The 94,684-nt window shown below is 67.3% G+C and carries 90 protein-coding genes and 1 tRNA gene; 45 read left to right on the plus strand and 46 right to left on the minus strand.

The window, feature by feature from the left end; genetic code table 11:
- Positions 1-181: 181 nt before the first annotated feature.
- A complete protein-coding gene (locus tag ACM0O9_RS16300) occupies positions 182-1,549 on the minus strand; it encodes a helix-turn-helix domain-containing protein (protein WP_065196016.1) in 1,368 nt (455 codons plus the stop codon).
- A 115-nt stretch (positions 1,550-1,664) separates the two neighbouring features.
- Between ACM0O9_RS16300 and ACM0O9_RS16305 the strand changes: the two genes are divergently transcribed.
- The 5 genes from ACM0O9_RS16305 to mmsB are packed head-to-tail and all read left to right on the plus strand — an operon-like array spanning position 1,665 to position 7,204.
- The gene (locus ACM0O9_RS16305; protein WP_005420657.1) at positions 1,665-3,170 is read left to right on the plus strand and encodes a CoA-acylating methylmalonate-semialdehyde dehydrogenase; all 1,506 of its coding nucleotides are present in this window, start codon (positions 1,665-1,667) and stop codon (positions 3,168-3,170) included.
- Positions 3,171-3,184: 14 nt separating this feature from the next.
- On the plus strand, positions 3,185-4,351 hold the full coding sequence (locus tag ACM0O9_RS16310) for an acyl-CoA dehydrogenase family protein (RefSeq protein ID WP_065185591.1): 1,167 nt from the start codon (positions 3,185-3,187) through the stop codon (positions 4,349-4,351).
- Positions 4,348-5,145 (plus strand): enoyl-CoA hydratase, encoded by a 798-nt coding sequence (locus ACM0O9_RS16315; RefSeq protein ID WP_139726615.1) that lies wholly within the window; start codon positions 4,348-4,350, stop codon positions 5,143-5,145. The genes ACM0O9_RS16310 and ACM0O9_RS16315 overlap by 4 nt, the downstream gene beginning before the upstream one ends.
- Positions 5,142-6,317, plus strand: coding sequence for an enoyl-CoA hydratase/isomerase family protein (locus ACM0O9_RS16320; protein WP_414603800.1), 1,176 nt, complete (start codon positions 5,142-5,144; stop codon positions 6,315-6,317). Before ACM0O9_RS16315 ends, ACM0O9_RS16320 begins: the two co-directional genes overlap by 4 nt.
- Entirely contained in the window at positions 6,314-7,204 is an 891-nt protein-coding gene (gene mmsB, locus ACM0O9_RS16325) for a 3-hydroxyisobutyrate dehydrogenase (RefSeq protein ID WP_005420650.1), read from the plus strand. Before ACM0O9_RS16320 ends, mmsB begins: the two co-directional genes overlap by 4 nt.
- Before the next feature lie 321 nt (positions 7,205-7,525).
- Here the strand turns inward: mmsB and ACM0O9_RS16330 are convergent, their stop codons facing one another.
- Together ACM0O9_RS16330 and ACM0O9_RS16335 are read right to left on the minus strand one after the other, a co-directional pair.
- Positions 7,526-7,951 (minus strand): organic hydroperoxide resistance protein, encoded by a 426-nt coding sequence (locus ACM0O9_RS16330; protein ID WP_004153735.1) that lies wholly within the window; start codon positions 7,949-7,951, stop codon positions 7,526-7,528.
- A 111-nt stretch (positions 7,952-8,062) separates the two neighbouring features.
- Complete coding sequence (locus ACM0O9_RS16335) at positions 8,063-9,043, minus strand: cation diffusion facilitator family transporter (protein ID WP_065185593.1); 981 nt, start codon at positions 9,041-9,043, stop codon at positions 8,063-8,065.
- Between the two features lie 208 nt (positions 9,044-9,251).
- Between ACM0O9_RS16335 and ACM0O9_RS16340 the strand changes: the two genes are divergently transcribed.
- The 7 genes from ACM0O9_RS16340 to ACM0O9_RS16370 all read left to right on the plus strand — a co-directional run bounded on the left by ACM0O9_RS16340 (position 9,252) and on the right by ACM0O9_RS16370 (position 17,788).
- Positions 9,252-10,706: a SulP family inorganic anion transporter gene (locus ACM0O9_RS16340; RefSeq protein WP_065178425.1), complete on the plus strand. Its 1,455-nt coding sequence runs from the start codon at positions 9,252-9,254 to the stop codon at positions 10,704-10,706.
- A 155-nt stretch (positions 10,707-10,861) separates the two neighbouring features.
- Positions 10,862-11,455, plus strand: coding sequence for a lysozyme inhibitor LprI family protein (locus tag ACM0O9_RS16345; protein WP_053498749.1), 594 nt, complete (start codon positions 10,862-10,864; stop codon positions 11,453-11,455).
- Positions 11,456-11,480: 25 nt separating this feature from the next.
- Positions 11,481-13,868, plus strand: a complete 2,388-nt coding sequence (locus ACM0O9_RS16350; protein ID WP_414603801.1) for a VgrG-related protein — start codon at positions 11,481-11,483, stop codon at positions 13,866-13,868.
- 94 nt (positions 13,869-13,962) lie between these two features.
- Entirely contained in the window at positions 13,963-14,994 is a 1,032-nt protein-coding gene (gene dusA, locus ACM0O9_RS16355) for a tRNA dihydrouridine(20/20a) synthase DusA (protein ID WP_235649708.1), read from the plus strand.
- Positions 14,995-15,206: 212 nt separating this feature from the next.
- Positions 15,207-15,581, plus strand: a complete 375-nt coding sequence (locus tag ACM0O9_RS16360; protein ID WP_414603802.1) for a hypothetical protein — start codon at positions 15,207-15,209, stop codon at positions 15,579-15,581.
- A gap of 73 nt (positions 15,582-15,654) precedes the next feature.
- Complete coding sequence (locus tag ACM0O9_RS16365) at positions 15,655-16,338, plus strand: response regulator transcription factor (protein ID WP_004136763.1); 684 nt, start codon at positions 15,655-15,657, stop codon at positions 16,336-16,338.
- 25 nt (positions 16,339-16,363) lie between these two features.
- Positions 16,364-17,788 (plus strand): ATP-binding protein, encoded by a 1,425-nt coding sequence (locus ACM0O9_RS16370; RefSeq protein WP_065185596.1) that lies wholly within the window; start codon positions 16,364-16,366, stop codon positions 17,786-17,788.
- A gap of 85 nt (positions 17,789-17,873) precedes the next feature.
- On the opposite strand, the gene ACM0O9_RS16375 is transcribed toward ACM0O9_RS16370, so the two are convergent.
- On the minus strand, positions 17,874-18,665 hold the full coding sequence (locus tag ACM0O9_RS16375) for a M90 family metallopeptidase (protein ID WP_171956254.1): 792 nt from the start codon (positions 18,663-18,665) through the stop codon (positions 17,874-17,876).
- Positions 18,632-18,916, minus strand: coding sequence for a hypothetical protein (locus ACM0O9_RS16380; RefSeq protein WP_014645622.1), 285 nt, complete (start codon positions 18,914-18,916; stop codon positions 18,632-18,634). Before ACM0O9_RS16380 ends, ACM0O9_RS16375 begins: the two co-directional genes overlap by 34 nt.
- 144 nt (positions 18,917-19,060) lie before the next feature.
- Between ACM0O9_RS16380 and birA the strand changes: the two genes are divergently transcribed.
- The 4 genes from birA to ACM0O9_RS16400 all read left to right on the plus strand — a co-directional run bounded on the left by birA (position 19,061) and on the right by ACM0O9_RS16400 (position 21,731).
- A complete protein-coding gene (gene birA, locus ACM0O9_RS16385; RefSeq protein ID WP_065185598.1) occupies positions 19,061-20,029 on the plus strand; it encodes a bifunctional biotin--[acetyl-CoA-carboxylase] ligase/biotin operon repressor BirA in 969 nt (322 codons plus the stop codon).
- Positions 20,026-20,757, plus strand: coding sequence for a type III pantothenate kinase (locus ACM0O9_RS16390; protein ID WP_065185599.1), 732 nt, complete (start codon positions 20,026-20,028; stop codon positions 20,755-20,757). The genes birA and ACM0O9_RS16390 overlap by 4 nt, the downstream gene beginning before the upstream one ends.
- A 9-nt stretch (positions 20,758-20,766) precedes the next feature.
- Positions 20,767-21,615 (plus strand): SPOR domain-containing protein, encoded by an 849-nt coding sequence (locus tag ACM0O9_RS16395; RefSeq protein WP_065185600.1) that lies wholly within the window; start codon positions 20,767-20,769, stop codon positions 21,613-21,615.
- 40 nt (positions 21,616-21,655) lie between these two features.
- Positions 21,656-21,731: transfer RNA gene (locus tag ACM0O9_RS16400), tRNA-Thr, on the plus strand.
- Positions 21,732-21,832: 101 nt separating this feature from the next.
- On the opposite strand, the gene ACM0O9_RS16405 is transcribed toward ACM0O9_RS16400, so the two are convergent.
- The 4 genes from ACM0O9_RS16405 to ACM0O9_RS16420 all read right to left on the minus strand — a co-directional run bounded on the left by ACM0O9_RS16405 (position 21,833) and on the right by ACM0O9_RS16420 (position 25,280).
- The gene (locus tag ACM0O9_RS16405) at positions 21,833-22,657 is read right to left on the minus strand and encodes a hypothetical protein (RefSeq protein WP_414603803.1); all 825 of its coding nucleotides are present in this window, start codon (positions 22,655-22,657) and stop codon (positions 21,833-21,835) included.
- Positions 22,658-22,842: 185 nt separating this feature from the next.
- Positions 22,843-23,967 (minus strand): XVIPCD domain-containing protein, encoded by a 1,125-nt coding sequence (locus ACM0O9_RS16410; protein WP_081275771.1) that lies wholly within the window; start codon positions 23,965-23,967, stop codon positions 22,843-22,845.
- A gap of 22 nt (positions 23,968-23,989) precedes the next feature.
- Complete coding sequence (locus tag ACM0O9_RS16415) at positions 23,990-24,589, minus strand: hypothetical protein (RefSeq protein ID WP_139726619.1); 600 nt, start codon at positions 24,587-24,589, stop codon at positions 23,990-23,992.
- Between the two features lie 289 nt (positions 24,590-24,878).
- Positions 24,879-25,280 carry a hypothetical protein gene (locus ACM0O9_RS16420; RefSeq protein ID WP_065196026.1) on the minus strand — a complete coding sequence of 134 codons (402 nt, stop codon included), beginning with the start codon at positions 25,278-25,280 and terminating at the stop codon, positions 24,879-24,881.
- A gap of 586 nt (positions 25,281-25,866) precedes the next feature.
- Between ACM0O9_RS16420 and ACM0O9_RS16425 the strand changes: the two genes are divergently transcribed.
- Positions 25,867-26,637, plus strand: a complete 771-nt coding sequence (locus tag ACM0O9_RS16425; protein WP_065185632.1) for a DUF3011 domain-containing protein — start codon at positions 25,867-25,869, stop codon at positions 26,635-26,637.
- A 55-nt stretch (positions 26,638-26,692) separates the two neighbouring features.
- On the opposite strand, the gene ACM0O9_RS16430 is transcribed toward ACM0O9_RS16425, so the two are convergent.
- Complete coding sequence (locus tag ACM0O9_RS16430) at positions 26,693-27,142, minus strand: hypothetical protein (protein ID WP_065185633.1); 450 nt, start codon at positions 27,140-27,142, stop codon at positions 26,693-26,695.
- Positions 27,143-27,417: 275 nt separating this feature from the next.
- On the opposite strand from ACM0O9_RS16430, the gene rocF reads away from it, so the two are divergent.
- From rocF to ACM0O9_RS16445, 3 genes are all read left to right on the plus strand, one after another.
- Positions 27,418-28,338 (plus strand): arginase, encoded by a 921-nt coding sequence (gene rocF / locus ACM0O9_RS16435; protein WP_005420594.1) that lies wholly within the window; start codon positions 27,418-27,420, stop codon positions 28,336-28,338.
- A 163-nt stretch (positions 28,339-28,501) separates the two neighbouring features.
- Positions 28,502-28,639, plus strand: coding sequence for an entericidin A/B family lipoprotein (locus ACM0O9_RS16440; RefSeq protein ID WP_005407710.1), 138 nt, complete (start codon positions 28,502-28,504; stop codon positions 28,637-28,639).
- Positions 28,640-28,846: 207 nt separating this feature from the next.
- Positions 28,847-29,068: a CsbD family protein gene (locus ACM0O9_RS16445; protein WP_004153772.1), complete on the plus strand. Its 222-nt coding sequence runs from the start codon at positions 28,847-28,849 to the stop codon at positions 29,066-29,068.
- Positions 29,069-29,141: 73 nt separating this feature from the next.
- On the opposite strand, the gene ACM0O9_RS16450 is transcribed toward ACM0O9_RS16445, so the two are convergent.
- The gene (locus ACM0O9_RS16450; protein ID WP_065185634.1) at positions 29,142-29,942 is read right to left on the minus strand and encodes a hypothetical protein; all 801 of its coding nucleotides are present in this window, start codon (positions 29,940-29,942) and stop codon (positions 29,142-29,144) included.
- A gap of 108 nt (positions 29,943-30,050) precedes the next feature.
- Between ACM0O9_RS16450 and ACM0O9_RS16455 the strand changes: the two genes are divergently transcribed.
- The 4 genes from ACM0O9_RS16455 (at position 30,051) to ACM0O9_RS16470 (ending at position 34,703) form a co-directional block, all read left to right on the plus strand.
- Positions 30,051-31,346 (plus strand): tryptophan--tRNA ligase, encoded by a 1,296-nt coding sequence (locus ACM0O9_RS16455; RefSeq protein ID WP_065178978.1) that lies wholly within the window; start codon positions 30,051-30,053, stop codon positions 31,344-31,346.
- Between the two features lie 204 nt (positions 31,347-31,550).
- Positions 31,551-31,853, plus strand: a complete 303-nt coding sequence (locus ACM0O9_RS16460) for a hypothetical protein (protein ID WP_032954673.1) — start codon at positions 31,551-31,553, stop codon at positions 31,851-31,853.
- 159 nt (positions 31,854-32,012) lie between these two features.
- A complete protein-coding gene (locus ACM0O9_RS16465) occupies positions 32,013-32,945 on the plus strand; it encodes an MBL fold metallo-hydrolase (protein ID WP_065185635.1) in 933 nt (310 codons plus the stop codon).
- 105 nt (positions 32,946-33,050) lie between these two features.
- Entirely contained in the window at positions 33,051-34,703 is a 1,653-nt protein-coding gene (locus ACM0O9_RS16470) for a M28 family metallopeptidase (RefSeq protein ID WP_053498772.1), read from the plus strand.
- A gap of 112 nt (positions 34,704-34,815) precedes the next feature.
- Here ACM0O9_RS16470 and ACM0O9_RS16475 read toward each other — a convergent pair whose 3' ends face one another.
- Together ACM0O9_RS16475 and ACM0O9_RS16480 are read right to left on the minus strand one after the other, a co-directional pair.
- A complete protein-coding gene (locus tag ACM0O9_RS16475; RefSeq protein WP_231109056.1) occupies positions 34,816-35,151 on the minus strand; it encodes a hypothetical protein in 336 nt (111 codons plus the stop codon).
- Positions 35,152-35,182: 31 nt separating this feature from the next.
- Complete coding sequence (locus ACM0O9_RS16480; RefSeq protein WP_005420583.1) at positions 35,183-36,517, minus strand: MFS transporter; 1,335 nt, start codon at positions 36,515-36,517, stop codon at positions 35,183-35,185.
- A 223-nt stretch (positions 36,518-36,740) separates the two neighbouring features.
- Here ACM0O9_RS16480 and yedA point away from each other — a divergent pair, with 223 nt between their 5' ends.
- Positions 36,741-37,646 (plus strand): drug/metabolite exporter YedA, encoded by a 906-nt coding sequence (gene yedA, locus ACM0O9_RS16485; RefSeq protein WP_235649713.1) that lies wholly within the window; start codon positions 36,741-36,743, stop codon positions 37,644-37,646.
- A complete protein-coding gene (gene rarD, locus ACM0O9_RS16490; protein WP_065185636.1) occupies positions 37,643-38,539 on the plus strand; it encodes an EamA family transporter RarD in 897 nt (298 codons plus the stop codon). Before yedA ends, rarD begins: the two co-directional genes overlap by 4 nt.
- Before the next feature lie 121 nt (positions 38,540-38,660).
- Here the strand turns inward: rarD and ACM0O9_RS16495 are convergent, their stop codons facing one another.
- Positions 38,661-41,486, minus strand: coding sequence for a TonB-dependent receptor (locus ACM0O9_RS16495; RefSeq protein WP_065178982.1), 2,826 nt, complete (start codon positions 41,484-41,486; stop codon positions 38,661-38,663).
- A 358-nt stretch (positions 41,487-41,844) separates the two neighbouring features.
- Here ACM0O9_RS16495 and ACM0O9_RS16500 point away from each other — a divergent pair, with 358 nt between their 5' ends.
- Positions 41,845-42,144 carry a YrhB domain-containing protein gene (locus ACM0O9_RS16500; RefSeq protein WP_139726626.1) on the plus strand — a complete coding sequence of 100 codons (300 nt, stop codon included), beginning with the start codon at positions 41,845-41,847 and terminating at the stop codon, positions 42,142-42,144.
- Positions 42,145-42,218: 74 nt separating this feature from the next.
- On the opposite strand, the gene ACM0O9_RS16505 is transcribed toward ACM0O9_RS16500, so the two are convergent.
- From ACM0O9_RS16505 to ACM0O9_RS16520, 4 genes are all read right to left on the minus strand, one after another.
- Complete coding sequence (locus tag ACM0O9_RS16505) at positions 42,219-43,535, minus strand: ABC transporter permease (protein ID WP_065178983.1); 1,317 nt, start codon at positions 43,533-43,535, stop codon at positions 42,219-42,221.
- Between the two features lie 12 nt (positions 43,536-43,547).
- Complete coding sequence (locus tag ACM0O9_RS16510; protein WP_005420575.1) at positions 43,548-44,705, minus strand: ABC transporter permease; 1,158 nt, start codon at positions 44,703-44,705, stop codon at positions 43,548-43,550.
- A gap of 14 nt (positions 44,706-44,719) precedes the next feature.
- Positions 44,720-45,409 (minus strand): ABC transporter ATP-binding protein, encoded by a 690-nt coding sequence (locus ACM0O9_RS16515; protein WP_005420572.1) that lies wholly within the window; start codon positions 45,407-45,409, stop codon positions 44,720-44,722.
- 102 nt (positions 45,410-45,511) lie between these two features.
- The gene (locus ACM0O9_RS16520; protein ID WP_235649714.1) at positions 45,512-46,759 is read right to left on the minus strand and encodes an efflux RND transporter periplasmic adaptor subunit; all 1,248 of its coding nucleotides are present in this window, start codon (positions 46,757-46,759) and stop codon (positions 45,512-45,514) included.
- 202 nt (positions 46,760-46,961) lie between these two features.
- Here ACM0O9_RS16520 and ACM0O9_RS16525 point away from each other — a divergent pair, with 202 nt between their 5' ends.
- The 3 genes from ACM0O9_RS16525 to ACM0O9_RS16535 are packed head-to-tail and all read left to right on the plus strand — an operon-like array spanning position 46,962 to position 48,909.
- Entirely contained in the window at positions 46,962-47,090 is a 129-nt protein-coding gene (locus tag ACM0O9_RS16525) for a hypothetical protein (protein ID WP_258391628.1), read from the plus strand.
- Positions 47,087-48,310 (plus strand): sensor histidine kinase, encoded by a 1,224-nt coding sequence (locus ACM0O9_RS16530; protein WP_235649715.1) that lies wholly within the window; start codon positions 47,087-47,089, stop codon positions 48,308-48,310. The genes ACM0O9_RS16525 and ACM0O9_RS16530 overlap by 4 nt, the downstream gene beginning before the upstream one ends.
- Positions 48,307-48,909 (plus strand): response regulator transcription factor, encoded by a 603-nt coding sequence (locus ACM0O9_RS16535; protein ID WP_005420563.1) that lies wholly within the window; start codon positions 48,307-48,309, stop codon positions 48,907-48,909. The genes ACM0O9_RS16530 and ACM0O9_RS16535 overlap by 4 nt, the downstream gene beginning before the upstream one ends.
- Positions 48,910-49,468: 559 nt before the next feature.
- On the opposite strand, the gene ACM0O9_RS16540 is transcribed toward ACM0O9_RS16535, so the two are convergent.
- From ACM0O9_RS16540 to ACM0O9_RS16580, 9 genes are all read right to left on the minus strand, one after another.
- Positions 49,469-50,005: a cytochrome b gene (locus tag ACM0O9_RS16540; RefSeq protein ID WP_235649716.1), complete on the minus strand. Its 537-nt coding sequence runs from the start codon at positions 50,003-50,005 to the stop codon at positions 49,469-49,471.
- Complete coding sequence (locus ACM0O9_RS16545; protein ID WP_235649717.1) at positions 50,002-51,105, minus strand: catalase family peroxidase; 1,104 nt, start codon at positions 51,103-51,105, stop codon at positions 50,002-50,004. The genes ACM0O9_RS16540 and ACM0O9_RS16545 overlap by 4 nt, the downstream gene beginning before the upstream one ends.
- 135 nt (positions 51,106-51,240) lie before the next feature.
- Complete coding sequence (locus ACM0O9_RS16550; protein WP_414603804.1) at positions 51,241-52,608, minus strand: leucyl aminopeptidase family protein; 1,368 nt, start codon at positions 52,606-52,608, stop codon at positions 51,241-51,243.
- Between the two features lie 3 nt (positions 52,609-52,611).
- Positions 52,612-53,331, minus strand: a complete 720-nt coding sequence (locus tag ACM0O9_RS16555) for an HAD family hydrolase (RefSeq protein ID WP_053499497.1) — start codon at positions 53,329-53,331, stop codon at positions 52,612-52,614.
- A 31-nt stretch (positions 53,332-53,362) separates the two neighbouring features.
- The gene (locus ACM0O9_RS16560) at positions 53,363-54,472 is read right to left on the minus strand and encodes an AI-2E family transporter (RefSeq protein WP_065178990.1); all 1,110 of its coding nucleotides are present in this window, start codon (positions 54,470-54,472) and stop codon (positions 53,363-53,365) included.
- Positions 54,473-54,539: 67 nt separating this feature from the next.
- Positions 54,540-55,001, minus strand: coding sequence for a protein sip-5 (locus tag ACM0O9_RS16565; RefSeq protein ID WP_065185642.1), 462 nt, complete (start codon positions 54,999-55,001; stop codon positions 54,540-54,542).
- A complete protein-coding gene (locus ACM0O9_RS16570; RefSeq protein WP_004153834.1) occupies positions 54,998-55,468 on the minus strand; it encodes a phage holin family protein in 471 nt (156 codons plus the stop codon). The genes ACM0O9_RS16565 and ACM0O9_RS16570 overlap by 4 nt, the downstream gene beginning before the upstream one ends.
- A gap of 8 nt (positions 55,469-55,476) precedes the next feature.
- Entirely contained in the window at positions 55,477-55,842 is a 366-nt protein-coding gene (locus ACM0O9_RS16575) for a hypothetical protein (RefSeq protein ID WP_004153835.1), read from the minus strand.
- Positions 55,843-55,943: 101 nt separating this feature from the next.
- Positions 55,944-57,377, minus strand: coding sequence for a Do family serine endopeptidase (locus ACM0O9_RS16580; RefSeq protein WP_005420544.1), 1,434 nt, complete (start codon positions 57,375-57,377; stop codon positions 55,944-55,946).
- Between the two features lie 491 nt (positions 57,378-57,868).
- Between ACM0O9_RS16580 and ACM0O9_RS16585 the strand changes: the two genes are divergently transcribed.
- The gene (locus ACM0O9_RS16585; protein WP_065178992.1) at positions 57,869-58,756 is read left to right on the plus strand and encodes a histone; all 888 of its coding nucleotides are present in this window, start codon (positions 57,869-57,871) and stop codon (positions 58,754-58,756) included.
- A gap of 106 nt (positions 58,757-58,862) precedes the next feature.
- Positions 58,863-59,555: a hypothetical protein gene (locus ACM0O9_RS16590; protein ID WP_065178993.1), complete on the plus strand. Its 693-nt coding sequence runs from the start codon at positions 58,863-58,865 to the stop codon at positions 59,553-59,555.
- Positions 59,556-59,570: 15 nt separating this feature from the next.
- Here the strand turns inward: ACM0O9_RS16590 and ACM0O9_RS16595 are convergent, their stop codons facing one another.
- Both ACM0O9_RS16595 and ACM0O9_RS16600 read right to left on the minus strand, forming a co-directional pair.
- Complete coding sequence (locus tag ACM0O9_RS16595) at positions 59,571-59,930, minus strand: DUF1428 domain-containing protein (RefSeq protein ID WP_005420538.1); 360 nt, start codon at positions 59,928-59,930, stop codon at positions 59,571-59,573.
- Positions 59,931-60,021: 91 nt separating this feature from the next.
- Entirely contained in the window at positions 60,022-62,424 is a 2,403-nt protein-coding gene (locus tag ACM0O9_RS16600) for a S9 family peptidase (protein WP_188239495.1), read from the minus strand.
- A 210-nt stretch (positions 62,425-62,634) separates the two neighbouring features.
- Here ACM0O9_RS16600 and ACM0O9_RS16605 point away from each other — a divergent pair, with 210 nt between their 5' ends.
- Both ACM0O9_RS16605 and ACM0O9_RS16610 read left to right on the plus strand, forming a co-directional pair.
- Positions 62,635-63,207 carry an OmpO family porin gene (locus ACM0O9_RS16605; protein ID WP_065178995.1) on the plus strand — a complete coding sequence of 191 codons (573 nt, stop codon included), beginning with the start codon at positions 62,635-62,637 and terminating at the stop codon, positions 63,205-63,207.
- A 198-nt stretch (positions 63,208-63,405) separates the two neighbouring features.
- Positions 63,406-64,083: a response regulator transcription factor gene (locus ACM0O9_RS16610; protein WP_235649721.1), complete on the plus strand. Its 678-nt coding sequence runs from the start codon at positions 63,406-63,408 to the stop codon at positions 64,081-64,083.
- Between the two features lie 6 nt (positions 64,084-64,089).
- Here the strand turns inward: ACM0O9_RS16610 and ACM0O9_RS16615 are convergent, their stop codons facing one another.
- Complete coding sequence (locus ACM0O9_RS16615) at positions 64,090-64,479, minus strand: DUF6165 family protein (RefSeq protein ID WP_049414316.1); 390 nt, start codon at positions 64,477-64,479, stop codon at positions 64,090-64,092.
- A 178-nt stretch (positions 64,480-64,657) separates the two neighbouring features.
- Here ACM0O9_RS16615 and ACM0O9_RS16620 point away from each other — a divergent pair, with 178 nt between their 5' ends.
- Positions 64,658-65,356 carry a TorF family putative porin gene (locus ACM0O9_RS16620; protein WP_235649722.1) on the plus strand — a complete coding sequence of 233 codons (699 nt, stop codon included), beginning with the start codon at positions 64,658-64,660 and terminating at the stop codon, positions 65,354-65,356.
- Here the strand turns inward: ACM0O9_RS16620 and ACM0O9_RS16625 are convergent.
- On the minus strand, positions 65,353-66,501 hold the full coding sequence (locus tag ACM0O9_RS16625) for an MFS transporter (protein ID WP_343234758.1): 1,149 nt from the start codon (positions 66,499-66,501) through the stop codon (positions 65,353-65,355). The genes ACM0O9_RS16620 and ACM0O9_RS16625 overlap by 4 nt on opposite strands.
- 143 nt (positions 66,502-66,644) lie before the next feature.
- On the opposite strand from ACM0O9_RS16625, the gene ACM0O9_RS16630 reads away from it, so the two are divergent.
- Positions 66,645-67,532: a LysR family transcriptional regulator gene (locus ACM0O9_RS16630; RefSeq protein WP_065185646.1), complete on the plus strand. Its 888-nt coding sequence runs from the start codon at positions 66,645-66,647 to the stop codon at positions 67,530-67,532.
- Here ACM0O9_RS16630 and ACM0O9_RS16635 read toward each other — a convergent pair.
- Positions 67,501-67,968 (minus strand): YehS family protein, encoded by a 468-nt coding sequence (locus tag ACM0O9_RS16635; protein WP_005420526.1) that lies wholly within the window; start codon positions 67,966-67,968, stop codon positions 67,501-67,503. The two genes, ACM0O9_RS16630 and ACM0O9_RS16635, sit on opposite strands and share 32 nt — an antisense overlap.
- An 84-nt stretch (positions 67,969-68,052) precedes the next feature.
- Between ACM0O9_RS16635 and ACM0O9_RS16640 the strand changes: the two genes are divergently transcribed.
- Together ACM0O9_RS16640 and ACM0O9_RS16645 are read left to right on the plus strand one after the other, a co-directional pair.
- Entirely contained in the window at positions 68,053-68,541 is a 489-nt protein-coding gene (locus ACM0O9_RS16640) for a hypothetical protein (protein WP_005420525.1), read from the plus strand.
- A gap of 88 nt (positions 68,542-68,629) precedes the next feature.
- Positions 68,630-69,382 (plus strand): SDR family NAD(P)-dependent oxidoreductase, encoded by a 753-nt coding sequence (locus ACM0O9_RS16645; RefSeq protein ID WP_005420523.1) that lies wholly within the window; start codon positions 68,630-68,632, stop codon positions 69,380-69,382.
- A gap of 127 nt (positions 69,383-69,509) precedes the next feature.
- Here ACM0O9_RS16645 and ACM0O9_RS16650 read toward each other — a convergent pair whose 3' ends face one another.
- The 4 genes from ACM0O9_RS16650 to ACM0O9_RS16665 all read right to left on the minus strand — a co-directional run bounded on the left by ACM0O9_RS16650 (position 69,510) and on the right by ACM0O9_RS16665 (position 73,623).
- Positions 69,510-70,397: an SPOR domain-containing protein gene (locus ACM0O9_RS16650; RefSeq protein ID WP_414603805.1), complete on the minus strand. Its 888-nt coding sequence runs from the start codon at positions 70,395-70,397 to the stop codon at positions 69,510-69,512.
- A 21-nt stretch (positions 70,398-70,418) separates the two neighbouring features.
- Complete coding sequence (argS, locus tag ACM0O9_RS16655) at positions 70,419-72,107, minus strand: arginine--tRNA ligase (RefSeq protein ID WP_005420518.1); 1,689 nt, start codon at positions 72,105-72,107, stop codon at positions 70,419-70,421.
- Positions 72,108-72,221: 114 nt separating this feature from the next.
- Positions 72,222-72,926: a RadC family protein gene (gene radC / locus ACM0O9_RS16660; RefSeq protein WP_014035697.1), complete on the minus strand. Its 705-nt coding sequence runs from the start codon at positions 72,924-72,926 to the stop codon at positions 72,222-72,224.
- 70 nt (positions 72,927-72,996) lie between these two features.
- Complete coding sequence (locus ACM0O9_RS16665) at positions 72,997-73,623, minus strand: response regulator (RefSeq protein ID WP_005420514.1); 627 nt, start codon at positions 73,621-73,623, stop codon at positions 72,997-72,999.
- Positions 73,624-73,822: 199 nt separating this feature from the next.
- On the opposite strand from ACM0O9_RS16665, the gene coaBC reads away from it, so the two are divergent.
- From coaBC to ACM0O9_RS16680, 3 genes are read left to right on the plus strand one after another with little or no spacing between them, the layout of a single operon-like run.
- On the plus strand, positions 73,823-75,112 hold the full coding sequence (gene coaBC / locus ACM0O9_RS16670; protein ID WP_338168025.1) for a bifunctional phosphopantothenoylcysteine decarboxylase/phosphopantothenate--cysteine ligase CoaBC: 1,290 nt from the start codon (positions 73,823-73,825) through the stop codon (positions 75,110-75,112).
- Positions 75,109-75,582 carry a dUTP diphosphatase gene (gene dut / locus ACM0O9_RS16675; protein ID WP_005420510.1) on the plus strand — a complete coding sequence of 158 codons (474 nt, stop codon included), beginning with the start codon at positions 75,109-75,111 and terminating at the stop codon, positions 75,580-75,582. The genes coaBC and dut overlap by 4 nt, the downstream gene beginning before the upstream one ends.
- Before the next feature lie 12 nt (positions 75,583-75,594).
- Positions 75,595-77,943 carry a phosphomannomutase/phosphoglucomutase gene (locus ACM0O9_RS16680; protein WP_414603806.1) on the plus strand — a complete coding sequence of 783 codons (2,349 nt, stop codon included), beginning with the start codon at positions 75,595-75,597 and terminating at the stop codon, positions 77,941-77,943.
- Positions 77,944-78,003: 60 nt separating this feature from the next.
- On the opposite strand, the gene ACM0O9_RS16685 is transcribed toward ACM0O9_RS16680, so the two are convergent.
- The 8 genes from ACM0O9_RS16685 to pyrE all read right to left on the minus strand — a co-directional run bounded on the left by ACM0O9_RS16685 (position 78,004) and on the right by pyrE (position 87,502).
- Positions 78,004-78,717 carry a response regulator transcription factor gene (locus tag ACM0O9_RS16685; RefSeq protein WP_005420506.1) on the minus strand — a complete coding sequence of 238 codons (714 nt, stop codon included), beginning with the start codon at positions 78,715-78,717 and terminating at the stop codon, positions 78,004-78,006.
- On the minus strand, positions 78,698-81,358 hold the full coding sequence (locus tag ACM0O9_RS16690) for an ATP-binding protein (RefSeq protein ID WP_414603807.1): 2,661 nt from the start codon (positions 81,356-81,358) through the stop codon (positions 78,698-78,700). The genes ACM0O9_RS16685 and ACM0O9_RS16690 overlap by 20 nt, the downstream gene beginning before the upstream one ends.
- Positions 81,359-81,409: 51 nt before the next feature.
- Positions 81,410-82,060, minus strand: coding sequence for a potassium-transporting ATPase subunit KdpC (kdpC, locus tag ACM0O9_RS16695; RefSeq protein ID WP_095377913.1), 651 nt, complete (start codon positions 82,058-82,060; stop codon positions 81,410-81,412).
- A complete protein-coding gene (kdpB, locus tag ACM0O9_RS16700; protein ID WP_414603808.1) occupies positions 82,057-84,114 on the minus strand; it encodes a potassium-transporting ATPase subunit KdpB in 2,058 nt (685 codons plus the stop codon). Before kdpB ends, kdpC begins: the two co-directional genes overlap by 4 nt.
- A 10-nt stretch (positions 84,115-84,124) precedes the next feature.
- The gene (gene kdpA / locus ACM0O9_RS16705) at positions 84,125-85,834 is read right to left on the minus strand and encodes a potassium-transporting ATPase subunit KdpA (protein WP_414603809.1); all 1,710 of its coding nucleotides are present in this window, start codon (positions 85,832-85,834) and stop codon (positions 84,125-84,127) included.
- A 12-nt stretch (positions 85,835-85,846) separates the two neighbouring features.
- A complete protein-coding gene (locus tag ACM0O9_RS16710) occupies positions 85,847-85,939 on the minus strand; it encodes a potassium-transporting ATPase subunit F (RefSeq protein WP_005407770.1) in 93 nt (30 codons plus the stop codon).
- Between the two features lie 221 nt (positions 85,940-86,160).
- Complete coding sequence (locus ACM0O9_RS16715; RefSeq protein WP_134955770.1) at positions 86,161-86,823, minus strand: hypothetical protein; 663 nt, start codon at positions 86,821-86,823, stop codon at positions 86,161-86,163.
- 19 nt (positions 86,824-86,842) lie between these two features.
- Positions 86,843-87,502, minus strand: coding sequence for an orotate phosphoribosyltransferase (gene pyrE / locus ACM0O9_RS16720; protein ID WP_005420471.1), 660 nt, complete (start codon positions 87,500-87,502; stop codon positions 86,843-86,845).
- 161 nt (positions 87,503-87,663) lie between these two features.
- On the opposite strand from pyrE, the gene ACM0O9_RS16725 reads away from it, so the two are divergent.
- The 3 genes from ACM0O9_RS16725 to ACM0O9_RS16735 all read left to right on the plus strand — a co-directional run bounded on the left by ACM0O9_RS16725 (position 87,664) and on the right by ACM0O9_RS16735 (position 90,074).
- Positions 87,664-88,464 (plus strand): exodeoxyribonuclease III, encoded by an 801-nt coding sequence (locus ACM0O9_RS16725; protein WP_005420469.1) that lies wholly within the window; start codon positions 87,664-87,666, stop codon positions 88,462-88,464.
- On the plus strand, positions 88,461-89,765 hold the full coding sequence (locus ACM0O9_RS16730) for an AmpG family muropeptide MFS transporter (RefSeq protein ID WP_414603810.1): 1,305 nt from the start codon (positions 88,461-88,463) through the stop codon (positions 89,763-89,765). Before ACM0O9_RS16725 ends, ACM0O9_RS16730 begins: the two co-directional genes overlap by 4 nt.
- 78 nt (positions 89,766-89,843) lie before the next feature.
- Positions 89,844-90,074: a hypothetical protein gene (locus ACM0O9_RS16735; RefSeq protein WP_005420465.1), complete on the plus strand. Its 231-nt coding sequence runs from the start codon at positions 89,844-89,846 to the stop codon at positions 90,072-90,074.
- 68 nt (positions 90,075-90,142) lie between these two features.
- Here the strand turns inward: ACM0O9_RS16735 and ACM0O9_RS16740 are convergent, their stop codons facing one another.
- Both ACM0O9_RS16740 and ACM0O9_RS16745 read right to left on the minus strand, forming a co-directional pair.
- Positions 90,143-91,270 (minus strand): anhydro-N-acetylmuramic acid kinase, encoded by a 1,128-nt coding sequence (locus ACM0O9_RS16740; RefSeq protein WP_235649729.1) that lies wholly within the window; start codon positions 91,268-91,270, stop codon positions 90,143-90,145.
- A 65-nt stretch (positions 91,271-91,335) separates the two neighbouring features.
- A complete protein-coding gene (locus ACM0O9_RS16745; RefSeq protein ID WP_049413997.1) occupies positions 91,336-92,808 on the minus strand; it encodes a M23 family metallopeptidase in 1,473 nt (490 codons plus the stop codon).
- 167 nt (positions 92,809-92,975) lie between these two features.
- Here ACM0O9_RS16745 and tyrS point away from each other — a divergent pair, with 167 nt between their 5' ends.
- Positions 92,976-94,187, plus strand: a complete 1,212-nt coding sequence (gene tyrS / locus ACM0O9_RS16750; protein WP_005420460.1) for a tyrosine--tRNA ligase — start codon at positions 92,976-92,978, stop codon at positions 94,185-94,187.
- The last annotated feature ends 497 nt before the right edge of the window (positions 94,188-94,684 follow it).

Genomic DNA, 94,684 nt, shown 5'->3' on the forward strand with positions numbered 1-94,684 from the left:
GCTTCGCAAGCGCCCGAACGCACAGCCGCCAGCGGCTGGGCCGGGCCCCGGAGGGGTACTTGCAGCGTCCCCTGCAACCGGACCCACCCCGCCAACCCACGGAATGCCCGCTTTTGCCTTTGAGGTTGCCGGCCAGCGGCCGGCACTACCGCAGGTGCGGGGCGCAGCCCTGCAAAACCCCCTACCTGCCCGGCAACTGCGCGAACGCACGCTGCATGCAGTCCTCGCGTGGGCACACCCGGCAACCCGGTCCGATCGAAACCGAGTTCCCTGGGCTCTGCACATCCAGCCCCAGCGAATACACCATGCGTTCGGCATGCTGCAGATCGCAGCCCAGCGCCACCGCGAAGGTCTTGCGGGGCTGGCCATGGCCCACCGGGCCACTGCTGACCTGCCGCGCCAGCCAGAAATGGCGGCGGCCATCGGGCATGCGCGCGGTCTGGGTAAGGATGCGGCCTGGCTGGTTGAACGCCTCGTAGACGATCCATAGCGGGCACGAGCCGCCCACCTGCGAGAAGTGGAAGTCGGTGGCCGAATGGCGCTTGGATACGTTGCCCGCGCGGTCCACGCGGATGAAGAAGAACGGCAGGCCGGGCGCACTGCGCCGTGCCAGCGTGCTCAGCCGGTGGCAGACCGCCTCGAAGCCGACGCCGAACTGGTGCGCCAGCAGTTCGATGTCGTAGCTGCTGGCCTCGGCCGCACGCAGGAAGCGCATGTAGGGCATGACCAGCGCGCCGGCGAAGTAGTTCGAAAGACCCACCCGCGCCTGCGCGATGCGCGCGTCATCGGTGAAGCCCGCACGCGCCACCACCGCGTCGATCTGCGGCAGGTAGCCGTGCAGGGCCAGTTCGGCGGCCATCTGGAACGCCTGCTGGCCTGGCTCCAGGTAGTCCGGCAGCCACAACCGGCGCGTGCCGGCATCGTAATGGCGCTTCTCGCGCCCGGCCTGCAGTGCGGCCACTTCCACCAGCACGCCGTGGCGGTCGGCCAGCAGCTGGCGCAAGCGCGGCGCCACATGCCCAGGCGATAGCCCCCACTCGGCGAACAGGCGCTCGGCCAGTTCGTCCAGCTCGGGAATATGGTTGTGCATGCGGTTGAAGAACTCGCGTACCTGGTCGCCGGCCGGCAGGGTGCTGCCGGCGCCGGGCTCGCCCAGCTGGAATTCCAGCGCGGCGGCATGCTCGCGCAGTGCCAGGTGGCGGCGGTGCAGGTCCAGCAGCGCACGGCTGACCTGCGGCAGGTTGCCCGCCAGGGTGCGCAGTTCGGTGGCGCTGACTTCGGCCAGGCCCAGGTCGCGCAGGGTCTCGCCCAGCGCTTCCTGCAGCGCGGCGGGCTCATCTTCGTCGAACAGTGCGGAAACATCGCCGAGTACCTGGCCCAGCTTCTTCTGCACGGCCGGGGTCAGTGGGCGCTTGTTGCGCTCGATCTGGTTCAGGTAGCTGGCCGACAGCCCTAGCGCCCGCGCCAGGTCAACCTGGCTGTAGCCGCGCTGTTCGCGCAACCGCCGCAGGCGCAGGCCGAGTTGCCGCTGGGGAGCTGAGGGATTCACAGAATTAACAGGAATCGTGGGGCGTGTTGGCCAGATTAAGCGGATTCAGCCCAGAAATCGAGCTGGGTGCTGTGAATAATGCCAAGCATCTTTCGCACCCTGTGGGATTGTCGTCATGACTGTTGCAGCGCCCCGTATCCGCATGCTGATCGATGGCCAGTTCGTTGAATCGGCCACCTCCCACTGGCAGGACGTGATCAATCCGGCCACCCAGGACGTGCTGGCCAAGGTGCCCTTCGCCACCACCGGCGAAGTGGACGCCGCCGTCGCCGCCGCCAAGGAAGCCTTCAAGACCTGGCGCAAGACCCCGATCGGCACCCGCGCGCGCATCTTCCTGAAGTACCAGCAGCTGATCCGCGAGAACATGAGCGAGCTGGCCCACATCCTCACCGCCGAACAGGGCAAGACTCTGCCCGACGCCGAAGGCGATGTGTTCCGCGGCCTGGAAGTGGTCGAGCACGCCGCCGCCATCGGCAACCTGCAGCTGGGCGAGCTGGCCAACAACGTGGCCAATGGCGTGGACACCTACACGATCATGCAGCCGCTGGGCGTGTGCGCCGGCATCACACCGTTCAACTTCCCGGCGATGATCCCGCTGTGGATGTTCCCGATGGCGATTGCAACGGGCAACACCTTCATCCTCAAGCCGTCCGAGCAGGACCCGATGGTGACCATGCGCCTGGTCGAGCTTGCCCTGGAAGCCGGCATTCCGAAGGGCGTGCTGAACGTCGTCCACGGTGGCGAAGAAGTGGTCAACGCGATCTGCGACCACCCGGACATCAAGGCCGTGTCGTTCGTCGGTTCCACCCGCGTCGGCACCCACGTCTACAACCGCGCCTCGCTGGCCGGCAAGCGCGTGCAGTGCATGATGGGCGCCAAGAACCACGCCGTGGTGCTGCCGGACGCCAACAAGGAACAGACCCTCAACGCGATGGTCGGTGCCGCCTTTGGTGCCGCGGGCCAGCGCTGCATGGCCGCCTCCACCCTGGTGCTCGTCGGTGAGGCGCGCAACTGGGTGCAGGACCTGGTCGAAAAGGCCAAGACGTTGAAGGTCAGCGCCGGCACCGTGTCCGGCACCGACGTCGGCCCGGTCATTTCCTGCAGCGCCCGCGAGCGCGTGGAAGGCCTGATCGCCTCGGGCGTGGAGCAGGGCGCCAAGCTGGTACTCGACGGCCGCAACCCGCAGGTCGATGGCTTCGAGAAGGGCAACTTCGTCGGCCCGACCATCTTTGCCGGTGTCACCACCGACATGCGCATCTACCAGGAAGAAATCTTCGGGCCGGTGCTGGTCATCCTCGAAGCAGAAACGCTGGAAGACGCCATCGCGATGGTCAACAGCAACCCGAACGGCAACGGCACCGCACTGTTCACCCAGTCCGGCGCGGCCGCGCGCAAGTTCCAGGAAGACATCGACGTCGGCCAGGTCGGCATCAACGTGCCGATCCCGGTGCCGGTGCCGCTGTTCTCGTTCACCGGTTCGCGCGCCTCCAAGCTGGGTGACCTGGGCCCGTATGGCAAGCAGGTGGTGCTGTTCTACACCCAGACCAAGACGGTCACCGCGCGCTGGTTCGATGACGAGACGCTGAGCCACGGCGTCAACACCACGATCAGCCTGAAGTAACGGCAGGAGCAGCCATGAGCCACTCGATGACGACGGAACTGGAAGAAGCGCAGCAGGCGTACCGCGAGGCGGCGCGCGACTTCGCACAGGCCGAACTGGCGCCACACGCCGCGCGATGGGATGCGGAGGGCATCTTTCCGCGCGAGGCGATCGCCAAGGCCGGTGAACTGGGCTTCTGCGGTCTGTACATGGACCCGGAAGTGGGCGGCAGCGGCCTGAGCCGGCTGGACGCCGCCGTCGTCATCGAGGAGCTCGCCAACGTCGATCCGTCGACTGCGGCCTACATCAGCATCCACAACATGGCCTCGTGGATGGTGTCCACGTGGGGCCAGCCAGCACTGCGCGATGCGTGGGGCACTGACCTGTCCTCGGGCAACAGGCTGGCCTCGTACTGCCTGACCGAACCGGGTGCCGGCTCCGATGCGGCCTCGCTGAAGACCACCGCCGTGCGCGACGGCGATCATTACGTGCTGAACGGCTCGAAGGCCTTCATCTCCGGCGCCGGTGCCACCGAACTGCTGGTGGTGATGGCACGTACCGGCGGTGCCGGTGCCGGCGGCGTCAGCGCCATTGCAGTGCCGTCGGACCTGCCGGGCATCAGCTTCGGCCGCAAGGAAGAGAAGATGGGCTGGAACAGCCAGCCCACCCGTGGCATCACCTTCGAAAACGTCCGCGTGCCGGTCAGCCACCTTCTGGGAGAGGAAGGCGGCGGCTTCAAGCTGGCGATGAAGGGGCTTGATGGTGGCCGCATCAACATTGCCGCCTGCTCGCTGGGTGCCGCGCAGGGCGCGCTGGATGCCGCGCGCCGCTACATGGGCGAGCGCCGCCAGTTCGGCAAGGCGCTGGCCGAGTTCCAGGCGCTGCAGTTCAAGCTGGCCGACATGGTCACCCAGCTGGTGGCCGCGCGGCAGATGGTGCACACCGCCGCACGCAAGCTCGATGCCGGGGCCAGCGATGCCAACGTATGGTGCGCGATGGCCAAGCGCTTCGCCACCGATGCCGGCTTCAACGTCTGCAATGAAGCGCTGCAGATCCACGGTGGCTACGGCTACATCCGCGAGTACCCGATCGAGCGCCTGCTGCGTGACTGCCGCGTGCACCAGATCCTGGAAGGCACCAACGAGATCATGCGGGTGATCGTTGCCCGTCACCTGCTCAACACCGAAGAGGAACTGCGATGAAGGATTGGCGTACCCAGGAGCACGTGGGCCTGAAGGTCGAGGCCGACGGCCACACCGCCGTGGTCACCCTGAACAACCCGCCGGCGCACACCTGGACCGTGCACAGCCTGTCGGCGCTGCGCGACCTAGTCGGCGCGCTCAACGCAGACCGTGACGTCTACGCACTGGTGATCACCGGTGACGGCGAGAAGTTCTTCTCCGCCGGTGCCGACCTCAACCAGTTCGCTTCCGGCGACAAGGCCGCAGCGCGCGAAGCCGCGCGCCGTTTCGGCGAAGCCTTCGAGGCGTTGTCCGGTTTCCGTGGCGTGTCGATCGCCGCGATCAACGGCTACGCGATGGGCGGAGGCCTGGAATGCGCACTGGCCTGCGACCTGCGCATCATCGAAGAGCACGCCCAGGTGGCGCTGCCGGAGGCCACCGTCGGCCTGCTGCCGTGCGCCGGTGGCACCCAGAACCTGCCGCGCCTGGTTGGCGAAGGCTGGGCCAAGCGCATGATCCTGCTGGGTGAGCGCATCAACGCCGAGACCGCGCTGCGCATCGGGCTGGCCGAAGAAAAGGTCGGCAAGGGCGAAGCCAAGGCACTGGCGCTGGAATGGGCGAAAAAGGCCGGCAAGCAGAGCCCGACCAGCATCGCCGCCTGCAAGACCCTGGTGCAGTCCACCCGCACCGGCACCCACGCCTCGGCGCTGGTGGCCGAGCGCGAAGCCTTCGTCGACCTGTTCGACACCGCCGACCAGGTCGAGGGCGTGACTGCCTTCCTGGAAAAGCGCGCCGCGCAGTGGAAGAACGCATGAGCGCCGACACCGCTGCCGACGACGCACCTGTGCTGTTCGAGGAGCGCGTGGCCGGTAACGGCGTGCGCATCGGCCTCGCCACGCTCAACGCGCCGCGCACGCTCAATGGCTTCTCGCTGCCGATGGCACACCTGCTGCTGGAGCAGTTGAACGCTTGGGCCGACGACGACGGCATCGCCATGGTGGTGCTGCGGGGTGCTGGCGAAAAGGCGTTCTGCGCTGGCGGCGACCTGCACAGCCTGTACAAGGCCATGGTCGCCTTCCGTGAGGACGGCCGCAGCGACATCCGCGAGAACGACTACGCCGCCGAGTTCTTCGACGTCGAGTACCGCGTCGATTACCTCATCCACACCTATACCAAGCCGATCCTGTGCTGGGGCCACGGCATCGTGATGGGCGGTGGTATCGGCCTGATGTCCGGCGCCAGCCACCGCGTGGTCAGCGAGCGCTCCAAGCTGGCCTTCCCGGAAATCACCGTTGGCCTGTTCCCGGATGTCGGTGGCAGCTGGCTGCTGCCGCGCGTGCCGGGCAAGGGCGGCCTGTTCCTGGCCCTGACCGGCGCGTTGCTCAATCCGGGCGATGCCATCTATGCCGGCCTGGCCGATGTGCACGTGGCTGAAGAACGCCGCAGCGCGGTGTTCGATGCGCTGCTGCAGGTGGCCTGGTCCAGTGATTCCGCACACAACCACGAACGCCTGACCCATCTGCTGCAGTCGCATGCCAGTGATGCTGCGACCGGTCCGCTGCTGGCCAACGCGGCGCAGGTCGATGCGTTGTGCGAAGGCGATGACCTGCCCGCGATCATCAAACGCATCAGCGCGCTGCAGACCGACGATGCCTGGCTGCAGGCGGCACAGAAGACGCTTGCCGCCGGCGCGCCCGGCTCGGCACGTCTGGCGTTCGAGCTGCAGCGCCGCAGCGCCGGCCAGGACCTGGCCAGCGTCTACCGGCTGGAGTACATCACCGCGCTGCACTGCGCCGCCCACGGCGATTTCGCCGAAGGCATCCGCGCACTGCTGATCGACAAGGACCGCAATCCGCAGTGGAACCCGGCCACCCTGGCCGAGGCCACCGGCGCGTGGGCCGACACCTTCTTTGCTTCCCCCTGGGCCGCTGCCGCGCATCCGCTGGCCGACCTGGGCACTCCCCTTGTTGAAAGGAGCCTTGCATGAGCCGCATTGCATTCATCGGGTTGGGCAACATGGGTGGCCCGATGGCCGCCAATCTGGTCAAGAACGGCCACACCGTGCGCGTGTTCGATCTGGTCCCGGCTGCGGTGCAGGCCGCCGTCGATGCCGGTGCCAGCGCGGCGTCGTCGGCACGCGACACCCTGGCCGATGCGGAAGTCGTGATCTCGATGCTGCCGGCCAGCCGCCACGTCGAAGGGGTGTACCTGGGCGATGACGGCATCCTCGCCGCCATCCCAGCGGGTGCACTGGTCATCGACTGCAGCACGATCGCACCGGCCAGTGCCCGCAAGGTTTCCGAAGCGGCCGCCGCGCGTGGCCTGCAGATGATCGACGCGCCGGTCTCCGGCGGTACCGCGGGCGCCCAGGCCGGCACCCTGACCTTCATCGTCGGTGGCGAAGAGGACGCGCTGGAACGCGCTCGCCCGGTGCTGCAGGCGATGGGCAAGAACATCTTCCATGTCGGCGCCAGCGGTGCCGGCCAGGTCGCCAAGCTGTGCAACAACATGGCGCTGGGCGTGATCATGGCGGTGACCGGTGAAGCCATCGCGCTGGGTGTTGCGCACGGGCTGGACCCGAAGGTGCTGTCGCAGATGATGGCGGTCAGCACCGGCCGCAGCTGGGCCACCGAAGTGTGCAACCCGTGGCCGGGCGTGCTGGAAAATGCGCCGGCCTCGCGCGGCTACAGCGGCGGTTTCGGCAGCGATCTGATGCTGAAGGACATGGGCCTGGCGGTGGAAGCGGCGATGAGTGTCGGCGCCTCGATCCCGCTGGGCGAAGTGGCCCGCAACCTGTACTCGATGAACCACCAGGCCGGCCGCGGCAAGCTGGATTTCTCCAGCGTCGTGCAGCTCATCACCAGCGACCGGTAACCGGTCGCTGGTCCGCGCATTCCACCTTATCCCCGCGCCGTTGGCGCACCCCCTTGAACAACAAGGGGGCTCTCCTCCAGAAGGATGGATGCGCGCCGTAGCGAATGCGTCCCCGGCCACGTGCCGGGGCCCACCCGAGGTGGGATGGGCGGATGCTCGGTTTCGACCGGCATCCGCCCATTTTTTTGGGGGGGGGGCTGATCACTGGGGTCGGATCCCTTTCGCAACGCGAAAGGGCTCTGACCCCATATAGCCGTGCCGGGCCTGGGATGGGGTCAGAGCCCTTTGCTGTTGGCAAAGGGATCCGACCCCGGCGCTGCATCAGGCAACGATCAGCGTCACGTCGATGTTGCCGCGGGTGGCATTCGAGTACGGGCACACGATGTGCGCCTTCTGCACAAGCTCTTCGACCTGCTCGCGCGGCACGCCCGGCACGTTGATGGTCAGCTCGGCCTCGATGCCGAAACCGGTCGGGATCTGACCGATGCCGACCTTGCCGGTGACGGTGGTGTCGGCCGGCAACGCGACCTTGGCCTGGCCGGCCACGAACTTCAACGCGCCCAGGAAGCAGGCCGAGTAGCCGGCGGCGAACAGTTGTTCCGGGTTGGTGCCCGGGCCGCCGGCGCCGCCCAGCTCGCGCGGGGTCGACAGCTGGATGTCCAGCACGTTGTCGGAGGAGACGGAACGGCCTTCGCGGCCGCCGGTAGAGGTGGCCTGGGCGGTGTACAGAACCTTTTCGATGGACATCGGGATGCTCCTGGTCAGTGGGTGGGTGTTGCGTTGGAGCCTACTTTGCCCGCTTTCCGCGTACGTTGGGTTGCAACGCGTACGAAAAACTTGATCAATCGTCCTGCCGGCCTAGATCGTCCACTCGCGGTCGGTGGTGAACATGATGGTCAGCCAGCGGTCCGGCGAGGCCTCGCCCAGCGCTTCGCCGATCTCGTCGCGCAGCCGGTCCCATTCCACCAAGGGCCGCGGCGGGTCGTCTTCCGGCACCACAAAGAACAGCTCGATCTGCTCGCCACGCCCCACCTGCGCGACGTAGCTGCGGTGCTCAACGAAGCCGTGCCTGGCCACGATCGCGCGTGCCACCGCATCCACATGCGCCTGCAGTTCCGGCGGGGTGACCAGCAGGATGCCGGCCAGCGCCCGGCGCACGGTGCCGAGCGGGGCGATCATCACCAGCACGCAGACGAAGGCGAGGATGGCCGGGTCGATGTACGGCCCGACCCAGGCCCAGGAGGTGCCCTGCACCAGCACGCCGCCGAGGAAGGCCAGCAGGTAGCAGGCCGACATGCTGGCCGCGATCACCCAGTTTTTCGCATCCAGTGCGATGAACTCCGAGCCGATGCGGCGGTTGGCGCGCAGCACGAACCAGGCCAGCGCACCTTCGCCGACGATCGACAACCCGGCGAAGGCGATGGCCGGACCGAGCGCGATGTGGCGGCCGCCGGACATCAGCGCGTCGACCGCATTGACCAGCGCATACAGCGCAGCGCCGATCATCAGCGTGCCGCTCACCCCCAGCACGATCGGCTCCAGGTGCCAGAAGCCCATGGTGAAGCGCTGGTTGAGCCGCGACTGCAGCGCGTCGGTGCTGGTGGACAGTGCGATCAGCCGCGCGACCAGCAGTGACAGCCAGGTCATCACCACATCGATCAGGCCGTAGATGCCGTCGAAGATGATCAGCGAGGAATTGGCCAGCAGGCCGAACACTACCGCTGCCGCGGCCAGCAGCAGTGAGCCTGCGATGGACAGGCGCAGCACGCCTTGTTCGGTGGCGGGATCGAAGAACTGTGCGTGGTCGGTGGCCATGGCGCGATTGTAGAGCGGAGCCATGCTCCGCTGCCGTTGCGGACTGTCGACGCTGTCCCTTGGCAGCCCTGTGCCGTAGACTGCGTCCCTCCCACGTACCGATTCCCGCCTGCAGTGATCACGCCACCCTGACCCTTGCCGCATCTCGGCAGCCGGCCCGCCCGGCTCAGGAACCCGCGTCTTTCCACTGCAGCGCCATGCGGCCACGCCCGCGTGCGCGCGGAGTTTTTCCATGCAAACGTCCTACCCCCTGCGCCAGCAATGGCTCGGCAACATCCGTGGTGATCTGCTGTCCGGCATGGTCGTCGCCCTGGCCCTGATTCCCGAGGCCATCGCCTTCTCGCTCATCGCCGGCGTCGACCCCAAGGTTGGCCTGTACGCCGCGTTTTCCATCGCGGTGGTCACCGCCATCGCTGGCGGCCGGCCGGGCATGATCTCCGCCGCCACCGGTGCAATGGCGCTGGTGATGGTCGACCTGGTCAAGGACCATGGCCTGCAGTACCTGTTCGCCGCCAGCATCCTGGCCGGCCTGCTGCAGGTGCTGGCCGGTGTGTTCAAGCTTGGGTCGCTGATGCGATTCGTCTCGCGCTCGGTCATCACCGGCTTCGTCAACGCGCTGGCGATCCTGATCTTCCTGGCGCAGATGCCGGAACTGATCGGCCGCGGTCCCACCGTCTACGTGCTGTGTGCCGCCGCACTGGCGATCATCTACCTGCTGCCGCGCCTCACCCGCGCTGTGCCTTCGCCGCTGGTGGCAATCGTCGTGCTCACCGCCGTAGTGATCGGCTTTGGCGTGGACGTGCGCAGTGTTGGTGACATGGGCCAGCTGCCGGACAGCCTGCCGCAGTTCCTCATCCCCGATGTACCGCTCAGCTGGGAAACGCTGCGCATCCTGCTGCCGGTGTCGGCCACGCTGGCCGTGGTCGGCTTGCTCGAATCGATGATGACCCTGCAGATCGTCGAGGACATCACCGAGACGCCCAGCGAGCGCAACCGCGAATGCGTCGGCCAGGGCGTGGCCAACACGGTCACCGGGTTCCTCGGCGGAATGGCCGGCTGCGCGATGATCGGCCAGTCGGTCATCAACGTGACGTCTGGTGGCCGCGGCCGCCTGTCCTGCCTGGTGGCCGGCGTGCTGCTGCTGGTGCTGGTGGTGTACGGCAGCGACCTGGTGCGGCAGATCCCGATGGCTGCGCTGGTGGCGGTGATGATCATGGTCAGCATCGGCACTTTCAGCTGGCGCTCGCTGCGCGACCTGCGCACGCATCCGCGCAGTTCCTCGGCCGTGATGTTGCTGACCGTGGTGGTCACCGTGGCCACCCACGACCTGGCCAAGGGCGTGCTCAGTGGCGTGCTGCTGTCGGCGCTGTTCTTCGCCCGCAAGGTCGGCCGCATGCTGGAGGTGCAGCGCGAGGATGCCGGAGACACGCAGGTCTACCGCGTACGCGGGCAGGTGTTCTTTGCGTCTGCCGGCCAGCTGGGCGCGGCGTTTGACTACCAGCACGTCGCGCCGAAGGTGCAGATCGACCTGCGTGACGCCCACCTGTGGGACCTGACCGCAGTGGCCGCGCTGGAACGTGCGCAGGAAAAGCTGGCCGCGCATGGGGCGGAGGTGGTGGTGGTAAGCCTCAATGTGGCTAGCCAGACGCTGATCGAACAGGTGGGCGGGCGCGCGGGCGGGCATTGAGGCTTACGCATCCTGCTTCTGCGACGAGGTGCACGCATTCTGAATCCGGTCAGGCATCTGAAACCGGCGCTCGCGTAGCATGCGTTTCCTGATGGGGCCGATGGACGGCCCCGCGTTGACGGGCCACGCGCCTGGATGCCAAGGAGATGCAAGCAATGCAGGGAATAAACCACCTTCCAGCGGCCCCCCGTGAAACGTTCGGCAAGGCTGGGGCCATCGCCCTTGCGCTGGCCTTTGGCCTCAGCCTGGCGGCATGCCAGGCCAAGAGCCCGGAGGCGGATACGGCAGCTGCTCCCGCGGCCGCCGCGCCGGCCACTGCATCGCCGCCCGCCACTGCAGAGCCTGCACGTGCCGCACCTGCCACGACGGTGGCCGATGCCGATGACCAGGACATGCCGCCGCAGCGCCCGGATGATTCCTACAACAAGGCGACGTTGCGGCCGCAGTATGCTGCATGCGTGAGATCCAGCGGCGGCGAGACATCGGCACTGCAGGCGTGTGGTGATGACGAGCTTGCTTGGCAGGAGCAGCGGCTCGAGCAGGCTTTCATGAAGATCGTTGACGGCCCCGATGGCAAGGACAAGGACAGGCTGATGGACGAGCAGGCTGCCTACATGTCCGATACCAATCGCTACTGCAGCTGGAACCCTGCCGAAGACGGGCAGGGGCAGATGCTGGACGCGCAGTCCTGCCGGATCAATCGCACCGCCAACCGTGCCGATGTGCTGCAGGCACTGACCTCAAAGTAAATCCCCCGCAAAGGAGTGCAGGAAGATGGATGTTGTGACCCAGGCAAAGCAGGCAATGGACAGCTGGCATCGCGGCCAGACGTCGGCGCATTTCGAAACCGGAGGTCGTGGCCCCGGCCACGTTTCCACCGGCAGGGGCGACCATGGTGGCGTGTCGTATGGCAGTTACCAGTACGCCACCAACGTTGGCGGCGTGGACGAATACGTCGCCGCCTCGCGCTATGGCAACCGCTTCAACGGCCTGCAGGCAGGAACCCCGGCCTTCACCGAACGCTGGAAGGAAGTGGCGGCGGCCGATCCGGCAGGGTTTGCCAGGGATCAGCACGACTTCATCCAGCACCAGTACTACGACGTGCAGATGGGCCGCCTGAAGGATGTAGGCATTGATCTTTCCGGCCGTGGTCCGGCCGTGCAGGACGCGCTGTGGAGCACCTCGGTGCAGTACCGCGGCATGACACGTTCGGTGTTCCAGAAGGGTCTCCAGCAAGCCTACAGCGAAGACTTCAAGCTGGCTGAGCTGAGTGACGAGCAGATTGTCCGCGCGGTGCAGGACTACAAGCACGCCAACGTGCAGTCGCACTTCCAGAGCTCGCCCACCCTGTGGGATTCGCTGCGTGATCGTGCGCTCACCGAGAAGAACGCGCTGGTCGGGCTGGCGCGCTACGACCAGGTCAACCAAAACCCCGAGGCTTACCGGGGCAAGGATTACCAGCAAGCGTTCGGTGAACCTGAGCCGGGCCGGCGCGGGCAGCGCGCGGCCGCATCGGCGATGGCCGACGGCGTGCTGGCACCCGGCGAGCACGGTACCGAGGTCCAGGCCCTGCAGGCCAAGTTGATCCAGGCCGGCCATACCGGCCGCAACGGGCAACCTCTGACAGCCGATAGCCACTACGGTGCCAACACCGAGCATGCAGTGCGCGAGTTCCAGCAGGCGCATGGGCTGACCGTTGATGGCAAGGCCGGCCGGCAGACCCTGCAGGCTCTGGATACGGTGGTACGCGAGCACACGCCGGCGCAGCCTGTGGCACCGGCCACGCCTGCTGCGGCACCCGCACCCGCGACTGCGCGCGAACCCGATGCCGCTGCCGCACCCGGTGGCCAGCGCATCGTCGTGGTCGAACCCTTTGGCAACGGCAGCAGCAACCGCACACTGCGTCATGGCACCAGTGGCGAGGATGCCTACCGCGAACTGAAGATCCATCACCCCAACACCAACGCCGAGGCCGTGCGCACCGGCAATGCCGCCAAGGCTGACCGCCCGTCGGCAATGGTCGAGGGCGAGCTGGAAACGGTGCGGACCCGTGGTGATCGCAACGGCATTCCGCTGGTGCACAAGGATCTGATCCTGAGTACTTCGCGCGGCGACCGGGAAGTGATGATTCCCAATCCGGTCGCGGGCTACGTGCAGGTCAACAACGACAAGTGGAACTCCATCAGCATCTGGAGCCATCCGGCCGGGCATCCGCAGCGTGAACTGGTCGGGCAGGTGCTGCATGGTGCACGTGGAAGCACCCCCTACAAGACTGGTGATTTCGTCGAGTACGGCGCGCCGTTGATCCGCCAGTCCGATGCCGGCACCCCGGGTGCCGTGCACGCACATATCGAGCTCGAGCCGGACCAGTACCGCAGGTTCCTGGGTGACATGCTCAATGACCGCATCACCCTGGGCGGCAAGGTCCACGCGCAGGGCCCCGAGGCCGCGCAGGCCGCACGCAGTGCACAGCAGGCGCCGATGGCCGATGGCGTGCTGAAGCAGGGCGAGCGCGGCGATGAGGTCAAGGCCTTGCAGGGCAAGCTGGCGGCGCTGGGCTATGCCGGGGCCGATGGCAAGCCGCTGCACGCCGATGGTGTGTATGGCAAGGACACCTTTGCGGCGGTCAAGCAGTTCCAGGCCAACAACGGCCTGGACGACGATGGCAAGGCAGGCCGCAAGACCCTGGCGCAGGTCGATGCCCCCAACGCGGTCAAGGCCGGTACCCCGCCGGCGGCACCGGCCCGGGCCGAGCCCGCAGAGCCGGCCAGCATGCGCGACCCCGGGCACGCCGACAACGCGCGCTTCGGCCAGGCGCTGGGCAAGCTGCAGGCGCTGGAGCAGCAGCGTGCCCAGGCCGGCCTGAAGCCACTGTTCGCCAACCCGCAGGAGGTTGAGCGGGCGGCCGGCCAGCTGGCGTACGAAAGCAAGGTGTCCGGGATGCGCCAGATCGACCACGTCGTGGCCCGCCCCGACGGCACCGGTCTGTTTGCGGTGCAGGGCGAGCTGGGCGACCCGGCGGCGCAGCGGACCTTCGTCGACCGCCAGCAGGCGGTATCGCACTCGGTCGAGGCCAGCAGCCGGCAAAGCGAAGCGCTGGACAGCCAGTTCAACCAGCGTGCGCAGGAGCAGCAGGAACAGGTGCGCAACCGCGGGTTGTAAGCCACGCGGCGACCCCGGGGCCGGTCGAGCGGCCAGTCCCGGCGCCACCCGCCGCCGTTCAGCCGTCCGGTGTAAACTATTGATCTCACTGGCAATGCCAGTCTCCCCGATCAACACCCCGATGACGTCCGCCACCGCCCGTTACGCCGATTCCCTGCGCCTGTCCGTGGCCCCCATGATGGACTGGACCGACCGCCATTGCCGCGTGTTCCACCGCGTGCTGGCGCCGGGTGTGCGCCTGTACACGGAAATGGTGCACGCCAATGCGGTCATCCACGGTGATCGCGAGCGCCTGCTCGGCTTCGACCGCAGCGAGCAGCCGCTGGCGCTGCAGTTGGGGGGCAGCGACCCGGCGCTGCTGGCGCAGGCCGCGCGCATCGCCGCGGAGTGGGGCTACGACGAGGTCAACCTCAACTGCGGCTGTCCGTCCGACCGCGTGCAGGCCGGGCGTTTTGGCGCCTGCCTGATGCGCGAGCCGGCGCTGGTAGCCGACTGCGTGGCGGCGATGGTCGACGCGATCGGGATCCCGGTGACGGTGAAGTGCCGCCTGGGCGTGGACGAGGACAACGACTATGACGTGTTCGCCGCCTTCGTCGACCGCCAGGTCGCCGCCGGTGCCGCAATGGTGGTGGTGCATGCGCGCAACGCGTGGCTGAAGGGCCTGTCGCCGAAGGAGAACCGCGAGGTTCCGCCACTGAAGTACGACTGGGCCTACCGCCTGAAGCAGGAGCGCCCGGCGCTGCCGGTGGTGCTCAATGGCGGCCTGGCCAGCATCGAGGCGGTGCAGGCGCAGGCCGCGCACGTCGATGGCGTGATGCTGGGCCGCGCGGCCTACCACGACCCCTACCTGCTGCATCAGCTGGAGGCGCTGCAGACCGGCGCGCCGTTGCAGGCGCGCGGTGACCTGCTGCGCACGCTGCGTCCCTACGTGGAAGCGCGCCTGGGCGAAGGTCTGGCACTGAAGCACATCACCCGCCACCTGCTCGGCCTGTTCCACGGCCAGCCCGGTGGCCGCGCGTTCCGCCAGGTGCTGAGCGAGGGCGCGCACCGCCCGGGCGCCGACTGGAGCCTGGTCGAGCAGGCGCTGTCGGTCACCGAGCGCGAAGCCGATCGTGCCGCAGCGTGACCGCAGTCACATTCCTGACTTGACAAGGGACGGCGATTCGTCCCGAATGTTCACCTAGCTGAACATCGCAGGGCTGCGGCCGGAAAAGTTCAGACCGGATTCACTGCCCCAAACCAAGAATTTGCAAAGGAATTGTAAAGGCCGGGTCCCGCACCCGGCTCCCGGATTTACGACTTTTGAACGAATCGCCGTGCTCGGCTAGGATCGCATCGATGTCTTCCGCTCCCTTCCATTGCCGCATTGCCCTGGCCACCTGCGTGGTGCTGTCGGCTGCGCCGCTGTCGTCGGCGCTGGCGCAACAGCCGCCGCGGGGCGAGCAGGCACGGGCGGAAATGATGGATCGGAGAGAGCGCGGCAACCGTGGCGACGAGCGTTCGCTGTCCGATGCCGTGCGCCGCGTGCAGCGCAGCACCGGCGGCCACATCCTCGGCGCCGAGCGCGTGCCGTTCGATGGTCGTGATATCAACCGGGTGAAGTACATGGACGACCGGGGCCGGGTCCGCTACATGGACGACCCCGCCCCGTCGCGTTCACAGCCGCGCACGCCGCGGTCGGATATGTCATCACTACGCGGCGATAACCCCTGAACAGGGATAGTCGTCGGTATCAACCCGTACCCCACAGGCCTCCGGGCCACACCCAGGACACTAGGGAGAGTTCATGCGTATCCTTCTGGTCGAAGACGAAGCCCCGCTGCGTGAGACCCTGGCAGCCCGGCTCAAGCGCGAAGGCTTTGCCGTCGATGCTGCGCAGGACGGCGAGGAAGGCCTCTACATGGGGCGCGAAGTTCCGTTCGATGTCGGCATCATCGACCTCGGCCTGCCCAAGATGTCGGGCATGGAGCTGATCAAGGCCCTGCGTGACGAAGGCAAGAAGTTCCCGGTACTGATCCTGACCGCGCGTTCGAGCTGGCAGGACAAGGTCGAGGGCCTGAAGCAGGGCGCCGACGATTACCTGGTCAAGCCGTTCCACGTGGAAGAGTTGCTGGCCCGCGTCAACGCGCTGCTGCGCCGCGCCGCCGGCTGGAGCAAGCCGACCCTGGAATGCGGCCCGGTCGCCCTGGACCTTGCTGCCCAGACGGTCAGCGTGGCCGGCAGCAATGTCGACCTGACCAGCTACGAGTACAAGGTGCTGGAGTACCTGATGATGCATGCCGGTGAACTGGTCTCCAAGGCCGACCTCACCGAACACATCTACCAGCAGGACTTCGACCGCGACTCCAACGTGCTGGAGGTCTTCATCGGCCGCCTGCGCAAGAAGCTGGACCCGGATGGAGAACTGAAGCCGATCGAGACCGTGCGCGGTCGCGGCTACCGTTTCGCGATCCCGCGCAACGAGGGCTGAGCCGGCTCACCCTGGCGATAACACGATGTCCGGCCGTCTGTGGTTCTTCCGACGCTGGCGGCCGCGCTCACTGCAGGCGCGCCAGATGCTCGCCGCGTCCGTGGGCCTGGTCGCGTTCCTGGCGCTGGCCGGTTACGCGCTCGACGCCGCCTTCGCCGATACGGCGAAGGCGAACCTGCGTGAGCGCCTGAAGAACTACGCCACCTCCTATGCGGCCGGCATCGACTTCACCCGCGACCGCTCGCTGTACATCCGCGAGCAGCCGCCGGATTCGCGCTTCGACGTACCGGGCAGTGGCCTGTACCTGCAGGTGGTGATGCCGCACGGCAAGGGCAATTCGATGTCCGCCGAAGGCCCGATGCTGCCCACCGTCGGTGGCGGCCTGCTGGCGCCGCGCCAGGAAGTGTTCGAAGGTCCGCTGCCGATGATCCAGATCGATGGCAGCCAGGGCTCGGTGTACCGCTATGGCCTGGGCCTGGTGTGGGGCGCCGACGCCGACCCCGCCACCGAATTCCCGTACACCATCTACGTGATGGAAGACTCGCGCGCGCTGGGTGCGCAGCTGCGCGTGTTCCGTGGCCGCGTCTGGTTCTACCTGGGCGGCATCGGCCTGATCCTGCTGCTGCTGCAGACCGTCATCCTGCAGTGGAGCCTGCGCCCGTTGCGCCGGGTGATCACCGAGCTGACCAAGGTGCAGCGCGGCGAGACCGAGCGCATGAGCGAGCGCCACCCGCGCGAGCTGGAACCGCTGACCGACAGCATCAACGCCTTCATCGAAAGCGAGCGCGAGAACCTCGAGCGCCAGCGCAATACCCTTGCCGATCTGGCGCACAGCCTGAAAACGCCAATCGCGGTACTGCGCACGCAGATGGACAGCGGCGCCGGCGACGGTGCGCTGCGCGAAGAACTGGACGTGCAGCTGCAGCGCATGAACAACCTGGTTTCGTACCAGCTGGCACGCGCGGCCTCGTCGGGCCACAAGCTGTTCTCCGCGCCGCTGCCGATCGAGTCCAACGCCGAGGAAATCGTGCGTGGCCTGGAAAAGGTCTACGCCGCCAAGGGCGTGCTGTGCGAATTCGATATCGACCCGGCCGCGCGCTTCCACGGCGAGCCGGGTGACCTGCAGGAACTGCTCGGCAACCTGCTGGAGAACGCCTTCAAGTGGGCCAACCGCCGCGTGCTGCTGACCGCGCAGCCGCTGCCGGCGCCGAACGCGCGCCGTGCCGGCCTGCTGCTGGCGGTGGACGACGATGGCCCGGGCATCGCCCCGGATGACATCGGCAAGGTGCTGCAGCGTGGCGTGCGTGGCGACGAGCGCGTGCAGGGCCACGGCATCGGCCTGTCGATCGTGCAGGACCTGATCAAGGACTACCGCGGCGAACTGAGCGTGGGCCGTTCGGCCGAACTGGGTGGCGCCCGCTTCGAAGTGCGCTTGCCGCCGGGGCCGTAAACCTCGTTGATCGGTAGTGCCGGCCGCTGGCCGGCAACCAAGCAATGCCATCGAAGATCATGAGGTTGCCGGCCAGCGGCCGGCACTACGGCATTTCGATCTTCGGCGGCTCGCCATAGAACCGCCGCAGCTGCGCGGCCACCTCCGGCAACGCCTGCTGCAGCAGATCCGGTGCCGAGAAGTGGTACTCGCTGCTCACCGCGAAGAACTCCTCCGGCGCCTCGGCCGCATACGGATCGATCAGGGTCTCTTCGCCGGCGTCCACCTGCGCGCAGAAGGCGTCGTAGGCGCGCTGGAACGTGGCCGCCCACTCGCGCTGCCATTGCCGCGGCAGCGGCGGTGTGCCGTCCATCGCACCATCCAGTGCATCGAGCTTGTGCACCATCTCATGTACCGCCACGCAGTAGCCGTCGTGCGGCGCGGCCAGGTCGGCCTGCACATCGGCCCAGGACAGGATCAACGGACCACTGTCCCACGACTCGCCGATCAGCTCGTCATCCCACTCGTGCAACACGCCGGCCGCATCCATGTGGCTGCGGTGCACGCGGAACGCATCCGGGTAGACGATCAGCTGCGACCAGCCTTCCAGCCCCACTTCACCGAATTCCAGCAGCGGCAGGCAGCACAGCGCCGCCAGCAGCACGCCATCGCCAGCCTGCAGTTGCAGTTCACCGACAGGGGTAATGGTCTTCTCATGCAGGAAGCGCGTGGCCAGCACGCGCAGTCGCGCGCGGCGTTCGTCGTCCAGGCCGTGCAGCCAGGCCGCACGGCGGCAGGCGTCTTCCCAAAGCGCATCGTCGATCGGCCGCGGCGAGGGCCGCAGCCACTGCAGCAACGACTTGATCAGCGGAACATTCCCGGCAGGTAGCTGTGCCACTTCGGCGCACGGATGCGCTGCAGCACGTCGTCGTCGCTGCCGCCGCCCCCGGTGCTGGTGGCACTGCTGGCCGCAGGGCGTACCGGTGCCGGCTTGGTGGTCGCAGCCGAGGCGGTCGCGGTCGGCGCGCGCTGCGAGGCGGCATCACCGTTGGAGGACACGCAGGCGCCGCGGCTGTCGTCCAGCGCTGCCGTTGCAGACGCCGCGAAGGGCATCATCAGCAGGATCAGGCAATGGGCATAACGGCGCATTGACGACATCCACGTTAAGGGAGGGTGAGTTCCCGATTCTAGCCCGAACCCGGCGCCCCGTTGGAAGCCCCTGCGGAACCCAGCGTGGCAGGCGTCGCTGGCGGCTTTCCCGCATAATTCCTGCCTGACTTCGTGGAAGCTGCCGTGGACGATCGCCAATTGCTGGCCAAACTCGCTGCCGGTCGCCTGTCCGGCGACGCCCTGGCCCGAGAGCTGGGCCAGACCCGGGCGGCTATTTGGAAGCGTATTCAAGGGCTTAGGGCCGCAGGTGTGGACATCGAGGGCCGTGCTGGCGAGGGCTATGGCCTGACCCGCCCGGTCGACCTGCTGGACCCGGCGGCGATCCGCGCCGGCCTGCCCGCCGATGCCCAGGCCCTGCTGCACGACCTGCAGGTGGCCTGGACGGTGGACTCTACCAACGCCGAATTGCTGCGGTGCAGCGCGCCCCAGCGCGGAGTCAGCGTCCTGCTGGCCGAACGCCAGACTGGCGGCCGCGGCCGTCGTGGCCGCACCTGGGCCTCGCCGTTGGCCGCGCATATCTACCTGTCGGTGATGCGCCTGTACTCCGGCGGCCTGGGCCGCTTGGCCGGGTTGAGCCTGGTGGCCGGCATCGCCGTGGCCGAAGCGCTGCACGACCTGGGCTACACCCAGGCGCAGTTGAAGTGGCCGAACGACCTGATCGTCGATGGCAAGCGCAAGCTGGTCGGCCTGCTTGCCGAGGGCGGTGGCGAATACGCCGGCCCGGCGCGCGCGGTGATCGGCATCGGCATCAACACCCACATGCCGCCGTCGTTCGGCGAGCAGATCACCCAGCCGTGGGTGGACCTTGACACGCTGGCTGGCAAGCCAGTGGATCGAAACGTGGTCGTTGCCGCCGTGCTGGCGCGGCTGCTGCCGGCGCTGGAACAATTCGATCGCGAAGGCCTCGCTCCGTTCCTGCCGCGCTACGCTGCCTTCGACATGCTGGCCAGCCGCGAAGTGCGCGTGGAACTGGACGGGCAGTGGCAGCACGGTACTGCGCTTGGCCTGGCCGATGACGGCGCATTGCGCGTGCGCATCGATGGCCAGGAACGCCTGCTGCACGCCGGCGAAGTCAGCGTGAGGGCGGCATGAGCGATTGGTTGTTCGACCTCGGCAACTCGCGCTTCAAGTTCGCGCCGTTGCAGGGTGACCGTGCCGGTGACGTACAGGCCTGGGCGCATGGCGCCGAAGGCATGGCCGGGCAGCCGCCGCACAGCCTGCCCAGCGGCCGCACCGCGTTCGTGGCCAGCGTGGCCGCACCGTCGCTGACCAGCGCGATGCTGGACCAGCTGCAGCGCCGCTTCGAGCATGTGCATGTGGTGCGCACCAGCGCCGAATGCGCCGGCGTGCGCATTGCCTATGCCAAGCCGGAAAAGTTCGGCGTCGACCGCTTCCTGGCCCTGCTGGCTGCCGCAAAGGCACAACGCCCGGTGCTGGTGGTCGGCGTGGGCACCGCGCTGACGATTGACCTGCTCGACGCCGACGGCCAGCACCACGGTGGCCGCATCTCCGCATCGCCCACCACCATGCGCGAAGCACTGCACGCCCGTGCCGTGCAGCTGCCCGCGACCGGTGGCGGCTACAGCGAGTTCGCCAACGACACCGCCGACGCGCTGGCTTCCGGCTGCGATGGCGCTGCGGTGGCGCTGATTGAACGCAGCGCACAGCACGCGCACACGCTGCTGGGCGTGGCACCGTCGCTGCTGGTGCACGGTGGCGGCGCAGCGGCGCTGATGCCGTTGTTGCCCGCTGCCGATTACCACCCCTCGCTGGTGCTGGATGGCCTCGCCCGCTGGGCGGTGCACCAGCCCGCGCGCTAGTATCCGCGCATGCTCACCCGTGCCCTGATCGTCGTACTGGCCATTCTCAATCTCGGCGTCGCCTGCTGGTGGCTGCTGCGCGAGGCGCCGCAGAAGCCTGCGCCTGCGCCGCAACCGGCTGGCGTCGCCGAGCTGCGCTGGGTGCCCGGTGGCGTGGATGCCAATGCCGCAGCCGAGGCCACCGCCGCCGCCCCGACTGCACCGCTGATGGAGCGCGAACCGGCGGCGAAGACCGCGGTGGCTGCGACACCCGCGCCCGTTGCGCCGCCAAAGCCGGAGATCGCCAAGCCGCAGGTGGCTGAGGCTGCGCTGGTTGCTGCCGCTGCCAAGCCGGTAACACCGCCTGCACCCGTTCCGGCAGCGGAAAAGCCCGTAGCCCCGCCCGCGGCCGCCGAGCCGCCGCGCTGCGTCGCGCTGGGCCCGTTCGCCGACCGCGCCGCCGCCAGCAGCGCGCAGGGCAAGGCCGGCACGCTGCTCAGCCAGGTGCGCCTGCGCGAACAGCCCGCTGCCAGCGGCAGTGCCCGCTACCGGGTGATGCTGCCGGCCGCCGCCAACCGTGACGAAGCCCAGGCCACCGTGAAACGCATCGTCGCCGCCGGCCTGAGCGACTACTACATCATCAGCCAGGGTGAGGAGGCCAACGCCGTGGCGCTGGGCCAGTACCGCAACCGCGAAGGCGCCGAACGGCGCATGGCGGCGGTGCAGGCCGCCGGCTTCCAGCCGCGCCTGGTCGCCAGCGGCGACGCCGGCCAATGGTGGCTGGAAGGGCAGCTGGCGGCGGGCACGCAGCCGGCCCAGGCCCAGCAGCGCAGCGGCGCGGCGCAGAGCCGGTCGCTGGAATGCACGCGGTTGCGCTAGAATCCCCTTACCGCGGCGCTGCCGCCGGTGCACCACCCATGCCGCTTTAGCTCAGTTGGTAGAGCAACTGTCTTGTAAACAGTAGGTCATCCGTTCGATTCGGATAAGCGGCACCACCTGGGAAGCTCTGAAACGCCTTGAAAACAGGGGTTTCAACGAAAAAGGCCAGCGCAGTACGCTGGCTTTCCTGCGTCTGCCGTCCGTCCCTACGCTGACCTCAGGGAAGCAGACCCCCAGGAGGAACTAATGAGCTCGACTGAAGCCCGACAACCTCGCTTCTGATCTGCTGGCATCGGTCCAGCATCAAGTCGCCGGATGAAGCTCCAAGCCGGATGCCTCCGTCCGCCAGCAACGGATAGGTTTCCAGGCGCACGCGATAGGCTTCCTGCGAGGAGTAGCGTACCGCCTGATCGCCGGACGCGAGAGGGGCCCCCGGTAAGTCTTCTTCTGCAATGAGGCCGTTGATCCGAAGTTGCGCGCACAGGCCCGCGTAGTAGGCGCTTCTTTCATCCTGTCCTCGGGGATTTTTTTCAGCGTGGCCTAAAGCGTGAAAGCTTTCGTGCGCAACCAAGTCAACAAGATTCGCGAAGGTTCTATGTTGATTGCTGTATACAGGTGCCACAAACGCAAGCTGCCTGCCTGTGGCAAAGAGGCCAAGCGATCTTGTTCGTATTGCCCCAGCAGTGCCTTCCGGCACAAGAAGGATTCGGTACCTGTTTGATGCTGCCGGTATCCATGACTCGGATGCCGCAGCCGCAGCATCGATACGTGCGCACACATCTGCGGCATCAAGCGCCAGCCCGTTCGCGATCTGCAGGTTGATCGTCCGCGCGGTGTTCGTGCAGCGGACGAGGTTCGTAGCGCCTACGGCGTTCTTCCCCGGTAGAACAGAAGTCGTATGGAAGTAACGGAGAGGGCCTAGAGGGACGGAAACAACTTCAGTGTATCCCGCTGAAGCAACCCCATTGGGAAGTGTGGTAGTCGCGCAGCCTGAAAGAACAATGGTGCAGACGCCAACCAGGAAGATTGCAATTGTGCGCATCTTGTCCCCACATGAAAGCGGGGCTGATGCCTCCGCTCCAGCGAATCGTGTCAGGTGTTCCACGACAACCAGGTCATCCGTTCGACTAGGATAATCGCCCCCATTCCCATGAGTCAGCGCCTCTTTGCGCTGCTTCAGGTACTCCCATTTGTTCGAAAGGCGGCAGAGCGGTTGCGTCGACGGCCTTACCTTGAGAACGATGGCCCGTCCTGCGCATGAACCTGCTGCGCTGGCGGCTGTTCAAGATTTGCTGCCAACGCTTCAGCGCGATGAAGGGACTCTGCTTCAGGCGCGCGAAGCGCGTCCATCGTATTCATGGTTCCACGGCGTTGGGCAGGATCGTCCATCGCCCCCTCGACGATGAAGACTTTCTCGCCACGTGCAAGGGACTCTGTCGGGTTGTTCAATACAACGTGGTCAACTCTTGAAAACCCTTGCTCCTTCGCGAGCACCAACAGACTCGCGGACAAGCGCTGGCTCGACTCATCCCACTGCTTCCCGCTCTGGGCGTCCAAGCGTTCCACACCCGCTCTTATCTGCATGTAGAGAGAGCGGTCAGCGTTTCCGAGTTCAGCTACTGAGGAAGCTGTTCGCTGCACTGAGAGTGAGTCGTCGGCGACCACGGCGTCTCTTTCCGCAGCCGAAGTGCGCTCGGCGTCAAATTCTGGCTCGGGCCTACGTCGACGCTGCGTGGGTGCTATGTGCTGATCATAGTGCGCGCCATAGTAAAGCTCGTATGTCGCATGAGGACCAACAGAAGGAGCCTCCGTTTTGAACACCTCAGCGATCTGTCCAAGCGCCTGGTTTCGATTGATGCGCCCGGCCTGGAGTTCAACGGCAATGGCTCCATATTGTTGCGGTCGATTACCCGTACCCGACACGCCAATGTCTGGTCCACCGGCCGCAATTAGTTCACGCTGGACCTGGACATTACTGAGCGTCGCAGCGGCTTCTCCGCGTAGCAGGGTGTTTACATAGGTTTGCTTGGACGTCGGATCGGGACGTTCGGTGAAGAGATGGTGCCCCACCTCGTGTGAAAGAGAGCGCGCGATTCTGGAGCCTTGTCCAACCGCGTTCTCGTCAATAACGATCTTCTCACCGGGAACAAGATAGGTGCCCCTACCGGCTTGTCCCCAGACAACCTCCAGATCGTCGCGCTCGGCCTGTGCGAGACCCGCCCGAAGTGTTGGGGATTTCGCTAGAAGCGGCGCCAGCGAGGGGTCAGCTAACGGGGAGTCCGGCCGACGTACGGGTCCTGGGCGAGGCCCCCCCTGCGGCTGCGGCAGTACAGAGTCTTCAGTACGTTCCATGTTGGAGCTCCTGCCCTGGGGGTCAACGCTGACTGATCAATACGTGGGTCAATGTCGCATTGTCAGGGGCCAGAGTGAGTACAACCTCAGCACCGTTCACTGGCGCGGTCCAGTAAGGGCGTGAGTCAGGGGCATCAGGCCGAGGTGGATATTGCGCGGTTCCCTCCCAGATGACTTCTTTGAGCGCGACGCTCGGTGGCGCGACATCGAAGGTCAGCTTCGCCTGCGCAGGATTATCGACAGCACTTCTCAGTGAGATGTTCCGAACTTCAAGGCCGCCCAACATTCCACGTTCTGCGGTTCGCTCGTCTCTCAGGCCCTGCCGGGTCGGTTTTCCAAGATGCGTGTGAAGCTGTTCGTTCAACGCATCGATATCGCCAAAACGCACATTGGACAATCGCTCGATGCTGTTCTTGAATCGCTCCATACCAGCTTCACTCCCTGATTTGATGGCCTGTCTTTGATTCACATGATCTGATGGGGGCGGCGTCGCGGCGCTCGAACATGCTGTCAGCACCAGCGCCGGAATAACGATCGCGAGGCGACGACGCGCTGCGATCCAGAGGCGGCGCCGAAGTCCGCGTTTTGATGAAGAATCGCATTTCTCGACCCACGCATCCATGAAAGCATCTCTCGCGCCACTGTCACGCTCTTGAATCTAGCACAGCATCTTTTGACTGCGGATTGGGTCCGTGATCCGTGCCTTGGGTGTGCGCTTGCACGCCAGCGCAGCATAAGCACAGGCGCCGATCATGATGCGTCGGCGCGGCGCCGGTCGCAAAGGCGATGGAACGAAAATGAAGAAACCGCCATTCGCTGGTTTTCTCGTCCCAACCCGGTGAGTCAACTCACTGTATGGCGCGGACAGATCCTTCGATCAATGCCGCACACACACTGCGACCGCCGCAGCCTCAGCTACCCACCTGCAACGCCACATACTCCGCCAGCCCCCGGCAGGCCAGCATCAGCCCTTCGCGCGTGCCGTCGCCGATGTCGTCCTTCTCTTCCCCGTCCACGCGCACGCGCTCGGTGGCGTGGTACAGCTCCAACAGCGACACCAGGCCAACCGCAGCGCGATCCCGGCGTGCGGCGGCCACGGCCTGGCCGGGTGTGCTGGCGGGCCCCGTCCACGGCTGTCCATCGGCGGCGTCACCGGCGCGGATGCGCTGCAGGCAGCTGGGCAGGTTGATGGACGCAGGCGCCTCGTTCGCAGCGGCGAAAGCGGCTTCCAATGGCTGCGCCAGTTCAGGTGGCAGACGCAGAGCCGCCTCGCCGAGGGTGGCGGTCAGGTACGGGTGGTAGTTTCTGGACATGCGGGCATCCTCGGCAGGAACAGAGATGCCACCGGAGAAGGGTGGCGGGCGATACGTGGTTTCCAATCCCGGGACTGAATTAGCCGGTGGGCACGAGGCCCCCACGCACCGCCCGCCGTCGATCGGCGAACGGATTGCCAGCCGGCGCCGCACCTGGAAAGGACGACGCCGGCTGGCAAGCGTATACAGCTTTCAGTCTTCGGGTTGGAAATCCCGGCCCCCTCGCTGAAGGTGGCGATTCATCATGCGCACGCGAAATCCCCGCCTGCCAGTCGTTTGTTTCGATGGCATCGGGTGATCTGAGAGGAAAAATGAATTATCGCGTTTGGCCCGTTTCGGGCATCGCAATGCCAGAAGCGACAGATTGCGCAGTGGCGCCATCAGCGAGAAATCTGCCCGAACCATCGCTGCCGCATGCCCTGAGCTGGCCCACGAAGTAAAGGTGACTTAACAGCCCGGGCAAGGCTCCACAGCTACCATAGCAAACACAAACGCCCGAATGCGCTGCCGGCTTTTTGATTCTCCTCACAGACCATTTGCAGACCCCCGACACATACTGGGGACACATGCCCTTCGGGACACGCCCATGCGTCGCCACGCCCTGCGGCTCACCGTCGCACTGTTGGTCACAACCTTCTCAGCCCCGGCCATGGCCGCCGTGCCGTTCTTCAACGCCAGCTGCCCGGGCGGCATCGATGTTCACGCAGACGATGGCGGGCCGGTCTACGTGCAGGGCCGCGAGACGGCGCTGAAGCGCTTCAACGACCGCTATTTCGAAGCACGCGATACCAACAGCGGCATCACCCTGTCGATCATCCGCAACGATGACGGTACGCCGCAGATCAGCTACACCGACCGAGGCGGCGCCAATGGCATCTGTCAGGTCAGTACCAGCGGCACGCCCGCGCCCGCTGCAAGCAGCGCCCGCCCTCGCGACGCTGCCGCCGGCGATGCCGCGCTGCCGCGCGAAGTCACCTGCGAATCCACTGGCGAGCAGCAGGTGTCGTGCGATCTGAATACCCGCGGCAATGTGGAAATCGTGCGCCAGCTCAGCCGCACCCGCTGCGAGGAAGGCAGGAACTGGGGCCTGTCGCGGCACTCGGTGTGGGTCAATGGCGGCTGCCGCGCGGTGTTCCGCAATGTGTCTTCGGTGACCACCCCGGCGCCGGCAGGCGATACCGCGTTGGGCGCCTGCAACATGCGCAAGGGCGCTCAGGGCGCGCTGGTCACCCAGATGCCGGTGGGCAGCGATTACCAGGAACTGATCATCGATTATCCCGACGGCCGTTTCCTGTGCATGATGCGCAACAACGGTCAGGTGCAGAGCCTGACGCCGGTTCACCGCCGCGGCGGTTGAGGCGCGGCGGCGGCGTGTCTAAGGGGGCAGCGCGGTGCGCGTTGCCCCCGTTCCGCTACTGCTGGTTCACCGGGTCATTTCCCTTCTTGTAGGTGTAGCCAGTTACGTTCCAGCCGCCTCCATGGCCGGATGAGGGCTCCACCCAGGTGAATTCCCACGTCTGCAGGGAGCCGTCGGGGAGCAGGTTTTCCACCCGGTAGATCTCACCGGGAATTCCCTGGTCTGGCAGTTTTCCAGGAATCGATTCATCCGAGCGTGCAGACGCGAGGCCTACGGAGACTGCCTGTCGTTCCACCTGTACGTTGCCGTAGCCCTGCGGGGCGAACGACGGCTTCACCCGCTGCGCCACCCAGTCGAGTACCTGGCGTGCGCCTGCCGTCTGCATGGGATACGCGTCGGTGGTCACCGTATGCGTGATGCGTTGCGAGGGTGCACTGGCAGCGGCGGGAAACAGTCCGCCCAGGGCAATTGCCAGTACCGCAAGTCCATTGAGTGCATGTTTCATGCGCGTGGTGCTCCATGATTGAGGAAGTGAGGCGGCACCTTCAGGGTGCCTGCGCAGCGTGGACACAACAACAGCCTTGCGTAAGAGGCGAAACCGACCGGGATGTGAGGTGGATCGCGGAAGGTCCAATTCCTGACGACCCAGCGCTGGAATGCCTGACCGGATACGGCTGGCAGGCCGCGGCGATCTGACCCATGCCCTGCTGCACCGCCGCGAGTGGTGTCACACAGCTCTGGCTAGACTGTGCTTCTTTTTCCGCACCGCAGGAGGCACCCATGGCCCATCCCATTTCCGTATCCCTGATTGGCGTTCCCACCGATGTCGGTGCGGGCCATCGCGGCGCACGGCTGGGGCCGGAGGCGCTGCGCGTGGCGGGCCTGCCGGAGGCGCTGGAAGCGCGCGGCGTGGACGTGCGCGACGTGGGCAACCTGGATGGCCCGCGCAACCCGTGGACCGCGCCGGTGGAGGGCTACCGCCACCTGGATGAGGTGGTGGCCTGGAACCGCGCACTGATGGAAGCCAGCTACGCCGAGCTGCAGGCCGGGCGCATGCCGATCATGCTCGGTGGCGACCATTGCCTGGGCATCGGTTCGATCACCGCCGTTGCGCGCTGGTGCCGCGAGCAGGGGAAGAATCTGCGCGTGCTGTGGCTGGATGCGCATTCGGACTTCAACACCAGCGATGTCACGCCGTCGGGCAACATCCACGGCATGCCGGTGGCCTGCCTGTGCGGCCTCGGCCCGGACGCGCTGACCCGTCTGGGCGGCAGCGCACCGGCGATCACCCCGGCGCAGATGCACCAGATCGGCATCCGCTCGGTGGACCCGGAAGAGAAGCGCCTGATCAAGACCCACAAGGTGGATGTCTATGACATGCGCTACATCGACGAGAACGGCATGAAGCGTGCCGTGGAAGCGGCGCTGGCCGGCATTGATGAGAACACCCACCTGCACGTCAGCTTCGATGTGGATTTCCTCGACCCCAGCATCGCGCCGGGCGTCGGCACCACGGTGCCGGGTGGGGTGAACTATCGGGAGGCGCAGCTGGTGATGGAAATGATCGCCGATACCGGGCGCATGGGATCGCTGGACATCGTCGAGCTCAACCCCTTGCTGGACAAGCAGAATGCCACCGCCGAACTGGCCGTGGACCTGGTGGAAAGCCTGTTCGGCAAGTCCACCCTGATGCGCGACTGACCGCCCCCTGCTGAACGGATCGCCGAACCGTTCACGCCCGCTCCACGCCCCTGCCGCCAGATTGCACTTCACGCGGCGGCAGTGGGCATTGGTGCCCTCCCGCCGAGCGAAAGAATCCCATCCGCGAATGAAGCGGTATAGCGGCGAACCCAAGGAGAAGCCCATGAAGCGCGTAGTTGCCCTGATGCTGTTGTCGATGTTCTCGGTGGCCCTGCTGGCCGGTTGCAACACCGTGGCCGGTGCCGGCAAGGACGTGCAGAAGGCCGGTGAAAAGGTTGAGGATGCCGCCAAGGGCCGTTGAGCCTGAAGTGGAACGGAAAGCAAAAAGGCCGGGGGGATCTCCCCGGCCTTTTTGCTTGCGCGTTTCTCTGCAGCGTACGTGTCGAAGCGTAGTGAACCATTCAAGCAGGTGAGCGTGCATTTCATTGCCGGTTGACCGGCATTCAACAGCTGCTGCGCGAAGCTGGAGCCACGGTAAGAACGCCGTTGCAACCAAGGACTCCCAGCAATGAACAAAGACATCATTTCCGGCAAGTGGTCGCAGCTGAAGGGCAAGGCCCAGGCCAAGTGGGGCGATCTGACCAACGACGACTTCGATGTGGCCGAAGGCAATGCCGAGTATCTGGCCGGCCGCCTGCAGGAACGTTATGGCTGGGCCAAGGACCGCGCGGAGAAGGAAGTGCGTGAGTTCCAGGACGCGGTGAGCAAGGACTACCCGGACTACAAGTAAGCGCTTCGGTTTCCCCCACATCACGACGCCCGCACCGTGAGGTTGCGGGCGTCGTGTTGTCTGCGCGGGACGATCAGCGGGCCGGAGGGTCCGGCACGTAGCGGTTGGGGAACGCCTGCGGTTCGCGCGGCAGGCGCGAGGGCGCGTCGACCAGGATGCCGCGCGCACGCAGGTTGCGGGCACTGTCGTAGCGCAGCTGCAATACCTGTGCAGGGCTGCGGCTGGCACGTTCGAAGTCGGTGTCGCGTACCGAGGATTGCTCGCGTGCGCCATGGCCGGTACCCAGCGCCGGGGCCTGCGACTTGCTGGCGTAACCCTCGATGCGGCTGGCACTGGCGTCGGCCGCCGCTTCGGCCTGTGCGGCTGGAGCCGGCGGCGGCAGGCCACGGCGCAGGATCGGCTCGGGGCGCCAGCGACGCGCTTCCTCGAACACGGCCACGCCGACCACACCGATGTTGTCCGGGCGGCCGGTGCGGCTGGCATAGCTGCCGCTGGGGCTGCTGAACACGAACTGCGCCACTTCGTCCTGGCTCTTGCGCCAGCCGGTGATGTCGGCGCGCTGGCCGGGATTGAGCACGTAGCCGGTCTGCGAGGGATCGGCATCCTCGCCGGAGATGGCGTTGACGCCGTCCACCGACAGCACTACCAGTACCCGGCGAGGGCTGTCGTTGTACAGGCGCACGGCGTAGCGGTGGCCGCGCTCGCCGGCCACCCAGCGCTGGCCGTCGGCAGGGTAGCTGCGCAGTTCGGTGCCGCGGTCGCGGTCGACCAGGGCCATGCGCACGGGGCCGCCGTCGTACACCGGCGGCGGCAGGGGAGCCGGGCGGAAACCGGCCAGGGGCAGGATCAGCAGCAGGGGCAGCAGGCGTTTCATCGGGCGTCTCCAGCGGGGTTGCGTGAATGAACGCGCCGCAGGCCCTGACGGGGTTGGTGGCGTGCAAGGTAAACTGGCCCCGTTCATCGAAGGTTACCCCACGCAGTCATGACGACCCGAGTCCTTACCGGCATCACCCCCTCCGGCACGCCCCACCTGGGCAACTACGTTGGCGCCATCCGTCCGGCGATCGCGGCCAGCCGCGCGCCGGGGATCGAGAGCTTCTTCTTCCTGGCCGACCTGCACAGCCTGATCAAGTCGCAGGACCCGCAGCGCACCCAGCGCGCGACCCTGGAGATCGCGGCCAGCTGGCTGGCCTGCGGCCTGGACCCGGAACACGTGTGGTTCTACCGCCAGAGCGACATCCGTGAGACCACCGAGCTGATGTGGTTCCTGACCGCCATCGCCAGCAAGGGCATCCTCAACCGCGCGCACGCCTACAAGGCGGCAGTGGACAAGAACCGCGAGGAAGGCGTGGACGAGGACGCAGGCGTCAGCGCCGGTCTGTTCATGTACCCGGTGCTGATGGCCGCCGACATCCTGATCTTCAAGGCCAACCAGGTACCGGTGGGCCGTGACCAGATCCAGCACATCGAGATGGCGCGCGATTTCGCCCAGCGCTTCAACCACGTGTACGGCAAGGAGTACTTCCCGCTGCCGGACGTGGTGATCGATGAGCAGGTGGCAACGCTGGCGGGCCTGGATGGCCGCAAGATGAGCAAGAGCTACCACAACACCATTCCGCTGTTCGTGCCGCGCGAGGAGCTGAAGAAGCTGGTGTTCTCGATCCTGACCGACTCGCGCGCACCGGGCGAGCCGAAGGACACCGAGGGCTCGGCGCTGTTCCAGATGTACCAGGCGTTCGCCACGCCGGAACAGACCGCGGAATTCGCCAGGGCCTTCGCCGCCGGCATCAGTTGGGGCGACGCCAAGCAGCAGCTGTTCGAGCGTATCGACAGCGAGCTGTCGCCGCTGCGCGAGCGCTACAACGCGCTGATGGCCGAGCCGGAGAAGATCGAAGCGCTGCTCAAGCGCCGTGGCCAGCAGCTGCGCGAGCAGCTGGCGGCACCGCTGCTGGACGAGCTGCGCCATGCGGTGGGCCTGCGTGACCTGTCCAGTGCCGGTGACATCGCCAGCGAAGATGCCGGCGTGGCCCGCGTGGCGCCGCCGCAGTTCAAGCAGTACCGCGAAAAGGACGGCCGCTTCTACTTCAAGCTGACCGCCGGTGACGGCACGCTGCTGATCCAGAGCGAAGGCTTCGATTCGCCACGCGATGCCGGCCAGTTGATTGCGGTGATCAAGCAGGCCGAGCAGGGCGACCAGTTGCAGAGCGAGCTGTTCAAGCTGGAAACCGAGGTGGACGCCGTGCTGGCCGCCCTGGCTGCGTTGCGCGAAGCTGCCTGATCGCCGGGCCTGCCTGCCCTTTGTAGAGTCGAGCCATGCTCGACCCGGCTCCGCCTCTGTAGAGCCGAGTCCACGCTCGGCTGCTTTGCTAACCAGCCGAGCATGGGCTCGGCTCTACAGGGAAGACCCCCGCCAGCACGACCGTGGCACAGCACCCATGGCATGATGTCCGCGCGCCTCTGGCGCGATGACATGGAGTCTGCGATGGCCTGGTTGTCGCTGCTGCTGTTCCTGCCCTGGTTCCTGCTGCTGGGCAGCCTGTACTGGCTGTTTCCGCGCCAGCCGCGCAGCGCGCGGCGGCGCCTGTTCGATGGCACCACCCTGGTCGTGGCGTTCGCGCTGAGCATCGTGTCGATGCTGTGGGGCTACCGCATTGGCGTGGTGCAGCCCGGCGCCGGCCCGATCTGGCCGCAGGTGCTGGCGGTGCTGTATGCCTATGGCGCGTTCCTGGCGGTGCTGGTGCTGGCGTTGCTGCTGCGGCCGCGGTTCGGATTGCGTTCTGGCTGATCGGTAGTGCCGGCCGCTGGCCGGCGGCACATGCATTCTCCCGGCCATCCCGAGGTTGCCGGCCAGCGGCCGGCACTACCCGACCAAAGCCGCATCGAACCCGGACCGCCTGCGCGCCTACCATGGGCGTCTGTTTCCGAGACTGCCAGGTGCGTGCCGATGACCGCCGATCCCAGCATCCACACCATCGATACCGGCTTCCAGCGCCCGGACTTCGACGCGGCCTACCTGATCGTTGAAAACGGCCGCGCGGCCTTCGTCGACTGCGGCACCGGCCTGTCTGTGCCGGCGATGCTGCAGGCGCTGGTGGACGCTGGCCTGGGCGTGGATGCCGTGGACTGGCTGCTGCTCACGCACGTGCACCTGGACCACGCCGGCGGCGCCGGACTGCTGATGCAGCAGCTGCCCAACGCAAAGGCGGTGCTGCATCCGCGCGGTGCGCCGCACATGATCGACCCGACCCGGCTGATTGCGGGTGCGACGGCGGTGTACGGCGCCGAGGAGATCGCGCGCAGCTACGGCCGCATCGAGCCGATTCCCGAACACCGCGTGGTGGTGGCCGAAGACGGCCACCGCATCGATCTCGCTGGCCGCGAGCTGGTGCTGCTGCACACGCCGGGCCACGCACTGCACCATTATTGCGTGTGGGATGCGCGCAGCCGCAGCTGGTTCACTGGCGATACGTTCGGCATCTCCTACCGCGAGCTGGACAGCGCGCAGGGCGCTTTCATCTTCCCGACTTCCTCGCCGGTGCAGTTCGACCCGGAGGCGATGAAGGCCTCGATCCGACGCATGCTGGGCTACGGCCCGCAGGCGATGTACCTGACCCACTATGGGCGCGTGCAGCAGGTGCAGAAACTGGCCAACGACCTGTTCGAACAGATCGATGCGATGGCCGCGATCGGCCGCCAGTGCGATGGCCGGCCGGACCGCCACCGCTGCCTGCTGGCCGCACTGCAGGCGCTGTACCTGGAACGGGCGCAGCAGCATGGTTGTGCGCTGGACGATGCGGCGGTGATTGCCGTGCTGGCGATGGACATCGAACTCAACGCACAGGGCCTGGCCTGCTGGCTGGATCGCATCAGCAGGTAGATCAACGCGATGCGTGGATGACACAGGCCCAAGCCGCGCCGTGGTGTCACGACCACGTTACACTCTGGTGACTTCCAAGCTAGCCGTGGTACTGCCGTGAATCCGATGCGCGTGTTGCTGCTGTCGTCCTGCCTGTTCGTCGGGGGCCTGGCCCATGCGGCCAACGACCTGCCGGGTGGCGGCATCGATCCGCAGGCACTGTCGCGGCATGTGCGTGTGCTGGCGTCGGATGAGTTCGAGGGCCGCGCACCGGCCACCGAGGGCGAAGAGCGCACGGTGCAGTACCTGATCGAGCAGTTCCGCAGCTATGGCCTGCAGCCGGGCGGCGTGGACGGCAGCTGGGTGCAGCCGGTGCCGCTGGTGCGCGCGCAGCTGGAGGGTGAGGCCAAGGCCAGCCTGTCGCTGAAGCAGGGCAAGCGTGCGCTGGCCAATGGCGTGGACGTGACCCTGCAGAGCCTGCAGCCGCGCAAGCGCGTGCAGATCAAGGATGCACCGTTGGTGTTCGTCGGCTACGGCATCGACGCACCGGAACGCCACTGGAACGACTACAAGGACGTGGACCTGCACGGCAAGATCGCCGTGGTGCTGATCAACGACGCCGACTTCGAGGCCGACGCGCCGGGCGCGTTCGATGGCAAGGCGGTGACCTACTACGGCCGGTGGACCTACAAGTTCGAGGAAGCCGCACGCCGGGGTGCCGAAGGCGTGCTGATCGTGCACGAGACCGCGCCGGCCGCGTATGGCTGGGCCACGGTAAAGAGCTCGGGCACTTCGCCGCTGTTCGACATCGAGCGCGGCCACGCCGAAGCGATGGCGCAGCACACCCCGCTGCGCGGCTGGATGCAGCGCGAGCTGGCCGAGGCGATCTTCGCCGACGCCGGCCTCGACTTCGATGCGGAGAAGCGCAAGGCGATGCGTGCCGACTTCCGCCCGGTGGCACTGGACAACGCGAAATTGAGCGTGGATTTCGCGCTCAAGCGCGAGCAGGTGGTGACCCGCAACGTGGTCGCCAAGCTGCCCGGTGGTGAACATGCTGACGAGGCCGTGATCTTCTCCGCGCACTGGGATGCGTTCGGCATCGGTCAGCCCGACGCCAAGGGGGACCGCATCCGCCGCGGTGCGATCGACAACGCCACCGGCGTGGCCACGGTGCTGGAGCTGGGTCGGGTGTTCGCTGCCGGCCCGCAGCCACAGCGCACGCTGTACTTCGTGGCGCTGACCGCTGAAGAGAAGGGCCTGCTGGGGGCCAGCTACTATGCTGCGCACCCGCTGGCGCCGCTGGACAAGACCGCTGCGGTGCTGAACATCGAGATGTTCAGCCCGGATGGCCCGACCCGCGACATTGCCTCGTGGGGCAAGGGCCGGGTGTCGTTGGAAGGCGATCTGGAGCGCGTGGCCAAGGCCCGTGGCCGCAGCTACAGTCCGGACCCGAACCTGGAAGCCGGCTTCTTCTACCGTGCCGATCACTTTGCCTTCGCCCGCCTGGGCGTGCCGGCGATCACCATCGGCCCGGGCCTGGACAAGCTGGACGGTGGCGTTGAAGGCGGCCGCGCGCTGCGCGAAAAGTACTTCGCCGACTGCTACCACCAGGCCTGTGATGCCTGGACGCCGAGCTGGGACCCGAGCGGCCACGCTGCCGACACGCTGCTGGTCTACGACCTGGGTGCCGAGCTGGCCAACAGCCGCCGCTGGCCGACGTGGGAAAAGGAATCGGAGTTCCGCGGCGCGCGCGACAAGAGCGAAGCGGCCCGCCGCTGAGTAATGCCGGCCGCTGGCCGGCAACTCCCTGCTCTTTCCGGAGGTTCATGAGGTTGCCGGCCAGCGGCCGGCACTACCGAAAGACGGCGGCTTTGCCGGCCAGCGGCCGGCACTACCCGCGCCGTCGCAGCAGCTTCCACGCGCCCCAGCCGCCGGCGGCGAGCGCGGCCAGATAGCACGCCGCCATCGTGCGCAGGCCGACCAGCGGCCCCGCGTTGACGCCGCGATGCAGCCGCAGGTGCAGCGAGCTGTGGCCGCTGCCCAGGTCCATCGCCAGCTGCAGCGCCAGCGCGGCGCAGAACACCAGCAGGGCGATCCCGAAACCCGTGCGCGGCCACGTGGCCTGCGCGTTGGGGCGGCGCAGCACCCAGGCCAATGCCGTGGCTGCGGCCAGCGTCACCGCGATCCACATCAGCGTGGTGGCGGGAGACGTAGCGGCCACCGGCATTGCGCCAGTGGCCGCGATCAGGGCAACGCGCTTACTTGCGGGTGCCGTCGAGCCAGTTCGGGCCCTTGTTGGTAAGGAAGAACACATAGACCACCAACGATACCGCGATCGTGGCGGTCACGTAGATGGCGAACCAATCGACGTGGCCGGTCTTCAGCGCGCCCTGGTACAGCAGCGGGGCGGTGCCGCCGAACAGCGAGTTGGCCAGCGCATAGCCCAGGCCCACGCCCAGTGCACGCACGTGGGTGGGGAACAGCTCGGCCTTCACCACCGCGTTGATCGAGGTGTAGCCGGTGAGGATGACGAATGCCAGCGCCAGGGTCAGGAAGGCCAGGGTGGCGTCATGCTGGTGCGGCAGCTGGGTGATCAGGTACCAGCTGTACAGCACGCCGCCGACGCCGAAGAACACCAGCAGGGTCTTGCGGCCGATGATGTCCGACAGCCAGCCGCCGACCGGTTGCAGCACCATCAGGAAGGCCAGCACGCCCAGGTTGATCAGGGTGCCGGTCATCGGGTCGTTGCCGGCGAAGGCGCTCTGGATCATCTTCGGGCCGTTCACCGAGTAGGTGTAGAAGGCCACGGTGCCGCCAGCGGTGATCAGGAAGCACAGCAGCAGCGGCCGCCACTGGTGCACGAACAACTCGTACATCGAACCGGACTTCTTTGCCTTGCCCTCGCGCGCGGCCTCGATGGACGACTCCGACAGCGATTCGTCCATGCCCCGGCGCAGCCAGAACACCACCACCGCAGCGATGCCACCGATACCGAAGGCGATGCGCCAGCCCCACTCGGAGATCTCCGGCTTGCCCCAGAAGGTCAGCATCAGCAGCAGGGTCAGCTGGGCCAGCACGTGGCCGCCGACCAGGGTGACGTAGTGGAACGAGGACAGGAAGCCGCGACGGCCCGGAATGGCGGCCTCGGACATGTAAGTGGCGCTGGCACCATACTCGCCGCCAGTGGCGAAGCCCTGCAGCAGGCGCGCGAACAACAGGATCACGGCGGCCCAGATGCCGATGCTGGCGGCGGTGGGGGTGATGGCGATGAGGAACGAGCACAGCGCCATCAACGTGACCGAGACGGTCAGCGCCAGGCGGCGGCCGTGGCGGTCGGCGAAGCGGCCGAAGAACCAGGCGCCGATCGGGCGCATCAGGAAGGTCGCCGCGAAGATCGCCCACACGTACAGGGTGGAGTTCTTGTCGTCCGGCGAGAAGAACTGCGATTCGAAGTACACGGCGAACACCGAGTACACGTAGACGTCATACCACTCCACCAGGTTGCCGGCGGAGCCTTTGAGGGTGTTGGAGATCGACCGCCGCAAGGCGGCACGGTCGTTCGCGGGGACAACAGGTTGGGACGTGGTGCTCATCTGGGTGGAAATCCTCGATGCGGCGCGTCCGTGCGCAGGGAAAACGGCGTCCGGTCTTGGGGCGGCGCGGCCGGGCAGCCTTCTTGGTACTGCATCGGCCGTCAACACGGGGTAGCAGACCAGAGCAGGGTGCATGGATGGATGACAGCGTGCCACCGTATGGGGTCCCGGACCATACTCAAAACGTCCTAGAATCCGCCTTCCCCCGGCTCCCTGGTGTGTCATGTCGGCTCCCCCCTCTTCGTCTGCGGCTGCCCCCCGGGGTGGCCTTGTCGCGCTGGCACTGCTGCTGGTCTACGTGGTCTGGGGCTCGACCTATCTGGGCATCGCCAAGGCCCTGCACGGCGGCGCACTGCCGCTGACGATGGTCTCCGGCAGCCGCTTCATCATTGCCGGCGGCCTGATGTTCCTGGCCTTGCGCCTGTTCTGGAAGCTGCCGAACCCGACGCTGCGGCAGTGGCGCAACCTGGTCATCATGGGCGTGACCATGCTGGTGCTGGGCAACGGCATGGTAGTGCTGGCCGAGCGCGAGGTGTCCTCGGGCCTGGCCGCCACGGCGGTGGCCTCGGTGCCGCTGTGGATGGCGCTGTTCTCGGCGCTGCGCGGGCAACATGCCAACCGTGGTGAGTGGCTGGGCATCGCCATCGGCTTCCTCGGCGTGGTCTGGCTCAACGCCGGCAGCAGCCTGACCGGCTCGCCGACCGGGCTGGTGCTGCTGCTGATCGCGCCGATCGGCTGGGCGTTCGGTTCTGTGTGGGCACGCGGCCTGGACCTGCCGGGTCCGTTCATGACCGCGGCCGGGCAGATGATCTGCGGCGGCGTGCTGCTGGTGCTGATCGGCCTGGCGGTGGGCGAGCGCCCGACCACGCTGCCCGATACCGGTGGCCTGCTGGCGATGGCCTATCTGTGCGTGTTCGGCTCCATCGTCGCGTTCACTGCCTACGTGTGGCTGCTGCAGAACGTGCGCCCGGCGCTCGCGGGCAGCTACGCGTATGTCAATCCGGTGATCGCGGTGCTGCTGGGCGCGCTGCTCAACGGTGAGCGCTTCGGTTGGCGCGACCTGCTGGCGATGGCGGTGATTCTTCTGGGTGTGGTGGTGCTGACAATGGCAAGGACGAGAAAGAAGTGAGCATGGACGAGAAAGAACAACGCCGGGGCCTGCTGGTCACTGCATCCACCTTCGTGATCTGGGGCCTGGTGCCGGTCTATTGGCACCTGCTCAACGAGGTGCCCTCGTTCCAGATCATCGCCCACCGCATCATCTGGAGCACGGTGCTGGTGCTGAGTTGGCTGTTGATCAGTGCGCGCCTGGGCTGGTGGCGGAAGATCGCCGCGCAGCCGCGCGCGCTGCCGATCCTGCTGGTGTCGAGCCTGACCATCGCGTTCAACTGGGGCCTGTACATCTGGGCGGTCAACGCCGGTCATGTCATCGAGACCAGCCTGGGCTACTTCATCAACCCGCTGGTGAACGTGCTGCTGGGCGTGCTGGTGCTGAAGGAACGGCTGCGCCGGCTGCAGTGGGTAGCGGTGGCAATGGCGGCGGTGGGCGTGGCCTGGCTGACCATCGATGCAGGTACGCCACCGTGGATCGCGCTGGGCCTGGCCTGTTCGTTCGGCTTGTATGGCCTGCTGCGCAAGCTGGTCTCGGTCGACCCGGTGGCCGGCCTCGGCGTGGAGAGCATGTACCTGTTCCTGCCGGCGCTGGCGTTTGCGATCTGGGCCGAGAACGGCCACGGCGGTGCGTTCTTCCATGGTTGGGGCTGGCGCAACGACCTGCTGCTGATCTTCGGCGGCGCGGTCACCGCAGTACCGCTGATCGGCTTCGCCTACGGCGTGAAGCGCATTCCGCTGTCGCTGGTCGGCATCCTGCAGTACATCGCGCCGAGCCTGCAGCTTCTGCTGGGTGTGTTCTTCTTCCATGAGGCATTCGACACTGCCAAGGCGATCGGGTTTGCAGCGATCTGGGCTGGCCTGGTGCTGTTCGTCGGCGACAACATCCGCACGATGCGCGCCAAGCGCTAGCGCCGGCGGGGATCCGACCCTGCTTCCACGCAAAAAAAGAACGGCGCCCCGAGGGGCGCCGTTCTGCTTCCATCCACGGCCAGGAGAGAGGGATGGCCGTGGCGGGAACGCGGTTGCAGGCTTAGAAGCGCTGCTGGTACTTCATGTACATGAAGCGGCCGATGTCGAAGCCACCGTAGTAGGTGAAGCTGCTGTTCGGCTGGCTGTACATGATCGGGCCCTGGTGGTTGAACACGTTGTTCACGCCCAGCGACACGGTGCCATCCCACGGCAGGCTGTAGCGCACCTGCAGGTCGTGGAAGGTGTTGGAGCCCACCTTGTTGGTCGGCGAGGCGCTGGTGTACGACGAGTTGAAGCCCGGCATGTTGCACTCGTCCATGTACGAGCACTTCTCCTTCATGCTGGAGTAGTAGCGCGCGGTCCAGCCGATGCCGAGGTCGCCATACTGCCAATCCAGGTTGAAGGTGGAGCGCACGCGGAAGTCGCCCGCCCAACCGGTACGCTGTTCCACCGGGGTGGTGGCGGCGCTGTCGTTGCGCTGCTCCAGATAATCGGTGTAGGTGGTGTTCCAGTTGACGGCGAACTTGCCGAACGCGGTTTCCGGCAGGCGGTAACGCACGTTGATGTCATAGCCGGCAGTTTCGCGGTAGCCCGCGTTGACCAGCGAGCGGTCCAGCGAGTTGACCTGGCCGTTGCTGCCACGGGTGAAGCGGCCACAGGCAGCATCCGAACCCTGCACGTAGCACTGTTCCAGGATGTTGGTGGCCGACTCACCGACGATGGCGTTGTCGATGCGGATCTTCCACCAGTCCAGGCTGACGTCCAGGCCCTGCACGAAGTCCGGGCTGTAGACCAGGCCCACGGTCCAGGTCTTGGCGGTTTCCGGCTTCAGGTCCGGGTTGGAACCCGAGCTGAAATCGGTGGTGGCCTGCTGGCCGGGCTTGGTGGCCACGCTGCCATCGCTGTTGAGCTGGCGGAAGTTGGCCGGCACCTTCAGCGCCTGGCAACGGGCAGCGACGGCCGGGCTGGTGGCGGCGGTGCCGAAGGAGGTATCGCACGGGTCGGTGAACGAGTCGCGGCTGCTGACGGTGCCGCCGTACAGGTCATCCACGGTCGGCGCACGGAAGCCGGTGCCGTAGGTGGCGCGCACCAGCAGGCTGTCGATCGGCTTCCACTTCAGGCCGAACTTGCTGTTGGTGGTGGAACCGAAGTTGTTGTAGTCCGAGTAGCGACCGGCCACGTCCAGCGACAGTTCGCGGGCGAACGGCAGGTCGGCCAGCAACGGCACCTGCAGTTCCAGGTAGGCCTCGTTGAGCGAGTAGTTGCCGCGGGTCGGCTGGCCGCTGGTGCCGGCGATCTCGCCCTTCTGCACCTTCATGTCCGGCGTGTAGCTGGCCTCCTCGCTGCGGTGCTCGAAGCCCATCGCGGCCAGGATGTCGCCGGCCGGCAGGGTGAACAGCGAACCGGAGATGTTGCCGCTGGCGACCTTGGTGGTGCTCTGCATCTTGTCGACGAAGCGGGTGAACAGGTAGTCCTGCACGTCCTGGTTGCTCAGCGAGCCCGGGCCGGTGTAACCCATCGGGGCAGCCGGGTTCCACGGCACGCAGCCGGCGATCACCGCGCCCGGCGCACCGCAACGGGCCACGTTGCCGTCCATGAAGGACGGGCCGACGGCCAGGTTGACGTGCGGCTGGTACATGCTGCCGGTACCGATGCGCTCGCCTTCGTTGCGGTTGTACATGTAGTTGATGTTCCAGTCCCAGTACCGCGAACCGGTTTCGAAGCTGCCTTCCAGGCCGATGCTGGCGCGCTTGGTTTCCAGGTTGTTCTCGGTGCCGCGCGGCAGTTCCTCGGTGCGGTGCGCGAACAGCGCATCCTGGCCCCACAGGTTGAACGCGCTGTCCTTGGACAGGGCGGCACGGCTGCCATTGCGGGCCTGCGCGGCGCTGACCGAGTACGGGTAGCCGGCCAGGTGCTTGGTCGACTCGCGCTTGCTGTACAGCGCGTCGGCGACGATGCGCAGGTTGTCGGTGATCGAGAAGCCACCGTTGGCGAACACCGAGGTGCGCTCCAGGCCGGTCAGCAGGCTCATGTTCGACTTGGTGTTGGCACCATCGGCCGGGTTCGGCGCATGGAAGTTGCCGGCCTTGCTTGGGTCGCCGCCCGGACCCACGGTCAGGTTCTTGCCGCCGACGGTGACGTAGCCCCACGGCGTGTTGCCGTTGAGGCCATCGTTCGGGTGGCGCGGGCCGTTGGTGTAACGGCTGAACTCGCGGTCCTTGCCCAGCACCTCGTCTTCCTTGGTGCGCTCGGCGCCCACGCTGAACCAGCCGCGCTCGAAGGTCTTGCCGAAGGTTGCACTGTATGCGCGCTTCTGGCCGTCACCCTGGCCGTACTGGCCGACATAGACGCTGGCCTCGCCACCATCGAAATTCTTGCGGGTGATGATGTTGACCACACCGGCGATGGCATCGGAGCCGTACAGCGCGGAGGCGCCGTCGGTCAGCACTTCCACGCGCTCGACGATGGACGACGGGATCGAGGCCAGGTCGGAGTAGCCGCCGGCGCTGACGCCCATGCGGCGGCCGTCGATCAGCACCAGGCTGCGTTCCGGGCCAAGGTTGCGCAGGCTGACGTACATGCCGCCGAAATCGCGCGAAGAAGTCAGCGACGAGGCGCGGCTCATGCTCGGCGCACCGGCGGCAGGAATGTCCTGCAGGATGTCGGCGACGTTGACGTAACCCTTCTTCTCGATCTCGGCGCGGTTGAGCGCGACCACCGGCTGTGCGGTTTCGACACTGGCCTGGCGGATGCGCGAGCCGGTGATTTCGATGCGGTCGAGGTTGGTCGGGGTATCGCCGGCGCTCTGTGCGAAGGCGGGGGTGGTGCAGCTGGCGGCCAGCGCGATGACGATCGCGTTGCGCAGCGGATTGGTTTTCAGGGACATCCGTGAAATCTCGTGTTTCAGTAAAAACATGCGCCCGTTCTATGGGCGCGTGGGGTGCTGCAAACCAACGTGGGGGGCGCGATTCTAGAATGTTTTCATTCGTAACTGTTTGTCTCGACGCCGCTGGAAGTGCGCGAAGATGAATCGCAACCAACAATCCACAGATGCACTGTGCGCAGCGTCACGCGCACTGCGTCTGCGATGAGTAGAGGCATCGATAGCGGCACAGAACCGCCACGCTTGAGCTGTTGTGACAACACGCTGCAGTGCGCACTTGTACGCAGGTGCCTATCCGTTGCGATGCATCCACCCGCATGAAATGCTCTTCGCGCTGTCATCGAAAACAAGAGGCGAAGGAATGATCCAGCTCGACGAAGCACGCCGTCGCGTGCAGGCTGCACTTGCCAGCGACGATGAGCCGGTTGCCATCACGCACGAGCATGAGATGGTCGAAGGCTGGCTGTTCTGCTTCCAGTCGCTGCGCTACCTGCAATCCGGCGAGATCTCGGACGCGCTGGCCGGCAATGGCCCGATCTTCATCGACAGGCATACGGGTGAGCAGCACGCGCTGGGCACGGCGTACGCGCCGGAGGAGGCTGTTCGCCGGCATTTGGCCCTGCGGCACCCACCATCCGATGTTGCGGCGATGGATGCCTGAGTTCAGCAACGAAAAAGGGACGGAGCCTTCGCTCCGTCCCCCTGCGTGATGCGCAGTCCACCGCTGCATGATGCTCAGGTTTCGCGCAGCGCCGTAGTGATCGGCAAGCGCGCCGCGCGCAGCGCTGGGAACAGGCCGCCGACCAGGCCGATGCCCAGTGCCCATTTCAGGCCGGTCCACAGCAGTTCCGGTGATACGTGGAACTTGAACACCACCGCGCTGAAGTTGCTGCCGATGGTGGACACGCTGTAGCCATTGAACAGCAGCCATGCAACCGCACAGCCGAGCAGGCCACCGAGCAGCGCCAACAGCATCGTTTCCAGCATCACCGCCGTCACCACCGGCAGGCCGCGGAAGCCGATCGCACGCATGGTGGCGATTTCGCGGGCGCGCGTGGCCACGGCCGCATACATGGTGTTGAGCGCGCCGAACACCGCACCGACCGCCATGATCGTGCCGATCACCTTGCCCAGGATGTCGATCAGCTTGGTCAGCCCGCCGCCCTGCTTGCTGTAGTAGACGCGGGTGGTTTCCACGTCCAGCTTCAGGCGTGGGTCGGCAGCGACGGCCGCCTTGAACTGATCGAAGCCGGCCTTGCCATCGGTACGCACGCTGATCGACTGCCAGGCACTGCGCTGGTAGGTGGTGGCCAGCGTATCGGCGTCGGTCCACAGTTCCGAATCATGCGCATCGCCAGTGGCGAACACACCGACCACGGTCCAGGTCTGGTTGCCCAGCGTCAGCGTCCTGCCGACCTCCATGTCGCGGAACTGGCCCTTGGCGCCCTGGCCGACCACGATCTCGCGCAGCCCGGTGGCGAACTTGCGGCCCTCGACGATCCTGACCTTGTCATGCACCGCCCACGCCTGCGGGCCGACGCCGCGGAACTGGGCGTTGACGTCGGTGCCATCGGACTTGGACACCAGGTTGACCACCTGCGACAGCTCTGGTGACAACAACGGCCGGCCCTGCGCATCGCGGCTGATGCCGGGCAGGGTGGACAGCATGGGTACCTGTTCGCGGGTGATCACCGAGTTGGTCTCGGCCTGCGAGCCACCGCGCAGCACGATGGCAGTGGTGTCATCGCCGGTGTTGTTGAGCGTGGCCTGGAAACCTTCGCCCATCGCCAGCATCGCCACCAGCACGCCGACCACGCCAGCGATGCCGACCACGATCACCGAGGACGCGCCCCAGCGTTGCGGCAGGCTGGCCACGCCGATGCGGGTGGCGGCCAACGCCAGCCGTCCACCGCGGGTCAGCAGCAGCCACAGCGTTACCAGCACGGCCACGGCCAGCACGCCAAACCACGGCAGCCCGATCCACAACACCAGGCCGATCGCAAGCAGCAGCACGGTTACGCCGTTGCCCAGCCACTTCTTGAGCTTGTTCATCTGCAATCCTCCTCAGCGGCCGGCCAGTGCATCGACGATCTTCAGGCGCTTGGCACGCAGCGCGGGCAGCAGCCCGACGATGATGCCGATCACTACGATCAGGCCCAACCCCATCAGCCAGGTCGGCGTTGGTACGTGTGGCGGCAGCATGCCCATGCTCTTCGGGCCGATCGCCGGCAGGATCAGGGCGGCCAGGCCCATGCCGATCAGGCCACCGAGGCCGATCAGCAGCACCGACTCCACCATCACCAGGGTCAGCACGGTGCTGTCCTTGAAGCCCAGCGTTTTCAGCGTGGCCAGCTCCGGCACGCGCTCGCGCACGGCCTGCGCCATGGTGTTGCCGGTCAACAGCAGCAGGGTGAAGAACACCGCGCCCATGATCGAGGTGACGATCATGCCGATATCCGCGAACTGCTTGACGAAGGCCTGCTGGAACGCCGATTCGGTCTGGGTCTTGGTCTCGTGGTCGGAGTTCGCCGAGATCGCATCGATCGCCTGTGCGACCCGCGAAGAGTGGTCCGGGTTGTCCAGCGTCACCGTGTACCAGCTCACCTGGTTCTTGATGTAGTCGTTGGATTCGTCGAAGTACTTCCAGTTCATCATCAACTGGCGTTCTTCGTTGGCGGCCAGCGCGCGGTCCTTGGAGCGGTAGATGCCCTTGAGCACCAGTGGCCAGTCATTGCTGCCGCCACGCGGGAAGATCGTCGCCTGCAGCGGGATGGTATCGCCGATCTTCCAGCCGAACTGCTTGGCCAGGGTTTCGCCGACGATGGCGCCAGTGCGGGTCTGCTTCCAGTCCTCCAGTTGTGCCGGATCGATCTGCAGCTCGCGGTAGACATCGAAGTAGTTGGGTGACACCGAGAAGTTCGGGAAGAAGTTCTTCGGGTCCTGGTAGATGCCGCCGAACCACATGCCATAAGCCACGTCACGGACGCCGGCCACCTGCCGAACCTGTGCTTCCAGCCGGATCGGCAGCGACTGGGTGATCGACAGCCGCGACGCCACCACCAGGCGGTTGGCGCCTTCCACGCTGCCGCCGGACGAGAACGCCACGCGCACCGAGTCGAGCATGCCGAACAGCAGGAACGCGGCCACCACCGACAGCAGGGTCAACAAGGTGCGCGTGCGGCTGCGGAACAGCTGCGCCCACACCAACGAGAAGTATTTCATCGCCGTGGCCTCCGTCAGTGGGCCAGCGGCGCGTCGGCCAGCTCGCCCTTGTCCAGGTGCACCGTGTGCGTGGCGTACTCGGCGGCCTTCGGGTCATGGGTGACCATGATGATGGTCTTGCCGTGCTCGCGGTTGAGCTGCTGCAGCAGGCCGAGGATCTCCTCGGCCGATTGGCGGTCGAGGTCGCCGGTTGGTTCGTCGCAGATCAGGAAGGTCGGGTCGGAGACGATCGCGCGGGCGATCGCCACGCGCTGCTGCTGGCCGCCGGACAGTTCATTCGGGCGGTGGCTGCGGCGGTCGGCCAGGCCGACCAGGGTGAGCGCGATTTCGGCATTGCGGCGGCGCTGCGCCGCACTGAGGTGGGTCAGCAGCAGCGGCAGTTCCACGTTCTTCTGCGCGGTCAGCATCGGCATCAGGTTGTAGAACTGGAATACGAAGCCGACATGGTGGCTGCGCCACGTCGACAGCTGGCCGCCACTCATCTGGTCGATGCGCTCGCCCTCGATGCTGATCTCGCCGCCAGTGGGGCTGTCCAGGCCGCCGATCAGGTTGAGCAGGGTGGTCTTGCCCGAACCGGACGGGCCCATCAGCGCGACGAAGTCGCCGCTGGCGATGTCCAGGTCGATGCCGTGCAGCACCTGCACTTGCTCGGGGCCACGCTGGTAGGTCTTGGTGATGTTGCGCAGTGAAACCAGGGTCGACATGGGTGGTTCTCCACGGGAGGCGGGAAACGGGGAAGCGCACCTGCGGCGGCCGCAGGCGTGCGTCGAGCGATACTGCCGGCCGCGCCCACGGGCGCCAGGCCGTTACTGCGCTTGTTTCTGTTGCACCTTGGCGCCATCGCGCAGGGTGTCCGGCGGGTTCACCACCACCGATTCACCTGCGCTCACGCCCTTGAGGATCTGGCGGTCCTTGCCCATCGCCTGGCCGGCCTCGACCGTGCGCTGCTGCACGCGGCTCTCGTCACCCAGCACGAAGGCCACCGAGGCACCGTCGCGCTGCACCACGGCGCCGCCGGGCACGCGCACGCCCTGCGGCTTGGCCGCGGCCTGCGGCTGCGCCTGTTCCAGGAAGCTGACGCGCACGCCCATCTCCGGCACGATGCGCGGGTCCTTCACCTTCAGCGCCACGCGCACCTTGACCGTGGCCTTGCCGCGGTCGGCGGTGGGGATGATGGCGATCACCTCGCCGGGAATCTTCCATTCCGGGTAGGCGTTGAGCGTGGCTTCCACCGGCATCTTCGGCTGCACGCGGCCGATGAAAGCCTCGCCGACCTCGACTTCGATCTCCAGCGAGTCCATGTCCACGATGGTGCCGATGCCGGTACGGGTGAACCCACCACCCGCCGACAGCGGCGAAACGATCTCGCCGGGCTGCGCCGCCTTGGCGGTGACCACGCCGGAGAACGGCGCGCGCACGATGTTGTTGTCCACGCCCAGATCGGCGATGGCCAGCTGGTCGTTGGCAACCTTGACGTTGCGCTGCGCGGTATCCAGCTGCGCACGCAGGCTGTCGCGCTGGGCCACGGCCTGGTCGTACTGCGAGCGCGAGACCAGCTGCTGGCCAACCAGCGCCTGCAGGCGGCTGGCTTCGGCGGCGGCCTGCCTCTGCTGCGCCTCCAGCCCGGCGACCTGGCTGCGTGCGGCCTGCAGCTGCGAGGCGTACAGGCTGCGCTGCGCGTCGGCATCGATCGGGTCGAGCGTGGCCATCACCTGGCCGGCTTCGACCCGCATGCCTTCTTCGATCATCACCTCGCGCACCTTGCCGGTGATCTTGGCCGATACCGTGGCCATGCGCCGGGCGACCACGTAGCCACTGGCGTCGAGCACCGAGCTGCTGGCGCTGCCCTGCTGGATGGCCACGGCGGGAGCGGTTTCCACCTCTACGGCCGGTGCGCGACCGAACAGGTAGGCCACGGCCGCGGCGACCAGCAGCACGACCACGATGATCGCGATCCACAACCAGCGGCGACCACCGCCATTGCCTCCGGAGGCCAGCGGGGGAGATTTGCGGTCGATACGGAGTTCCTTCAACAGCTCGGCAGAGGCGTTCATTCGTTCCATCACAGGCGTTCGGGCGGGTGTGGCCGGAAGCGCGGACGACGGCGGTTCCGGCGGTGGAGCGTGCGGCACAGCATGAAGGCAGGTACAGCGATGACGGCAGTGACAGCTGTCATCCGATGACACTGACGGCGGCAACTGCGAAATGTGACCACGGCGGCACAGGATGGCAACGTTCCCGCTACCGGTACCGCTCATGGATCCGATCGCCCCATTGCCGGCCCGCCGCAGCGGCACCACCAAGCGTACCGTGATCTGCGCTCGGTTGCGCCGGTGCCAACTGGCCGGCGGTGGCGCCTGCGCGCAGCCGGCCGAACTGGCATGATCGGCGGCGATCATCCCCGCCTGGAACCGCCTGTGCCGTCCACCTGGCTTGCCTCCCTGCTGCGCCCCGCGCCGGACTCGGCGGTGGCCGAGACGCTGCGCCGGGGAAAATCACCCTGGAGCGAGGCGATCCACCTGCTGTGGTCGGTGTGGATCTTCCTGACGCCCTTGCTCGGCCATGGCTTTACCCTGCGCTGGCTGCTGCTGACGCTGGCCAGCTATCCGGTGTTCCTGCTGCTGTACGCCAAGGTGATGGTGGCGCCGCGCCATCACGCCCCGCGCTATGCCCTGGGCCTGATCGCGATGTCGCTGGTGCTGCTGCCCTGGTACCCGTCCGGGCTGACCTACTTCGTGTTCGGCTGCGTGCTGCTGCGGGTGAGCGGTCGCGGCGGCTGGTGGCAGTATCTGCTGCAGCTCACTGGCCTGAACCTCCTGTTCTGCAGCCTCGCCCTGCTGTTCCAGTACCCGTGGCAGAGCCTGGTCTGGATCCCCGCCGTGTCCTATATCGTCGGCCTGGTCGTGAACGTGGAGGCACTCAACCAGCAGAAGGATGCGGCACTGCAGCTGTCGCAGGACGAGGTGCGGCGGCTGGCGGCCACTGCCGAGCGCGAACGCATCGGCCGCGACCTGCATGACCTGCTCGGTCACACCCTGTCGCTGATCACGTTGAAGCTGGAGCTGGCGCGCAAGCTGCACGACCGCGGCGACGCGCGCGCGCGGGTGGAGATCGGCGAGGCCGAGGCCATCGCCCGCGAAGCGCTGGCACAGGTCCGCAGCGCGGTCACCGGCATCCGCGCCAGTGACCTGGCCGGTGAGCTGGCGTCGGCGCGGCTGCTGCTGGAGTGCCAGCAGGTCCACCTTCAATACGCACCCCCACCGGCGATGCCGGTGGATGTCGAACGTGGGCTGGCGCTGGTGCTGCGCGAGGCCGCCACCAATATCGTGCGCCACGCACAGGCGACGCAGGCACGGGTGGAGTTCATGCTGGAGGGACGCATGCTGGCGATGCAGATCCGCGACGATGGTCGTGGCGGCGTGCAGGCCGAGGGCAATGGGTTGTGCGGCATGCGCGAACGCGTGGCCGCCCTGGGTGGAAGCCTGCAGGTGCAGTCCGCAAGGGGCGAGGGTACGGTGCTGACCGTGCGCGTGCCACTGGCCGCCGCGACCACACCGCTGCCGCCAGGCGTGCCGCCGTCGCTGGTGCAGGACGGTGCCGCATGATCCGCATCCTGCTGGCCGAAGACCAGGCGATGGTACGCGGCGCACTGTCGGCGCTGCTGGGCCTGGAAGCGGATATCGAAGTGCTGGGCAGCGCCGCCGACGGCGAAACCGCGTGGCGCATGCTGCAGCAGCTGCAGCCGGACATCCTGGTGACCGACATCGAGATGCCGGGCTTGTCCGGGTTGGAGCTTGCACAGCGCATCGCGCGTCACGAGCTGCCGATCAAGGTGGTGATCGTGACCACCTTTGCCCGCGCCGGTTTCCTGCGCCGTGCGTTGGAAGCGGGCGTGCTGGGCTATCTGCTGAAGGACGCACCGGCCGAGAACCTGGCCGAGGCACTGCGCAAGGTGAAGCAGGGCATCCGCGCGATCGACCCGCAGCTGGCACTGGATGCGTGGTCGCAGGCCGATCCGCTGACCGACCGCGAGCGTCGCGTGCTGCGGCTGGCGGGCGAGGGCCGCACCGCCAGCGAGATCGCCGAACAGCTGGGGTTGTCGCACGGCACAGTGCGCAACTATCTGTCCGAGTGCATCGGCAAGCTGGGCGTGGCCAATCGCATTGAGGCGTACCGGCTGGCGCGGCAGAAGGGGTGGTTGTAGGGGCGGCCTGCCTTTCCTGGTGATGTCGTTTCCGCGACCGCGGGTGGGTGTCACTTTCTTTGCGCGCAAAGAAAGTAACCAAAGAAACGCTCCGCCGGCCGCGAGCCGGCGCGCTTCGCACGCCGGTGCCCTGCGCTCCTCGGTCCGTCGAGGGACGGTGCGGGAACTCGCTGCGCTCAGACACCCGCACCTCTTCGCCCTCGCCGGACCTGCGGTGCTCGGCTCGCTCAAGGCGGACTTGAAGGTCAAGATCAACAGCAAGAGCATCCACGCATGGCGTGGATCTACTGGGTGCAGCTGTCGCTCTTGATGTTGGGTCCGCCTTGAGCGAGCCGAGCATCGCAGGGGAATCAGGGGCGAAGAGGCGCCGGTGTTTGAGCGTAGCGAGTTCGGCGCCGTCCCCTGATTCACCGAGAAGCACAGGGCACCGGTGCGCAGCACCGGCTCGCGCTCTGGCGGCGCGTTTCTTTTGGTTACTTTTCTTTTCGCGCGAAAAGAAAAGTGACACCCCCTGCGGTCGCGGAAACGATCCGCCGGGAACTCCCGGCGAACCCGATCATCACTTCTTCCCGCGCGCCATCGCCTGGAACACCCCGTCGCGACGCACCCACAGGTGGAACAACGCCGCACCCACATGCATCAGCACCGTAGCGAACAGCACATACGCCAACAGGCTGTGCGCATTGCGCAAGGCGGCATACAACGCCGGGGTGTGCGGCACGATCGGCGGCAGGTGCAGCCCTCCCCACAACACGATCGGGTATCCGCCGGCCGACAGCATCGCCCAGCCGATCAACGGCATCGCCAGCATCAGCGTGTACAGCATCCAGTGCGAGGCCTTGGCCGCTACCCCCTGCCAGACCGGCAGGTCGGCAGGCAGCGCCGGTGGGCGATGGCGCAGCCGGTTGTACAGGCGCAGCAGCGCCAGCAACAGGATCGCGATGCCCAGTGGGCGGTGCAGGTCGATCAGCGCGGGACGCAGGTGCAGCGAGGCGACCATGGTCACGCCGATGAACAGCATGGCGACGATCATCAGCGCCATGGACCAGTGCAGCACCCGCGCCAGCAGGTTGAAGTGGCCGTTGCCGGTGCTCATCGTGCGGCCTCCTTCGGTTGTTCGACGTTGCCGCTGGCGCGCTCGCGTTCACGGCGGTTGAAGGACTGCGAGTACACCGCCGAGCGGGCCGCCAGGATCGGATCATTACTGCCGCGCACCCCACTGGGCAGGATCAGCGGATCGAAATTGATCTGGCCGCAGGCGCCCTCTTCCTGCGATTGCATGCGATCCAGGCTGAGCACGCCCGCCACTACCTGGTCACGCGACTCGGGCCACGGCACCGACGGATCATCGATGGCGTCGCCGGGCTCGGCGGTGGTCACGACCAGGTTCCAGCGCACCGGCCCGCGGGCCAGGCGCTGCTGCAGTTCCTGGCTGAGGAAATCGACGCTGGCCTGCTTGCGCGCTTCCGCATCCATCTCCACCACCGGCGCCAGCGGCTGCCAGCGCCAGCGCACCGCACGCTTCTGGCCCTGCGCATTGATGAACCAGAAACTGTTGACGCTGTTGAAAGTGGTGTCGGCCCAGCTGCTGGTCCATGGCGCTGTCTTCGCCCACTGCTGGAACGCCTGCGCACTGGGGTATTTCGCCAGCACTGCCGCCATCTTCTGCGGGTCCGGCTTGCCGGTGGCCGGGTCGGGAATCGAGGCGCGGGTCTGCTCGTAGAACGCCTCGGCCGTGGGTACCGCGAAGAACGGGAAGCTGTTCATCGCCATGCGCCATTCCTGGCCATCATCGCTGACCATCTGCACCGCCAGGCTGCGCACGCGTGCGGTGTTGTCGGCGCCGTAGGGGTCGCCGCCACCGATCGACAGGCGGCCCATCACCGGCACACGCGTCTGCGAGAACACCCGGGCACTGGACAGGGTAGGGGCCTGCGCGCTGGGTTCGAACCAGCCGCTTACGCAGACGCCCTTGCTGTGTGCACGGCGGAAGCCCGGATGGGCCGGGCCGGTGGCCTCGATGGTGTCGGTGAAGCGCTGCGCGGTGAGGCGGTCGCCCATCCAGCCGGCCAGCCAGGCGAAGGCCAGCGCCACGGTACCCAGGATGAGCGCGATCAGCGCGATCCAGAGCAGGGGGGAGTGCTTGCGCGGTGCGCCCGGCGTCTGGCCGGTGCGGGTGTAGCCGAAGAGCGACATGGTCGGAGTCCTGCATTCACGGAGCGTGTGGGTGGTCGACCCACACATCCTCGCAGAACCCTTCCAGGCCCGGTATTCAAATTTTCGTCAAGTTTGCCGGGGACGGCGTGCCGACCAAGGCCGGCACCCACCCGGTCAGCTGTAACGCGCCTTCAACATCGCCCACGCCGAGCGCAGCGCCAGCGCTTCGCCACCGGCCGGACGGCCCGGGCGTTCACCGTCGTTCCAGGCGTACACGTCCAGGTGCGCCCAGCGCTGGCCGTCTTCGAGGAAGCGCTCCAGGTACAGCGCGGCGGTCACCGAGCCGGCCATGCGCGAACCGGCATTGGCCAGGTCGGCAATGCCGCTGCTCAGATAGCGCAGGTAGGGCCGCCACAGCGGCATGCGCCAGACCGGGTCACGGGTTGCGTCGCCGGCCTGCAGCCACTGCTGCGCCACCGTGTCGTCGTTGCTGAAGAGCGCCGGCAGATCCGGACCCAGCGCGATGCGTGCGGCACCGGTAAGAGTGGCGAAATCCAGCACAAGGTCCGGCTTCTGCTCACCGGCGAAGGTCAGCGCATCGCACAGGATCACGCGGCCTTCGGCATCGGTGTTGTCGATCTCCACGCTCAGGCCCTTGCGGGTGGCGATCACTTCGCCCGGGCGGAACGCATCCGGACCGATCGCATTTTCCACCGCCGGCACCAGCAGCGTCAGGCGCACCGGCAGTCCGCGCGCCATCACCAGGCCGGCCAGGGCCAGCGCATGCGCGGCGCCGCCCATGTCCTTCTTCATGTTGCGCATGCCGTCGGCCGGCTTGATGTCCAGGCCGCCGGTATCAAAGCACACGCCCTTGCCGACCAGCACCAGTGCCGGGTCGGTTTCCTTGCCCCAGCGCAGCACTACCAGGCGCGGCGCACGGTGCGAAGCGCGGCCCACGGCGTGGATGGCCGGGAAGTTCTGCTTCAGCAGTTCATCGCCGGTGATCGCCTCGACCTGCGCACCATATGCATCGGCCAGTGCACGCGCGGCGTCTTCCAGCTGCTGCGGCCCCATGTCTTCGGTCGGGGTGTTGACCCAGTCGCGCACGCGCAGGCTGGCGGCGATCAGGTCGGCCACTTCGCCGGACGGTGCGGCCACCAGCTGCGCCGGGGCGCGGTTGCGCTTGCGGTAACGGTCGAAGCGGTAGCTGCCCAAGCCCCAGCCCAGCTGCAGCAGCGCCTGTTCGGCGGCAGGCAGTTCATTGGCCAGCTGCCAGACACTGCCTTCCGGCAGCGCGTGCGGCGCATGCGCATAGCTGTAGGCATCGGCGCGATCACCGACACCGATCACCGCGCCGGCCAGGCCCTCACTGCCGGGCAGCAGGGCCACGCTGTGCGCACCGGCAGTGAAACCCTGCGAGGCCAGCCAGGCCTGGGTGGCGGCCGGTTGGCCGTCCTTCCAGGCGGCGAACTGCTCGCGGTCCAGCACGTACAGCGGCAGCGCCGCGGTGGTGTCGGCGGTGAAACCAGTGATCTCGCTCATGCGTCAGGTACTCCGGGATGCGGCGGCGTCGAGGTTGGCGTCCAACCAGTCGGCCAGGCCGGTGAGGGTGTCGAACTGCAGGTCCGGCTGCAGTTTCGGATGGGTCCAGGTGGCTGCTTCGCGGTTGATCCAGCACCCGCGCAGGCCGGCGGCGATCGCCCCGGCCACGTCCATTTCGGCGTGGTCGCCGACATGCAGTACCTGTGCCGGCGCCACACCCAGTCGGGTGCAGGCGGCGTGGAAAATGCTTGCCTCCGGCTTGGCCGCGCCGTGTTCGCGCGCGCCCAGCTGGAAGGCGAAATGATGCGCCAGGCCGATCCGCTCCAGATCGGCGTTGCCGTTGCTCAGCGCTGCCACCGGCACCCGCGCGGCAATCCGCGCCAGCGCATCGATCGCATCGGGATAGCACTCGACCTGGTTGCGCGCGGCGTAGAACGCTTCGTACGCTGGCTCCAGCAGATCGAGGCTGGCGCCACTGGCGTGCAGCGCTTCGTGCAGGGTCAGCCGGCGCAGTGCGCTCAGGTCGTGATGGAGGTGCGGATGGGCGTGGTACAGGCGCTCGCGCAGTTCGCGCATTGCCGCCACCGGATACATCGCGGCGGTGGCGGGGCTGTGTTCACGCATCCACTCGTGCAGGACCAGGTCGATGCGGGCGCCAATCGGAGCGAACGGCCACAGCGTGTCGTCAAGGTCGAGAGTGATGGCTTGGACGGGGAAATTCACCCCTCCATTCTACGCCTGCCCGCGCGGGCTTTCATTCCAGCAGCCGTGCCCAGCCCTGCATGCCTTCCAGCCGTGCCAGCACCAGCTTGATGCAGACCAGCAGCGGCACCGCCAGCAGCAGGCCGATCATGCCCCAGGCCCAGCCGAACACCATCAGCGCCAGGATCAGCACCAGCGGCGACAGCTTCATGCGCCGGCCCAGCACGATCGGGGTCACCATCTGCCCTTCCAGAGTGTGCAGGGCCAGGTACGCGGCCGCCGGCAGCAGCGCCTGCAGCGGGTCGCGGAATTCCACGAAGCCCATCAGCAGCATCAGTGCCACGCCGATCAGCGGACCGACGTACGGGGCAAAGTTCAGCAGCGCGGCCACCGTGCCCCACAGCAGCGCCTCCTGCAGGCCGATGCCGAGCAGCATCAGCACGCCTGCGAACACCAGCCCGACCAGGGTGTTGATCACGCTGATGGTCAGCACGTAGCGCGAGACCTCGCGCTCGATCGACCGCAGGATGTCGGCGGTGAAGCGCTGCTGCTGGCGGTTCGGGAACAGCGCGATTGCCGCGCGCTGCAGGCTCTGCCCATAGATCATGAAGAACAGGGTCAGCAGCACCACGGCCAGCACCGAGGCGGCAAGCCGTGGCGCGCGGGTCAGCATGCGGTACGGGTCGTCGAGCTGGGTGCGGATCACCTGCACCTTGTGGTTGCTGTCGCCGCCGGCGACGCGCGCGAAGTTCTCCGCCGCCTGGTTGGCCTGCTGCACCGGCTTGGTCAGGTCCTGCACCTGGCGGGCGACCTTGCGCAGCTGCTGCGGGGCTTCCTGCGCCCATTCCATCGCCGGGCCGATCAATTGCACCGCCAGCGAACCGGTCACGCCCAGGCCGGCGCCGAGAATCAGCAGCGCGCCCAGCGCGCGCGGAATCCACAGTTTCTGCAGCAGGCGCAGGATCGGGTTGCCGACCAGTGCGAAGAACATCGCCAGCAGCACCGGCAGGATGATGTCCTGCGCAGCCCACAGCGTGTAGCCCACCGCCAGGGTCGCCAGCACCACCAGCGACATCGGCCCGCGTGGGCGAGACGGAGGCGGCAGCGGTGCCTCCGGGTCCTGCGGATCGGCTGGTGACAGGGACAGGGAGGACTCGCTCATCGACGCATCAGCCGGAAAGGGGAGCGCATTATCCGCCGGCCGCGATCGGCGCGGCGGATTCCATGGATCAACGTTCGGACAGTTCGGTGGCGGCTTCGGCCGGGCGCGGTTCGCGCGGCTCCGGTTCTGCGGCGGCCCGTGGCGCCGCCGCTGGCGCGGGCCGTGCGGCTGATGCCGATGCGGCCGCCTGTGCCTGTTCGCTGGCGTTGTCGGCTTCTTCGGCCGCATCGTCGGCGGTAGCCGCAGCCTGCGCCGCCATCGCCGTGGCGAACGCTGCCTGCGCACTGGCGAACAGGTTCGACACTGAACCCACCATCTGCAGCCAGCGCGCACCGTTGACCTTGCCCGGCATTTCCAGCTTGCCGGCAATGAAGCCACCGGCCAGGCCCACTACCACGATGCGTAGTGGCGACCAGCCCTGGCGCCAGACCTGGCTGAGCGTGGACCAGTGGTCCTGGGTCTCGACCAGACGCACGGTCACCACCTGTTCGCAGCGCTTCACCCGCCGCTGCAGCGCACCGAACTTCATGGCTTGCCCTCTGGCAGCTGCACATCGGCATCGGGGTCGTCTTCGCTGGGCTCGTCGAACAGGCCCAGGCGGGACAGCTGGCGCCGGGTGGCGTGCATGCCGGTGTGGTGGAAGAAGTAGGACACCCGCCAGATCGCATAACCGGTGACGGCCAGGCTCAGCAGCGAGGTGATCAGCAGCGCCTGCAGCCAGCTCAGGCCCCAGCTTTGCAGCAGGGCGATGAGGGTGGCGGCCATCAGCAGCCAGGCCGACGCACCGAATACGATCGCTACCCCGGCCCAGGCCAGTGCACGGCCGAATGCGCTGCGAGCCAGCGCAAAGTCGGCCGAGGCCAGCCGGCGCAGCGAACGCAGCGAGTGCTTGGCCGAATCGGCAGCGGCACGACCGGCCGCGCCGACCTGGCGGATGCTCTCATCCAGCGGCGGGGTGGCCGCCGGATCAGGGGCTTGCGCGTTGTCTTCGCTCACGCCGCGGCTTACTTGTCGCTGCTGCCGCGGGCCAGCTTGGCGATGATCCAGCCGGCAGCGAAGGCCACGCCGAACGAGGCCAGCGGACGTTCGCGGATCAGCTCGGCGGCGCTGTCGATCAGGTCCTTGCCCTTGTCCATCAGTGCATCGACCTGTTCCTTGGCAGCGGCCCCGCCGAACTCGGCGGCGGCCAGGCCGGACAGCGCGCTGTCGGACAGTTCAGCCTTGACGTTGGCCTTGCCGATCCGCAGTTCGTCGGTCGCGGCACCGGTTGCGCCCTTGATCGCACCGCCGGCGGCCGTGGCGGCCTGCTTCAGGTGGGAACCGGCTTCACCCAGGTGTTCCTTCAGGTTCTCGGTATTGGTGGGGCTCATCGAATCACTCCTGTTGCGATGGGGGAACGGGCGTCGGCGGTGCCGACCTGGACTGACAGCAATAGCATTGCTGGGGTATAGGGGGTGTTACGGCAGGGCGATCAGCGCATCACGAGCTGGCCCTGCTGCTGGCCATTGTTGCGCAGCACGCGCACCACCAGGGTCGGCGGGCGTTGCTGGAAATTGGCACGCCAGCTGGCCAGGTCGGCGAATTCACCCACGGTGGCGTCGGTGATGATGTCGCCCTGCTGCAGGCCGTTGCTGGCCGCGCGGCTGCCGCGCTTGACCTCGCTGACCAGCACGCCGCCGACCCCCGACTGCCGCAGCGACTCGGGCAGGTCGACGAAGGTGGCGCCGGTCAGCCGCGGGTCCAGGCTCTCGCCGGTGACCGCACGTGCCTGTTCCTTCAGCGTTGCCTTGATCTGCACGGGCTTGCCTTCGCGGCGGACGTCCAGCGTCATCGGGCTGCCGACGGCGGCCAGGCCTTCCACGTTGTGCAGGGCTTCGGCGCTGTCCACGCGTTGGCCGTTGGCCGAGACCACCACGTCGCCCGGCTTCAGCCCGGCTGCGGCAGCGGCCGAGCCGGCCAGCACGCGGGTGATCAGCGCACCACGTGTTTCGGCCAGGCCCAGTCCCTGCGCAATCTGCGCGGTCAGGTTCTGGCTTTCCACCCCCAGCGTGCCGCGCACCACCACGCCGTGCTTGACCAGCTGGTCGACCACGCTGCGCGCCAGGTTCGATGGAATCGCCAGGCCCAGGCCGATGTTGCCGGCCATGCTGCCCTGCGGGTTGAAGCTGGCGGTATTGATGCCGACCAGCTGCCCCTGCAGGTCGACCAGTGCACCACCGGAATTGCCGGGATTGATCGACGCATCGGTCTGGATGAAGTTCTGGTAGCCCAGCCCGCGGATGCCGCTGCGGCCCACCGCCGAGACGATGCCGGACGTGACTGTCTGGCTGAAGCCGAACGGGTTGCCGATGGCCACGACGAAGTCGCCGACCCGCAGCTGGTCGCTGTTGCCCAGCTTGATGTCGGTGAGGTTCTGCGCCGGAATGCGGATCAGGGCGATGTCGGTATCGCGGTCCGAACCCAGGAACTGGGCCTTGACCGTGCGCCCGTCGGCCAGTGTCACCTGCACGTCATCGGCGTTCTCGATGACATGGTGGTTGGTCAGTACCAGACCTTCCTTGGCGTCGATGATCACGCCGGAGCCGAGCGATTCGTTGATGCGTTCCTGCGGGATGTCCGGGAACAGGCGGCGGAAGAACGGGTCGTTGAAGAAGGGATTGCGTACGCGAACCACCTGCTTGGTGTTGACGCTGACTACCGCCGGCATCGCCTTCTCCAGCATCGGTGCCAGTGACGGTACCGCCTGTCCGGCCACCGAGGCCGGCAACGCTGCGGTGGTCGGCAGGACCGCCGGCAGCGGCGCGGCGTCGGCACGGTTGTCCAGGTGGGCATTGATGCCGGTGGCAACGAAGCCACCGAAGGCGGCGGCGATTGCGAGCGTGAGCAGGGTGGGAAGCGGTCGCATGGGAGTCGGTTCGCTGGCGTGGGTGGGGGCTGTTCGGGCCTACGGTAAAACAAGCTGAATGAGTGTGTCGCGATCTGGATAAATGCGCCATGAAAACGGGGGCCTCGAAGGTGGGAGCGCGGGGGCCAAAAGCGCGGTTGTGGTGACACCCGGGCAGGTGATGGGTGCGCCACTCAAGGCCAACGCGCGCCGCACTGGCACAGGCGGATACTTGCGCAGTTCCGCGCAGGGGGGTGCCGCAATGCGCCACGACGGATGCCGGACGCTGCGTCCGTGCATGTGCGCGCGACGACGGCCAGACAATGCTGGGTTCGCGTGGCGCAGTACTGAAAAAAAGGGGTTTGCTGCGAACCGCAGGTGGCAACGGGGGCTGCTGCGTACACCATCGGCGTCGCAACAGATGCGATTGCTGGCACATGCCCCGTTCCACGATCGTCAATGTCGGTATAGCATCGCCCCGTTTTGATACTTAAGGCCCGCAGGAGGGCAACATGAGCAACGGTAATGGTGTGTCGGTCGTGACCGACGCTGTCGAGAACGTGAAAGAAACCGCCACCAACGTCGGCGAGACCATCGCCCACGCCGCCGAAGACGCAGTGAAGTCGGTCAAGAAGACCGTCAAGCGCGCCAGCAAGGCTGCCGGTACCCGCGTTGCCAAGGCCAAGAAGGCCGTGGCCAAGGTCGAGAAGACCGTTGCCAAGAAGGCCGAGAAGGCTGCCAAGTCGGTTGGCAAGACAGTTGCCAACGCCAAGAAGAAGCTGGAAGCGGCCAAGAAGAACGCCAAGGCCGAAGCTGCTGCCCTGAAGAAGGAAGTGGCGAAGAAGAAGGCGGCTGCGGGCAAGGCCGTGACCAAGAAGGCCGCCGCTGCCAAGAAGACCACCAAGGCCGCCACCAAGGCTGCCGGCAAGAAGGTCGCCACCGTGAAGAAGGCCGCCACCAAGAAGGCTGCTGTCGCGAAGAAGACCGTTGCCAAGAAGACCACGGCCGCCAAGAAGGTGGTTGGCAAGAAGGTCGCCACCGCCAAGAAGGCTGTGGCCAAGAAGACCGTCGCCGCCAAGAAGGTTGCCGGCAAGAAGGCAGTGGCTGCGAAGAAGGTTGTCGGCAAGAAGGTTGCCGCCACCAGGAAGGTCGCCACCAAGAAGACCGCCGCCGCCAAGAAGGTTGTCGGCAAGAAGGCTGCCGTCGCCAAGAAGGCCGTTGCCAGGAAGACCACTGCTGCCAAGAAGGCTGTCGGCAAGAAGGTCGCTTCGACCAAGAAGGTCGTCGCCAAGAAGGCTGCACCGCTGAAGAAGGTCGCCGCCAAGAAGGCTCCGGCCAAGAAGGCTGTTGCCAGGAAGGCCCCGGCCAAGGCCGTGCGCAAGGTCGCCAAGCGCAAGTAATCGCGCCGTGACCGAAGGCCCTGCCGCCCACCGGGTGGTGGGGCCTTTCGCGTTTTCGGGGCGCGGTCTGGGGCAAGATGCAGATTCTTCCCGCCGGAGCCCCAGCATGCGCGGTATCGATTTCAGTTCCTGGCAGGGCGTGCTGTCCACGTTGGCCGGCCTGGTCCTGATCACCCTGCTGGGCGTGGGCATCCGCCTGCTGGTGATGCAGACCCTGCAGCAGCGTCGCGAGCGCGAGAACCGGCAGATCAACGAGCGGCTGCGCACACTGATGGCGGCCTACAAGACCCTGGGCGGTTCATTCACTGGTGAACTGGGCGTGGATCCCAGCCATCGCCGTGATCTGCGCCAGCGCGAAGCAGCCGAAGGCATCGCCGAACCGCGTTCAGATCGAACGCGCCGCATCCGCGATGCGGTCGAGGCCGCGCTCTCGGACATCCTGTTGCTGGGCACCGACGAACAGGTGCGGCTGGCCGCGCGCGCTGCCAACGAACTGGCACAGGGGCGACCGGTGCATACCCACGAACTGGTGGTCTCGCTGCGCGACTTCGTGCGCGAAGCGCTGGACCTGGCGCCGATTCCTCCCGACCTGCGGATTCCGCCGCAGGGGCCGACCCGCCCCGCTGCCAGTGGTGGCGGCAAGGGGCGCAACGATGGCGATGCCAAGGGCGGCCGTGCGGGTGGTGGCGGAGGTGGGGGCGGCGGAATGGGCGCTGGCATGGGCGGCATGGGCCTCGGTGCCGGCGCCGCACTGGGCGCCGGCCATGCCGCTGCCAGCGATGAAACGGACGCGCGCTGAGCACGTCCGCCGGGTTCAGCGGGTCAGCTCGTAGATCGGCACGAAGCCGCCGTAGATCATCCGCGCACCGTCAAACGGCATCGGATTCTTCGTTGGATCAAACCGCGGGTCTTCCATCATCTTCTTCATACCGGCGTCGCGGGTCGATTTGTCGGGCCATTCGATCCAGGAAAACACCACCGTCTCGTCCGGCGTGGCTTTCACCGCGCCGAAGAAATCGGTGGTCTTGCCGTGCGGCACGTCATCGCCCCAGCACTCCACCACGCGCAGTGCGCCGTACTCGATGAAGACCGGATCTCCTGTGCGTGCATGGGCGAGGAACTTCTCCTTGTTGGCGGTGGGAACCGCCAGGACGAAACCATCGATGTAGCTCATTGCCAGCCTCCGGATGGACCGTGCCACATGCACGGCCTTCAAGTACACGACGAACCAGCGCGGCGGGGATCGACATCCCGCGTACGCCTGTTCAGCCCGGGCCACCCGGGAGCGGGGCCAGCGCCGTATCCGGTGGCTGCTGGCCGGCCAGGTGGCGCACGAAGTAGTCCCACATGCGGTGCGTATAGGTGGCGTCGTTGCGGAACAGTTCGTGGTCCTGTCGAGCCAGGTACAGCAGGTCGTAGCGACGCTGGGCCTTGTTCAGGGCCGCGGCCAGCTGCAGGGTCAGCGCGGGTGGCGCGTTCTCGTCCAGTTCGCCATAGACCAGCAGCAGATGCCCGCGCAGGTTGCTGGCCAGCGCCGCATTGTCGAGACCGGCAAAGGGGGCCGGCACGCCATCGGCCATGGCTGTAGCTGGCACCACGCCACCGAACAGCCGGTCCATGCCGTGCAGGGCGCCGCCGTACATGCCCTGGAAATTGTGGCTGCCGGCCGAGGCCACGGCCACCCTGTAGAACGCGGGGTAGCGCAGCAGGGCACGCGCCGCGCTGTAGCCGCCGAACGAATGCCCATAGATGCCGACCCGCTGCAGGTCGATACCCTGGTAGCGTTCGCCCAACTGGCGCAGTGCGGCCACATGGTCATCGAGCTGTACATCGGCGCCGTGCAGGAAGCTGCTGTCATGGAATGCCTTGTCGCGGCCGCCGGTGCCGCGGGCATCGATGCTGACCACCACGAAGCCGAGCTCGGCGAGGCTGGCGCGGGATACCGGGTTCTGCGCCGAGACCGCTTCGGCATAGGTGACCGGCGCATTGCTGATGAAAGCACCGCCGTACATCGCGTCGATCACCGGGAAGCTGCCGTCATCGCGATAGTCGCGGGGCAGGTAGATGGTGGCGAAGATCGGCGTGCGCCCGTCGGCGGCCAGCAGCCGCTCGCGCCGTGGCGGCCGCCAGCCAGCAGTGACGACCGCCTGCGTATCCGCAGCCTCCAGCACCATCACTTCGCGGCCATCGTCGCTGGCGCGCAGCACCGTGCGTGGCGGCTGCGTGAGGCTGGACACCGTATCCACCAGGTAGCCACCGCCGGGTGACAGCGCTTGCGGTGCACGTCCACCGAACAGCATGCCGGTGCCCGCATCAACCAGGTGGTCGTCGCCATCGGCGGCCAGGCGCTGCACCGCTCCGCCGTGCAGCGGTACCCGGTACAGGCCACGCACGTAGGGATCGCCGCCCTCGACACCGCCGGCACTGAAGTATGCCCAATCGCCTGCGCTGTCCACGCCGAGCAGGTCCCGCACCGCCCACCGGCCGCCGGTGAGCTGGCCCATCACCTTGCCGTCGGACAGGCGCACCCGGTACAGATGGCCCCAGCCATCGCGCTGCGAGAACCACACGGCGGTGTCCCGGCCGGGCAGGATTGCCACCGCTGGCCGGTTGTAGGAATACACGTTGAGCTGCAGGCGGGTATCACTGGACTCCTCCAGCACGGTGCGCAGCGCACCGCTGCCGGCGTCGATCTCTACCAGGCGCAGGCGCCGTGGCATGCCGAAGTGCGCCATCGCGGCGTACAACCGGCCACCGTCCCAGCCCAGGATGCCCGCCTCGCTCAGGATGTTCCAGCCCTCGGGCAGGGTGATGTCCTGCTGCCGGCCGCTGCGTACATCGACGATGTACAGGCTGTCGCGCACCTGCTGTGCATCGCCCAGTACCCCCAGCTTCACGGTGTGCACGCGTGGGCGCGCGCTGTTGGCCGGCGTGCTTTCCAGATAGGGGTAGTCCTGCAGCGCACGCTCGTCGTAGCGGATGCCGGCCACGTAGCGGCCATCCGGTGACCAGCCGACCGCAAACGGCCGCACCGGCATCCGGCCCTGGCGGCGCGGAATGCCGCGGAGGGTGAAGTCCGGCAGTACGCCATAACCATGACCGGGTTCGCCGCCGGTGGTCAGTGCCCGTGCCGCCGTTCCGGGCGACTGCAGCCACAGATTGTGGTCGCGCACCTGCAGCCAGGCATCGCCAGCGGGCGAAAGCAACGCATCTGCCGGCGGCATCGCATCCTGCGACGGCGCGCATTGCCAGCGCGGCCACCGGCAATCGATCGGCGCCTCGCCGCTGAATCGCAGGCGCAGGCCATCGTCGGTTGCCTGCACGCTGGCCAGTCGCAGGCGTGGCCCGCTGGCACCGAAGGGCGCCACCGCGCTGTCCAGTGCGGCGGGCTCGAACAGGACCTCGCCAGTTGCCTGTAGCGGGTCGACCAGTACCGCCTGGCGTCGACCGCGTGCATCCTCGCGCTCATACCAGAAGCGGCCATCGGCCAGCCAGTTCGGCACGACCGAGGCATTGCGCAATGCACCGCGCAGGTGGCTGTCGTGCACGCGCTCGGCGCGCTGGTAATCAGAAGGCTGCAGTGGCTGAGCCGATACAGTGGAACACCCGTCGATGAAGGCGAGGACGACAGCGCAGAGCGGGAACCGCAGCGGGGCAGGCACGTGCAAGGCAACCTCCTGTTGCAAGGGTCAGCGGAACTCGAATGCACGCGCGCCGCGCGCGTATGCCAGATACAGCCTGAATCAAGCCAAAAAATTCAGCAATGCGAAGGCTGCTGTTTTCAGGGAGCGTTGTGGCGAATAACGGAGAATTTACATTCCCGATGCGATGGCGCCCTGGCGCTGCTGCACACCATAAGAAAGTAAAGGTGTACCCCCATGAAGAATTCGCTGATTGCTCTGGCCCTGGCCGCTGCCCTGCCGTTCACCGCCTCGGCTGCTGAGAACCTGTCCTACAACTACGCCGAAGCCAACTACGCCAAGACCGACAACGACGCGTTCAAGTCCGACGGTTGGGGTGTGAAGGGTTCGTACGGCTTCCTGCCGAACTTCCACGCTTTCGGTGAGTACAGCCGTCAGGAATTCGACCACACCAACGTCAAGCTGGACCAGTGGAAGATCGGTGCAGGCTACAACGTTGAAATCGCTCCGAGCACCGACTTCGTTGCCCGCGTTGCCTACCAGAAGCTCGACCAGAAGCATGGCCTGGACTTCAACGGCTACAGCGCTGAAGCCGGTATCCGCACTGCCTTCGGCGCCCACGCCGAGGTCTACGGCATGGTTGGCTACGAAGACTACGCAAAGAAGCACGGCGTGAATCCGGAAGGCCAGTGGTACGGCCGCCTGGGTGGCCAGGTCAAGCTGAACCAGAACTGGGGCCTGAACGGCGAACTGAAGATGAACCGCGACGGCGACAAGGAATACACCGTCGGCCCGCGCTTCAGCTGGTAACTGCTGTTCCGGCGCGCCTGCGCGCTGGAGGCGTCTCGACAGGCCCGGCTCTTGCCGGGCCTGTTGCGTTTGTGGCGGCGCGAAACAAAATGCCGTCTGACTGGTGGCGCATGCGGGCCGAGCATTGCAAGGAATTGGATTCCGCCGCTGCGGGCACCGGCCTACGGTGGATGTTCCATGTTGCCTGGACAGGCCGCGATGCCACCGACACTCCCGCCCCTGCGGCCTGATCGGCCACGACGCCTGGCGCTGCTGGATCCGCACCCGGTACTTCGGTTGGGCGTGGAAGTTCTGCTCCGCCAACACAGTGGTGTGCAGGTGCGCGTGAGCCTGTCCAACGAGGCGAACCTGCTGCAGCTGCTGCAGCGCAGCCCGAGGTGTGTCGACCTGCTGCTGATCGATGCGCTGCCGATGGGCGACCTGGGCGATGGATTGGCCCTGCTGCGCGTGCTGTCGCAGCGCTGGCCGGCGCTGCCGGTGCTGGTGCTCTCGGCGCACTGCAACGCCAGTACGGTGACCACCGCGATGCGAGCCGGCGCGCGCGGCTTCCTGTCCAAGTCGATGCCACCGGAGACGTTGCTGCGCGCCATTGACGTGGTCGCTCGCGGAGGGCGCTTCGTGCCACCGGAACTACGCGAGGAGCTGAAGCTGCCACGCACACGCCGGGTATCTGCACCGGTGCTGACGCCGCTGAGCCAGCGCGAGCGTGAAGTGCTCGGGTTGGTGCTGAAGGGCGTCAGCACCAGTGAAATGGCCCTGCGCTCAGGGCGCTCGGCCAGCACCATCAGCTCGCAGAAGACGTCGGCCTACCGCAAGCTCGGCATCCGCGGGGATGGTGACCTGTTCCGCTTCCGCCACCTGCTCGAATGCGGCTGAGCGGCCTTACTCGCCCTGGTACTGCTTCTCTTCCACCAGCGCCGAACCGGCCACGCGGTTGATCTCGTTCTTCACCTGCACGCGCTCGCCATTGGTGCCATAGACACCGCGTGCCAGCTGGATGAATGCATCGTCGAACACCTGGGCCGCTTCCTTGTCGCGCAGCTGGTCCTGGATGTCCCACATGCGCTCGTTGATCGCCTTCAGCTGCTGCTTCAGCGCGTCCAATGCCGGCTGCGCCTGCAGCTGCTGCTGCAGCAAGGGCAACAGGCCATCCAGTTCGGTGCGCACGTTGGCCAGCTTGGCAGCATCGTCGATGCGCTCGGCCTTGATCTCGAGAATGGTGATCTTGTCGATCAGCTCGCCGATCGATACCGGGGTCAGGATGGCGTCCACGTGGTTGGTTCCTGGAAACAAGGCGCCATGATACCGCGCGGCTGGCACGTAGCCTCCATCCACGGGATTTACGCCGAATTTGCGCCGCAGGCCGGGCAGCGCCCTCGATCCGTTACGGCGGCGCCCCCGACACTGCCGTCCCGGCGGCGCGACCGCCTTCGACGAGGAACACAGTGCAGTGAACAGCAAGGAGACGATGGCGGCGCTGGTGGCCGCCCTGGCAGGGCTGCTCGGGATCGGCAGCGCGCAGGCACAGGTGCAGGCCAGTGGCAGTGCTGCATTGACCAGCGACTACGTGTGGCGTGGCAGCTCGCAGAGCGATGGCGACCCGGCAGTGCAGGCCGGCGCGAAGGTCTCGATCCCGTCGGGATGGTACGCCAGCGTGTGGGGTTCGAACGTTTCGTTCAAACCGGACAATGGTGCGCGCAGCGAGTTCGACCTGGTGGCCGGCTGGTCCGGCGCACTGGCGCCGGCCTGGAACCTGGATGCGAACCTGACCCGCTACGTGTACCCGGGCACCGGCCGCACGCTGGACTGGACCGAACTCAACACCACGTTGACCTGGAAGCAGCGTGCCTGGCTGCAGGTCGCCCATTCCAGCGATGCACTGGCCGGTGGCCATCGCGGCACCTATGCCCAGCTGGGTGTGCGTGTGCCGCTGCACGAACGCGTCCGCCTGGAAGCGGCGGTGGGCCAGTACTGGCTGGCCACCGCGCAGGGCCCGGACTACCTGCATGGCCAGCTCAGTGCCATTGCCACGCTGGCCCCTGCATGGGAGCTGCGTGCCACCGTGCACGACACCGACACTGCGGCCAAGCGTCTGTTCCCGGGTAACGCCGGTGGACGCTGGGAGCTGGCGCTGCAGGGCAGTTTCTAATTCGACGATGCCGCCTGGCGCGCACGCAGCGCGCCGGGCAGCCACAGCAGCAGGGCCAGCACGGCCACGGCGGCACCGGCCACGCAGACACCGGTCCAGCCGAAGCGCTGGTAGACCTGTGCAGACAGCAGCGAGCCCAGCGAGCCGCCGATGAAATAGCCGGTCATGTAGCCGGCATTGAGGCGGTTGCGTGCCGCAGGCTGCAGCGCATAGATCAGGTTCTGGTTGCTGACATGCAGCAGCTGCGCGGCCAGGTCCAGCACCACCACGCCGACCAGCAGCGCCAGCAGCGAGTGGGCCGACAGCCCCAGTGGCAGCCACGACAGCAGTAACAGCGCCAGTGCAATGGCGGTGGCACGTCCGGTCTGGCCACGGTCGGACATGCGACCAGCCAGACCCGCCGCCAGCGTGCCGGCCGCACCGACCAGCCCGAACAGGCCGATGGTGGCGTCGCTGTAGGCGTACGGCGGTTGTGCCAGCAGGAATGCGAGTGGGGTCCAGAAGATCGCGAACATGGCGAAGCTGCAGGCGCCCAGCAGCGTGCGCTGGCGCAGCACCGGTTCCCGCACGAACAGTTCGCTAATGGAGCGCAGCAATGCGAAATAGCCAAGGCCGGCGCTGTGATGGAATCGCGGCAGGCCGCGCTGCAATGCCAGTGCGGTCAGCACCAGGGTGGCAGCGGCGATCGCGTACACCAGGCGCCAGTCGCCCAGGCTGGAAAGCAGGCCGGCCACGGTGCGCGCCAGCAGGATGCCCAGCAGCAGGCCACTCATCAATGTTCCGACCACGCGGCCACGATGTTCCGGCGCGGCCAGCGTGGCGGCGAACGGCACCAGCACCTGGGCCACCACCGAAAACAGGCCGGTGATCGCGGTGCCCACCAGCAACCAGGTCAGCGACGGTGCGCAGGCACTGATCACCAGTCCGCCCGCCGACAGCAGGCTCATCACCACGATCAGGCGGCGGCGTTCGAACAGGTCACCCAGCGGCACCAGCAGGATCAAGCCGGCGGCATAGCTCAGCTGCGCGGCGGTAACCACCATGCCGACCTGGCCGAACGGCACGCCGAAGGCGTCGGCGATGGTGTGCAGCAGCGGTTGCGCGTAGTAGTTGCTGGCCACGGCCACGCCGGTGGCGACCGACATCAGCAGCACCTGCCAACGGTGCAGAGGGGGAAGGGACGGGCTCACGCGATGTTCCAGGAAGCGGGGGGCACAGTGTCCGCCTGCTGCGAGCATGATGGAAATGAATCATCATCATCCATGCCATCTGAAAACAAGATAGTTGTATGAACCTCAAGCAGCTCGAGTTCGCCGTGGCGCTGGCCGAGGAGGGCAATTTCACCCGTGCCGCCGAGCGCTGCCACGTGGTGCAGTCCGCGCTCAGCCACCAGATCGCCCATCTTGAACAGGAACTGGGTGCCACGCTGTTCGAGCGCCTGCCGCGCCAGGTGCGGGCCACCGCCGCCGGCGAGGCGTTGCTGGTGCACTCACGCCAGGTGCTGGCCAGCCTGCGCCACCTGCGCGCCGACGTGGCCGCCGTCAGTGGCGAAGTGCGTGGGTTGCTGGCCATCGGGCAGATTTCCTCGCTGACCGGAATCGACGTTGTGGCGATGCTGGCGGCCTTCCAGCGCGTGCACCCGCAGGTGGAGTTCCAGTTGCGCGTGGACAAGAGCGAGGACCTGATCGCGCAGGTACAGTCGCGCGCGCTGGATGTGGCACTGGTCGGCCTGGCGCCTTCGGCAGCGCTGGACGGTGTCTGCCATCAGGTGCTGCAGGAGGAGGATCTGGTGGCGGTACTGGCGCCATCGCACCGGCTGGCCGGGCGCAAGCGGCTGCCATTGGCCGCACTGCAGGATGAAGCACTGGTCGACTTCCCGCGCGGCACCGGCGCACGCCGGCAGACCGATGATGCTTTTGCCGCAGCCGGACTGCCGCACACGGTCCGTTTCGAGGTGAACCTGATGGAACTGGTCGAGCGCTTCGTCCGCCATGGGTTGGCGGTCGGCATCGTGCCGGCATTGATCGCCGATGGGTTTCAGGGCGTGGTGCAGATTCCGCTGCAGCCGACCCCGACCCGGCGCGTGCACCTGGTCTGGCAGCGCCTGCCGACACCAGCGGCGCGGGCGTTCGTCGACGCCGTGCTCAACCGCGCAGGCGCAGGCTCAGGCCCTTGAGGAAGTTGCGCAGCATCTGGTCCAGGCAACGCCGGTAGTTGGCGTGCCCGGGTTGGCGGAACAGCGCGCCCACTTCCGACTTGGAGACATTGAAACCTGCGCTGGCAAAGATCTCCATCAGGTCCACGTCGCGCAGCTGGAACGCCACGCGCAGCTTCTTCAGCACCAGGTTGTTGTCGATACGGGTTTCCACTGCGCGCTGCGGCTGGCTCTCGTCGCGGCCACGCAGGTGCACGATCAGGCCGTCGAGGAAGTGCGCCAGCGCGCTGTCGTTCATCGCCTCGAAACCGGCTTCGTCCTCGCGGCGCAGCCAGGCCTTCACCTGCCCGGTATCCACGGCAAAGGCCGGGTCGGCCATCTGGCACAGGGCGACCACGTGCTGGTCACCCAGGTCCAGGGAGTAGCGCACGCTGCGCAGGACATCATTGTTGATCATGGCCCAATTGTACCGGCCCCTGGCGTGTCACCGGACTGTCATCGAACTGCAGCATCGTGAGCACTCGTTCGCTGGGACCCTTGCATGCGCCGGTATCTGTTTTCCGCACTACTGCTCGCCGGCAGCTTCGCTGCCTTCGCCCAGGACCGCTTCGTACCCGTCGAGCGGCGCCTCAGTGCATCCCAACTGGCCGAGGTCGGGCTCAGTCCAGCGCAGTTGCAGGCGTTGAACCGGGTACTGCGCGAGGCAGAGAGCACGACCGCTGCGTCGACGGCAGCGGTGGCCCCGGTCGCTGCGCCGCTGCCTGCCAATGTGCCGGCACCGGCAGCAATGCATCTGGGCCTGGATGACGAACCGGTCAGTGCCCGTGTAGTCGGAGAGGTCGCAGGCTGGCAGCCCGGCACGCTGTTCACCCTTGATAACGGCCAGCAATGGCAGGTGATGAAGGGACAGATGAAGCTGCGCAAGGTGTTGCAGTCGCCGCAGATCGCCGTTGTTCCAGGAATTGCCGGGCGCTGGTTCCTGCAGGTCGACGAAGACCTGCCCAAGGCCAGAGTGTTTCGCGTGCGTTGAGCCGGGGGGACGGCTGGACGGCGGGCAACTCAGGACGGGCCGGGAATGCCAGAATGGGCGTCCGGTTTTTCCCCCCTGGAGTTGCCTGATGACCCGCACTGTCCTGATTACCGGCGCCACGTCCGGCTTCGGCGCCGCCGCCGTCCACCGCTTCGCCCAGGCCGGCTGGAAAGTGATCGCCACGGGCCGCCGCAGCGAACGCCTGCAGCCGCTGGTCGAGCGCTACGGCAAGGACGTGGTGCACGCCGCCGCCTTCGACATCCGCGATGCGGTGGCGATGGAGGCGGCCCTGCTGGCGCTGCCGCCGGCCTTTGGCGAGATCGACCTGCTGGTCAACAACGCTGGCCTGGCGCAGGGCACCGCGCCGGCACAGAGCGCCACGCTGTCGGACTGGACCACGATGATCGACACCAACATCACCGCGCTGGTGACCCTGACCCACCGGCTGCTGCCGCAGCTGGTGGAGCGCAAGGGCGCGATCATCAACATCTCGTCGGTGGCCGGCGTCTACCCGTACCCGGGTGGCAACGCCTACGGTGGCACCAAGGCCTTCGTCAGCCAGTTCTCGCTGGGCCTGCGTTCGGACCTGCACGGCACCGGCGTGCGCGTGACCACGATCGAGCCGGGCATGGCCGAAACCGAATTCACCGTGGTACGTACCCATGGCGACCAGAACGCCTCGGACAAGCTCTACAGCGGCGCCAACCCGATGACCGCCGAAGACATCGCCGAGCAGATCTTCTGGGTGGCCAGCCTGCCGCCGCACCTGAACATCAACCGGCTGGAGCTGATGCCGGTCAGCCAGTCGTTTGCCGGATTCCAGGTCGCCCGCGAGGGCTGACCTGCTTCGCGGGTCCTGTAGAGCCGAGCCTATGCTCGGCTTCGTCTGGATTCAGCCGAGCATGGCTCGGCTCTACAGAAACGAAAAAGCCGGGCACTGCCCGGCTTTTTCATTCACATCGGCAGGCTTACTGCGCCTTGATCGCCATCGCCTGCAGGCCGGTGCCATCCAGCTTCTGCTTGGCTTCGGACAACTCGCCGGCACTGCCGTACGGGCCCATGCGCACGCGGTACACGGTCTTGCCGTTGATCTGCGCCGACTCCACGCGTGCCGCCAGGCCCATCATGGCCAGCTTGGCCTTGGTGGCTTCGGCGTCACCGGAAGCCCCAAAGGCTCCTGCCTGCAGGATGTAGCGGGTGTTGTCGGCGGCCGCCGGTGCAGCTGCGGATGCCGGCGGTGCCGATGCGGCGGGCGCGCTTTCCGCGTGCGGCGCCGGAGTGGCGGCCGCCGTGCTGGCCGACGGGGTTGCCGCGGCCGGGCGCTCGCTCAGCGGTGCCGGCAACGGACGGTTGGTCGCGGTTACCGGCGCGGTGCTTGCGACGCTGGCCGTTGCGGTCGGTGCCGGCGTGGCCGTACTGGCCGGCGGTACCGGCTTGCCCTCCAGCGCGGCCTGCGCGCGCGACGCTTCGGCCTTGGCCCGGCGCTGATCCTCGGCGCGCGCGCTGGCGGCCAGTTCGGCGTCGGACATTTCCACTTCCTTGCCCGGCAGCAGGGTGTAGAAGTCGTACTGCGTCGCGGCGGGCTTCTCCGGTTCGGCCGGCTTCGGCGTGGCCGGCTGCGCGGCCGGCTGGCTGCCGACATCGCTGTCGGCATCAGCGACCGGGGCCGGCTGCGCGTTCGGGTTCGGCTGCGGACCGGCACGCAGGAAGCCATCGCCTTCGCCCTTGAACAGGTTCGGCGCCGCCAGGAACACCACGGCGGCGATCGCCACACCGGCCACCAGCCACACCCATCCGGGGGTGCCCTGGCTGCTGCTGTTGCGTCGTGCCTGGGTTTTGCCGCGTCGTGCTGCCATGTGTACTGCGTCTCCTGATGCTTACATTTTTTCCGGGGCACTCACGCCCAGGAGTTCGAGGCCGTTGGCCAGCACCTGGCGCGCCGCGCAGGCCAGGGTCAGCTTGGCGTTGCGATCGGTGGCGTCGTCCACCAGCACCGGCGTCCCGTGATACCACGTGTGGAAGGCATGCGCCAATTCACGCAGGTACTGCGCCACCAGGTGCGGCTCCAGCGCCACGCCGGCCGCTTCCACCACTTCCGGATACCGCGAGATCTCGTTCATCAGCCCCAGCGAGGCATCGTCGGCCAGGCGGCCCAGATTGGCCAGGCCATTGCCCTGCTCGTACACAAGGCCCTTTTCCTGGGCCTGGCGCAGCAGGCTGCAGACGCGGGCGTGCGCGTACTGCACGTAGAACACCGGATTGTCGTTGCTCTGCTGGCGGGCCAGGTCGATGTCGAAGGTCAGCTGCGAATCGGGCTTGCGCGCGATCAGGAACCAGCGGGTCGCATCGCGGCCGGCCTCCTCGATCAGGTCGCGCAGGGTGAAATAGCTGCCGGCACGCTTGGACAGCTTCACTTCCTCGCCGCCGCGCATGACGGTGACCATCTGGTGCAGCACGTATTCCGGCCAGCCCTGCGGGATGCCCACTTCCAGCGCCTGCAGGCCGGCGCGTACGCGCGCCAGCGAGCCGTGGTGATCGGCACCCAGTTCGGTAATCGCGCGCTCGTAGCCGCGCTGCCACTTGGACAGGTGGTAGGCCACGTCCGGTACGAAGTAGGTGAAGGTGCCGTCGGACTTGCGCATCACGCGGTCCTTGTCGTCACCGAAATCGGTGCTGCGCAGCCACAGCGCGCCGCCTTCCTCGTAGGTGTGCCCGGAGGCCTGCAGCTTGGCCACGGCCTCGGCGACCTTGCCATCGGCGTACAGCGAGCTTTCCAGGAAGTAGATGTCGAAGTCGACGCCGAAGGCGGCCAGGTCCAGGTTCTGCTCGTTGCGCAGGTAGGCCACGGCGAAGCGACGGATCGCCTGCATGTCGTCCGGGTCCTTGGCGCCGACCACCAGCGTGCCTTCCAGGTCAACGCTGGCGCCGGCCATGTAGGCGCGGGCAACATCGGCGATGTACTCACCGCGGTAGCCGCCTTCCGGCCAGCCTTCCTGGTCCGGCGCAATGCCCTTCACGCGGGCCTGCACCGACAGCGCCAGGTTCTCGATCTGCACGCCGGCGTCGTTGTAGTAGAACTCGCGCTTGGCGTTCCAGCCGTTGGCATCGAGCACGCGGGCCACGCAGTCGCCGATCGCCGCCGCGCGGCCATGGCCGACATGCAGCGGGCCGGTCGGGTTGGCCGACACGTACTCCACGCCCACCGTGCGGCCATTGCCGGACAGGTTGCGGCCGTAGTCGTGGGCTTCCTTGATGACCGACGCGGCTTCGCGCTGGTACGCAGCCGGAGCCAGGTGGAAGTTGATGAAGCCGGGGCCGGCGATCTCGACCTTGCTGACGTCCTCGCTGCGCGGAAGCGCCTCGACCAGCGCCTGAGCCAGTGCGCGCGGATTGCTGCGCGCGGCCTTGGCCAGCAGCATCGCGGCGTTGGTGGCGAAGTCGCCATGGTCACGGGTCTTCGGGCGCTCGACCACGAAGTCCGGCGGCAGGGAGTCGGCGGGCAGGGTGCCATTGGCGCGCAAGGCTTCGATGCCTTGGCTGATCAGGGCGCGGAGGAGATTTTTCACGAGGCCTGCTGTGAGAATGAGCGGCGGAATCGCCCATTTTAGCGCAGATACCCGCGCCCACGCTGACCAGAACATGCCTGTGGGGGGTACCTGCCCGGCCCTGGTCAGGCCCGCTCAGCCGAACAGGCGTGGCTGGGGCGGGGACAGCAGCCCCCGTTCAGCAAACGAAACGGGGCGGCCTTCGCCGACCACGAAGTGGTCCAGCAGGCGTACGTCCACCAGTGCCAGCGCCTGCTGTAGTTCATCGGTGATCCGGGTGTCGGCGCCGGAGGGTTCCGGGTCGCCGGAGGGGTGGTTGTGGCTGAGGATCACCGCTGCCGCATTGTGCAGCAGGGCTCGCCGCACCACCTCGCGGGGGTAGACCGGGGCGGCATTGATGGTGCCCTGGAACAGTTCCTCGCAGGCGATCAGCCGGTGGCGGTTGTCCAGGAACAGCGCCATGAAGATCTCGCGGGCCTGGCCGCGCAGGCGGTGCTGCAGGTAGCGGCCGACCGCGGCTGGGTTGTTGCCGACCGCCTCGCCCTGCTGAAGCTCGGCGGCCAGGTAGCGATGGGCCAGTTCCAGGCCGGCGGCCAGGGCACAGCTACGTGCCGGCCCCAGCCCCGGCAACCGGGCCAGCTCGCGGGCCGGGCGGTCCAGCAGCACGCGCAGGGGGCCATGCGCCTGCAACAGGTCGCGGGCGGTCTGCACCGCGTCGCGTCCACCGAAGCCAGAGCCGAGGAACAGCGCCAGCAGCTCTGCGTCGGACAACGTGGCGGGGCCGCGGGCGATCAGCTTCTCGCGGGGACGTTCCTGCTCGGGCCAGTCATGGATGGGCATGCCTGCATCATCGCCAGCGCGGGTAATGCGTCCCATCAGGGCAGGGCGCACGCCCGGGTAGGCTGTTGCCTCAGTCGCGTCGCGACTGCAGATAGGCGAACAGCTCCTGGTTGTTCTGCAGCCCCAGCTTGCGCTTGGCTTCGGCCTTCTGCCGGCTGATCGTTTTCGGGCTGCGGCCGCAGTGGACGGCGATGGCGTTCACTTTCAGCCCGGCGGCCAACAGGTCCAGCACTTCCTGTTCGCGGGCCGACAGCGCCGCCGGTTCACGCGCGAACATCAGGTCGCGCGCCTGCAGGTGATGGCGCAACTGCTGCGAGACGAACACCTGCCCGGCCATGGCTGCGTTCAGGGCCTGCGGCAACTCGCCGAAATCGGCGCACTTGTCGACCAGGCCACTGACACCTTCACGCAGCAGGCCATCGAGCAGGCCGGGGTGACGGGCGCCGGTGAGCACCACCACGGGCAGGCCCGGGTGGCGTGCGCGCAGCTCAGCGATCAGTTCCGGGCCATCCGGGCCGGTACCCGGCATGGAGAGGTCGGTCAGCACCGCGTCGCAGCCGTGGTGCACGACCAGCTGCAGCAGCTGGGCGCCGTCACGCGCGCTGCCGACGACCTCCATCAGATGGGTCTGCAGCACGATGCGGATGCCGTGCAGGACGACGGGATGGTCGTCGGCGATGATGATGCGCGGGTGCACGCGGGATCCTCGAAAAGCGAAGCGGCACACCAGCGGTGGCCACTGACGATTCTGCAAACGTGGCCGGCCTACAGGTATAGGAAAGTTCCGAATCGCGGTGTCTTGAACCCCGGAAGCGTTGTGGTGCAAGTCCCATCTGCTGATAGCCGCCCGCTATGTGCGCTGTGCACCGGGACATTACCGACCATCGGGTAAGCTAATGCCCTCGTTTGCACAGGAATTCCAGGTGGCTGACTCCCCCAACGCTTCCCCCGCGCCGGCCCGCGCGCTGGAAGGCCAGAAACTGCTGTTGTGCGTCGGAGGCGGGATCGCGGCCTACAAGGCCCTGGAGCTGGTGCGGCGCCTGCGTGACGCGGGCGCCCAGGTGCAGGTGGCGATGACCGCCGGCGCCCAGCAGTTCGTCACCCCCCTCAGCTTCCAGGCCCTGTCCGGGCAGCCGACCCGCACCACGCTGTGGGACAGCGCCGCCGAGCAGGCCATGGGCCACATCGAGCTGGCCCGCTGGGCCGACCGCATCGTGGTCGCGCCGGGTACCGCCGATCTGCTGGCGCGGCTGGCCCAGGGCCATGCCGATGACCTGGTCAGCACCCTGTGTCTGGCCAGCACCGCACCGCTGACGATCTGCCCGGCAATGAACCACCGGATGTGGCTGCATCCGGCTACCCAGGCCAACATCGCCCTGCTGCGCCAGCGCGGTGCGCAGGTGATCGGCCCGGTCGATGGCCCGCTGGCCGAAGGTGAATCCGGTCCCGGTCGGCTGGCCGAACCGGGCGACATCGTGGCCGCGCTGGCGACCAATGGCGGGGTCGTTGCGACGGTTGCCGCGCCGGAAACCCGTGCCCTGCAGGGGATGCGCCTGCTGATCAGTGCCGGCCCGACCTACGAAGACATCGATCCGGTGCGCTACGTCGGCAACCGCAGCAGCGGCAAGATGGGCTTCGCCCTGGCCGCCGCCGCCGCCGCGCTGGGCGCGCAGGTGGTGCTGGTCAGTGGCCCGGTCCAGCTGCCGACGCCACCGGGCGTGCAGCGCATCGACGTGCGCTCGGCCGCGCAGATGCGCGATGCCGTACTGAAGTCGCTGCCCGCCGACATCTATATCGGTGCCGCCGCAGTGTCCGACTACACCCCGCGCCAGGTCGCCGCGCAGAAGCTGAAGAAGACCGCCGACAGCCAGTCGCTGGTGATCGAGCTGGTGCGCACGCCGGACATCCTGGCCGAAGTCGCCGCGCAGACGCAGTCGCTGAAGCTGGTGGTCGGCTTTGCCGCCGAGACCCATGACGTGGAGAAATATGCTCGCGGCAAGCTGATCGACAAGCGCCTGGACCTGGTGATCGCCAACCAGGTCGGCATCAGTGGCGGTGGTTTCGAGAGCGACAACAATGCCGCCACGGCCTTCTGGCAGGACGGTGAACAGGTATTCCCGGCCACCTCCAAGCGCGAACTGGCCGAACAACTGCTGGCGCTGATCGCGCGGAGACTCCAGGCATGACCCAGGCATCCCTTTCCCAACCGCTGCAGGTCAAGCTGCTCGATCCGCGCTTCGGCGACAGCTGGCCGCTGCCGGCCTACGCCACCGAAGCCAGCGCCGGCATGGACCTGCGCGCGGCGCTGGATACCGCGCTGACCCTGCAGCCGGGCGACACCGCGCTGGTGCCCAGCGGCCTGGCCATCCACATTGCCGACCCGAACCTGTGCGCGGTGATCCTGCCGCGTTCCGGGCTGGGCCATCGGCATGGCATCGTGCTGGGCAACGGCACCGGCCTGATCGATGCCGACTACCAGGGGCCGCTGCTGATCAGCGTCTGGAACCGTGGCCGCGAGGCCTTCACCATCGAGCCCGGCGATCGCATCGCGCAGCTGGTGGTGGTTCCGATTGCCCGCGTCAGCCTGCAGGTGGTGGATACTTTCACCGACAGCGTGCGGGGCACGGGTGGATTCGGCCATACCGGGGTGCGTTGACAGGGGACATCGATGAGCGGCATCGGGGAAGGACAGCGGGGACGGTCGTTGGGTCGCAGTGCACCACTACTGGGGGTGCTGCTGATCCTGCTGGCCGGCTGGTTCGGATGGAGCGCGGTGCAGCAATGGCGGCAGGAGGCCAACGGCCAGGCGCTGGAAGAAGCGCGCGACCAGGCCGTGCAGGGCCTGCAGCAGGCCGCTGCAGGCCAATTGCAGCAGCTGCAGCAGCAGTTGAAGAACGATCGCGTGCAGCAGGCGCTGCAGGCCGGCGATGCCGCTGCAGCGGCGCTGGCCGTGCGCGAGAGCTGGACCGGGGTTGAGCAGGTCGAGGTGCTGACGGCCGATCTGGCCAACGCCTATGCCGATCCGGCCACCTTCGGGTATGCACGCCTGGCCCTGCTGGAAGCCGCGCTGGCCGAGGCCAGGCCCAGCCTGCGCGTGGTCCGCGACGGCGGCGGCAATCGCCTGGGCCTGGCCGCGCCGGTGCAGCTGGGCAGCCTGGGGGCGGCCGTGATCTATGTCCGCCAGCCGCTGCTGCGGCTGACCTCGCCGCTGGACCAGGTGCGTGCGCCGTCCGCCGGCTTCCTTGGCCTGCGCCAGGGTGGGTTCGATCTGGTCACCCAGGGCAACGCGGGCCTGTCCGAAAGTGCGGAAGCCCTGGCGCGCCCGGTTGCAGGCACGCCGCTGCGGCTGGTCGCGTCGGTGCCGAATGTCGACGCCGGTCCGCTGGGCCTGGGCGCGCTGGCCAGCGCCATTGTGGCGTTGCTGCTGGCGTTCATTGCCGTGTTGCTGGTGGTGGGACGTGACCGACTGCCGAAGTCGCTGCCCTTGCCGCGCCGCGCCGCAGCGTCCGAGGCCGACCATGGCCCGACCCTGAGCGAGAGCCTGCAGCAGGCGCCGCCACCCGAGGCCGCTGTGACCGACAGTGGCGATGCCGCGCCACCGCCGCCACCGCCAGTGCCCGCTGAAGAGCTGGCCGCCGGCATCTTCCGTGCTTATGACATCCGCGGCGTGGTGGGCAGTGAACTGACACCGAAGACCGCGGCGCTGATCGGCCAGGCCATCGGCACCGTGGCACTGGAGCAGGGCCTGCGCGAGGTGGTGATCGGTCGCGATGGCCGCCTGTCCGGACCCGAGCTGACGGCTGGGCTGGCCGAGGGCCTGCGCCGTGCCGGCTGCGCGGTGATCGACATCGGCCTGGCGCCGACCCCGCTGGTGTACTACGCCGCCTTCCATCTGCGTACCGGCACCTGCGTGGCAGTCACCGGCAGCCACAATCCGCCCGAGTACAACGGCTTCAAGGTGGTCATTGGCGGAGAGACGCTGTCCGGCGATGCCATCACCGATCTCTACCAGCGCATCGTCGAGGGCCGCCTGGTGCAGGCCGCTGAGCCCGGTGACTACCAGCAGCGCGATGTCAGTGCCGACTACATCCAGCGCATCGCCGATGACGTGCAGCTGGACCGTCCGCTGAAGGTCGTGGCCGATGCCGGCAATGGCGTGGCCGGCGCACTGGCGCCGCAGCTGCTGGAAGCGATCGGCGCCGACGTCATTCCGCTGTACTGCGATGTCGACGGCACCTTCCCCAACCATCATCCCGACCCGAGCGAACCGGCCAACCTGGAAGACCTGGTGCAGACGGTCAAGCGCTTTGGCGCCGATCTCGGCGTTGCCTTCGATGGCGACGGCGACCGGCTGGGCGTGGTGACCGGCGAAGGCCGGATCATCTACGCCGATCGCCTGCTGATGCTGTTCGCTGCCGATGTGTTGATGCGCAATCCGGGCGCGATGGTGATCTACGACGTGAAGTGCACCGGCAAGCTGTCCGACCACGTGTTGCGCAACGGTGGCAGTCCGCTGATGTGGAAGACCGGGCATTCGCTGATGAAGGCGAAGATGCGCGAGACCGATGCCGAGCTGGCCGGCGAGATGAGCGGCCACTTCTTCTTCAAGGAACGCTGGTTCGGTTTCGACGACGGTCTGTACGCCGCTGCGCGATTGCTGGAGATCCTGGCCCAGCGCGAGGAAACGCCGGGCGAGGTGCTGGGCGAGCTGCCGGAAATGGTCGCCACGCCGGAGCTGAAGGTACCGGTGGCCGACGGGACGCCGCATGCCTTGGTGGCGATGCTGGTGGCGGCGGCGCAGTCCCCGGACAACCCGTATGTGGGTGGCCGCCTGTCGACCATCGACGGGCTGCGCGTGGACTTCGCCGATGGCTGGGGCCTGGTGCGTGCCTCCAATACCACGCCGGTGCTGGTGCTGCGCTTCGAAGGCAACGACGAGGCGGCACTGGAACGCATCCAGGCCCTGTTCCGCAGCCAGCTGCAACCAGTGCTGGGCGACACCCCGCTGGGGTTCTGAACGATCCTGGTGGGTGCCGACCGTTGGTCGGCAATTGGGCTTGCCGGCCAGCGGCCGGCACTACCCCTTGAACCGCAACCCCACGCCCGGCTCGGTGAACAGGTAGCGCGAATCCAGCGCCGAATCGCCCAGCTTGTGCCGCAGCTTGCCGACCAGGATGCGCAGGTAGTGGGTGTCGTGCTGGTGGGTCGGCCCCCAGATCTCCTGCAGGATCTGCGGCTGGGTCACCACCCGTCCGGCATTGCGCAGCAGCAGCGACAGCAGCGCGTATTCCTTGCGTGTCAACGCCACCGGCTCACCCTGCAGGGCGACTTCGCGACGCACCAGGTCCACGTGCAGGTGGCCATCGTCGAACACCGGCGGTGTGCCATCGGTCGGCACGCTGCGCGTGCGCAGCAGCGCCCGCACGCGCGCCATCAGTTCCTGCGTGCCGAACGGCTTGGTCACGTAGTCGTTGGCGCCGGTATCCAGTGCGCGCACCTTCTCGGCTTCGCCGGCGCGCACGGTCAGCATGATCACCGGCACCTGGCTCCACTGGCGCAGCTGTTCCAGGACCTCGTGGCCTTCCATGTCCGGCAGGCCGATATCCAGGATCACCAGGTCCATGTCCTCGCTGGCGGCCAGCTGCAGGCCTTCCTGGCCGGTGGCGGCCTGCCGCACCTGGTAGCCTTGCGCGCGCAGGCTGATGTCCAGGAACCGGCGGATCTGGGTTTCATCATCGATCACCAGCACGCGTGCGGCCGGCACGCTGGCATCAATCGGGGTCGGGCTCATCGTGGGAGGCTGGCTTGAGCAGGGGCAGGGTGATGCGGATCAGGGTACCGCGACCGTCGCGTCCGGGCAGCGCCTGCACGCTGCCGCCATGTGCGCCGATCATGCCCTGGCAGATGGTCAGGCCCAGGCCGGTGCCGTGGCGGCCTCGGTCACCGCGCTCGACGCTGTAGAACATGTCGAAGATGCGCGCGCGCTCGTCATCGGGAATGCCGGGGCCGGCGTCGATCACGTCGATGCGCAGCTGGCCGTCCAGCTCGCGCGCCTGTACCTGCACGGCGGCGTCGGGCGGCGAGAACTTGGCCGCGTTCTCCATCACGTTGAACACGGCCTGTTCGACCAGCGCCGGGTGCACCCAGATCGGTGCCAGCGTGGCTGGAATGTCCAGCTCCAGCCGCACCTTTGGCTGGTAGCGCTGCAGGCGCCGTGCTGCCGAGCCGATCAGCTCGTCCACGCCGATCCAGTCGCGGTTGATCTTCAGCCCTTCGTGGCCGAGCCGGGTCATGTCCAGCAGGTTCTGGATGTAGCGGTCCAGCCGTTCGCCCTCGACCAGGATGGTGTCCAGCAGGGCGCGGCGATCAGCGGTATCCATCGCTGCACCGTAGCTGGCCAGGCTGTCGGCCGACCCGATCATCGCCGCCAGCGGCGAGCGCAGGTCGTGCGACACCGAGGAGAGCAGGGCCGAGCGCAGCCGCTCGGTCTCGTTGCTGACGTGCGCCTGCTCCAGTTCCGCCACCAGCCGCGTGCGCAGCGCGGCCTGGGCGATGTCATCGACCATCGCTTCGGCCAGCTGCCGCTGCTCGGGCAGCAGGCGCGCCTGTGCGCCGGGCAGGTACAGGCCGGCCACGCCGATCGCACGGTCTTCGCCGTCCAGCAGCGGCAGGAACCACCATTGCGCGCCGGCCAGGGTATCGGTGAAACGCCCGCTGGGCTGGCCGTGGCGCAGCGCCCAGTCGGCGGCAGCCAGGTCGGTATCGCCGGGCTGGCTGCGGCCGCCGGCGGCGGTATCGGTGCCGATCCGCAGCCACGCCGGCACGTCCAGGGCCTGCTCCAGCGCATGCCGGCCCGCCTGTGCCACCTCGCCGTTGCCGGCCGCGCTGGCCAGCTGGCGTCCCAGCTGCTGGCGCGCGCGCGCATGGCGGTTGGCCGCACGCAGCGCGATGACCTGCATGCGCAGGCGTGAGGCCAGGCGCCCGGCCACCAGTGCCGCGGCCAGGAACAGGAAAACGGTGATCACGCCCTGGCGTGCACCGATGGCGAAGGTGAAGCGCGGCGCGATGAACAGGAAGTTGTAGGCGAGGAAACACAGGATCGCGGCCATCACCGCCACGCTGGCGCGCGTGCGTGCAGCCACCAGTACCACCGCGACGATGAACACCATCGACAGGTCGGCCATGCCCACCCAGTGTTCGGCCAGCCACGCCACCGCACAGGCCAATGCGGTCGCGATCAGGGCTTGTGCAGGCTCGTAGCTGATGCCGCGCATCGGCGGCAGCAGGCTCTCGCGGCGCGAGCGTGCGCGTGCCTGCGGCGTGCTGATGATGGTGATCTCGTAATGCGCGCCACGCTGGATCAGCTGCTGGGTCAGGGTGCGGTTGAACATCCGTGCCAGTGGACGTTCGCGGGTACGGCCCAGCACCAGGGTCGACACGCCGTTGTGTGCGGCGTGGTCGAGCAGGGCATCGGCAATGCTCGATCCATGCAGCAGTTCGGCGTCGCCGCCCAGCCGCCTTGCCAGCGCAAAGGCCGCATCGATCTCGCGCCGGGTCGCCTCGTCCTGGCGCCGGCCCTGCACGGTCACTACCGTCCACGGTGCGTCGCGGCGCTCTGCGATGCGCCGCGCCACCCGCACCAGGTATTCGCTCTGGCCGCCCCCGTCGATGGCCACCAGAACGCCGCGACGCAGGGGCAGATTGCCTTCGCCACGCGCGGCGCGGGTTTCGCGCAGGCTGCTGTCGACGCGGTCGGCGGCTTCCTGCATCGCCAGTTCGCGCAGCGCGGTCAGGTTGGCCGGCGAGAAGAACGCCTGCAGGGCCTGTGCGGCCTGTTCCGGCACATAGACCTTGCCCTGCTGCAGGCGCGCGATCAGTTCGCGCGGCGGCAGATCGACCAGCACGATGTCGTGCAGGCGGTCGAGCACGCCGTCGGGCACGGTCTCGCTGACCCGCACGCCGGTGATCCGCATCACCACGTCGTTGAGGCTTTCCAGATGCTGGATGTTGACCGTGGTCCAGACGTCGATGCCGGCGTCCAGCAGCTCCATCACATCCTGCCAGCGCCGCTCATGGCGGCTGCCGGGCGCATTGCGATGGGCCAGTTCATCCACCAGCACCAGCGCTGGATGCCGTGCCAGCACGGCATCCAGATCCATCTCCTGCAGGGCATGGCCGTGATAGGCCACGTCCTTCAGCGGCAGCTGCGGCAGGCCCTCCAGCAGCCCCTGGGTATCGGTGCGTCCATGGGTTTCCACCAGGCCCACCACCAGGTCGACGCCGCGGCGCAGCTGTTCCTGCGCGCGGGTCAGCATGGCGTAGGTCTTGCCCACGCCCGGCGCCGCACCGAGGAACACGGTCAGCTTGCCGCCGGCTTCGCGTTGCAGGCCTTCAACCAGGGCATCGGCCTGGCGGGTACGTGCATCAGTCATGGGGGCCGCTGTCATGGCCACCATTGTGCGCGCAGCAGGTGCAGCCCAGCATCACGGCGTCTTGGCCGCATGGTCCAGCGCGAAGTTCAGCGTCACCACGTTCACCCGTGGCTGCCCGAACAGGCCCCACTGGCGCCCTTCGGTATGCGCCTGCACCAGTGCCTGCACGCGCTCCACCGGCAGGCCACGGGCACGCGCCACGCGTGCTACCTGCAGCTGCGCCGCCGCCGGCGACAGCTGCGGATCCAGTCCGCCGGCGGACTGGGTGACCAGGTCCGCTGGCACCTGCGCCGGGGCGACACCTTCGCGCGCGGCCACCGCAGCCGTGCTGGCGGCGACGCGCTCGGCCAGCGCCGGGTTGCTGCGCGCCAGGTTGGAACCGGCCGCGGCCATCGGATCGTAGTTGGCCGCCGACGGACGCGCCTGGAAGTAGCCGTCAGCGGTGAACGGCTGCGCCAGCCAGGCCGAGCCGCGCACCTGGCCGCTGCCATCGCGCAGCAGGCTGCCTTCGGCCTGGGTCGGGTAGGCCAGCCCGGCAAAGCCGGTGGCGATGCCGGCGTAGACCGCGCCGGCCAGCAGCAGGGTGGCCAGGCCCAGGCCGATCGCCGGGCGCCAGCAGGCACCATCCTGCAGGCTGGCCACGCGGGCCTCGGCCTTGGCGTCGCCCGGAAGGGAAGATGAGGTGGAAGCAGAACGGTTCATGCGCCGAATACCAGGACAAGAAGGAGGTCAATCGCCTTGATCACTGCGAACGGCAGCAGCACGCCGCCGAGGCCGTACACCAGCATGTTCCGGCGCAGCAGTGCGGTGGCGGTGGCCGGGCGGAAGCGCACGCCACGCAGGGCGAGCGGGATCAGCGCGGGAATTACCAGGGCGTTGAAGATCAGCGCCGCCAGCACCGCGTTGCGCGGGCTCGACAGCTGCATCACGTTCAGTGCGGCCATGGTCGGAACGGCCGCGGCGAACAGCGCCGGCAGGATCGCGAAGTACTTGGACACGTCGTTGGCCAGCGAGAAGGTGGTCAGCGCGCCGCGGGTGATCAGCTGCTGCTTGCCCACTTCCACCACCGACAGCAGCTTGGCCGGGTCCGAATCGAGGTCGACCATGTTGCCGGCCTCCTTCGCCGCCTGCGTGCCGGAGTTCATCACCAGGCCGATGTCGGCCTGGGCCAGCGCGGGAGCATCGTTGGTGCCATCGCCCACCATCGCCACCAGTCGGCCACCGGCCTGTTCCTGGCGGATGCGTGCCAGCTTGTCTTCCGGACGGGCCTCGGCGATGTAGTCGTCGACGCCAGCCTCGGCGGCAATGGCTGCTGCCGTCAGCGGGTTGTCGCCGGTGATCATCACCGTACGGATGCCCATCGCCCGCAGCTGCGCGAACTTCTCGCGCATGCCGTGCTTGACCACGTCCGACAGCTCGATCACGCCCAGCACGTGGCGACCCTCGGCCACTACCAGCGGGGTGGCGCCATTGCGCGCGACCTGCTCGACGCGCGCGGCCAGTTCAGCCGGCACGCTGCCGCCCAGCGCCTGGACGTGGGCACGGATCGCATCGGCGGCGCCCTTGCGGATCTGCCGCCCATGTTCCAGATCCACGCCGGACATGCGGGTCTGGGCACTGAAGGCCAGGTAGTCGGCATGGTCCGGCTCGGCGGTGGCGCAGCCCTGTTCGCGCGCCAGGCGCACGATCGACTTGCCTTCCGGGGTCGGGTCGGCCAGCGAGGACAGCAGCGCCGCCTCGCGCAGCTGGCTGGCATCGATGCCGGCCAGCGGATGGAAGTGGCTGGCCTGGCGGTCGCCGTAGGTGATGGTGCCGGTCTTGTCCAGCAGCAGCACGTCGACGTCGCCGGCCACTTCCACCGCCTTGCCCGACTTGGCCAGTACGTTCGCGGCCAGCGCACGGTTCATGCCGGCGATGCCGATGGCCGGCAGCAGGCCGCCAATGGTGGTCGGGATCAGGCACACCAGCAGCGCGATCAGCAGCAGCGGATCGACCTTGACGCCGACGGCTGCACCAATGGCCGGCAACGTGGCCACCACCACCAGGAAGGTCAGCGTCATCGCCGCCAGCAGCAGGGTCAGCGCGATCTCGTTCGGCGTCTTCTGACGGTTGGCGCCCTCCACCAGCGCGATCATCCGGTCCAGGAAGCTGTGCCCCGGCTCGGCGGTCACCCGCACGATGATCTGGTCGGACAGTACTTTGGTGCCGCCGATCACGCCGGAACGGTCGGTACCGGCCTCGCGCAGCACCGGGGCGGATTCGCCGGTCACCGCCGCCTCGTTGATGGTGGCCAGGCCCTGCACGATCTCGCCATCGGCCGGCACCAGCTCACCGGCACTGACGATCACATGGTCGCCCGGGCGCAGCTCGGCGGCAGGTACCTGGGTTTCCGCAGCCCCCGGCTGCGGCGCCGCCAGCCGGCGTGCCACCAGGTCCTGGCGGGCACGGCGCAGTGACGCGGCCTGGCCACGGCCACGCGCCTCGGCCACTGCTTCGGCGAAATTGCCGAACAACACGGTCACCAGCAGGATCGCGGTCACTGCCAGGCCGAAGCCCAGCGGCGCATTGCCGGTCAGTGTGACGATGGCCGCGACGATCGTGCCAGCCATCACCACCGCCATCACCGGGCTGCGCACCAGGTGCATCGGCGAGAGCTTGCGTACTGCTTCGACCAGCGCACGGCGCAGGCCGGCGCCATCAAGCAGCGCAGGGCGCGGGGCAAGGGAACTACGGGTGGAACTTGCGTGGGTACTCATCGGGGTGTCCTTAGTGCAGTCCCAGGCTGAGGTGGTCGGCGATCGGGCCGAGTACCAGCGCCGGCATGAACTGCAGCACGGTCAGGATGACGATCACCGAGACCAGGGTCAGGGCGAAGGTCGGGGTTTCGATCTGCAGGCTGCCGGCAGACTCCGGCGCCTGGCGCTTGGCGGCCAGCTGTGCGGCCACCACCAGCGGGATGATCAGCAGCGGGAAGCGGCCCAGCAGCAGCACCAGCGAGCAGCTCAGGTTCCACCACAGCGTGGCGTCGCCCAGCCCCTCCAAGCCCGAGCCGTTGTTGGCGTAGGCCGAGACGTACTCGTAGAACACCTGGCTGATGCCATGGAAGCCCGGGTTGGAGGTAGCGGCCAGCCCGGGCACGGCCAGGGTGATCGCGGTGAACACCAGCAGGGTGATCGGCTGCAGCAGCACCAGCAGGGCCAGCAGGCGTACCTGTGGCGTCTCCAGCTTGCGGCCGAACAGTTCCGGCGTACGTCCGGTCATCAACCCGGCCAGGAACACGCCCAGCAGCAGGTACACGATGAACTGCTGCAGGCCACAGCCGATGCCGCCCCAGATCGCGCTGACCAGCATGTTGACCATCGCGATGCCGCCACTCAGCGGCGCCAGCGAGTCATGCATGCCGTTGACCGACCCGTTGGAGACCTGGGTGGTCACCGCCGCCCACAGCGCCGTGCCGTCGGCGCCGAAGCGCACCTCCTTGCCTTCCATCAGCAGCGGCGTGGCGGCGCTGGCACTGTGCCCTTCGCTCCACGCCATCGCGCCGGTGGACAGCAGCGACATGCCCAGCATGCAGCTGAACACCAGGGCGCCGAACCGGCGCCGGCCGGTGAACGCACCGATCATGAAGATCACCGCCATCGGCACCAGCAGGATGCCGACGATCTCCAGCGCGTTCGACAGCGGGGTCGGGTTTTCCAGCGGGAAGCTGCTGTTCGGGCCGTACCAGCCGCCACCGTTGGCGCCCAGCTGCTTGGCCGCGACCATCGCCGCCACCGGGCCCAGCGGCAGCTTCTGTCCGGCCATGCCGGCGCTGGCATCGATCGGCGTGGCCTGCGGGCCACCGGCCATCGTCGACGGCACGCCCTGGCTGGTCAGCAGCAGGGTCCACACCAGGCACAGCGGCAACAGGAAGCGCACGCACAGGCGCACCACGTCCACGTAGTAGTTGCCCACCGCCACCTGGCGGTCATCGCCGGTGCTGGTGGCCGCCGCAGCCTGCGGCGCACGCGAGAACAACGCGCGCAGCGTGGCCACCGCCAGCGCCAGGCCCATCATCGGTGTCACCACCTGCAGGCCGGTGATGCCGGTCATCTGCGAGAGGTAGGACAGCTGCGCCTGGCCCGAATAGTGCTGCTGGTTGGTGTTGGTCAGGAACGAGATCATCGTGTGCAGCGCGGTGTCCCAGCGCATGTTCGGGATCTGGTCCGGGTTCAACGGCAACCAGGCCTGGGTCATGAACACCGCCTGGGTCAGTACGGCGATCACTACGTTGCTCAGCACGAAGGCCAGCACGTAGCCGCGCCAGGACATCGCGCGCGAGGGATCGACGCCGAACACCTTGTACAACGGCTTTTCGATCCAGTTGAACAGCACGTCGGCCTTCATCGGCGTGCCGCGCATCACGCGCGCCAGGTACAGGCCCAGCGGCCACGCCAGCAACAGGCTGGCGGCAATAATCACAAGCATCTCGGTCATGGCAGGCTCCGCTCAGAACGACTCGGGCCGCAGCACGACATAAAGGAGATAGGCGGCGGCGACCAGCACCAGCACGCCACACAACAACGACAGCCAGGGGGACATTGCAATAGCGTCCTGGTGGAACCCCTCCACCTCAGGCCGTCATCGTCGTCCTGCCGCCCATAAACGCACTACGCGCCGGACCGTGCCGACGCGTAAAGAGTGCATAAATTCCGTGGGCCAAGCCGTAACCAGGCGCCGCCCACTGTAGAGCCGGGCCCATGCTGGGCTGCTCTTTCCCAAGGCCACGCGGAGCCGAGCATGGGCTCGACCCTACAAGCGAATCACGGCGCCTGGCTCGCTGGCGCCACGCCCTTCAGCTCGCGGTAGCGCTGCAGCGTGCTGTCGATCTCGGCCTTCAGCACCTGCTGCTGCTGCAGGAACCCCGCCTGCAGGCGCTGCTGCGCCCGCAACTGCACGTGCCGCTGACGGATCGCCTCGGCCTGCTTGTCGGCCACCTTGCCACCGGCCAGTTCTCGGTCGCCAGCGGCCGACAACAGCGCCACCAGCGATTCGCGCAGGCTGGTGACGTTGTACTCGGCGGTCTTCAGGTTGTTGTCGAGCACTTCCTGGCGCTCGGCGAACACCCGGCGCAGGTCGTCCTCGCTGCCATAGGTGGACAGCATCGCCTGTTCGGTGCGCTGGCGGGTCTGCTCGGCCATCAGGTCCAGCTGCTGCTGCTGCGCCTCGGTGCTGGCCGCGGCGCGCTCTTCGTCGGTCAACGCGCGCTGGACCTGCGCATTGCGCAGGCCGCTCTTCGCGTTGAACTCCTCGCGGGCGTGATTGACCGCATCGGCTGGCAGCGAATCGCTGCAGATCCGCTCCTTGCCCTCGTTCCAGCAATACAGCTTCTTCTCCACTTTGCCGCCGTCGCGCGACTGCGCCGGCACGGTGGACGGCACGGCCAGCAGCAGGCCGGCAAAGAGAACGGCAGGAACTCGGGACATGACCTTTCCCCTGGGTCGGTCAGCGGATCGAACGGACGCCGTACTGGGCCCGGTAGGCTTCCAGCGGCTGGCGGTAACCCACAAGTTCCGGGTTGCCGGAGGCGAAATCAAGCAGATCGGCCAGCGACGCCACGGCGATCACCGGAATCCCGGCCTCTTCGGCCACCGACTGCGCCGCCGAGCGGCGGTCGGTTTCCGAGGCGATCTCCTGGCGGTCCAGGGCTACCACGATGCCGGCCGGGGTGCCGCCGGCAGCGCGGATGATGCCCAGCGCTTCGCGGATCGCGGTACCGGCGGTGATCACGTCGTCGACGATCAGCACGCGCTTGCCATTCATGTCGGCGCCGATCAGCTGGCCGCCTTCGCCGTGGTCCTTGGCTTCCTTGCGGTTGAACGACAGCGGCAGGTCGCGGCCGCGCTGGGCCAGCTCGCAGGCCATCGCGGTGGCCAGCGGAATGCCCTTGTAGGCCGGGCCGAACACCACGTCGTACTTGATCCCGCTGGCATCGATGGCATCGGCATAGCACGCGCCGAGCTGGGACAGCAGCGAACCGGAGTCGAAACGGCCGGCGTTGAAGAAATAGGGGCTCAGCCGGCCGGACTTGAGGGTGAACTGGCCGAAGCGCAGGGCGTCGGCGGTCAGGGCCAGCTGCAGGAAACGGTGGCGGTGGTCGCTCATCAAAACTCGATTTATCTTCATTTGGAGCACAAATCCTAATCCAGCTGGGCGTTTCGCGCTCGTCCGGCCCCGCGTGAAGGCTGTCGCGGCGCTGCCTGGCGGACTGCGCAGCCCCACGGGCAACCGGTATGCTTGCCCGGTTTCCCGCCGCAGGTCCCCGCATGCGCATCATCAGTTTCAACGCCAATGGCATCCGTTCCGCCGCGACCAAGGGCTTCCTGGACTGGTTCCGTGCCCAGGACGCCGACGTCCTGTGCATCCAGGAAACCAAGGCCCAGGAAGACCAGCTGACCGACCCGATGTTCCGTCCGGATGGCCATCACTGCTTCTACCGCGACGCCATCACCAAGAAGGGCTACAGCGGTGTGGCGATCTACAGCAAGCGCGAGCCGGACCAGGTCATCACCTCGCTGGGCTGGGCCCCGTTCGACGACGAAGGCCGCTACATCGAGGCGCGCTACGGCAATCTCAGCGTGGTCTCTTTCTATATTCCCTCCGGCAGCTCGGGTGACCTGCGCCAGGGCTTCAAGTTCGAAGTGATGGAATGGCTGCGCCCGATCCTGGAGGAGTGGGCGCGCAGCGGCCGCGACTACGTGCTGTGCGGCGACTGGAACATCGTGCGTTCGGCGCTGGACATCAAGAACTGGAAGTCCAACCAGAAGAATTCCGGCTGCCTGCCGGAGGAACGCGACTGGCTCAACGCCCTCTGCGCCGACCACGGCCAGGCCACCGATGTCGCCGCCGGCCGCGGTTGGGCCGATGCCTACCGCCTGCTCAATCCCACCGGCGAGGATTACACCTGGTGGAGCAACCGCGGCGCCGCCCGCGCCAACAACGTCGGTTGGCGCATCGACTACCAGTTCATCACGCCGGGCCTGCGCGACAAACTGCGTAGCTGTTCGATCTACCGCGACGAGCGCTTCTCCGACCACGCCCCGTTCACCGTGGACTACGACCTGTGACCGAGGCCGCCACGCCGGTCAGCTACAAGGGCTGGGCAGGCATCAAGCGCGCCTTCGGTACCCCGTCGGCGCTGACCATGGCCATGCTTGGCTTCGGCAGTGGCCTGCCGTTCCTGCTGATCGCTTCGCAGACGCTGTCCACGCGCCTGCGCGACGTCGGCCTGGACCTGGGCAGCATCGGCCTGATCAGCCTGGCCAGCTTCTTCTACCTGCTCAAGTTCCTGTGGGCGCCGCTGCTGGACCGCTATGCATTTCCGCTGCTGGGCGCGCTCGGCCGCCGCCGTTCGTGGCTGCTGGTATCGCAGGTGCTGGTGCTGGTCGGCCTGGTCGCACTGGCCTTCGTGCGGCCGGAACAGGGCGTCTGGCCACTGGTGATGTGGGTGCTGGTGGCGTCGTTCGCTGGCGCCACCCAGGACTCGGCGGTCGATGCCTACCGTATCGAGATCGCTCCGCAGACCGCGCAGGCCGCGCTGGCGGCCACCTATACGCTGGGCTACCGGATCGGCCTGATCCTGGCCGGTGCCGGCGCGCTGTACCTGGCGCAGTTCGAAGGCTGGATCGTCGCCTACCTGGCGATGGCCGCGCTGATGCTGCTGCCGATCGTCACTACCCTGCTGTGCGCCGAACCGGAGCGCCCGGCCACGGCGGTGCAGCGTCGCATCGATATCGCCGAAGCCTTCGTCCAGCCCATCTCCAGCTTCTTCAGCCGTAATGGCGTGGCGTTGGCACTGGTGCTGCTGGCCTTCGTCGGCCTGTTCAAGTTCCCCGATCAGGTGATCGGCGTGATGGCCGGGCCGTTCTATCTCGATTCGGGGTTCGACAAGGCCGACATCGCCACCGTGTCCAAGCTGTTCGGTGTATGGATGGGGATCGGCGGTGCGTTCCTGGGGGGTATTGCGGTGGCCGCATTCGGCTTCCGGCGCATGCTGCTGGTGGCCGCACTGGGCGTGGCGATGTCCAACCTCGCCTTCCTGCTGATGGCGCACAACCCAGGCAAGCTGTGGGCGTTCTATGCCGCGCTCAGTGCCGACAACCTGTTTCAGGGGTTCGCCGGCACCGTGCTGGTGGCCTTCATGTCGTCGCTGACCGACCGCAACTTCACCGCCACGCAGTACGCGTTGCTGGTATCGCTGGCCAACCTGCCGGGCAAGTTCATCGGCGGTGTCTCCGGATACATCGTTGAGGCGACGTCCTACAGCACGTTCTTCATCCTCAGCTCGGTCACTGTGGTGCCGACCCTGCTGCTGCTGGCCTGGCTGTGGCCGCGGATCGCCGACCGCGGGCCGCCACCGGTCGCCTGATTGCCTGCCCGCCCGGACTGCGGGATCATCGCCCCCGACGCGCCGAGGGGGCGGTGCCTTGCGAACGGGGAAGTGAGCATGGCCGACGTTGTGCTGCGGGATCTGGACCCGCTGCTGCTGGAACGTATCCGACGTGTCGCGGTCGCCCGCGGCTGGACCCATGAACAGACCTGCGCCGCCTTGTTGGAGCAGGGCCTGTTCAGCAGTGAACTGGAGGTTCGCTCCGGCTTCGGCGATCCCGAAGTGGACGCCCTCTCCGATGCGATCGCCGCCCTGCAGGCCTTGCCCGCAGGGCAGGGCTTCGATTAGCGGCTTTGTAGAGCCGAGCCCACGCTCGGCTGCCCGGTGAATCCACGCCGTGCGTGGATGGCGCCACCTCACGCCAGGTGGATTGCCCCCAGGATCCGCGGCCCCTTGGCTCCGGTCACGCTCGGCAGGTTGCCGGCCAGCCCGTCCATCGTCCGCTGCGCCAGCCAGGCGAATCCCATCGCCTCCACGTACTCCGGGTCCAGCCCATGCACCGCGCTGGACTCCACCTGCACCTCCGGCAGCCGCGCCGCCAGCCGCTTCATCAGCTGCCGGTTGCGCACCCCGCCGCCACAGACCAGCAGGCGCCGTGTCTGCGGCTGCTGAGCCAGCAGCGCATCGGCCACGGTTGCCACAGTGAGCTCCAGCAGCGTGGCCTGCACATCGGCAGCGGCATATTCGCCTTCCTCCATGTGCGCCTCGGCCCAGGCCAGATGGAACTGCTCGCGCCCGGTGCTCTTCGGCGGCGGCAGCGCGAACCACGGGTCCGAACGCCAGCCGGCCAGCAGGCCCTCGTCCACCGCGCCACTGGCGGCATACGCGCCATCGGCATCGAAGGTACGGCCGGTGTGGCGCTGGCACCAGGCATCCATCAGCGCATTGGCCGGGCCGGTATCGAAGCCACGCACCGCGCCTTCGCGCGGGATCAGGGTCAGGTTGGCGATGCCGCCCAGGTTGAGCACCGCGCGGTCTTCATCGGCGGCGCCCAGCATGCCCAGGTGGAAGGCCGGCATCAGCGGCGCGCCATGTCCCCCGGCCGCCACGTCGCGGCGACGGAAGTCGGACACCGTGGTGATTCCGGTCAGCTCGGCGATGCGGTTGCCGTCGCCCAGCTGCACAGTGAACGCCGGATCGGCCAGCGGGCGGTGGCGCACGGTCTGGCCGTGCGAGCCGATCGCGCGCACCTGGCTGCGATCCACGCCGGCTTCGGCCAGCAGCTGGTTGGCAGCCTCGGCGAAGTTGATCGCAATCCGCGCGTCCAGTTCGCCCAGCTCCTCCAGCGAATCCAACGGGCCACCTTCGCCCAGCGCCACCAGCCGCGCGCGCAGCACCGGTTCCCAGCGGGCGGTCAGGCCGTGCACGAAGCGGCAGCCACCGCCCGCGGGAAACTGCACCAGCGCGGCATCGATGCCGTCGGCGCTGGTGCCCGACATCAGGCCAAGGTACAGGGGGGCGTCAGCGTCGGCAGGTGTGTTCATGGCAGGCATAAAAAAAGGACGCGGCAAGCTTGTGCTGCCGCGTCCTTCTTCGTCAACGAAGTGGCTCAGCCGCGCTTGCGGCCGGTTGCCTGCTTGTCCTTGGCGCTGGCCACCTCGGTGGCGGCCTCGTCGCGGCTGGTCGGTGCCGGGCTGGCATCGGCGTAGATCAGCTTCTCCATGCCCTGGATGCGGGCCATCGCCGGCGCGGTCTGTGCGCGGAAGGCGACCAGCTCGGCGCCCTTCAGCGGCTCCGGCGGCGGCATGGTCACGGTCAGCGGGTTGCGGTGTTCGCCGTTGACCCGGAATTCGTAGTGCAGGTGCGGCCCGGTCGCCAGGCCGGTCGAGCCGACATAGCCGATCACCGTGCCCTGGGCCACGCGCTGGCCGGTCCTGATGTTCGCAAAGCGCGACATGTGGCCGTACAGGGTGGTGTGGCCTCGACCGTGGTCGAGGATCACCACATTGCCGTAGCCGCGCTGCACGCCCGCGAACTGCACGCGGGCATCGCCGGCGGCCATGATCGGCGTGCCGGTACGCGCGGCGTAGTCCACGCCCTTGTGCATGCGCATCTTGCCCAGCACCGGGTGCTTGCGTGCGCCGAAGGTCGAGCTCAGCCGCGCGAACGGGATCGGCATGCGGATGAAGCTCTTCTTCAACGAACGGCCGTTGATGTCGTAGTACTCGGACTTGCCGTTGCGGTCGAAGCGGAAGCCGGAATAGGTCTTGCCCCCGGTGGTGAAGGTCGCCGCCAGGATCTTGCTGGTGTCCACCTTCTCGCCTTCGCGCCAGGTCTCGTCCATCACCACGCTGAAGCGGTCGCCCGGCTGCAGGTCCTTGGAGAAGTCGATGTCGTACTTGAAGATGTCGTCGGTCATCGTCGCGATCGCCGACGGCGACAGCCCGGCCCGGCGGGCCGCGGCATACAGCGAACTGGTGATCTCGCCGCTGGTGACCACGGTACGCGTGGAAGTCTCGCGCCGCGTCACCTTCTCCTTGATGTCATCGCCGGCCAGGCTCAGTTCCACCCGGTTGTCGGCGTCGCGATCAAAGCGGATGCTGCGCAGGTCGCCGGACAGCGGCATGTCGAAGGCGATCTCGGCGCCCGGGCGCAGCTTGGTCAGCGCCTCGCGCGCACCGGGGTGCTCCAGCACCCGGTGCAGGGTGGTGGCCGGAATGCCGGCCTTGTCGAACAGGTCGCTCAGGGTCTGGCCGCGCTGGATGCGCAGCACCTGCCAGCTGTCGCCGGGCACCTGCTGCTGGCGGGCCATGGTCAACGGCGGCAGCGGCAGCGCCAGACTGGTGTGGCTGTCCGCGTAAGGCGCATCAATGGTGTGCGAGAAACCGGGGACGATCGTCGCCACCAGGGCGCCGATGGTCGCAAACAGGCTGGCGTGCATCCAATGGCGGCGGGTCCAGCGCTCATTGAAGGCGGCGGGAAGGTGTTGCCTGAGCTTCCGATGCAGGGCGTTGTCGTGCAGGACGTGAAGGCGTTCCTGGAAGCGCTGCTTGCGTGCGCGCCCTTGTTCGGAATTGTGCATCGGCGGTTTTTTCCTGGCGGCCCGGGAGCGCGGGCCTGATCGCCGGTTACCATAGACACCTGAGAAAACCGCGTCAAACCCTTGTGCCCATTGGCTTTTGTGAAGCCAATCGGGTTAACTTTGCTTTAACACCCCACACAAGAATCGGCGTTGCCGGGAGTAGTCACGTGTCCTCGATTGAAGAAGCCCTTGCCCTGATCGGCCGCGGTGCCGACGAGATCCTCAAGCTCGAGGATCTGCGTGCGCGCCTGCAGGAAGGCCGCCCGCTGCGGATCAAGGCCGGCTTCGACCCCACTGCGCCCGACCTGCACCTGGGCCACACGGTGCTGCTGAACAAGATGCGCCAGTTCCAGGACCTCGGCCACCAGGTCATTTTCCTGATCGGCGACTTCACCGGCATGATCGGCGATCCCTCGGGCAAGAGCCTGACCCGCAAGCCGCTCAGCCGCGATGACGTGCTGGCCAACGCCCGTACCTACGAGGAACAGGTGTTCAAGGTGCTCGACCGCAGCCGTACCGAAGTCCGCTTCAACTCGGAGTGGTTCGGCAAGATGGGCGCGGCCGACATGATCCGCCTGGCCGGCCAGCACACCGTGGCACGCATGCTCGAGCGCGACGACTTCGCCAAGCGCTATGCCGCCCAGCAGTCCATCGCCATCCATGAGTTCCTGTACCCGCTGGTGCAGGGCTACGACTCGGTGGCCCTGGAGGCCGACGTCGAGCTGGGCGGTACCGACCAGAAGTTCAACCTGCTGATGGGCCGTGGCCTGCAGGAACACCATGGCCAGAAGCCGCAGGTGGTGCTGACCATGCCGCTGCTGGAAGGCCTGGATGGCGTCAACAAGATGTCCAAGTCGCTGGGCAACTACATTGGTATCAGCGAGCCGGCCATCGACATCGTCACCAAGACCATGAAGGTGGACGACACCCTGATGTGGCGCTGGATCGAGCTGCTGTCCTTCGACATCAGCCAGGCCGAGGCCGTGCAGCTGCGCGAGCAGGTGGCCAATGGCGGCCTGAACCCGCGCGTGGTCAAGCTGCGCCTGGCGCGTGAGCTGGCGACCCGTTTCCACGACGCCGTGGCGGCAGAGCAGGCGATTGCCGGCTGGGAGGCGGCGGTGACCGGGCAGGGCGACATCACCCAGTTGCCGCTGCAGGATGTGGCGATCCCGGCCGAAGGCCTGCGTATTGCCGCGTTGCTGACGGCGGCCGGCCTGACCCCGAGCAACTCCGAAGCCAATCGCAAGCTCAAGGAGCGCGCGGTGAAGGTGGACGGTGAAGTGGTCGAAGACGGCCAGCAGGTGCTGCAGCCGGGCTTCGAAGGCCTGCTGCAGGTCGGCAAGCGCACCTTCGCCCGCGTGCGCCTGGTCGCTGGCTGAGAAGAAGGAAGGGCCGGCGCCAGCCGGCCCTTCCTTTTGCTCTTGTAGAGCCGAAGGCAACGGCAGGAGCCGTTGCCTTCGTCGCGTGCGACGGCCCGTAGAGGGGCCGGGCAGGACGCCCGGCATAGCCACGCTCGGCTGCTCTTCACGGGACCCTCCCGCGGCGCGGCGCATGAACCGATGCAACATCCGGTGAAAAAAATCGCCACACCCCCTTCACAAATGATCGGAATGGGGACATACTTCTCCTCCCCCATCGCAGGGGTCGCCACCAAGGGGCTTCAGCGACAACAGGGCGCCCACCACCGCCGAACGAGATGATCGAACGAAGGTGTTGACGGACTGAAAAAGTCTGGCATAATGGGCGGCTCGCTACGAAGGAAACTTCGCGGCACACGGGAACGGCGCTGAGGCCACTTCCCCGGATCTTTGAAAGTATGCGCAGGTATCTTGTGAAGGCGCCTGCAGGAAGGATGATTGTCCATCTTGCAGACGTT

It is taken from the genome of Stenotrophomonas sp. FR012 (assembly GCF_047520565.2).
Classification (GTDB): domain Bacteria; phylum Pseudomonadota; class Gammaproteobacteria; order Xanthomonadales; family Xanthomonadaceae; genus Stenotrophomonas; species Stenotrophomonas sepilia.

Excerpts from the sequence above, each read along its gene's own strand:
- ACM0O9_RS16685 (WP_005420506.1), bottom strand. The coding sequence starts at position 78,717 with ATGAGCCCGACCCCGATTGATGCCAGCGTGCCGGCCGCACGCGTGCTG.
- ACM0O9_RS16445 (WP_004153772.1), top strand. The coding sequence starts at position 28,847 with ATGAACAAAGACATCATTTCCGGCAAGTGGTCGCAGCTGAAGGGCAAG.
- ACM0O9_RS16310 (WP_065185591.1), top strand. The coding sequence starts at position 3,185 with ATGAGCCACTCGATGACGACGGAACTGGAAGAAGCGCAGCAGGCGTAC.
- ACM0O9_RS16450 (WP_065185634.1), bottom strand. The coding sequence starts at position 29,942 with ATGAAACGCCTGCTGCCCCTGCTGCTGATCCTGCCCCTGGCCGGTTTC.
- ACM0O9_RS16690 (WP_414603807.1), bottom strand. The coding sequence starts at position 81,358 with ATGACTGATGCACGTACCCGCCAGGCCGATGCCCTGGTTGAAGGCCTG.
- ACM0O9_RS16335 (WP_065185593.1), bottom strand. The coding sequence starts at position 9,043 with ATGGCTCCGCTCTACAATCGCGCCATGGCCACCGACCACGCACAGTTC.
- ACM0O9_RS16550 (WP_414603804.1), bottom strand. The coding sequence starts at position 52,608 with ATGAGCGAGATCACTGGTTTCACCGCCGACACCACCGCGGCGCTGCCG.
- ACM0O9_RS16510 (WP_005420575.1), bottom strand. The coding sequence starts at position 44,705 with ATGAAATACTTCTCGTTGGTGTGGGCGCAGCTGTTCCGCAGCCGCACG.
- ACM0O9_RS16420 (WP_065196026.1), bottom strand. The coding sequence starts at position 25,280 with ATGTCCAGAAACTACCACCCGTACCTGACCGCCACCCTCGGCGAGGCG.
- ACM0O9_RS16530 (WP_235649715.1), top strand. The coding sequence starts at position 47,087 with ATGATCGGCGGCGATCATCCCCGCCTGGAACCGCCTGTGCCGTCCACC.
- ACM0O9_RS16330 (WP_004153735.1), bottom strand. The coding sequence starts at position 7,951 with ATGTCCATCGAAAAGGTTCTGTACACCGCCCAGGCCACCTCTACCGGC.
- pyrE (WP_005420471.1), bottom strand. The coding sequence starts at position 87,502 with ATGAGCGACCACCGCCACCGTTTCCTGCAGCTGGCCCTGACCGCCGAC.
- yedA (WP_235649713.1), top strand. The coding sequence starts at position 36,741 with ATGTCGGCTCCCCCCTCTTCGTCTGCGGCTGCCCCCCGGGGTGGCCTT.
- ACM0O9_RS16630 (WP_065185646.1), top strand. The coding sequence starts at position 66,645 with ATGAACCTCAAGCAGCTCGAGTTCGCCGTGGCGCTGGCCGAGGAGGGC.
- ACM0O9_RS16525 (WP_258391628.1), top strand. The coding sequence starts at position 46,962 with ATGGATCCGATCGCCCCATTGCCGGCCCGCCGCAGCGGCACCACCAAG.
- ACM0O9_RS16605 (WP_065178995.1), top strand. The coding sequence starts at position 62,635 with ATGAAGAATTCGCTGATTGCTCTGGCCCTGGCCGCTGCCCTGCCGTTC.
- ACM0O9_RS16595 (WP_005420538.1), bottom strand. The coding sequence starts at position 59,930 with ATGAGCTACATCGATGGTTTCGTCCTGGCGGTTCCCACCGCCAACAAG.
- ACM0O9_RS16520 (WP_235649714.1), bottom strand. The coding sequence starts at position 46,759 with ATGAACGCCTCTGCCGAGCTGTTGAAGGAACTCCGTATCGACCGCAAA.
- ACM0O9_RS16540 (WP_235649716.1), bottom strand. The coding sequence starts at position 50,005 with ATGAGCACCGGCAACGGCCACTTCAACCTGCTGGCGCGGGTGCTGCAC.
- ACM0O9_RS16390 (WP_065185599.1), top strand. The coding sequence starts at position 20,026 with ATGAGCGATTGGTTGTTCGACCTCGGCAACTCGCGCTTCAAGTTCGCG.
- ACM0O9_RS16430 (WP_065185633.1), bottom strand. The coding sequence starts at position 27,142 with ATGAAACATGCACTCAATGGACTTGCGGTACTGGCAATTGCCCTGGGC.
- coaBC (WP_338168025.1), top strand. The coding sequence starts at position 73,823 with ATGCCCTCGTTTGCACAGGAATTCCAGGTGGCTGACTCCCCCAACGCT.
- kdpA (WP_414603809.1), bottom strand. The coding sequence starts at position 85,834 with ATGACCGAGATGCTTGTGATTATTGCCGCCAGCCTGTTGCTGGCGTGG.
- ACM0O9_RS16745 (WP_049413997.1), bottom strand. The coding sequence starts at position 92,808 with ATGCACAATTCCGAACAAGGGCGCGCACGCAAGCAGCGCTTCCAGGAA.
- radC (WP_014035697.1), bottom strand. The coding sequence starts at position 72,926 with ATGCCCATCCATGACTGGCCCGAGCAGGAACGTCCCCGCGAGAAGCTG.
- rocF (WP_005420594.1), top strand. The coding sequence starts at position 27,418 with ATGGCCCATCCCATTTCCGTATCCCTGATTGGCGTTCCCACCGATGTC.
- ACM0O9_RS16415 (WP_139726619.1), bottom strand. The coding sequence starts at position 24,589 with ATGGATGCGTGGGTCGAGAAATGCGATTCTTCATCAAAACGCGGACTT.
- ACM0O9_RS16405 (WP_414603803.1), bottom strand. The coding sequence starts at position 22,657 with ATGCGCACAATTGCAATCTTCCTGGTTGGCGTCTGCACCATTGTTCTT.
- ACM0O9_RS16440 (WP_005407710.1), top strand. The coding sequence starts at position 28,502 with ATGAAGCGCGTAGTTGCCCTGATGCTGTTGTCGATGTTCTCGGTGGCC.
- ACM0O9_RS16650 (WP_414603805.1), bottom strand. The coding sequence starts at position 70,397 with ATGGCAGCACGACGCGGCAAAACCCAGGCACGACGCAACAGCAGCAGC.
- ACM0O9_RS16575 (WP_004153835.1), bottom strand. The coding sequence starts at position 55,842 with ATGAGCCCCACCAATACCGAGAACCTGAAGGAACACCTGGGTGAAGCC.
- ACM0O9_RS16725 (WP_005420469.1), top strand. The coding sequence starts at position 87,664 with ATGCGCATCATCAGTTTCAACGCCAATGGCATCCGTTCCGCCGCGACC.
- kdpB (WP_414603808.1), bottom strand. The coding sequence starts at position 84,114 with ATGAGTACCCACGCAAGTTCCACCCGTAGTTCCCTTGCCCCGCGCCCT.
- dusA (WP_235649708.1), top strand. The coding sequence starts at position 13,963 with ATGCCAGTCTCCCCGATCAACACCCCGATGACGTCCGCCACCGCCCGT.
- ACM0O9_RS16470 (WP_053498772.1), top strand. The coding sequence starts at position 33,051 with ATGCGCGTGTTGCTGCTGTCGTCCTGCCTGTTCGTCGGGGGCCTGGCC.
- ACM0O9_RS16740 (WP_235649729.1), bottom strand. The coding sequence starts at position 91,270 with ATGAACACACCTGCCGACGCTGACGCCCCCCTGTACCTTGGCCTGATG.
- ACM0O9_RS16350 (WP_414603801.1), top strand. The coding sequence starts at position 11,481 with ATGGATGTTGTGACCCAGGCAAAGCAGGCAATGGACAGCTGGCATCGC.
- ACM0O9_RS16580 (WP_005420544.1), bottom strand. The coding sequence starts at position 57,377 with ATGCGACCGCTTCCCACCCTGCTCACGCTCGCAATCGCCGCCGCCTTC.
- ACM0O9_RS16475 (WP_231109056.1), bottom strand. The coding sequence starts at position 35,151 with ATGCCGGTGGCCGCTACGTCTCCCGCCACCACGCTGATGTGGATCGCG.
- ACM0O9_RS16645 (WP_005420523.1), top strand. The coding sequence starts at position 68,630 with ATGACCCGCACTGTCCTGATTACCGGCGCCACGTCCGGCTTCGGCGCC.
- ACM0O9_RS16340 (WP_065178425.1), top strand. The coding sequence starts at position 9,252 with ATGCAAACGTCCTACCCCCTGCGCCAGCAATGGCTCGGCAACATCCGT.
- ACM0O9_RS16625 (WP_343234758.1), bottom strand. The coding sequence starts at position 66,501 with ATGTCGGTCGCCACCGGCGTGGCCGTGGCCAGCAACTACTACGCGCAA.
- ACM0O9_RS16365 (WP_004136763.1), top strand. The coding sequence starts at position 15,655 with ATGCGTATCCTTCTGGTCGAAGACGAAGCCCCGCTGCGTGAGACCCTG.
- ACM0O9_RS16715 (WP_134955770.1), bottom strand. The coding sequence starts at position 86,823 with ATGTCCCGAGTTCCTGCCGTTCTCTTTGCCGGCCTGCTGCTGGCCGTG.
- ACM0O9_RS16560 (WP_065178990.1), bottom strand. The coding sequence starts at position 54,472 with ATGAGCGAGTCCTCCCTGTCCCTGTCACCAGCCGATCCGCAGGACCCG.
- ACM0O9_RS16425 (WP_065185632.1), top strand. The coding sequence starts at position 25,867 with ATGCGTCGCCACGCCCTGCGGCTCACCGTCGCACTGTTGGTCACAACC.
- ACM0O9_RS16710 (WP_005407770.1), bottom strand. The coding sequence starts at position 85,939 with ATGTCCCCCTGGCTGTCGTTGTTGTGTGGCGTGCTGGTGCTGGTCGCC.
- kdpC (WP_095377913.1), bottom strand. The coding sequence starts at position 82,060 with ATGAACCGTTCTGCTTCCACCTCATCTTCCCTTCCGGGCGACGCCAAG.
- ACM0O9_RS16610 (WP_235649721.1), top strand. The coding sequence starts at position 63,406 with ATGCCACCGACACTCCCGCCCCTGCGGCCTGATCGGCCACGACGCCTG.
- ACM0O9_RS16500 (WP_139726626.1), top strand. The coding sequence starts at position 41,845 with ATGATCCAGCTCGACGAAGCACGCCGTCGCGTGCAGGCTGCACTTGCC.
- ACM0O9_RS16640 (WP_005420525.1), top strand. The coding sequence starts at position 68,053 with ATGCGCCGGTATCTGTTTTCCGCACTACTGCTCGCCGGCAGCTTCGCT.
- ACM0O9_RS16345 (WP_053498749.1), top strand. The coding sequence starts at position 10,862 with ATGCAGGGAATAAACCACCTTCCAGCGGCCCCCCGTGAAACGTTCGGC.
- ACM0O9_RS16455 (WP_065178978.1), top strand. The coding sequence starts at position 30,051 with ATGACGACCCGAGTCCTTACCGGCATCACCCCCTCCGGCACGCCCCAC.
- ACM0O9_RS16460 (WP_032954673.1), top strand. The coding sequence starts at position 31,551 with ATGGCCTGGTTGTCGCTGCTGCTGTTCCTGCCCTGGTTCCTGCTGCTG.
- ACM0O9_RS16505 (WP_065178983.1), bottom strand. The coding sequence starts at position 43,535 with ATGAACAAGCTCAAGAAGTGGCTGGGCAACGGCGTAACCGTGCTGCTG.
- ACM0O9_RS16495 (WP_065178982.1), bottom strand. The coding sequence starts at position 41,486 with ATGTCCCTGAAAACCAATCCGCTGCGCAACGCGATCGTCATCGCGCTG.
- ACM0O9_RS16565 (WP_065185642.1), bottom strand. The coding sequence starts at position 55,001 with ATGAAGTTCGGTGCGCTGCAGCGGCGGGTGAAGCGCTGCGAACAGGTG.
- ACM0O9_RS16545 (WP_235649717.1), bottom strand. The coding sequence starts at position 51,105 with ATGTCGCTCTTCGGCTACACCCGCACCGGCCAGACGCCGGGCGCACCG.
- ACM0O9_RS16515 (WP_005420572.1), bottom strand. The coding sequence starts at position 45,409 with ATGTCGACCCTGGTTTCACTGCGCAACATCACCAAGACCTACCAGCGT.
- ACM0O9_RS16735 (WP_005420465.1), top strand. The coding sequence starts at position 89,844 with ATGGCCGACGTTGTGCTGCGGGATCTGGACCCGCTGCTGCTGGAACGT.
- ACM0O9_RS16535 (WP_005420563.1), top strand. The coding sequence starts at position 48,307 with ATGATCCGCATCCTGCTGGCCGAAGACCAGGCGATGGTACGCGGCGCA.
- ACM0O9_RS16590 (WP_065178993.1), top strand. The coding sequence starts at position 58,863 with ATGCGCGGTATCGATTTCAGTTCCTGGCAGGGCGTGCTGTCCACGTTG.
- ACM0O9_RS16680 (WP_414603806.1), top strand. The coding sequence starts at position 75,595 with ATGAGCGGCATCGGGGAAGGACAGCGGGGACGGTCGTTGGGTCGCAGT.
- ACM0O9_RS16305 (WP_005420657.1), top strand. The coding sequence starts at position 1,665 with ATGACTGTTGCAGCGCCCCGTATCCGCATGCTGATCGATGGCCAGTTC.
- ACM0O9_RS16360 (WP_414603802.1), top strand. The coding sequence starts at position 15,207 with ATGTCTTCCGCTCCCTTCCATTGCCGCATTGCCCTGGCCACCTGCGTG.
- ACM0O9_RS16410 (WP_081275771.1), bottom strand. The coding sequence starts at position 23,967 with ATGGAACGTACTGAAGACTCTGTACTGCCGCAGCCGCAGGGGGGGCCT.
- ACM0O9_RS16480 (WP_005420583.1), bottom strand. The coding sequence starts at position 36,517 with ATGAGCACCACGTCCCAACCTGTTGTCCCCGCGAACGACCGTGCCGCC.
- ACM0O9_RS16395 (WP_065185600.1), top strand. The coding sequence starts at position 20,767 with ATGCTCACCCGTGCCCTGATCGTCGTACTGGCCATTCTCAATCTCGGC.
- mmsB (WP_005420650.1), top strand. The coding sequence starts at position 6,314 with ATGAGCCGCATTGCATTCATCGGGTTGGGCAACATGGGTGGCCCGATG.
- ACM0O9_RS16380 (WP_014645622.1), bottom strand. The coding sequence starts at position 18,916 with ATGCGCCGTTATGCCCATTGCCTGATCCTGCTGATGATGCCCTTCGCG.
- ACM0O9_RS16370 (WP_065185596.1), top strand. The coding sequence starts at position 16,364 with ATGTCCGGCCGTCTGTGGTTCTTCCGACGCTGGCGGCCGCGCTCACTG.
- ACM0O9_RS16465 (WP_065185635.1), top strand. The coding sequence starts at position 32,013 with ATGACCGCCGATCCCAGCATCCACACCATCGATACCGGCTTCCAGCGC.
- ACM0O9_RS16635 (WP_005420526.1), bottom strand. The coding sequence starts at position 67,968 with ATGATCAACAATGATGTCCTGCGCAGCGTGCGCTACTCCCTGGACCTG.
- ACM0O9_RS16320 (WP_414603800.1), top strand. The coding sequence starts at position 5,142 with ATGAGCGCCGACACCGCTGCCGACGACGCACCTGTGCTGTTCGAGGAG.
- ACM0O9_RS16585 (WP_065178992.1), top strand. The coding sequence starts at position 57,869 with ATGAGCAACGGTAATGGTGTGTCGGTCGTGACCGACGCTGTCGAGAAC.
- dut (WP_005420510.1), top strand. The coding sequence starts at position 75,109 with ATGACCCAGGCATCCCTTTCCCAACCGCTGCAGGTCAAGCTGCTCGAT.
- ACM0O9_RS16315 (WP_139726615.1), top strand. The coding sequence starts at position 4,348 with ATGAAGGATTGGCGTACCCAGGAGCACGTGGGCCTGAAGGTCGAGGCC.